Annotated in this window: 99 protein-coding genes (1 of these 99 running past the window's edge); 62 read left to right on the top strand and 37 right to left on the bottom strand. The window is 74.3% G+C overall.

Annotated elements, in window-relative coordinates; all coding sequences use genetic code 11:
• From CRV15_RS27940 to CRV15_RS27845, 20 genes are all read left to right on the top strand, one after another.
• A protein-coding gene (locus CRV15_RS27940) for a phage tail sheath C-terminal domain-containing protein (RefSeq protein WP_003959209.1) crosses the window boundary here: on the top strand, positions 1-32 show its 3' end. 2,233 nt of this gene lie to the left of the window's left edge; only the last 32 of its 2,265 coding nucleotides appear in the window; its start codon lies beyond the left edge, outside the window; its stop codon occupies positions 30-32.
• Between the two features lie 31 nt (positions 33-63).
• Positions 64-519, top strand: a complete 456-nt coding sequence (locus CRV15_RS27935) for a phage tail protein (RefSeq protein ID WP_003959210.1) — start codon at positions 64-66, stop codon at positions 517-519.
• A 1-nt stretch (position 520) separates the two neighbouring features.
• On the top strand, positions 521-2,023 hold the full coding sequence (locus tag CRV15_RS27930; RefSeq protein ID WP_003959211.1) for a phage tail sheath subtilisin-like domain-containing protein: 1,503 nt from the start codon (positions 521-523) through the stop codon (positions 2,021-2,023).
• A complete protein-coding gene (locus tag CRV15_RS27925; protein ID WP_003959160.1) occupies positions 2,020-2,538 on the top strand; it encodes a phage tail protein in 519 nt (172 codons plus the stop codon). The genes CRV15_RS27930 and CRV15_RS27925 overlap by 4 nt, the downstream gene beginning before the upstream one ends.
• Positions 2,517-2,729 carry a putative phage tail protein gene (locus CRV15_RS27920; RefSeq protein ID WP_003959159.1) on the top strand — a complete coding sequence of 71 codons (213 nt, stop codon included), beginning with the start codon at positions 2,517-2,519 and terminating at the stop codon, positions 2,727-2,729. Before CRV15_RS27925 ends, CRV15_RS27920 begins: the two co-directional genes overlap by 22 nt.
• Positions 2,726-3,397: a CIS tube protein gene (locus CRV15_RS27915; RefSeq protein WP_003959158.1), complete on the top strand. Its 672-nt coding sequence runs from the start codon at positions 2,726-2,728 to the stop codon at positions 3,395-3,397. The genes CRV15_RS27920 and CRV15_RS27915 overlap by 4 nt, the downstream gene beginning before the upstream one ends.
• A gap of 10 nt (positions 3,398-3,407) precedes the next feature.
• Complete coding sequence (locus CRV15_RS27910; RefSeq protein WP_003959157.1) at positions 3,408-4,589, top strand: phage late control D family protein; 1,182 nt, start codon at positions 3,408-3,410, stop codon at positions 4,587-4,589.
• Entirely contained in the window at positions 4,586-5,290 is a 705-nt protein-coding gene (locus CRV15_RS27905) for a phage baseplate assembly protein V (protein WP_003959156.1), read from the top strand. Before CRV15_RS27910 ends, CRV15_RS27905 begins: the two co-directional genes overlap by 4 nt.
• Positions 5,287-5,691 (top strand): GPW/gp25 family protein, encoded by a 405-nt coding sequence (locus CRV15_RS27900; RefSeq protein WP_003959155.1) that lies wholly within the window; start codon positions 5,287-5,289, stop codon positions 5,689-5,691. Before CRV15_RS27905 ends, CRV15_RS27900 begins: the two co-directional genes overlap by 4 nt.
• Positions 5,688-7,634 (top strand): baseplate J/gp47 family protein, encoded by a 1,947-nt coding sequence (locus tag CRV15_RS27895; protein WP_003959213.1) that lies wholly within the window; start codon positions 5,688-5,690, stop codon positions 7,632-7,634. The genes CRV15_RS27900 and CRV15_RS27895 overlap by 4 nt, the downstream gene beginning before the upstream one ends.
• Positions 7,631-9,685, top strand: coding sequence for a putative baseplate assembly protein (locus tag CRV15_RS27890; protein ID WP_003959214.1), 2,055 nt, complete (start codon positions 7,631-7,633; stop codon positions 9,683-9,685). Before CRV15_RS27895 ends, CRV15_RS27890 begins: the two co-directional genes overlap by 4 nt.
• Positions 9,686-10,856: 1,171 nt before the next feature.
• Entirely contained in the window at positions 10,857-12,833 is a 1,977-nt protein-coding gene (locus CRV15_RS27885) for a phage tail protein (protein WP_003959215.1), read from the top strand.
• Positions 12,834-12,846: 13 nt separating this feature from the next.
• Positions 12,847-14,115, top strand: coding sequence for a hypothetical protein (locus CRV15_RS27880; RefSeq protein WP_003959216.1), 1,269 nt, complete (start codon positions 12,847-12,849; stop codon positions 14,113-14,115).
• 2 nt (positions 14,116-14,117) lie between these two features.
• Positions 14,118-16,259, top strand: coding sequence for a hypothetical protein (locus CRV15_RS27875; RefSeq protein WP_003959217.1), 2,142 nt, complete (start codon positions 14,118-14,120; stop codon positions 16,257-16,259).
• Complete coding sequence (locus tag CRV15_RS27870; RefSeq protein ID WP_003959218.1) at positions 16,256-17,404, top strand: hypothetical protein; 1,149 nt, start codon at positions 16,256-16,258, stop codon at positions 17,402-17,404. The genes CRV15_RS27875 and CRV15_RS27870 overlap by 4 nt, the downstream gene beginning before the upstream one ends.
• The gene (locus tag CRV15_RS27865) at positions 17,401-17,940 is read left to right on the top strand and encodes a hypothetical protein (RefSeq protein WP_003959219.1); all 540 of its coding nucleotides are present in this window, start codon (positions 17,401-17,403) and stop codon (positions 17,938-17,940) included. The genes CRV15_RS27870 and CRV15_RS27865 overlap by 4 nt, the downstream gene beginning before the upstream one ends.
• Positions 17,940-19,952 (top strand): hypothetical protein, encoded by a 2,013-nt coding sequence (locus CRV15_RS27860; RefSeq protein WP_003959220.1) that lies wholly within the window; start codon positions 17,940-17,942, stop codon positions 19,950-19,952. Before CRV15_RS27865 ends, CRV15_RS27860 begins: the two co-directional genes overlap by 1 nt.
• A 396-nt stretch (positions 19,953-20,348) precedes the next feature.
• Complete coding sequence (locus tag CRV15_RS27855) at positions 20,349-22,565, top strand: ATP-binding protein (protein WP_009995050.1); 2,217 nt, start codon at positions 20,349-20,351, stop codon at positions 22,563-22,565.
• Positions 22,566-22,673: 108 nt separating this feature from the next.
• Positions 22,674-22,937, top strand: coding sequence for a DUF6225 family protein (locus CRV15_RS27850; RefSeq protein WP_003959223.1), 264 nt, complete (start codon positions 22,674-22,676; stop codon positions 22,935-22,937).
• 450 nt (positions 22,938-23,387) lie between these two features.
• Positions 23,388-25,283, top strand: a complete 1,896-nt coding sequence (locus tag CRV15_RS27845) for an ABC transporter ATP-binding protein (protein ID WP_009995052.1) — start codon at positions 23,388-23,390, stop codon at positions 25,281-25,283.
• Positions 25,284-25,348: 65 nt separating this feature from the next.
• Here the strand turns inward: CRV15_RS27845 and CRV15_RS27840 are convergent, their stop codons facing one another.
• The 3 genes from CRV15_RS27840 to CRV15_RS27830 form a co-directional block, all read right to left on the bottom strand.
• Positions 25,349-26,512, bottom strand: a complete 1,164-nt coding sequence (locus CRV15_RS27840) for a zinc-binding metallopeptidase family protein (RefSeq protein WP_003959227.1) — start codon at positions 26,510-26,512, stop codon at positions 25,349-25,351.
• A 147-nt stretch (positions 26,513-26,659) separates the two neighbouring features.
• Entirely contained in the window at positions 26,660-27,766 is a 1,107-nt protein-coding gene (locus CRV15_RS27835) for a polyprenyl synthetase family protein (protein WP_003959142.1), read from the bottom strand.
• 90 nt (positions 27,767-27,856) lie between these two features.
• The gene (locus CRV15_RS27830; RefSeq protein ID WP_003959228.1) at positions 27,857-28,051 is read right to left on the bottom strand and encodes a hypothetical protein; all 195 of its coding nucleotides are present in this window, start codon (positions 28,049-28,051) and stop codon (positions 27,857-27,859) included.
• A gap of 54 nt (positions 28,052-28,105) precedes the next feature.
• Here CRV15_RS27830 and CRV15_RS27825 point away from each other — a divergent pair, with 54 nt between their 5' ends.
• Both CRV15_RS27825 and CRV15_RS27820 read left to right on the top strand, forming a co-directional pair.
• On the top strand, positions 28,106-28,897 hold the full coding sequence (locus tag CRV15_RS27825; protein WP_003959229.1) for an SAM-dependent methyltransferase: 792 nt from the start codon (positions 28,106-28,108) through the stop codon (positions 28,895-28,897).
• A gap of 153 nt (positions 28,898-29,050) precedes the next feature.
• Positions 29,051-29,671 carry a helix-turn-helix domain-containing protein gene (locus CRV15_RS27820; protein ID WP_003959230.1) on the top strand — a complete coding sequence of 207 codons (621 nt, stop codon included), beginning with the start codon at positions 29,051-29,053 and terminating at the stop codon, positions 29,669-29,671.
• Here CRV15_RS27820 and CRV15_RS27815 read toward each other — a convergent pair.
• The gene (locus CRV15_RS27815) at positions 29,632-30,117 is read right to left on the bottom strand and encodes a hypothetical protein (RefSeq protein WP_009995061.1); all 486 of its coding nucleotides are present in this window, start codon (positions 30,115-30,117) and stop codon (positions 29,632-29,634) included. The genes CRV15_RS27820 and CRV15_RS27815 overlap by 40 nt on opposite strands.
• A gap of 820 nt (positions 30,118-30,937) precedes the next feature.
• Between CRV15_RS27815 and CRV15_RS36065 the strand changes: the two genes are divergently transcribed.
• On the top strand, positions 30,938-31,114 hold the full coding sequence (locus CRV15_RS36065) for a hypothetical protein (protein WP_009995063.1): 177 nt from the start codon (positions 30,938-30,940) through the stop codon (positions 31,112-31,114).
• A 78-nt stretch (positions 31,115-31,192) separates the two neighbouring features.
• On the opposite strand, the gene CRV15_RS27810 is transcribed toward CRV15_RS36065, so the two are convergent.
• Entirely contained in the window at positions 31,193-31,666 is a 474-nt protein-coding gene (locus tag CRV15_RS27810) for a hypothetical protein (protein WP_003959232.1), read from the bottom strand.
• Between the two features lie 300 nt (positions 31,667-31,966).
• On the bottom strand, positions 31,967-33,010 hold the full coding sequence (locus tag CRV15_RS27805; protein ID WP_003959233.1) for a chymotrypsin family serine protease: 1,044 nt from the start codon (positions 33,008-33,010) through the stop codon (positions 31,967-31,969).
• A 476-nt stretch (positions 33,011-33,486) separates the two neighbouring features.
• Here CRV15_RS27805 and CRV15_RS27800 point away from each other — a divergent pair, with 476 nt between their 5' ends.
• A complete protein-coding gene (locus CRV15_RS27800; protein ID WP_003959235.1) occupies positions 33,487-34,665 on the top strand; it encodes a DUF418 domain-containing protein in 1,179 nt (392 codons plus the stop codon).
• A 47-nt stretch (positions 34,666-34,712) separates the two neighbouring features.
• Here the strand turns inward: CRV15_RS27800 and CRV15_RS27795 are convergent, their stop codons facing one another.
• Both CRV15_RS27795 and CRV15_RS27790 read right to left on the bottom strand, forming a co-directional pair.
• Complete coding sequence (locus tag CRV15_RS27795; protein ID WP_129555072.1) at positions 34,713-37,679, bottom strand: NACHT domain-containing protein; 2,967 nt, start codon at positions 37,677-37,679, stop codon at positions 34,713-34,715.
• Positions 37,680-37,862: 183 nt separating this feature from the next.
• Positions 37,863-38,441 carry a DoxX family protein gene (locus CRV15_RS27790; RefSeq protein ID WP_003959237.1) on the bottom strand — a complete coding sequence of 193 codons (579 nt, stop codon included), beginning with the start codon at positions 38,439-38,441 and terminating at the stop codon, positions 37,863-37,865.
• 1,531 nt (positions 38,442-39,972) lie between these two features.
• Here CRV15_RS27790 and CRV15_RS27785 point away from each other — a divergent pair.
• Positions 39,973-40,863 (top strand): SGNH/GDSL hydrolase family protein, encoded by an 891-nt coding sequence (locus CRV15_RS27785; RefSeq protein WP_003959238.1) that lies wholly within the window; start codon positions 39,973-39,975, stop codon positions 40,861-40,863.
• A gap of 242 nt (positions 40,864-41,105) precedes the next feature.
• On the opposite strand, the gene CRV15_RS27780 is transcribed toward CRV15_RS27785, so the two are convergent.
• Both CRV15_RS27780 and CRV15_RS27775 read right to left on the bottom strand, forming a co-directional pair.
• Complete coding sequence (locus CRV15_RS27780) at positions 41,106-41,861, bottom strand: hypothetical protein (protein WP_003959239.1); 756 nt, start codon at positions 41,859-41,861, stop codon at positions 41,106-41,108.
• 338 nt (positions 41,862-42,199) lie between these two features.
• On the bottom strand, positions 42,200-44,434 hold the full coding sequence (locus tag CRV15_RS27775; protein ID WP_029182803.1) for an ATP-binding cassette domain-containing protein: 2,235 nt from the start codon (positions 44,432-44,434) through the stop codon (positions 42,200-42,202).
• Between the two features lie 372 nt (positions 44,435-44,806).
• Between CRV15_RS27775 and CRV15_RS27770 the strand changes: the two genes are divergently transcribed.
• Positions 44,807-47,152: a chitinase C-terminal domain-containing protein gene (locus CRV15_RS27770; RefSeq protein ID WP_003959153.1), complete on the top strand. Its 2,346-nt coding sequence runs from the start codon at positions 44,807-44,809 to the stop codon at positions 47,150-47,152.
• 161 nt (positions 47,153-47,313) lie between these two features.
• Here the strand turns inward: CRV15_RS27770 and CRV15_RS27765 are convergent, their stop codons facing one another.
• Positions 47,314-48,264, bottom strand: coding sequence for a GNAT family N-acetyltransferase (locus tag CRV15_RS27765; RefSeq protein ID WP_003959242.1), 951 nt, complete (start codon positions 48,262-48,264; stop codon positions 47,314-47,316).
• Positions 48,265-48,352: 88 nt separating this feature from the next.
• A complete protein-coding gene (locus CRV15_RS27760; protein WP_009995072.1) occupies positions 48,353-49,096 on the bottom strand; it encodes an O-methyltransferase in 744 nt (247 codons plus the stop codon).
• Between the two features lie 389 nt (positions 49,097-49,485).
• Here CRV15_RS27760 and CRV15_RS37740 point away from each other — a divergent pair, with 389 nt between their 5' ends.
• On the top strand, positions 49,486-50,061 hold the full coding sequence (locus CRV15_RS37740; RefSeq protein WP_003959244.1) for an MBL fold metallo-hydrolase: 576 nt from the start codon (positions 49,486-49,488) through the stop codon (positions 50,059-50,061).
• 205 nt (positions 50,062-50,266) lie between these two features.
• The gene (locus CRV15_RS27750; protein WP_003959245.1) at positions 50,267-51,040 is read left to right on the top strand and encodes a sulfite exporter TauE/SafE family protein; all 774 of its coding nucleotides are present in this window, start codon (positions 50,267-50,269) and stop codon (positions 51,038-51,040) included.
• 90 nt (positions 51,041-51,130) lie between these two features.
• Here CRV15_RS27750 and CRV15_RS27745 read toward each other — a convergent pair whose 3' ends face one another.
• Complete coding sequence (locus CRV15_RS27745) at positions 51,131-51,412, bottom strand: metal-sensitive transcriptional regulator (protein ID WP_009995075.1); 282 nt, start codon at positions 51,410-51,412, stop codon at positions 51,131-51,133.
• Positions 51,413-51,504: 92 nt separating this feature from the next.
• On the opposite strand from CRV15_RS27745, the gene CRV15_RS27740 reads away from it, so the two are divergent.
• Positions 51,505-52,107 (top strand): rhodanese-like domain-containing protein, encoded by a 603-nt coding sequence (locus CRV15_RS27740; RefSeq protein WP_003959247.1) that lies wholly within the window; start codon positions 51,505-51,507, stop codon positions 52,105-52,107.
• A gap of 668 nt (positions 52,108-52,775) precedes the next feature.
• On the opposite strand, the gene CRV15_RS27730 is transcribed toward CRV15_RS27740, so the two are convergent.
• Positions 52,776-53,360, bottom strand: coding sequence for a TetR/AcrR family transcriptional regulator (locus CRV15_RS27730; protein WP_029182805.1), 585 nt, complete (start codon positions 53,358-53,360; stop codon positions 52,776-52,778).
• 107 nt (positions 53,361-53,467) lie between these two features.
• On the opposite strand from CRV15_RS27730, the gene CRV15_RS27725 reads away from it, so the two are divergent.
• Positions 53,468-54,328, top strand: a complete 861-nt coding sequence (locus tag CRV15_RS27725; protein WP_003959249.1) for a class I SAM-dependent methyltransferase — start codon at positions 53,468-53,470, stop codon at positions 54,326-54,328.
• A gap of 530 nt (positions 54,329-54,858) precedes the next feature.
• Here CRV15_RS27725 and CRV15_RS27720 read toward each other — a convergent pair.
• On the bottom strand, positions 54,859-55,371 hold the full coding sequence (locus CRV15_RS27720) for a hypothetical protein (protein ID WP_003959250.1): 513 nt from the start codon (positions 55,369-55,371) through the stop codon (positions 54,859-54,861).
• 164 nt (positions 55,372-55,535) lie between these two features.
• On the opposite strand from CRV15_RS27720, the gene CRV15_RS27715 reads away from it, so the two are divergent.
• Together CRV15_RS27715 and CRV15_RS27710 are read left to right on the top strand one after the other, a co-directional pair.
• Complete coding sequence (locus tag CRV15_RS27715) at positions 55,536-56,738, top strand: helix-turn-helix transcriptional regulator (RefSeq protein ID WP_003959251.1); 1,203 nt, start codon at positions 55,536-55,538, stop codon at positions 56,736-56,738.
• 20 nt (positions 56,739-56,758) lie between these two features.
• Complete coding sequence (locus CRV15_RS27710) at positions 56,759-57,313, top strand: GNAT family N-acetyltransferase (RefSeq protein WP_003959252.1); 555 nt, start codon at positions 56,759-56,761, stop codon at positions 57,311-57,313.
• Positions 57,314-57,323: 10 nt separating this feature from the next.
• On the opposite strand, the gene CRV15_RS27705 is transcribed toward CRV15_RS27710, so the two are convergent.
• The gene (locus tag CRV15_RS27705) at positions 57,324-58,121 is read right to left on the bottom strand and encodes a phosphotransferase (protein WP_003959253.1); all 798 of its coding nucleotides are present in this window, start codon (positions 58,119-58,121) and stop codon (positions 57,324-57,326) included.
• Between the two features lie 184 nt (positions 58,122-58,305).
• On the opposite strand from CRV15_RS27705, the gene CRV15_RS27700 reads away from it, so the two are divergent.
• Positions 58,306-59,262 carry an SDR family oxidoreductase gene (locus tag CRV15_RS27700; protein ID WP_003959254.1) on the top strand — a complete coding sequence of 319 codons (957 nt, stop codon included), beginning with the start codon at positions 58,306-58,308 and terminating at the stop codon, positions 59,260-59,262.
• A 64-nt stretch (positions 59,263-59,326) separates the two neighbouring features.
• Here CRV15_RS27700 and CRV15_RS27695 read toward each other — a convergent pair whose 3' ends face one another.
• Positions 59,327-60,382 (bottom strand): prenyltransferase, encoded by a 1,056-nt coding sequence (locus CRV15_RS27695; protein WP_009995082.1) that lies wholly within the window; start codon positions 60,380-60,382, stop codon positions 59,327-59,329.
• 678 nt (positions 60,383-61,060) lie between these two features.
• Between CRV15_RS27695 and CRV15_RS27690 the strand changes: the two genes are divergently transcribed.
• Entirely contained in the window at positions 61,061-61,852 is a 792-nt protein-coding gene (locus CRV15_RS27690) for a carbonic anhydrase (RefSeq protein WP_003959256.1), read from the top strand.
• Positions 61,853-62,152: 300 nt separating this feature from the next.
• Positions 62,153-63,388 carry a cytochrome P450 family protein gene (locus CRV15_RS27685; RefSeq protein WP_009995085.1) on the top strand — a complete coding sequence of 412 codons (1,236 nt, stop codon included), beginning with the start codon at positions 62,153-62,155 and terminating at the stop codon, positions 63,386-63,388.
• 234 nt (positions 63,389-63,622) lie between these two features.
• Here CRV15_RS27685 and CRV15_RS27680 read toward each other — a convergent pair whose 3' ends face one another.
• On the bottom strand, positions 63,623-63,814 hold the full coding sequence (locus tag CRV15_RS27680; RefSeq protein WP_129555071.1) for a hypothetical protein: 192 nt from the start codon (positions 63,812-63,814) through the stop codon (positions 63,623-63,625).
• Positions 63,815-64,090: 276 nt separating this feature from the next.
• Entirely contained in the window at positions 64,091-65,329 is a 1,239-nt protein-coding gene (locus CRV15_RS27675; RefSeq protein WP_009995088.1) for a S8 family peptidase, read from the bottom strand.
• Positions 65,330-65,799: 470 nt separating this feature from the next.
• Between CRV15_RS27675 and CRV15_RS27670 the strand changes: the two genes are divergently transcribed.
• Positions 65,800-66,786: an aldo/keto reductase gene (locus CRV15_RS27670; protein ID WP_003957836.1), complete on the top strand. Its 987-nt coding sequence runs from the start codon at positions 65,800-65,802 to the stop codon at positions 66,784-66,786.
• A gap of 66 nt (positions 66,787-66,852) precedes the next feature.
• Here CRV15_RS27670 and CRV15_RS27665 read toward each other — a convergent pair whose 3' ends face one another.
• Complete coding sequence (locus CRV15_RS27665; protein WP_003957837.1) at positions 66,853-67,419, bottom strand: DUF4291 domain-containing protein; 567 nt, start codon at positions 67,417-67,419, stop codon at positions 66,853-66,855.
• 276 nt (positions 67,420-67,695) lie between these two features.
• Here CRV15_RS27665 and CRV15_RS27660 point away from each other — a divergent pair, with 276 nt between their 5' ends.
• The 6 genes from CRV15_RS27660 (at position 67,696) to CRV15_RS27630 (ending at position 73,364) form a co-directional block, all read left to right on the top strand.
• Entirely contained in the window at positions 67,696-68,949 is a 1,254-nt protein-coding gene (locus CRV15_RS27660; protein WP_003959259.1) for an acyl-CoA thioesterase/bile acid-CoA:amino acid N-acyltransferase family protein, read from the top strand.
• Between the two features lie 87 nt (positions 68,950-69,036).
• Positions 69,037-69,816, top strand: coding sequence for an SDR family NAD(P)-dependent oxidoreductase (locus CRV15_RS27655; protein ID WP_003959260.1), 780 nt, complete (start codon positions 69,037-69,039; stop codon positions 69,814-69,816).
• A gap of 207 nt (positions 69,817-70,023) precedes the next feature.
• The gene (locus tag CRV15_RS27650; RefSeq protein ID WP_003957840.1) at positions 70,024-70,587 is read left to right on the top strand and encodes a nucleoside deaminase; all 564 of its coding nucleotides are present in this window, start codon (positions 70,024-70,026) and stop codon (positions 70,585-70,587) included.
• Between the two features lie 129 nt (positions 70,588-70,716).
• Positions 70,717-71,376 carry an NADPH-dependent FMN reductase gene (locus CRV15_RS27645; RefSeq protein ID WP_230864083.1) on the top strand — a complete coding sequence of 220 codons (660 nt, stop codon included), beginning with the start codon at positions 70,717-70,719 and terminating at the stop codon, positions 71,374-71,376.
• 252 nt (positions 71,377-71,628) lie between these two features.
• Entirely contained in the window at positions 71,629-72,600 is a 972-nt protein-coding gene (locus tag CRV15_RS27635; RefSeq protein ID WP_003957843.1) for a metallophosphoesterase family protein, read from the top strand.
• Positions 72,597-73,364, top strand: a complete 768-nt coding sequence (locus tag CRV15_RS27630) for a 4'-phosphopantetheinyl transferase family protein (protein ID WP_003957844.1) — start codon at positions 72,597-72,599, stop codon at positions 73,362-73,364. The genes CRV15_RS27635 and CRV15_RS27630 overlap by 4 nt, the downstream gene beginning before the upstream one ends.
• Positions 73,365-73,382: 18 nt before the next feature.
• Here CRV15_RS27630 and CRV15_RS27625 read toward each other — a convergent pair whose 3' ends face one another.
• Entirely contained in the window at positions 73,383-73,658 is a 276-nt protein-coding gene (locus CRV15_RS27625) for a hypothetical protein (protein WP_029182806.1), read from the bottom strand.
• 114 nt (positions 73,659-73,772) lie between these two features.
• Here CRV15_RS27625 and CRV15_RS27620 point away from each other — a divergent pair, with 114 nt between their 5' ends.
• Positions 73,773-74,396, top strand: coding sequence for a GNAT family N-acetyltransferase (locus tag CRV15_RS27620; RefSeq protein WP_003957845.1), 624 nt, complete (start codon positions 73,773-73,775; stop codon positions 74,394-74,396).
• A 141-nt stretch (positions 74,397-74,537) separates the two neighbouring features.
• Entirely contained in the window at positions 74,538-75,023 is a 486-nt protein-coding gene (locus CRV15_RS27615) for a protein-tyrosine phosphatase family protein (protein ID WP_029182807.1), read from the top strand.
• Here the strand turns inward: CRV15_RS27615 and CRV15_RS27610 are convergent.
• The 3 genes from CRV15_RS27610 to CRV15_RS27600 form a co-directional block, all read right to left on the bottom strand.
• Entirely contained in the window at positions 74,983-75,228 is a 246-nt protein-coding gene (locus CRV15_RS27610; protein WP_009995096.1) for a type II toxin-antitoxin system RelE family toxin, read from the bottom strand. The genes CRV15_RS27615 and CRV15_RS27610 overlap by 41 nt on opposite strands.
• Entirely contained in the window at positions 75,225-75,506 is a 282-nt protein-coding gene (locus tag CRV15_RS27605) for a hypothetical protein (RefSeq protein ID WP_009995098.1), read from the bottom strand. Before CRV15_RS27605 ends, CRV15_RS27610 begins: the two co-directional genes overlap by 4 nt.
• 249 nt (positions 75,507-75,755) lie before the next feature.
• On the bottom strand, positions 75,756-77,108 hold the full coding sequence (locus CRV15_RS27600; protein WP_003959265.1) for a M64 family metallopeptidase: 1,353 nt from the start codon (positions 77,106-77,108) through the stop codon (positions 75,756-75,758).
• Between the two features lie 146 nt (positions 77,109-77,254).
• Here CRV15_RS27600 and CRV15_RS27595 point away from each other — a divergent pair, with 146 nt between their 5' ends.
• Complete coding sequence (locus CRV15_RS27595) at positions 77,255-78,595, top strand: helix-turn-helix domain-containing protein (RefSeq protein WP_003959266.1); 1,341 nt, start codon at positions 77,255-77,257, stop codon at positions 78,593-78,595.
• 45 nt (positions 78,596-78,640) lie between these two features.
• Here the strand turns inward: CRV15_RS27595 and CRV15_RS27590 are convergent, their stop codons facing one another.
• From CRV15_RS27590 to CRV15_RS36935, 5 genes are all read right to left on the bottom strand, one after another.
• Positions 78,641-78,859 carry a ferredoxin gene (locus CRV15_RS27590; RefSeq protein WP_003957850.1) on the bottom strand — a complete coding sequence of 73 codons (219 nt, stop codon included), beginning with the start codon at positions 78,857-78,859 and terminating at the stop codon, positions 78,641-78,643.
• A 69-nt stretch (positions 78,860-78,928) separates the two neighbouring features.
• Positions 78,929-80,173, bottom strand: coding sequence for a cytochrome P450 (locus CRV15_RS27585; RefSeq protein WP_003959267.1), 1,245 nt, complete (start codon positions 80,171-80,173; stop codon positions 78,929-78,931).
• Positions 80,174-80,525: 352 nt separating this feature from the next.
• A complete protein-coding gene (locus tag CRV15_RS27580) occupies positions 80,526-84,101 on the bottom strand; it encodes a S8 family serine peptidase (RefSeq protein ID WP_003959269.1) in 3,576 nt (1,191 codons plus the stop codon).
• Positions 84,102-84,397: 296 nt separating this feature from the next.
• Positions 84,398-85,564 (bottom strand): helix-turn-helix domain-containing protein, encoded by a 1,167-nt coding sequence (locus CRV15_RS27575; RefSeq protein ID WP_003959271.1) that lies wholly within the window; start codon positions 85,562-85,564, stop codon positions 84,398-84,400.
• 268 nt (positions 85,565-85,832) lie between these two features.
• The gene (locus CRV15_RS36935) at positions 85,833-86,345 is read right to left on the bottom strand and encodes a CGNR zinc finger domain-containing protein (protein ID WP_009995103.1); all 513 of its coding nucleotides are present in this window, start codon (positions 86,343-86,345) and stop codon (positions 85,833-85,835) included.
• A 25-nt stretch (positions 86,346-86,370) separates the two neighbouring features.
• On the opposite strand from CRV15_RS36935, the gene CRV15_RS27565 reads away from it, so the two are divergent.
• A complete protein-coding gene (locus CRV15_RS27565; protein WP_003957854.1) occupies positions 86,371-87,282 on the top strand; it encodes an AEC family transporter in 912 nt (303 codons plus the stop codon).
• Here the strand turns inward: CRV15_RS27565 and CRV15_RS27560 are convergent.
• The gene (locus CRV15_RS27560; RefSeq protein WP_003959273.1) at positions 87,251-88,099 is read right to left on the bottom strand and encodes a hypothetical protein; all 849 of its coding nucleotides are present in this window, start codon (positions 88,097-88,099) and stop codon (positions 87,251-87,253) included. The two genes, CRV15_RS27565 and CRV15_RS27560, sit on opposite strands and share 32 nt — an antisense overlap.
• Positions 88,100-88,459: 360 nt before the next feature.
• Between CRV15_RS27560 and CRV15_RS27555 the strand changes: the two genes are divergently transcribed.
• Entirely contained in the window at positions 88,460-89,383 is a 924-nt protein-coding gene (locus tag CRV15_RS27555) for an MBL fold metallo-hydrolase (protein WP_003957858.1), read from the top strand.
• On the opposite strand, the gene CRV15_RS27550 is transcribed toward CRV15_RS27555, so the two are convergent.
• Positions 89,364-90,695, bottom strand: coding sequence for a DUF6271 family protein (locus tag CRV15_RS27550; RefSeq protein ID WP_003957859.1), 1,332 nt, complete (start codon positions 90,693-90,695; stop codon positions 89,364-89,366). The genes CRV15_RS27555 and CRV15_RS27550 overlap by 20 nt on opposite strands.
• A gap of 38 nt (positions 90,696-90,733) precedes the next feature.
• Positions 90,734-91,759 carry a phytanoyl-CoA dioxygenase family protein gene (locus CRV15_RS27545; protein WP_003957860.1) on the bottom strand — a complete coding sequence of 342 codons (1,026 nt, stop codon included), beginning with the start codon at positions 91,757-91,759 and terminating at the stop codon, positions 90,734-90,736.
• A 255-nt stretch (positions 91,760-92,014) separates the two neighbouring features.
• Between CRV15_RS27545 and htpX the strand changes: the two genes are divergently transcribed.
• The 4 genes from htpX to CRV15_RS27525 all read left to right on the top strand — a co-directional run bounded on the left by htpX (position 92,015) and on the right by CRV15_RS27525 (position 96,152).
• The gene (htpX, locus tag CRV15_RS27540) at positions 92,015-92,932 is read left to right on the top strand and encodes a zinc metalloprotease HtpX (RefSeq protein ID WP_003957862.1); all 918 of its coding nucleotides are present in this window, start codon (positions 92,015-92,017) and stop codon (positions 92,930-92,932) included.
• 8 nt (positions 92,933-92,940) lie between these two features.
• Positions 92,941-93,606 (top strand): PspA-associated protein PspAB, encoded by a 666-nt coding sequence (gene pspAB / locus CRV15_RS27535; protein WP_003957863.1) that lies wholly within the window; start codon positions 92,941-92,943, stop codon positions 93,604-93,606.
• 276 nt (positions 93,607-93,882) lie between these two features.
• Positions 93,883-95,676: a lysyl oxidase family protein gene (locus CRV15_RS27530; RefSeq protein WP_003957865.1), complete on the top strand. Its 1,794-nt coding sequence runs from the start codon at positions 93,883-93,885 to the stop codon at positions 95,674-95,676.
• Between the two features lie 266 nt (positions 95,677-95,942).
• Positions 95,943-96,152: an MbtH family protein gene (locus tag CRV15_RS27525; protein WP_003957866.1), complete on the top strand. Its 210-nt coding sequence runs from the start codon at positions 95,943-95,945 to the stop codon at positions 96,150-96,152.
• A 76-nt stretch (positions 96,153-96,228) separates the two neighbouring features.
• Here the strand turns inward: CRV15_RS27525 and CRV15_RS27520 are convergent, their stop codons facing one another.
• Positions 96,229-96,777 carry an ATP-binding protein gene (locus tag CRV15_RS27520; RefSeq protein ID WP_003957867.1) on the bottom strand — a complete coding sequence of 183 codons (549 nt, stop codon included), beginning with the start codon at positions 96,775-96,777 and terminating at the stop codon, positions 96,229-96,231.
• Positions 96,778-96,948: 171 nt separating this feature from the next.
• Here CRV15_RS27520 and CRV15_RS27515 point away from each other — a divergent pair, with 171 nt between their 5' ends.
• Together CRV15_RS27515 and CRV15_RS27510 are read left to right on the top strand one after the other, a co-directional pair.
• Positions 96,949-97,185: a DUF397 domain-containing protein gene (locus CRV15_RS27515; RefSeq protein WP_003957868.1), complete on the top strand. Its 237-nt coding sequence runs from the start codon at positions 96,949-96,951 to the stop codon at positions 97,183-97,185.
• Positions 97,186-97,274: 89 nt separating this feature from the next.
• Positions 97,275-98,177 (top strand): helix-turn-helix domain-containing protein, encoded by a 903-nt coding sequence (locus CRV15_RS27510; RefSeq protein ID WP_003957869.1) that lies wholly within the window; start codon positions 97,275-97,277, stop codon positions 98,175-98,177.
• Between the two features lie 152 nt (positions 98,178-98,329).
• On the opposite strand, the gene CRV15_RS27505 is transcribed toward CRV15_RS27510, so the two are convergent.
• Positions 98,330-99,142 carry an SAM-dependent methyltransferase gene (locus CRV15_RS27505; protein WP_003957870.1) on the bottom strand — a complete coding sequence of 271 codons (813 nt, stop codon included), beginning with the start codon at positions 99,140-99,142 and terminating at the stop codon, positions 98,330-98,332.
• Between the two features lie 487 nt (positions 99,143-99,629).
• Between CRV15_RS27505 and CRV15_RS27500 the strand changes: the two genes are divergently transcribed.
• The 3 genes from CRV15_RS27500 to CRV15_RS27490 are packed head-to-tail and all read left to right on the top strand — an operon-like array spanning position 99,630 to position 102,847.
• Positions 99,630-100,682 carry an iron-siderophore ABC transporter substrate-binding protein gene (locus tag CRV15_RS27500; RefSeq protein ID WP_003959277.1) on the top strand — a complete coding sequence of 351 codons (1,053 nt, stop codon included), beginning with the start codon at positions 99,630-99,632 and terminating at the stop codon, positions 100,680-100,682.
• A gap of 51 nt (positions 100,683-100,733) precedes the next feature.
• On the top strand, positions 100,734-101,765 hold the full coding sequence (locus CRV15_RS27495) for a FecCD family ABC transporter permease (protein WP_003959278.1): 1,032 nt from the start codon (positions 100,734-100,736) through the stop codon (positions 101,763-101,765).
• Complete coding sequence (locus tag CRV15_RS27490; protein WP_003959279.1) at positions 101,762-102,847, top strand: FecCD family ABC transporter permease; 1,086 nt, start codon at positions 101,762-101,764, stop codon at positions 102,845-102,847. Before CRV15_RS27495 ends, CRV15_RS27490 begins: the two co-directional genes overlap by 4 nt.
• A gap of 173 nt (positions 102,848-103,020) precedes the next feature.
• On the opposite strand, the gene CRV15_RS27485 is transcribed toward CRV15_RS27490, so the two are convergent.
• Positions 103,021-104,034 carry a hypothetical protein gene (locus CRV15_RS27485; RefSeq protein ID WP_003959280.1) on the bottom strand — a complete coding sequence of 338 codons (1,014 nt, stop codon included), beginning with the start codon at positions 104,032-104,034 and terminating at the stop codon, positions 103,021-103,023.
• Positions 104,025-104,474: a hypothetical protein gene (locus CRV15_RS27480; protein ID WP_003959281.1), complete on the bottom strand. Its 450-nt coding sequence runs from the start codon at positions 104,472-104,474 to the stop codon at positions 104,025-104,027. Before CRV15_RS27480 ends, CRV15_RS27485 begins: the two co-directional genes overlap by 10 nt.
• A 483-nt stretch (positions 104,475-104,957) precedes the next feature.
• Here CRV15_RS27480 and CRV15_RS27475 point away from each other — a divergent pair, with 483 nt between their 5' ends.
• The 4 genes from CRV15_RS27475 to CRV15_RS27460 all read left to right on the top strand — a co-directional run bounded on the left by CRV15_RS27475 (position 104,958) and on the right by CRV15_RS27460 (position 109,260).
• Entirely contained in the window at positions 104,958-105,743 is a 786-nt protein-coding gene (locus tag CRV15_RS27475; protein ID WP_009995117.1) for an ArsR/SmtB family transcription factor, read from the top strand.
• Between the two features lie 73 nt (positions 105,744-105,816).
• Positions 105,817-106,434, top strand: coding sequence for a DinB family protein (locus tag CRV15_RS27470; RefSeq protein ID WP_003959283.1), 618 nt, complete (start codon positions 105,817-105,819; stop codon positions 106,432-106,434).
• Positions 106,435-106,798: 364 nt separating this feature from the next.
• Complete coding sequence (locus tag CRV15_RS27465) at positions 106,799-108,046, top strand: Cmx/CmrA family chloramphenicol efflux MFS transporter (protein ID WP_009995119.1); 1,248 nt, start codon at positions 106,799-106,801, stop codon at positions 108,044-108,046.
• A 251-nt stretch (positions 108,047-108,297) separates the two neighbouring features.
• On the top strand, positions 108,298-109,260 hold the full coding sequence (locus CRV15_RS27460) for a nucleoside hydrolase (protein ID WP_003959285.1): 963 nt from the start codon (positions 108,298-108,300) through the stop codon (positions 109,258-109,260).
• Positions 109,261-109,280: 20 nt separating this feature from the next.
• On the opposite strand, the gene CRV15_RS27455 is transcribed toward CRV15_RS27460, so the two are convergent.
• Positions 109,281-110,111: a nitroreductase/quinone reductase family protein gene (locus CRV15_RS27455; protein ID WP_003959286.1), complete on the bottom strand. Its 831-nt coding sequence runs from the start codon at positions 110,109-110,111 to the stop codon at positions 109,281-109,283.
• 592 nt (positions 110,112-110,703) lie between these two features.
• Here CRV15_RS27455 and CRV15_RS27450 point away from each other — a divergent pair.
• Positions 110,704-112,611: a serine/threonine-protein kinase gene (locus CRV15_RS27450; RefSeq protein ID WP_003959287.1), complete on the top strand. Its 1,908-nt coding sequence runs from the start codon at positions 110,704-110,706 to the stop codon at positions 112,609-112,611.
• A complete protein-coding gene (locus CRV15_RS27445) occupies positions 112,586-113,302 on the top strand; it encodes a hypothetical protein (RefSeq protein ID WP_003959288.1) in 717 nt (238 codons plus the stop codon). The genes CRV15_RS27450 and CRV15_RS27445 overlap by 26 nt, the downstream gene beginning before the upstream one ends.
• Positions 113,303-113,657 lie beyond the last annotated feature (355 nt).

The raw sequence follows: 113,657 nt of genomic DNA, 5'->3' as shown, positions 1-113,657 counted from the left end.
AGCAGAAGACCCGCGAGACCCAGACCGCCTGAGCAGCCGACGGACAAGCCGAGGAGAGCCACCATGCCCCCTGTGACCAGGGACGACCCCTATGCCTCATACAACTTCCAGATCATCGTGACCAACGTCAGCGACGACGGGGTCGCGGTGAGCGGTTCGTTCACCGAGGCCAGCGGACTCGAACTGGAGATTCCGGTGATCGAGTACCGCAACGGGAGCGAGGACACCACCGTCCGCAAGATCCCCGGGCTGAAGAAGTTCACCAACCTCACCTTCAAGCGCGGGATCACCGGCCATGTCGGCTTCTGGAACTGGGTGGTCGAGGCGCTGAACGGCAAGGTGCGGCGCACCTCCGGTTCGATCGTGCTGCTGGACGAGAACCGCCAGGAGTGCATGCGCTGGAACTTCGACCGGGGCTGGCCGACGAAGTACACCGGGCCGAGCCTGAACGCCACGAAGAACGAGATCGCCATGGAGACGCTGGTGCTGGCGGTCGAGAAGCTGGAGATCGACGTCTGACATGACGACCGAAGCGCTCCCCGGGGTGTCCCTGACGTCCGAGCCGCGCGGCTCGGACGAGGAACCGCTGCGCACGGATGTGGCCGCGTTCCTGGGCGGGTTCCGCCGGGGCCCGGTGGGCACCCCCGTGCGGGTGGAGAGCTGGCGCGATGTGCTGGGCGCCTTCGGGGGGCCGGACGGCTCCGCGTCGGCCCCGTACGCGGTGCGCGGCTTCTTCGAGAACGGCGGGCGCACGGCGTGGCTGCTGCGGGTCGCCGGGCCGGGCCGGACCGCGCGCGCCGGGTGGACGGTCGGGGAGGTCGCGGGGTTCGCCGCCCGGCGGTACGAGGTGGTCGCCGGCAGCCCGGGGGCGTGGGCCAACGGGGGGCGGATCACGGTCCGTTTCCGGTCGAGCACGGTCGCCGGGCACCCGGCGGTGGATGTGCGGGTGGCGGTCCCCGGGGAGCCCACGGAGTGGTTTCCCGGGCTGGCGCCGGACGCGTTGGAATCGGCGCTGGCGGCGTCCCGGCTGGTCCGGCTGGTGCCCGTGGAACCGGCGGGCGCGGCCGACCCGGCCGCCCCGCCCGGGCCGATCACCCGTACCTGGGAGCTGACGCTCGCCGGGGGCGGCGACAGCCCGCCGGACCGGGACGCCTACCGGGACGCCGTGGTGCGGCTCGTGGCGCTGCCCGAGCCCTCGCTGGTGGCCCTCCCGGACCTCGGCACGGATCTGGCCGGGCCGGACCACCGGGAGCTGGTGCGGGAGCTGCTGGCGGCCGTGCGGCCGCTGCTGGACCGGCTGGTGGTGCTGGACGTGCCGCCGGAGCTGTCGGCCGTGGACGGCGCGGTCGCCTTCGCCGGGGAGCTGACCGCGTCCGGCGACGGCGACGCGGCGGCGACCGCCGCGGTGTACCACCCGCCGCTGTTGGTGCCGGAGGGCAACGGGGCGCGCACGGTCCCGGCGTCCGGGCATGTGCTGGGGGTGATCGCCCGGCTGGACGCGGAGCGCGGGGCGCACCACACCCCCGCCAACGCGGTGCTCCTGGAGGCGGTGGACCTGGCGGTGGCGCTCCCGCCGCAGCAGCGGCTGCGGCTGGCGGACGCGGGCATCGATCTGCTGCGGTGCACCCGGGGCCGGGGGCTCACGGTCTGGGGCGGGCGCACCCTCTCCCCCGTGCCGCGGGTCCGGTACATCGCCCACCGCAGGCTGCTGCATCTGCTGGTGCGGGCGATCCGGCGGGTCGCGGCCCCACTGGTGTTCGACGTCAACTCGCCCGAGCTGCGGCTGGCGCTGGTGCGGGCGCTGACCTCGGTCCTGCTCGCGGCCTTCCGCGCGGGCGCCCTCGCGGGGGCCCGGCCCGACGAGGCGTTCCGGGTGGTGTGCGACGACAGCAACAACCCGCCGGGGCAGGACCCGGCCACGACGGTCTGCGAGGTGGCGGTCGCCCCGGCCGTCCCGATGGAGTTCATCCGGCTGCGTCTGATCCTCGGCGCGGACCGCGGTCTGGAGGTGATCGAGGCATGACCCTGGAACCGTTGCCGAAGTTCCGTTTCCTGGTGACGCTGGACGCCGGGGACGCCTATCTGCCGGGAGCGCAGGCGCTGTTGCTGCCGCTCGTGGCCTCGGGGGCGTTCCAGGAGGTCACCGGGATGGGCGCCCAACTGGAGGTGACGGCGTACCCGGAGGGCGGGCGCAATGACTCGGTGCACCAGCTGCCGCTGCGGCACAGCTGGAACCGGATCGTCCTCAAGCGCGGGGTGGTCCGTGACCCGGGGCTGTGGGCCTGGTACCAGGCGGGTCTGTCGGACGCGCTGGGGGCCCGCCGCGACGGCGCGGTGGTCCTGCTCGGCCAGGACGGGGTGCCCGCCGCCGCGTGGGCGTTCCACGGCGGGCTCGCGGCCAAGTGGAGCGGCCCGGATCTGCACGGCGAGCAGAACGCGGTCGCGGTGGAGTCCCTGGAGATCGCGCACGAGGGGCTGACGAAGGTGCTCCAGGACGCCGTGCCGGCGGCGGCCGCATGGCCGGCCCAGGGGAGGTGACCGGGGTGCCGAAGGTGATCATTCACCATCTGGAGGTCCGTTTCCAGGTGGAGGGCGACGACGGCAAGGTCTTCACCCGGCTGTTCAACCAGCACATCCAGGCGTGGTCGCGGCTGTACGAGAACGCCTGCGCGCGGGCGGAGCACACCCGCTCCGAGCGCCGTATCGGGGACGGGGAGGGACAGCCGTGAGTGTGACGCCCGTGTCCTTCGCCCGGCAGCGCGCCGCCCAGGCCCGGCTGGAGATCGTCCGGCCGGTGATCGCGGACGAGCGGCAGCGGCGCATCCCGCTGCGGTTCAACCCGACCGACTACAAGCTGAGCAAGAGCAACACGTTCGCGGAGATCACCATCCCGGGGCTGGAAACCCCGCCGCTCCAGTTCGTGCGCGGCGGCACGGAGACCCTGAGCGTCCAGGCGCTGATGGACACCTCCGACACGCTGGAGAACGTCCGGACGGCGTATGTCGACGCGCTGCGGAACCTGATGCGCCCCGACAGCCGGGAGCACGCGCCGCCGGTGGTCCGCTTCGTCTGGGACCAGTCGGTGTTCACGGGGGTCGTGGAGAAGCTGGACGTGCAGTACCAGATGTTCCGCCAGGACGGGGTGCCGCTGCGGGCGCTGCTCGACCTGACGCTCAAGGAGTACCGCACGGCGGCGGCGCAGACCGCGCGGAACCCGCTCTCCTCGCCCACGGTGGACAAGACGTACGTGGTGCGCCGGGGCGACACCCTCAGCAGCATCTCGGCCGCGGTGTACCGGCGGCCGGACGCCTGGCGGGAGCTGGCGCGCGCCAACGGCATCAGCGATCCGCGCGAGCTGCGGCCGGGACGGGTGCTGTCCGTGCCCCGGCTGCCGTGAGGGGACCGCGATGACCTCCCCCACGCCCGAGATCGCCTCCCCGGACCGGTACGCGCCCGAGTTCGAGGTGCGGATCGAGGGCCTTGAGGTGGACCCGTCCACGAAGAACGACGTCATCGACATCAAGGTGCACCGGGACATCGAGGAGATGTCGGGGTTCGATCTGACCCTGAACAACTGGGACGACGTGGGGCTGCGGTTCAAGCACAGCGACTCGCGCGCGTTCCGGCTGGGCGGCCGGGTCTCGGTGCGGCTCGGCTACGCGGACAAGCTGCTCACCGTGGCCACCGGGACGATCAGCACGCTCAGTCCGAAGTTCTCCGACAACGAGTCGCCGACGGTCGCCGTCAGCGGGGTGGACGGGATGCTGCGGCTGAAGGACCGCAAACCGGCCGAGACCGAGCCCAAGATCTACCGCAATATGCCGGACTGGCGGATCGCGGAGCAGATCGCGCTCCGCAATCAGCTCCGGATCGAGGTCACCCGGGAGGGGGCCGTCCACGACCTGGTGGTGCAGAAGAACCAGGACGACGCGAGCTTTCTGATGGAACGGGCCAAGCGGCTCGACTTCGACTGCTACATCCTGCCGGACGCGGCCTCCGGCCAGGACACCCTGCACTTCATCCGCCCCACCGACGGCCGCGACGGCCGCCCGATCCGGCTGTACCGGCTGGCGTACGCGCCGGGGCTGTCCACGGGGCCGAGCGCCCAGCCCGCGGGGCTGGTGCCCAACCTGCTGGACTTCACCCCGACCCTGACGGTGTCCCAGCAGGTCAGCAAGGTCACCGTGCGGGGCTGGGACCCCCGTACCAAGGCGGCGATCGCGTTCACCGCCACCGCCGAGAACCTGCCCGCCGGGCAGAACACGGCCGATGGGCAGAGCGGCCCCCAGGTGGCCGAGAGCACGCTCCAGGGCCGTCAGGAGGTGGTCGTCGACGCCCCGGTCTCCAGCGATCAGGAGGCCCGGGAGCTGGCGATCAGCCTGCTGCGGGAGCGGGCGTACGAGTTCATCACCGCGACCGGCCGGGTCGCGGGGCTGCCGGAGCTGCGGCCGGGCGACAACCTGGAGATCTACGGCCTCGGCCGCCGGTTCTCCGGGACGTACTTCGTGAAACGGGTCGAGCACACCCTCAACACCAGTGGTTTCTTCACCCAGTTCACCGGCCGGCGGATTCATCAGGGGGACCAGTGACGAGCAGGACCACTCCGCGTGCCCGCTCCACCGACAAGCGGTACTACGGTGTCGTCGAGGCGCTCGTCGTGGAGAACGACGGCGACGACGAGGCCCGCGTCAAACTCACCTTCCCCTGGTTCGACGGCAGCACGGTCACCGACTGGTGCCGGGTCGCGCAGCCGTACGCGGGCGGCGGCTACGGCACGGTGTTCGTCCCGGAGAAGGGCGACGAGGTGCTGGTCGCCTTCGTCCACGGGGACATGCGCTTCCCGATCGTGGTGGGCGGGCTCTACAACGGCCAGGACAAGCCACCCACCGCGCGCACCGGGGGACGCGACCAGAAGGCCATCCGCACCCGGCACGGGCACGAGGTCGTCCTCGACGACACCCGGGCGAAGGCCGCCGTGCGGATCACGTCCGCGGCGGGGCATGTGGTGGAGCTGGACGACGAGGGCAAGGCGGTCAGGATCACCGCCGCGCCGGGCGGCAGCGTGACCGTCTCCGCGCAGGGGGAGATCACGCTGACGGCGCCCAGGGTGACCGTCGACTCCCCCGCGATCGACCTCGGCGGCGGCGCCACCGAGCCGCTGGTGCTGGGGAACGCGCTGCTCGCGGCGTTCAACATGCACACCCATCCGTCCGCCGCCGGGCCGACGGGGCCGCCGGCCGTGCCGCTGGACCCGGCGTCCGTCCTGGCCAAGAAGGGGAGATGCGCATGAGCGAGGACTTCCTCGGAACGGGCTGGCGCTTCCCGGTCCTGCCGGACGAGGCGGGGCGGCTCGGCTACGCCGTCGGCGAGGAGAGCATCGAGCACTGTCTGCGGGCGCTGCTGCTGACGGCGCTCGGCGAGCGGGTGATGCGGCCCGATCTCGGCACCCGCGCCCAGGAGTCGGTGTTCGCGCCGGGCAGCGTGCAGAGCCTGCGCGACCTGGAGGGCTCGATCGCGGACGCGGTCCGCGACCACGAGCCCCGGGTGGAGCTGGAGTCGGTCCGCGCGGAGACCGACCCCGTCGACGGGTCCCGGGTGACCGTCTCGGTCGAGTACCGCGTCCGGCGCAGCAACACCAAGGCCAATCTGGTCTTCCCGTACTACACGGGTCTGCTGGGGAGTACACCATGACCCTGCCCCCGCCCCGGCTGGACGATCTCACCTGGGCCGACATGATGGCGGCGGTGCGCCGCCGCATCCCCGCCGAGTCCGACGGGCGCTGGACGCTGCACGCGCCCGTGGACCCCGGGGTCACCCTGCTGGAGCTCTTCGCCTATCTGCTGGAGCAGCGGCTGTACTGGCTGGACCAGGTGCCGGACGCGCTGGTGGTGGCCATACTGCGGCTGCTGGGCAGCGATCCGCCGCGGCCCGCCGTCCCGGCGGCCACCGTGCTGCGGCTGACCGCCGAGTGGCCGGACACGGCGGTGCCCGTCGTCCCCGCGGGGACCGCGCTGTCCCGGGACCCGCGGGGGCTGATCCCCTTCTGTCTCGACGACGACGTGGCCGTCTATCCGCTCGACCCCTCGGCCGGGATCACCGTCGTCACCGACCGCGACCGGACGGCGGATCTGCGGACCGGGCGGCCGGTGGCGCTGCTCGCGGCCGACGGCGGCCCGGCCCGGGTCGCCCTCACCCTGCCGCTGGCCGGGGCGCATCCGGCGCCGGGGCCGCTGTCCCTGCTGTTCGGCCTGGACGCCCCGGCGGCGTGCGTGCCGTCCTGGCTGCCGGGGGCGGTCGGGGACGTCCCGCCGCCCGCGGAGCTGACCTGGTCCTGGTTCCGGCCGGGCACGGACCGGGCGGGCGCCTTCGCACGGGTCGACGACGGCACGGCCGGGCTGCGGCGGCCGGGGGTGGTGCGGCTCCACCCCCCGGCCGACTGGACCACCCTCGACCGCGGCGTCCTGCTCACCGCCGACGCGGCGACCTTCGCCGCGCCGCCCCGGCTGCTGCGGCTCGACGTCAACGTGTCCGCCGCGCGCAACCGCCGGCGGCGGACCGCCACCGCTCGGGAGGTGGCGGAGCAGACCGAGGCATGGCTGAAACTGCCCGGTCAGCGGCTGGTGCTCCCGGACGCCGGGGGGCGGCTCCTGGACGCGGCGGCGGTGATCGCCGGTCAGGAGTGGCGGCCCGTCCCGGACTTCACCTTCGGCGCGCCCGGCGACCGGGTCTTCACCCTCGACCGGGCCGCCGGGGCGCTCGTCTTCGGCGACGGGCTCACCGGCGCCGTCCCCCGGCCCGGGGACGAGGTCCACGTCGTGTACGGGCTCGGGGGCGGCCGGGAGGGCAACGGCGGGCTGACGGACAACTGGCTGCCCGCCGACGGCCCGATCGCCCGGCGGGGCGCGCTGAGCGGCGCCAACCCGGTGCAGGCGGCGGGCGGCGCGGACCCGGAGACGGTCGCCGGGGCCCGCGACCGCGCGGGCGGCTCGCTCGGCGAGGTGACCCGGGCGGTCACCGCCGAGGACTTCGTCACCCTCGCGCGCACGACCCCGGGGGTCGCCGTGGCCCGCGCCCACGCCTCGGTCGGGGAACACCCCGGTTTCCCCTGCGCCGCGGTGCCGGGCGCGGTGACCGTGCGGATCGTGCCGGGGGTGCCCCGGGACGACGACCCGGCGGGGCAGGTCGCCGCGCCCGTGCCGGACCCGGGCGCGCTGTGCGCGGTGGCCCGGCGGCTCGCCGGGGCGCGGCTGCTCACCTCGGAGGTGTTCGTCCGCCCGCCCGACTACCGCGAGGTGGCGCTGCGGGTGGATCTGGCGGGCGCCCCCGCCGACCGGGCGCGGGTGGCGGCGGTTCTCACGGCGGCGCTGCGCCGCCATCTCGATCCGCTGGTGGGCGGCGAGGACGCCGGGGGGTGGCCGTTCGGCGGGCCGCTGCGGCCCGCGGCGCTGCTGCGGGCCGCGCAGCGGGCGCTGGGCGACCTGGCCGAGGTCGCCGGTGTCGCGATCGGTCTCGACGGCGCCGCGCCCGGGGAGGACTGCCGGGACGTGCGGCTGCGGGCGGCGGAGCTGCCGGTGCTGCGGTCGGTCCGGACCCGGGTGAGCGCCGCGTCGGGCGGCGGGGAGGGGCTGGAATGACCGACGGTGTGTGGTGGGAGCGCGGGGCGCGCGCGGAGGGCCGGATGGTGCCGGGCCCGGGCCCGAGCGGTGTGCAGCCGGAGCTGGTGGACGCGACCCGGGAGGCCGTCCGCGGCGCGGTGCGCGGCCGGATCGCCGGATACACCCCCGACTGGACCGCGTCGGACCGCCAGGACGCGGGGGTCGCGCTGGTGCGGCTGTTCGGCACCCAGGCCGAGCCGGTGCTGAGCCGGGTCAACCGGCTGCCGGAGAAGATCCTCGCGGAGCACCTGGCCACGGCCGGGGTGCGGCGCAGGCCCGCCGGGCCGGCCGCCGCGCTGCTGGAGTTCACGGTGAACCCGCCGGACGGGGCGTCGGTGCTCGTCCCGGCCGGGTTCCAGGCCGCCGCGCCGGGACCGGACGGCCAGGTGGTCTACGAGACGGACGACGACCTGTACGCGACCCCGGCGACGGTGGCGGCACTCGCGGTGCAGGAGGCGGGGACGCCGGAGCAGTTGCCGCTGGGGCCCGCCGGGCCGGGGCGGCCGTTCGCGCCGTTCGGCCGGGACCCCCGGCCGGGCGACGGGCTGTGGATCGCGCTGGCCGGGGCGGCGGCCCCGTACCCCCGGCTGTCGCTGGGGCTCGTGGTGGTCGCGGTGCCGCCCGCGCCCGCGCGCTCCGGTGGCGCGGAACTCCCGCCGCCCGCCGGGCCGCTGCTGGAGTGGGACGTCCTGGACGGGACCCGGTTCGTCCCCGCCGAGGTGGTCCGGGACGGCACGGACGGGCTGCGCGGGAGCGGCACCGTGGAGCTGCGGGTGCCCCGGACGTGGGCGCCGGGCACTCCTGCGGGGTTCCGGCAGGGGCCGCCGCTGCGCTGGCTGCGGCTGCGGATCGCGCACGGCGCCTTCGACGGGCCCGGCCCGGTGGTGTCGGGGCTGCGGCTGAACACGGTCGCGGCGACCGCCGCCCGCACGGTCCGCGACGAGCCGCTGCAACCGGTGCAGGACGTCTCCGGCGCGGGCCGCCGGGTGCTGCGGCTGAGCCAGGTGCCGATCCTCGCCGGGTCGCTGGTGATCGAGGTCGACGACGACACGGGCGGCGATGTCTTCGGGACCACCGTGCCGACCGCCGCCCGCTGGCAGGAGGTGGAGAGCCTGGCCGCGTACGGCGCGGACGACCGGGTGTTCACCGTGGACCACGCCACCGGCGAGGTGGCCTTCGGGGACGGGGTGCACGGCGCGGCCGTGCCGCCGGGGTTCCGCAATGTGCGCGCGGTGCGGTACCGCGTGGGCGGCGGCGCGGCGGGCACGGTCGCCGCGGGAGCCGTCAACGCGGTGGTGACCGCGCTGCCGTTCGTGCTCGGGGTGACCAATCCGTTCCCGGCGTCGGGGGGCGAGGACGCCGAGCCGGACGCGGAGGCGATCCGCCGGGGCGTGGGCGAACTGCGCGCCCGGGGGCGGGCCGTGGCCCCCGCCGACTACGGGCTGCTGGCGACCCGCGCGCCCGGAGCGGCGGTGGCCCGCGCCCGGGGTGTGCCCGGTCTGCACCCCGGCTACCCGGGGGTCGCGATCCCCGGTGTGGTGGGGGTGCTCGTGGTGCCGGAGCCCCTGCCGGACGCGGACCCGGCGGCGGGCCCGCCGCTGCCCACCGCCGCCGCGCTCCAGGCGGTGGCCGACTTCCTCACCGGCACGGTGGCGCCCGCAGGGGTGACGGTGGTCGCCGCCCCCGTGGCGTACCGGAGGGTCGCCGTGGAGGCGTGGGTGACCCTCGACCCGGACCAGGACCGCTCGGCGGTGCTGGCGCGGGCGGGTGACGCGGTGACCGGATATCTGGACCCGCTGCGCGGCGGCGACGACGGCGCGGGCTGGCCGTTCGGCGGCGCGCTGCGGCACACGCCGCTGGTGCGGCGGCTGCTGACGGTCGACGGGGTGCTGTCGGTGTCCCGGCTCTCCTTCACCGTCGACGGGGTACGGCTGCCCGCGTGCGCCGACCACCCCATCGGCGCGGACCGCCTGGTGTGGCCCGAACGCCCCCTGCTGATCCCGGTCGAGGACACGGGAGCCCCGTCATGACCCTGCCTTCCCTGCCTTCCGCACCCGTCCCGACGCCGCGACCGCGACCCGTGCCCGACGGCAGGTGCCCGAGGGCGGGGACGCCCCGTTCTCGGCACCACCGCGTCAACGGCGATCCGCCGAGCCCTGCGGCCCTCGGCGCACCCCACCGCACCACGCCCGCACCCGGTGACAGCCGCAGCCACGTGCACGGCGACGGCGGGCCACGGGCGTTCCCGGCACGGCGGCACGGCACCGTCACCCGTGCGGGCCACGGCCTCCCGTCGTGCCACCGGGGTCCCGCCCGCGTCGCGACGGCTCGCAGGCACTCCCCCGCGCCCCGGCGGCCCGGGGGACGGGAGGGCGTACCCCCGTCCTCCGCCGTGCGTCCGCAGACACCACGCGCCACGGCACCCGTCCTTCCGCCGGACGGCACCGCGGGGGCCCGGCGCGGCAGCGGGCCGCGGCCGGTCCCGGCGCAGGAACACCCCGTGCCCGTCCGGGCGTCGGCGGCCGACGGCGGCCACGACCGCGGCCGTGCGCAGCGGGCACAGCCACGGCACCACCGCGTCCCCGCCCCACCGCGGCACCGCGCCGCGTCCGCACGGGTCTCCGGGCCCCGGCCCGGCCCCGGACACGACGGCAGGTGCCCGACGGCGGGAACGCCCCGTTCCGGGGTCCGTGCGCCGCGGGCCCACATCACCACCGGCGGACAGCGCGGGCCCCGGCCCTGGGGCGGATACGGCCGTACGGACGCCGACGGCGGGCCCTCCCCCGTGCCCGGCGGGACGGCTCCGACCCGCCGCACCGGCTCCCCGGCACGGCGCCACCGCGCCACCACCGGTGCGGGCCACGGCCTCCGGCGCACACCGGGCAGCGCGCCCCAGCCGCCCGCACGGCGGCCACGGCGCCACCGCGCCACCACCCCGCCGTGCCCGGGAACCACCGGCGCACGGCACGGCGGCGCCGGCCGCAGCCGTACGCACGGCAACAGCGGGCCGCGGTCGTTCCCGGCACGGGCACACCACCGCGCCGGGGCCGCGTTCGGTACCGGCGGCGGGTCGGGCTCCGGCCGTTCCCGGCGCGGAGGCAGGTGTCCCGGCTCGGGGCGGCCGTTCGCGGACGGTCGTGGGCGCGGCGGGGCGCCGGTGCGGGTGGGGGCGGTCGAGGGGGCGGCGGGAGGAGAGGGCTCATGAGCTGTGTTCCGGGGCCGGCGACGTTCCGGCTGCTCGACGCGTGGACCGGGTGGGACCCGTACACCGGTCCGGAGGAGCCGGGGGTTTCGGGGATCGTCGGGCTCGACGATCCCGAGGGCATCCGGCTGGCCCGTCGGGGGGTGCCGGACGGGCCGACCCGGGGGGAGCTGTTGCCCTGGTTCCCCGATCGGCGGCTGGCGCCGGGGTGCCGGGCCGGGGACTGGTATCTGCTGGTGCCCGGGAAGCGGCCGGGGCTGCTGCGGCGGGACGTGTGCGGCGGCGGATGGCTGCCCGTGTGGCCGCCGGCGTGCGGCCCGGTGCCCCTGGTGCGGCCGTGGTCCGTCGCCGCGCGGGGCCACCGGCTGGTCGTGGTCGAGCCCGGCCGGGTGCTCGTGTGGGACCGCGAGGGCGGACGGCTCACCGCCGTCATCGACGTCGACGGGGCCCGCTGGGCCGCGCCCGCGCCCCGCGGCGAGATCCTGGTGGCCCGCCGCGGCACCACCGCGCTGCGCCGCTACGGCCCGGACGGACGGCTGCGCGAGGTGCTGCGGACCGGGGCCGCCGGAGCGGTGGCCGGGCTGCGCGCCGCGCCCGACGGCACGATCTGGCTGCTGACCGAGGACGGCGGTGTGCCGCGCGTCCACCGGGGCGGCCGGGGGCGGCCCTTCCGGCCCGCGACCGCGGCCGAACTGGCCGCCGCCCTGCCTCCGAGCACCCTGGCCGCGGCCGACGCCGACGGCTTCTGTCTGCGGGAACCGGGCCCCGAGGAGCCCGTGACCTCCTGCTGGACCTGGCACGGCGGGCCGCGGACCACCCCGCCGGCGCCGACCGCCGACCTCGTGACCTCGGGCCATCTGCTGACGGCGCTGATCGACAGCGGCATCGCCCGCTGCCGCTGGCACCGCGTCCGTCTGGACGCCGACCTCCCGCCGGGCACGGCGGTCACCGCCTCGATCGTGGTGACCGAGGACGGCGGCTGCGCGGACTCCGACTGGCAGCACGCGGCCCCGGGCCTCACCGACTTCCTCGTCGACCAGCCGCCGGGCCGCTTCCTGCGGCTGCGGCTGCGGCTCACGGGCGACGGCTCCGCCACCCCGGTGGTCCGCCGGGTCCGGCTGGACTTCCCCCGGGTGACCGGCGCGGATCTGCTGCCGCCCGCGTTCCGGGAGGACCCGGCGGCGGACGACTTCACCGAGCGGTTCCTGTCGCTGTTCGACGCGACCCTCGCGGAACTGGACCGGACCATCGAACGCGCTCCCGCGCTGCTGGACCCCGCCGGTGTCCCGGACCGGGCGCTGCCCTGGCTGGCCGGGCTGCTGGGTCTTTCGTACGAGTCCGGCTGGGACGCGGCGACCCGGCGTGCCCTGCTGGCCGCGGCGCCGGAGCTGTACCGGCGCCGGGGCACGCCCTGGGCGCTGCGGGAGGCGGTGCGCATCGTGTTCGGGGTGGCGCCGGTGATCGACGAGCTGGCGGCCGACCGGCGCTGGGCGCAGCTCCGCCCCCCGGGCGCGGCGGCGGGGGCGGCCGGTGCCGGTGAGGGGCTGGGCACGGTACGGCTGTTCGGCCGGGCCGCCGGACGGTTCCGGGTGGGCGGCTCGGCCCTGGGCGCGGCGCCGCTGCGCGCCTTCGGCGACCCGGACGCCGATCCGCTCACCGCGCAGGCGCACCGGTTCCGGCTGCTGCTGCCCGCGGGGGCGGCAGACGGGGCGGCGCTGGCCCGGCTGGTGCGGCGGCAGGCGCCCGCGCACACGGTCGGTTCGGTGCGCGCCGGCGGCTCGGGGCTCGTGGTCGGTTCGCGCTCCACGGTCGGCGTGGACACGGCGTTCGTCCCGCTGCCGCCGCCGGTGCTCGGGGGCGCGCGTCCGCTGCGGCTCAACCGCGACGGGGTGCTGCGGCCCGGGCCACGGGGCGCGCGGCGCGGTGTGGGCGTGGGCGTGGCGGCGGCCGTCGGTGTGCATACGCAGTTGTCATGAGGAGGACGGGGCGATGAGCGGGAACGAGTACGGATCGGCGGCGGGTTTCGAGGCTCCGCCGCTGCGCAGGCTGCGGTACTTCCACGGCCAGATGCTGGGGGCGCGGGACTTCCAGCGGGAGCAGGACTACTTCCGGGAGAAGCTGCGGCTGCGGCTGCGCTGTCTGCTCGGGTACGGCGTGGTGTGCGGGCTGTTCGTGCGGCCGGTGCCGCCGGACGGGGACGACTGCGCGGAGAGCGCGGAGCCTCCGCCTCCGCAGACAGCCGGGGATACCGCGCAACAGGCGGACCAGGCCGCCGGACGCCCCCGCCGGGCCAGGGTGCGGATCACCCCCGGCCTCGCCGTGGACTGCGACGGCGACGAGGTCGTCGTCCGCGGCGGCTGCACCGTCGACCTGTGGAAGGCGCTGCCCCCGCAGGAGCGCGACACGGACACGGTCTGGATCGGGATCGAGTACGCGGAGCGTACCGTCGAGCCGACGCGCGCCGTCTACGAGGACGGCTGCGCGGAGAGCCCGGACTGCGAGTTCGGGTGGACCGAGGAGTGCTACGCGATCCGGGTGACGGGCTGTGAGCCGCCGGAGGACGAGCGGTGCGAGAGCTGTTGCTCCCGCTGCCGCCACCGGGTGCTGTGGCTGGCCAGGATCGACCGCGTCGACTGGCACCGCCCGGTGCGCGAGGAGCAGATCCGGATGGACGTCCGGCGCTCCTTCGGCCGCCGGGTGCCCACCGTGATCACCGGGCTGAGCTGGCGCCACGGCCACACCTACACCATCGAGGAGGCCAAGGCGCTGCTGGGCACGGTGGACGAGGACGGCGGTCTGGTGGTCCGGTTCTCGGACGAGGTCCGCACCGACAGCCTGCTCCCCGGTGTGGTCGACATCCAGGTGATCGAGGGCGGCCCCGGGCGCAACGCCTCCACCTGGTTCATGGGCGGCGAGTTCGCGGAGCCCTGCGGGGACGGCGAGTTCACGACCTCCTTCCGCTACCGGCAGAACACCCGCGAGACGCTCCAGGACGGCGACCGGGTGCTGATCACCGTACGCACCGCCTTCCTCCTCGACCGCTGCTGCCATCCGGTCGACGGGACCCATGTGGGCGGGAAGGTCCCGTTGATCGGCTGCGGTGACGGCGACGGCGGCGGGGACGAGACCGCTGCGCGGGGCGGGCACGTCCCGCACCGCGGCTGTGCCCTCCCGCCGTCCGGTGTCGGCCCGTGGACCTCGGGTTCCGGCGCGGGCGGGGACACCTTCGAGAGCTGGTTCTTTGTGAAGGAGTGCTGACCATGGCCACAGGATGCGGATGCGGCTGCGACGGCACCCCGCCCCTGCCGTCCTCCTTCGTCCGGCCCCGGTTCTTCGCCGGTCAGCTGCTGACCGAGGACGACCTCGGGCTGCTGGTCGACTACATGACGGCGAAGAGCAGGCTGCACCACCGCTCGCTGTACGGGCCCGGGGTGGTCCGCGGCCTCGACGTGGGCTGTGACCCGTGCGGCGGCGGGACCGTGGTGGTGACGCCCGGTCACGCGCTGGACTGCGCGGGCCACGACATCGTGGTGCAGTGCGCCGAGCGGGTCGATGTCCGGGCGCTGGTGCGGGAGCGGCGGATCGCCGCCCTCGGGGTCGACTGCGAGGACCCCTGCGAGGACGAGGGTGCCCGCCGCTACGGCCTGTATGTGCGGTACGAGGAGCTGCCGGTGGACCCGGTGGCCCCGTACGCCACCGAGGAGCCCTGCCCCTCGCCGGGGTGCGTGCCCTCCCGGGTGCGGGAGGGCCACCGGTTCGTGGTCGGCTGCGAGGACCCCGACGACCACCGGTACAACCCGGGTACGAAGCTGCTGGCGGCGCTCGGGGACCGCCCGGCCGCCGACGACGTCCGCGACCGCGACGAGCGGCTCACCCGCTATCTGGACGCCCTGTACGCGGCGGTGTCGGCGCCGGGCCGGACCTTCCTCTTCGACGCGGTGGACGCCCAGCGGTTCACGGCCGCGATGGACCGGCTGCGGCCGGAGATCTCCGGCGGGACACCGCCCGCGGAGCTGGCGCGGGAGCTGATGGAGCAGGTGCGGGCGCTGGCCGCGGCCGTGGCCCGGTTCGACACCTACGACCCGGCCGGGCAGCAGCAGTTGGTCCGCGACCACCCCGTCCTCTCCGCGGTGCCGGACGCCCGGACGGTGCTGGGGGCGGTCTGCGCCCGGCTCGCCGGGGTCGGCGGCCCGGTCTGGCCGAGCCCGCTGCACGCCTCGATCGCCCGCGCGGTCGTCAGCGAGACCCGGGCGCGGCTGGTCACGGGCGCCGGGGAGCGGGAGGCCCCGGTGGAGGTCCGGATGCTGGCGCAGGGGACCCCTCTGAGCCACTCACTGCGGGTGGAGTTCCGCGCGGAACTCACCCTGATCCGGGAGTGGCTGCTGGGCCGGCTCGACCGGACCACCGGTGTCACGGACTGCGCGCTGCGCCGCGATGTCACCGCGGTCGAGGTGCCGCCGCCGCTGCCGCCGCCCCGGGAGGACAGCCCGCTGCCGGGGGGCATCGCCGAGCTGCGCGCGCTCGCGGACGCCGCCGCCGCGCTGTCGCGGGCGGTGCGCCGGTTCGTCACGGGGGCGGCGTGCGCGACGCTGAGCCCGCCGTGCGAGAGCTGCTCGGACACGGATGTGCTGCTCGCCCGGGTCCGGCTGGACGGCTGCGACGTGGTCGAGGTCTGTTCCGCCGACCGCGAGCAGGTGCTGCCGGGCGGGTCGGCGTACGGCGAGTGGCTCCAGAAGCTGCCGCGGCTGCGGGAGCTGGCGCGGCGGCTGTGCTGTGTGCCCGTCCCCCCGTACCCGCGGCCGGAGATCCCGCCCGAGGGGCCGGTGCCCCGGCCGTACGCGGACCGGCTGCTGGAGGAGTGGAAGCGGACCGGGGATCTGGAGGAGATACTGCTCCTGCTGCTGACCCCGGGCCCCGGGGAGAGCCCGCCGAGAGAGCTGCGGAAGCAGTTCCTCCCGCCGCGGCAGGTGGACGAACTCGCCGCGCTCGGCACGCGGGTGGAGGAGCTGACGGCCGCGCTGGACGGGGTGCGCACCCGGCTGACGGAGGCCCGGCGGGAGCTGGACGGGGCCCGGGAGCTGGGGGCGCGCCTCGACGCGCTGGAGCAGTCGGCGCGGGAGCAGGCGCCCGCCCCGCCCGCCAGGCGGACCCGATCGGCCGGGGCGGCGCAGAAGACGGCCGCGCGGACCCCCGCGAAGACCGCCGGTACCAGGGCGACCGGGGCCGCCGCCGCGAAGGGGGCGGCTCCGGGGGCCGCTGCCCCGCGCTCCGCGGGGCGGAGGTCCACGGCCCGGGGTTCGGGCGGGGACGTCGAGGGCGCGCCGCCCGGCACGGCGACCGGCGGCACCGCGCCGGGCACGGCCGACGGCACCAGCGGCGGCACGGCGGGTGGGACGCCGTGACGGGCCCGCTGCGACCCGCGTTCCACGAGGGGCAGATCCTGTCCGCCGCGGATCTGGCGGCCACGGTGGAGCACGCGCGCGGGGCGACGGCCCGCCATGTCCGGCATCTGCACGACTGGGGCATCGCCGAAGGGCTGGCCCTCGTCACCCGGCCCCGTACCGACCCGCTGACGAACGACCGTTTCGTCGAGGTGAGCGTGGCGGCGGGCGTCGCCGTCGACGGCACCGGCCGGGAGATCGTCGTCACCGCTCCCGTGGTGCTGCGGGAGAGCGACTTCGAGGCGGTCAACGGGGCGGACCGGCCCACGGACGAGCCGTATCCGGTCTTCCTGACCTCGGCCGACACGGAGCCCGCCGGGGACCCCCGGCCGGATGTCTGCGGCGCCGCGGCCGGGCGGACCCGGGTGGAGGAGTCCTACCAGGTCCTCTTCGGGCGTCTCGGCGAGGAACGGCTGGTGGCCGAGCAGCCGCAGCCGCCGGTCGGCGAGCCCCTGGCGGCGCCGCCCGCGCGCTGGCTGATCCTGCTGGGCTATGTCCGGTGGACGAACGGCCACTTCTCCGGCGTGGAGACCAGGGCGCGCGGCGTCGCGCCCCGTGGGGCCGGGGTGCGCGCGGACACCGTGTCCGCCCCCTCGGGGACGCTGACCCTGCGCACGGGCCGGGAGCCCCAGGAGGGCAGGCCGGTGCTGATGCTGTCCGGCGGCGATCCGCCGGACCTGGTCTTCGGCCTGTACGGGGGCGGCGGCGCGGTCACCCCGCTGATGACGGTGGCGGCCAACGGGAATCTGTCGATCGAGGGCAGCTTCAGCGGCCGGATGTCGGTCGGCAGCACCGTGGTGGCCTCGGGGACGGCGAGCGACGGCATGCTGCTGCCGCTGCCGTCCGGTGTCACCCCCGAACAGGTCGCCGACGGCCGGGTGGTGGTGCATGTCCGCGTCACGCCCCGGGTGCCGGCGCTCCCCACCCGGACGACGCTTTTCAGCCCGGTGGAGGTGGCCGTCGACCCCGACCGCAGGGTGCGCTGTCTGATCCGGCTGTACGACCCCAGGGCGACCGGCAGTCCGCCGCCGGTGGATCTGCCCGGGGCGGTGGACTTCCTCGTCCTCGCGACGGTCGCCGCGAACCCGGGAGGTGACGGGGCATGAGTCTCTCCCCCACCCGTCTGTCCGCCGTCCACTGGGAGGAGACCGGCCATGTCGTCGGCGCGCTCGCGCTGACCGGGCCGGGCGCCGTGGCCGATGTGGCCGCGCTCGTCGGCCGGGCCCTGCCGCTGCGGGTCCCGACGGCGGAGGGCCGCGTCCTGTCCGTGACGCTGCCCGCGGCCCGGCTGGCCGCGGTGGCGGTGGACGAGGAACCCGGCGCGCTCACGGAGCCGCTGTCCTTCGGTGTGGAGACGGCGGACGGCAGGCCCCGGCCCACCCTGGTACGGCTGACCGGCTGGAATTCGGCCATCACGCTGACGAGGAGCGGTCTCACGGTGGATCTGCCGCAGCCCGCCGCGGCGGCCACCGCCGTGTCGGCGCTGGTCGCGGACGAACAGGAGACCCTCTCGCTGCGGGGGGTGATCGGGCAGGGGCAGACCCGGGTGACGCTCGCGCTGTCGGTCCCCGCCGGGACCTACGGGGTGCTGGTGCTGGCCGCCGGCTGGGCGGGGCGGCTCCAGCAGGCGCGGGCGACGTGATGACGGTGCCCGCGTCCGGGGCCGCGCCCCTGGAGATCGAGGTGCGCCGGTGCACGGTGACCGTGGTCCGAAGCGGCGGCTGGAGCTGGGGGCCCGATCCGCGCGGGCTGGTGGACCGGGTCGTCGACGCCCTCCCCGGGCTCCTCGCGGAGCACTTCGCCGGAGTGCTGCCCGGGGACGGGCCGGATCTGGAGCTGACCGGGCCGGTGGCCGTGACGGTGTCCGCGTCGGGCACCGGGCCCGCGCACGGCGGCACGGCGCCCCTCACGGCCGCCTTCGACACACCGCCGCCGCTGCCGGACGACAGCGGCCCCGGGGCGGGCGCCGCCGCTCCCGGACTCTCCTTCGAGGAGTCGCTGCGGGCGGCGGACCGGTCCTGGTCGCCGCTGTCGCCCTCGGCGTTCTTCGCGGAACTCGCCGAACGGGACGAGCTGGGCGCCCTGCTGGCGCTGCTGCCGGACGACTCGCTCCGGGGCTGGCTGCGGGCGCTGCTCGCCGAGGGCGCCCCGCCCCCGGGGCCCGGGGGGAACGGCGCCGGGGGCGGGGCGGCCCCGGACCCCGGTCCCGCCGGACGGCTGCTCGCCGAACTGGCCCGGCGGTCCCGGACCCCGGCGTCCGCGGGTCCGCCCGGGGGCGGAGAACCGGACAGCGGCGGTGACGGCCCCGAGGCGGAACCGGACGGCTCCCGGGCGGCCACCGCCGCCGCGGGCGGACCGGACCCGGACGCCGGGGCCCGCGCGGTGGCCGCCGTGCTCGCGCGGGACGGCGCCGCCGCCGCGGCCCGGCTGCTGGCGGACACGGCCGGACGGCCGGACGCGGGCGATCCGTCCCGGCTCTGCTCCGCGCTCGCGGCGGTCGCCGACCCCGGGGGGCTGCTGCTGCTCGCCGAGGCCCTGGGAGGGGCGGTACCGCCCGGGGAGCCCCCGCGGGACACGGCCCCGGAGACGGGCGGCCCCGCCCCCTCCGCCCGTCCCGGCGGGGCCCCAGCGCTCGGCGCCCCCCGGACCGCCGGTGAGGTCCCGATATGGTCCGCGCTGCCGTTCCTGCTCGCCGGGCCACTGGCCCGGATCGGCTATCTGGACGCGGTCGGACCGGCCCTGGCCGCCGCCGAAGCGGCCGGGGACGCGCCCTGTTTCGCGGTGGCCCTCGCGTACAAGGTGCTGGGGACGACCGCGCGGGGCTGGCGGCGCGAACAGCGGGACACCGAGGCGGCGGCGGTGTTCGCGGGGCTGCCCGGTCCGCTGCCGGAGGAGTACCTGGCCGGATTCGCCCGCCGGGCCCGGCCCGCTCTCCCGGCGCTCGACGGCGTGCTGGCGCTCGCGGTGGGCCGGGGACACGATCCCGCCGAACCGCTGCTGCTCACCGGCGTGGACGGCGACGGCGGAGTGCTGCTGCTGGACGCCCAGGGGCTGTTCCCGGTCGCCTGGTCGGCGGACGCGGCCGGGCTGCTGCCGCACTGGCGCGGCTGCGGCTCCCCGCCCGTGCTGGTGTGCGGCGTCCCTCCCCCGCCGGGTGTCCTCGGCGCACTCGCCGCCGGGGGTGCGCGGCTGCTCACCGGCATCCGGCCCCTGCGCGGGGAGCCCCTGGTCCGGCTGGCCGGCCGACGGCCGCTGTGGGCGTCGGCGGGGCAGCCGCCGGACCCCCGGCTCGCCCGGGCCCTGCCCGGCCACGCCGAACGGGTCACGGAGCTGGTACGGGCCCTGGTCACGGAGCGGCGGGCGGTGCCGCTCGACCCCGGCGGCGCCCTGGAGCGCAGTGTGACGCTGGCCGCCGCGCTGGGCCTGAGCACACTCGCCTGGACCCTGTGGCGCGACCGGGAGACCCCGGACCCGGTGACGGCGCTGCGCCGCCTCGCCGACCTGGACGCGGTGGTGCGCTTCGGCCCCGACACGGTCCGCGTCCGGATTCCGCTGGGCCGCCGCCACACCGATCTGCTCCGCGGCGGTCTGCTGGCGGACGTCCGCGACGTGGTGTGGCTGGACGGCCGGACCCTGACCTTCACCGGGGGCTGACCGCCGTGTCCGCCCGCACCGCACCCGGCGGGACCCGCCGCCGCACACCCGCCCGCCGCGCCACGGTCACCACCCGGGAGTGACGGACATGCACCCCCGCCCCGGACACCACTCACCCACCCACCGGCACCCGCACCGCGGAACACCTCCGGCACCCGACCGCCGCGCTCCGCGAAAGAGCGGCGGCAGACCGCCGCACGACGGACCGCCCCACCGCCACGGCCGGGCGGACCGCACCCCGGCCACCACCGGAAACCGGCCATCGCGCCCATCCGCACCGCACACCGCCCACCACCCCAGGGGGACGACACCGATGCCCACCCGCACCGCACCCGGCGGGACCCGCCGCCGCACACCCGCCCGCCGCGCCACGGTCACCACCCGGGGGTGACGGACATGCACCCCCACGAGGGGCACCACCCACCGACCGGGCGGCCCACCAGCACCTGGGCCGTGGAACACCTCCGGCTCCGGCTGACCGCGCTCCACGGGGAGCTGCGGGAGGCCGTCGCGCGACGGGCCGCCGTGTCGGCGCGGCTGAGCAGGCCGGACCTGGTGCCGTACTGCGTGACGGACGACGAAGTGGCCGTGGTGCTGGAGGAGGTGGACGGGGCCGCCGCCGCGCTGGGCGGGCTCCTGTCGGGTGCCCCGCCGCCGCAGGAACCGGAGCCGGTGGCCGAACGGGAGCTGCGGCGGCGGGCGTCCGCCGAGGGGGTGGCCCTGCCGCTGGACGCGCTGGCCACCCGGTTCGGCCTGGGCCGCGGTGAGCAGGACGCGCTGCTGCTGGCCGTGGCGCCCGAGTTCGACCAGGGGTACGAGCGCGTCTACGCCTATGTCGTGGACCAGCTCAGCCGCCGACTGCCCAGTGTGGAACTCCTCGCCTCGGTCGGCGCGCGCACCCCGGCCCAGCGGCTGGCCCGGCGGCGCGCCCTGCTGCCCGAGGCGCCGCTGCGGCGGTACGGGCTGCTCCGCGCGCAGGGCCGGGCCCCGCTGGAGGCGGCCCAGGAACTCGTCCCCGGCCCGGGTGTGTTCGCGTTCCTGCTGGGCTGGGGCGGGGACGTGGGGCTGCTCGGCCACGACCCGGGCGAGGTGCCCGGTTCCGGTTCCGCCACCGGTTCCGGTTCTGGTTCCGGTGTGCTGCCGCCGTACCCGTCGTCGGCGGAACTGACCCGGCTGGGCCGGGCGCTGGGGGCGGGGAGCATCGATCTGGCGGGGCTGTGGGGCTGCCCGCCGGGCGGTCAGCCCGACGCCGTCCAGGCGCTGGCGCACGCGGCGGGGCGGCCGGTGCGGCGGCTGACGTCCGACATCGAGGCCGATATCCGGACGGCGGCCGTGCTGGGCGCGCTGCTGTGGATTCCCGTCGACGGACTGCACGGGGGCGCCATCGGGGACGGGCCCCTCGCGGGCGGGGGCGCCGACCCGGCCGCCGCCGTCTGCTCCGTTCTGCTGCGGTCCCGGACCCCGGTCTGTCTGACGGGGGCGCGGCCGTGGCGGCCCGCCGGGCTGCTGGCGGCACGGGCCTACGCGGAGGTCACCGTTCCGGCACCGGGTCTGACGGACCGCCGGGCCATGTGGTCGGCCGCGCTGCCGCAGCTCGCCGGGGAGCTGCTGGAGGATCTGGCGATCCGCTACCGGATGAGCGGCGGGGAGCTGCGCGCGGTGGCGTCGGTCGCCGGGGCGGGGGCACGGCTGGCGGGCAACGGGCGCCCCGAGCCGGTCACCGGGCATGTGGAGCCCGCGGTGGCCACGGTGACCCGGGGCCGGGGCGGCAGCGCCGTGCAGGCGATCACCCCCCGGCGCACGCTCGACGACCTGGTGCTGCCGCAGTCGCAGGCCCGGCAGATCCAGGAGATCGCCTCGGCGTTCCGGGCCTGGCCCCGGGTCGCGGAGCGCTGGGGCTTCGCGCGGCGCTCCGCGTACGGCGGGGTGAAGGCCCTGTTCACCGGGGAGTCGGGGACCGGCAAGACGCTCTCCGCGGAGATTGTCACGGGGATGCTGGGGCTGGAGCTGCTGAAGGTGGATCTGGCGCAGGTGATCTCCAAGTGGGTGGGTGAGACGGAGAAGAATCTGGAGGCCGCGTTCCGGCAGGCCGAGGAGAGCCACGCGGTGCTGCTGTTCGACGAGGCCGACGCGGTCTTCGGCAAGCGGGGCGAGGTGAAGCAGGGAACGGACCGGTACGCCAATCTGGAGGTCGGCTATCTGCTCCAGCGGCTGGAGACCAGCGACGGTCTGGTGATCCTGACGAGCAATCTGAAGGAGAACATCGACCCGGCCTTCACCCGCAGGTTCCACTTCGTGGTCCACTTCCCCCGCCCGGCGGTCCCCGAGCGGCGGCGGCTGTGGTCCCTGGCCTTCCCGCCGGAGGCCCCGCTCGCCCCCGATGTCGACCTCGACGCCCTCGCCCGGCTGGACATGACCGGCGCGGGCATCGCCGCCGCCGCCCGGACGGCCGCGCTGCGGGCGGCGGACGGCGACACCGGGGACGGCGACGGCACGGTGATCGCGATGCGGGACGTCGTCCGGGGCGTGGCGCGGCAGTTCCAGCGGGAGGCCCGGCTGCTGCGGCCGTCGGAGCTGGCGGAGTACGCCGGGATGCTGCGGGAGGACGGCTGAGGGGGCGCGCCGCGCCCCCGGCGTGGGGTGATCCGCCCGGGGGACGACCGGTCTCCGTGTCCGGCGCGGGAACCGGGCGGGCGGGGCGCGCGCGAGTAGCGTCGTCTCATGACCAAAATCTTTGACCACACTCCACAGGTGTGGACCGCGGGGCAGCTCCGGCAGGCGCTCACCGGGCTGCCCGACGACACCCCGCTCCATGTCGCGGTCGCGGACGGCCCCGGGGACTTCGCCGGATACAGCGAGTACGCCCTGGTGAGCCTTGACGAGGTGGAGAAGGACTCCCCCGGTGGCGGGGCCCCGAGCACCCTGGTCGAGTACACGCTCTTCGCGGACTACAAGGCCGGCCAGTACGAGCCCGATCCGGTCTGACCCGCCGCCGCGCCCCGGGCGCCCGTATCTCTCCCCCGCACGGCACGGCCCGCCGGAAGGCTCCCGGCGGGCCCGTCGTCCACACCCGTGTGTCCGATGACGGGACGGCGGCGTGCCCGAGGACCGCCCAGACCGGTGTCCCGTCGGCCGGCCGGACCCGGACCACGGGGGTACTCTCCCTCAGCCGCTCCGCCTGGAGGTCACGGGGCCGGACGCCGAACCGATGAAGGGGAAGAGGGGTAACGCCTCCTCGGCCGCCTTCTCCGTCCGCTCCCTCCCCGCCCGTTCCTCCTGCGGTGCCCCCTCCGTCCGCTCCTCCTGCGGTGCCCCCTCCGTCCGTTCCGCCTCCGTCCGCTCCGAGCCGCACGCGCCGGACCCCGGTCATCGGCCCTCCCGGCCGCCGCGCTTGACCTCAACCGCGGTCGAGTTTCTACGGTCGTCGTCATGAGCATGGAGACCACCGCCTGGATACAGCTTCAGTCCGTCATGCGCGCGCAGGGCGACCGGCGCGCCCTCACCCGCGCGACCGTGCGCCGGATCGCCGGTTTCGCCCGCCCGCACCGCCGCCCTATCGGCTGGTTCGTCCTGCTCAGCGTGGTCACGGCGCTGCTGGCGGTCGCCACCCCCGTCCTCGCGGGGCGGGTGGTGGACACGATCGTCTCCCAGGGCGAACGGAGCACCGTCGTCCGGCTGGCCCTGATCATCGCCGTGATCGCGGTGGCGGAGGCGGGCCTCGGACTGGTGGAGCGCAGACTCTCCGCCTCACTGGGCGAGAACCTCATCCTGGATCTGCGGCGGGCCGTCTTCGACCATGTCCAGCGGATGCCCGTCGCCTTCTTCACCCGGACCCGTACCGGAGCCCTCGTCAGCCGTCTCAACAACGATGTGATCGGCGCCCAGCGCGCGTTCAGCACCACCCTCTCCTCGGTCGTGAGCGATGTGGTGACGCTGGCGCTGACGCTCGCCGTGATGCTCACGCTGTCCTGGCAGATCACCCTGCTGGCCCTGGTGCTGCTGCCGGTGTTCGTGGTGCCCGCCCGGCGGATGGGGCGGCGGATGGCCGTGCTCCAGCGGGAGGCGGCGGCCCTGGACGCGGCCATGGGCACCCGGATGACCGAGCGGTTCTCGGCGCCCGGCGCCACCCTGGTCAAGCTGTTCGGACGGCCGCAGGACGAGTCCGCCGAGTTCGCGGCGCGCGCCGGACGGGTCCGGGACATCGGGGTCCGCACCGCGATGGCGCAGACCGTCTTCATCACCGCCCTCACCCTGGTCTCCGCGCTCGCCCTCGCGCTGGTCTACGGCCTCGGCGGCTACTACGCGCTGCGGGGCAGCCTGGAACCGGGCGCGGTGGTGGCGCTCGCCCTGCTGCTGACCCGGCTGTACGCGCCGCTGACCTCGCTGGCGGGTGCCCGGGTGGACGTGATGAGCGCGCTGGTGAGCTTCGAGCGGGTCTTCGAGGTGCTGGACCTGGACCCGATCGTCCAGGAGAAGCCGGACGCCCGGCAGGTGCCGGACGGCCCGGTGTCGGTGGAGTTCGACGGCGTACGGTTCGGCTATCCGTCGGCCGACCGGGTCTCCCTCGCCTCCCTGGAGGAGGTGGCCTCGCTCGACACCCGGGGCGGCGACGAGGTGCTGCGCGGGATCTCCTTCCGCGCCGAACCCGGGCAGACGGTCGCCCTCGTCGGCTCGTCCGGCGCGGGGAAGTCGACGATCGCCGCGCTGCTGCCCCGGCTGTACGACGTGGACGCGGGCGCGGTGCGGATCGGCGGGACCGACGTACGGGACCTGTCCACCGCGTCGCTGCGCCGGACGCTGGGGATGGTCACCCAGGACGGGCATCTGTTCCATGAGTCCGTCCGCGAGAACCTGCTGCTCGCCCGCCCGGAGGCCGAGGAGGACGAGCTGTGGGACGCGCTGCGCAGGGCCCGCCTCGACGAGTTGGTGCGGGCGCTGCCCGACGGCCTGGACACCGTCGTCGGCGAGCGCGGCTACCGGCTGTCGGGCGGTGAACGGCAGCGGATGACCATCGCCCGGCTGCTGCTCGCCCGGCAGCGGGTGGTGATCCTGGACGAGGCGACCGCGCACCTGGACAACACCTCGGAGGCGGCGGTGCAGGAGGCGCTGGCCGAGGCGCTGGAGGGCCGTACGGCGGTCGTCATCGCCCACCGGCTGTCGACCGTGCGCGCGGCCGATCAGATCCTGGTGGTGGAGCGGGGACGGATCGTGGAGCGCGGGACCCACGAGGGGCTGCTCGCGGCGGACGGCCGGTACGCGGAGCTGTACCGGACCCAGTTCGCGGGGACGGAGCGGCAGGACGCCGCGACGGGGGCCGCGGCGGGGGTCTGACCCCGCGCGTCCGCCGGTACGACGGTGCCCGGCACCCCCGGAAGGGGGGGCCGGGCACCGGGGCGTCACGCCTTCGCTTCGCTCCAGGAGAAGCTGCCGCCCTCGCTGAACTCGACGCCCTCCTCGGGGAACTCCTCCGGGAACTCCCCGGAGAACTTCTCGGAGAACTCCTCGGCGAACTCCTCCGGGGACTGCTCGTCCCCGGCGGGGACGCCCGCCTCCTCCAGGAGGGACCTCCCGGCCCCCGCGACACGGGCGGCCATCAGCTCCTCGACGGTGACGGCGTGGGCCCCGGCGGGCGCCGTGACCTTCCCGCCCTCACCGAAGGCCAGCTCCAGGCCGAACGTCGTGACCGCGGGCTTCCTCGTCAGCTTCGCGAGGTCGACGGAGACCTTCTCCAGCGCACCGTTCCTCAGGGAGAAGTCGGCGGTGACCTTCTCGGCGGGCAGTTCCTTGAGCTCCTTGGCCGTGGGCAGCGCACCGGGCTGCCGCAGCTTCCCCGAGAGCGGGCGCACCTCCTCGACCAGGCCGGTCACCAGGGCCCGGAGGGAGGCCGTGGCCTTGACGGTCTCGGCGCCGTCCGTGCCCCGCGCGGTCGTGAACCGGACCTCGCGGGAGATGACGCCCGCCAGCAGCCCGGCGTACTTCCGCTGCTCCTTCACGCCGAGCCGCTCGCGCTCGCCGCCGCCCCTCCCCTGCCGGAAGTCCTTGACGGGGAACTTCAGCCACTCGCCCTTCAGGGCCTTCCCGAGGGCTCCGGCCTCCCGGGGCAGGCCGGCCGGGTCCGGGAGGGGGAAGCCCGCCAGCTTCGCGTACGCCTCGGCGTCGGCACGGACATAGACGTGCTCGTCGACGAGCCGGTACTCGGCCAGCTCGCTCCGGGCGTCGGCGACCTTCACGGCGATGCCCTTGAGGTCCTTCTCACCGGAGTCCTTGAGCGGCTTCGCGGACTCCACGGAGACAGTGACCCGGGCCTCGCTCAGCAGCTCGGCGAACGGCCGGGACAGCTCGTCGCCGGGCTCCGCGCCGGAGTCCAGGGCCCGCAGGGTCGCCGCGTCGGCGTTCAGGCCGATCTCGAAGGAGAGGGACTTCTCCTCCCCGAGCCTGCCGAAGGCCCGGTCGATCTTCTGGGCCGCGGACAGGTTCTCCACCGTGCCGCAGGCGGCGGAACCCGTCACGGTCAGAGTGACGACGGCGGTGGCGGTCAGCGTCTTGCGCAGGGCGGACATGACGTTCTCCTCATGAGCACGACCACGAACGTGATCACGGGGAAGACCGCCGACGGCCGCCGATGGTTGCACGCCCCGGCCGATTTTCGCTGGCTGTGCTCCTCGCCCCCCTCCTTCTGTTCTCTTCTGTGTTCTCCGCCCCCTCCTTCAGGCGGACCGTTCGGTGAGGGAGTCGGCGAGGTCGCGCAGGACGGCCGCCACGGCGGGCGGGAACGGCGCGGTGCACAGGGCGTGCAGGGCCTGGGCGCGGCGGGCCCGGATCATGTGCTCGACCCCGGCGCGGGCGCCGGTGCCGGTGAGGAGGGCGCGGACCCGGGCGGCGCCGCGCTCGTCCAGCTCGGAATCGCCGACGAGCCGGAGCAGTTCGGCCCGCTGCCCGGGGTCGCCCTGGTCGAGGGCGAGGGCCACCAGGGCGGTGTGCTTGCCCTCGCGGAGGTCGTCGAGGCGGGACTTCCCGGTGGCGCGCGGGTCGCCGAAGACACCGAGGAGGTCGTCGCGGAGCTGGAACGCCTCCCCCAGCGGCAGGGCGTAGGCCGTACAGGCGTCGAGGACCGCCTCGGGGCCCCCGGCGAGGGCGGCACCCGCGTGCAGGGGGCGTTCGCACGTGTAGGTGGCGGTCTTGTAACGGGCGACCCTGAGCGGGCCCCGGACATCGGCCGTGGGCTCTCCGGTGGCGAGCAGATCGAGGTACTGCCCGTACATGACCTCGGTCCGCATGGCGTGGACGACCGGGAGCAGGGCGGAGAACTGCCGGGGGGTCAGCGGGGCGGTGTGGAGGAGTTCGCAGGACCAGACGCAGGCGAGGTCGCCGAGGAGGATCGCGGAGCCCACGCCGAGGCGTTCCGCCGTCGCGTGGTCGCGGGTGCTCCGGTACCGGTCGGCGAGGGCGCGGTGGACGGCCGGGCGGCCCCGGCGGGTGGCGCTGCGGTCCATGAGGTCGTCGTGGACGAGGGCGAAGGCGTGGAACAGCTCCAGGGCGGCGCCCACCCGGACCACGGCTGTCGGGTCGCCGGTGCCGCCCGCCGCGTACCAGCCGCAGGCGCAGAGCAGGGGACGCAGCCTCTTGCCGCCGCGCAGGACGAAGTCCCGCAGGGTGCCGATGACCTCCGGCGGCATGTCGTCGCGTTCCGCGTCACGCGCCTTGCCGTCCAGGAAGTCGTCCAGAGTCCGTTCGACGGCGGTCCGGATGCCCGGGAGGTCCGGGTCGGGGGCGCCGGAGGGAGCCAGGGAGCCGGGTTCGGCCATGGCGGACATCTCACTCCTCGGGGGCGGGTGAGCCGGGTGGGGGAAGTCCCGTCCCCCGGAGCGTCCTCGAACCCCGGGGTCTCGCCTGTCGCAGGGAACCTACAAGGCGGTGACCTGGGAGGAGAAGGCGACGTTCAGCCTGATACTTGTCATGAACAAGCCCTTCTCGGGCCCCGTGCGGAGCAGGGCCGTCCGGTACGGCCCGCGCCCGGCACCGCAGTTGCCGGGGACAGGGCCGGGGTGGATCGTCAGGGCGGGTGTCAGGGGGGTGGCGTCGGAGCTGACGGGGCGCATGGTGACAATGGGGTGCCCCTGACGAACCGCACGGGGCCGAGTGAGGAGAACGTGATGAACGCAGGTCAGGCACCCGGTACCCACATCGACACCAGCACACCGCACTCGGCACGGATGTGGAACTTCTGGCTGGGCGGCAAGGACAACTACCCCGTGGACCGGGAGCTGGGCGCACAGCTCGCGGAGTCCTACCCGCAGATCATCGACATCGCCCGGGCCTCACGGCGGTTCCAGGCGCGGGCGGTGCGCCATCTCGTCCTGGAGCGGGGCATACGGCAGTTCCTCGACCTGGGCACCGGGCTGCCGACCGCCAACTCCACGCACGAGGTCGCCCAGGAGGCGGCGGCGGACGCGCGGATCGTCTATGTCGACAACGACCCGATCGTGCTGGCCCACGCGCGGGCCCTGATGGTCAGCAGGCCCGAGGGCGCGACCAACTATGTGCACGCCGACCTGACGGACTCCGCCACCGTGCTGAAGGAGGCCACTGCGACCCTGGACCTGTCCCGTCCGGTGGCGCTGATGCTGCTGTCGACGCTGGGGCATGTCATCGACGACGGCGCGGCGCGGGACCTGCTCCGCTCCTACCTCGACGCCCTGCCCTCGGGGAGCTGCCTCATCCTGTGCGACACCATCGAGACCCCGGAGTCCCGCGCCGCGTCCGACGACTACGCGGAGGGCGGCGCGCTCCCCTATGTCTCGCGGCCCGCGGACACCGTGCGCTCGTTCACCGAGGGCCTGGAGCTGATCGAGCCGGGCTTCGGCTCGATCAGCCTGTGGCGGCCGGACGCGCCGCTCACCGGCGCGCCGGTCGACCAGTGGGGTTTTGTGGGCGTCAAGCCGTAGACCGCCCCCGCCCCACCGCCGGGCCGTTTCACGGATGTGTTCCGGTTGCTTTCCGGTGGCGGCCTCCCAGGGGCCCGCGCGGACCGGCTCCCGGCTCCACGATGGTGCCGGGAGCCGTCGCGGCAGCGGACCGCCGTCACCAGGGGGAAGCCGATGGACCGGAGGCCGGGAAACACCCTCGCCGCGGGCGCGCCGGGCGCACCGCGCCCCGGGGGTGCCGTGGCCGTGCTCGTACCGCCGGAGCTGCTGCACGAGGTCATGTGCGTACTGGCGGTCTCCTCCCGGGCCGGGCCCCGGGGCCCGGGCGGCCGGGCGGAGCTGGTGGAACGGATCAGCGCCTTCATCGATCGCCGTCTCGGCGATCCCGCGCTGGGTCCTGGCGGGATCGCGGCGCACCACCACATGTCGGTGCGGTCCCTGCATCTGCTCTTCCGGGGGCAGCCGGAGACCGTGAGCGCCATGATCCGCCGCCGTCGGCTGGAGCGCTGCCGGGCCGATCTGGCCGACCCCCGGCAGCGGTCCCGCACCATCACCGAGATCGCCGCCCGCTGGGGATTCCGGCACCCGGCGCAGTTCAGCCGGGCGTTCCGGGCCGCCTATGGGACGGCGCCCCGGGAACTGCGGCCGGGGCGCACGGCCGGTCGGCCCCCGGCGCGCTCGCCCGCCGTGCCGCCGACACCGTCACCGGAGCCTTCGCGGGATTCCCCGCCCGTGGTTCCGGGGCGTACGGGGGCTCAGATGCCCGCGGACGCCATCTCGATGATGGACCGGTAGTAGGCGGCGGTGGAGACCACGCAGGCACGGTAGGTGCGGTTGTCCTTGACCACCAGGAAGTAGTCCTTCAGGTTCTTCCAGTACTTCACCAGATAGCTCAGTCCGGGCATCCACGGCGCGGGCCTCGGGACCAGCGCGAACGCCTCGGAACACGTGAGGATGCGCTCGGTCGCCTCCGAGAGGACGTTCGCGACCTCCGCGTTCATGTTCCAGCCCGCCGCGAGCTGCGGGGTCCATATCGCCCCGGCGATCTCACGCAGCCGCTCCTGCTCCTCCGCGGTCGGCTCGGCCTGGAGGGGCTGGACGGCGGCGGGCGCCCCGGGACGGTGCTGGGCGGCCTGGGCCGTGCTCACCGTGCCGACCGTGAGCAGGGCTCCGGCGGCGACGAGGGCGATGGCCGGAACAAGTGCGGTACGGCGTGCGCGTCCGGTGCGGCGTGCGGTCATGACGTTCCCCTCCCTGTGTCCCGCCCGGTTGGCGGGAACCCGACAAGCGATGCGCGACCTGACGCTGACATGCCGATTCCGTCCCGTCAACGGTGCCCCTGCCGCGGCCTGTTCGGCCCTGTCGGCGTCCCGCGCGCCGCCGTGCCCCGCCGGGGGTGCGCGGCGGGTGGTCGAAGCCGGGGGCCGGAATCGTTCGCGGGCGCACACCGGAAGGGGCGGCTCCGGGCGCGGTGGTCCCCCCTCGGGAGCACCCGCGCGGCTCCATGAGGCATCCCCCCATCGTGCGCATATCTCGCTGATCACCTGGGAGCGACGAGAACGCCAGGGTGGGGAGGAAAGCCATCCCGCGGTGAGGAAGCGGACGGACCGTCATACGGAACGGGTGGTTCGGCGAGGCCGCGCCGACGCGGGGCGGGGCCCCGGGCACCGCGCGCGGGGCGGTGGCGGCAGCACCGGGGAAACGGGCTCCCGGCGGGCCGCCCCGGGCTCCGTACGGGCCGCGCGCGGGTGGCGGGGAGCCGGCGGGCGAGACGCCCGAGGAGCGGCGGACGGGGCCACGGACAGGCGGTGGACGGGCAGCGCAAGCCCGTGGACGATCGACGGACGGGCAGCGCGAGGGGCAGTGGACGGGCGGCCGAAGAGCGGCGGACGGACAGCGGATGGCGCCCGGATGTCGTCCGGATGGCGGACCGGGTGCGGCGGGCCCCGTCCGGCGTCCGTAGACTCAGTCGGCCGCTTCCGGCACACGGACGCGGTGCGGGACCCAGACGTTCAGTCAGAAATCAGTCAGATATTCAGCCAGGGAAAGGACGGGTTGGCCGTGCAGGAGGCGCCGATCTACGACCGGCTCGTCGCGGAGCTGGGCGATATCCCCACCGAGGTCCGCCGGGAGGCGGAACGCACACTGCGGGATCTCGACCGCATCATCCGCCCGGGAGGCCCCCAGGGGCCGGTGGTGCGCCCGTACACCCCGGGCACCCTGCCGGCGACCCGCTGACGGCCGGTCCGCCGACGATCCGTCCGACGGCCCCGGGCGCGTGCGCGCGTCCGGGGCCGCCGTGCGCGCGGGGCCCGTTCAGCGGTAGGCGCCCCGGCAGGCGCTGGTGACGGCCGGGGCGGCGATGCCGTCGGAGACGTCGCACAGGACCCGCATGTCGTAGGTGACGGACGGGGACGCGGACGGCTTGGGCCGGATGCGGGGGTTCGGCCGCGCGGGCGCGGCGGGCTGCCGGGCGGGCAGGTCGGACGCGAGGTGCGGGATCCCGGCCACGGGCGGCTCGGGCTCGCGCCGGGGCGGCGGGCCGCCGCCGGTGGTGGTCCGGGGCGCGGGGAGGTCCGGCGCGACGGCCGGCGGAGCCGGTGTCCCGGGCGCGGGCGACGCCGTGCGCCGGGGCTGCTCCGCCGGCTCCGGAAGGTCGGACCGGTGCCCCGCCGGAACCGGTCGCGGAGCCTCCGGCCCCGCCGCAGGCGCGGGCTTCACCGACACACACCCGGTGAGACCGAGCACGGCGGTGGCGAGGAGGGCGGGAAGAGTGTTCCGATGGCGCATTCGCCCACCGTCCCGCGCACACGGGGCGGGCGCCCTCTGCACACACCGAGGGTCACCGACACGGGTGATAACGCCGATTGGCTACGTTCAGTTCGTGTGACAGCGTCCGTTCGACAGACCCCGTGCGGTCGGCGTCCCCGCTGCGGTGTTTCCCTGACGTGTTCCCATGGCGAGTTCCCATGGCGAGTTCCCATGGCGGCGGCCGGACGGGCCGGCCCTCCCCCGGGAGGAAGGGGCGGTCCGCCGTGCCGCCCGGCCGCCGTGGACGACCGGGCGGGCCCGGGTCAGCCGGTCAGCCGGTCAGCCGGTCACGATGGAGACCCCGAGCACCCGGGCGACCTCGGTCCAGGGCTCGGCGTATCCGGTGGTGCTGCTGCCCGCGATGACATGGCCCCGGATGTACGAGCCGGAGCTGTTCTTCGCGTAGAAGGTGCCCCCGGAGTCGCCCGGCTGCGAGATGGTGCCGCCGGTGTAGACGATGACGGGGCTCTTACAGCCGGTCTGGGTGCACACCTGGCCGGTGATGCTGGTGGCGGTGTGGCCGCAGTTCTCACCGGTGGTCCGGCCGCTGTGGCAGTAGTCGTTGTAGCCGACGGACGCCGATCCGGCGGAGACCACGGGGATGCTGGTGCTGCTGTCGACGCCGCCGGTGAAGGTGCGGCCCGCGTAGGACTGGCCGCCGATCAGCTCCACGTCGATCGCGTCACCGGTGACGGGGGGCAGATGCCGGTTGGAGACGGTGCCGTAGGTGTAGCGGCCCGACTCGGTGGTGACGGTGGTGCCGTTGGCCCAGCAGTGTCCGGCGGTGCTCATGAACGAGGTGCCCGCCGCGTTGGTGACGGCGTAGCCGGAGGAACAGAGGAAACCGGCCGCCGCGAGGCCGCCGCCGCCGTAGAAGGGCGGGGAGTCGTCCCGTCGGCCGAAGTTGTCGGACGGCGCCTCGCCGACCAGCCGGATCGCCTCGACGGCGGCGCTCTCGGCGGCGGACGCGCCGGGCAGCGCGGTCAGTTCGGCGACGACATGCTCGGGCGCGTCGGTCTGGAGGACGATCTGCCCGCTGGTGCCGTCGACGTAGCTGCCGAAGCCGTACTGGGTGCCGTGGGCCTCGACATAGGCGGCGATTCTGCGCTGGATCATGTCCAGGGCCCCGGCGGCCCCGGGTGCGGCGAGAGCCGCCGGGGCCGCCGCGTCGGGTGCCGGGCCCGGGCTTCTGGTGGTGCTCGCCCCGAGCGGTTCACGGGACTTCTCCCCTCCTGTCGCCTGGGCCTGGGACATGCCCAGGGTGGTGAGGGTCAGAGCGGCGGCGGCGAGAGCGCCGATCAAGGTCCTTTTTGCTTTGCGCATGACAATCCTCTCGGATGGCGCCCGGGGTGGACCCCGGGCGGCCGTGAACTGACGCGCCGACAGCGGCCCCCTCCGCACCGGAAGAAACGCCGGGAGAAACGCCGGACCGCGCCGGAAACACCGGACGGCACCCGGGAGCGCCGGAGACCCCGAAACTCGCGCACCGGACGGAAGGGACGACAGAGACATTCTTGACAGTCGCCCAGAAGCCACGGAAGGCGCGAAGGCCCCATAAGGGCGTCAATAGCAGCACTCGGGGAGCGCCCGCCGCCCGTACGAGCCGGGGTCACACGCCCCCGACGCCGGGGGAACACAGGACCCGAGGACCGAACGGGTACTCGACAGCGGGCCCAACCCTCTCCTGGCCTCCTCGGTCCTGCGGAGGGAGCGGAGCGGGACGGCTGCATCTTTCGGAGGAGCGGACTCTCGTCCGCGGTCATGACGAGACCGCGGAAGGCCACCGGGACCATGGGGACGTGACCCGGACCCTGGCTTCCTCCCCCACCGCCGCCGACCCCGCCCCGACCCGGCTGCCCCTGCTGGACGTCCTGCGCGGAGCGGCGATCCTCGGCACCCTCCTGACCAATGTATGGATCTTCACCAGCCCCGGAGCCGAGTGGGGCGTCCTGATCGGCGACACCGTCGCGCCCTCCTTCGCCTCCTTCCCCGACACGGTCGGCAGCGTTCTGCGACTGCTCGCCAACGGCAAGTTCCTCGCCCTGCTGACCCTCCTGTTCGGCGTCGGCCTCGCCATCCAGCACGCCTCCGCCGCCCGGCGCGGCCTCCCCTGGCCCGGCCGCTACCCCCGGCGGGCCCTGTTCCTCCTCGGCGAAGGAGTCGTCCACTTCGTCCTCGTCTTCGCCTGGGACGTCCTGATGGGATACGCGGTCACCGCACTGCTCGTGGCCTGGCTCCTGACCCGTTCCCGGCGGGCCCGGAACCGGGTCATGTGGTGGGCCCTGGGCGTGCACCTGACCCTGATGGCGCTGCTGACCACCGCGCTCGTGGCCGCCGGTGACCAGGGCGGCGACACCCCCTCCCGCGCGGTGCGGGACCTCTACGCGCACGGGAGCTGGGGCGAGCAGATCGTCTTCCGGCTGGAGAACGCCCTCGCCCTGCGGCTGGAGCCGATCCTCACCTTCGCCCTCCTCGTCTTCCTCTTCCTGCTGGGCGTACGGCTGTTCCGCGCGGGCGCGTTCGGCCAGGACGCGACCGGACGGCGGATACGGACCCGGCTGCTGCGGTGGGGGCTCGGCCTCGGCCTGCCGATCAGCGTCGCCGCCTCGCTCGTCGGCAGCGAGCTGTTCCTGCTGGACCGGTATGTCGGCGGGCCGCTGACCGCCCTCGGCTATATCGGGCTGACCGGTGTGCTCCTCGACCGGATCGGGGGAACGGGACCGCTGACCCGCGGCCTCGCGAACGTCGGCAGGGCCGCGCTGTCCGGCTATGTCCTCCAGAACGTGCTGTGCGTGCTCGTCGCCTACGGCTTCGGGCTCGGCCTCACCCACCGGCTCGGCGACCGGTGGCAGCCCTGGTGGGTGATCGGTCTGTGGGCCGCGGTGTGCGCGGTGCTGATGGCGGGCGCGAGCTGGTGGCTGCGGCGCTTCGGCCACGGCCCGCTGGAGTCGGTGCAGCGCTGGGCGCTGCGCCGCTGAGCCCCGCCCCGTCCGCCCGGTCCCCGGGCCCCGGACGTGCCCGGGGCTCAGCTCCCGCCGACGGTGTCCCGGTGGCGGTCCGCCGAACGGCCGTCCCGGGAGGACGGGAACCGCCGGGGGCCGTCGGCCCCGGAACGCGGGGAGACGGGCATCTCCGCCAGCCGCTCCTGGAGCCGGGCGTGGCGGAACTGGTAGACCGCACCGGCCTGGCGCAGCACCCCGCGCTCATGGGCGTCGGCCAGGAAGGCCATGAGCCGCCACGGCAGCTTCCCGGTCAGCGCCAGCCATGCCCGCATCGTCGTGAACCGCCCCCAGGCCGTGACATACAGACAGATGGGACCGGCGGGCAGGGCCACCGCGAAGGCGATCTCCGGGTCGAAGAAGCCGAAGACCAGGGGGATGTGCCCCGACTCGATCCGGCCGTGGTTCCACAGGTGCCAGACGAGGAACGCCACGGCGAGTATGGCGACGACCAGACTGCGGATCAGGGCCGCCCTGCGGTCGCCGTGGAGACTGCCCAGGGGACCGGCGGCACGGGTGACGTCCGCCGGGGCGGAGAGCCAGCGGCGGATGCCCGCGGCCAGTCCGACCGTCAGTCCGACCGTCAGATCCCCGAGGATGGCGTTGCGCAGGGAGTCGGCGGCGAGCACCCGGCGCGGCGCGCGCTCCTGCCAGTCGCGTACGGGGGTCCCCTCGGCGAAGCGCACGGGCACCGGGGTGAGCGCGGGGTCGCTCGCGCGGGGCCGGTCCTCCCCCGCCACCGCGGGCAGCGCCAGATACCACTCGACCACCGGCGACTCGGTGCCGCCGCTCCCCGGCATCCGGACCATCCGGTCGGTGCTGAACGCCTGTGTCTCCAGCAGCAGCCGCACATGGGCGACATAGCGGGTGCACCGGTCGGACGGGACCCCGGGGCAGTCCACGGCCCGGGTCTCCAGCCGCTGTTCCCAGTCGGCGACCCGGCCCTCCAGCACGGTCCCGTCCCACAGCCGCGCCCTGCCGTCCGCGTCCTTGAGCAGGGCGCCCTCGACGGGGCGGGGGAACTCGACATAGCGGGTGCCGTCCGGCTGCCGTCCGTAGCGCCAGCCGTCCGCCATCTCCGTGTAGCGGGAGCCGTCGGCGTCGATGTGCTGGGTGCCGCCGCCGGGCAGACCGTGGTGGGCGGAGGCCCGGGCGACCGCGACCGCCGCCTGGGCCGTACCGAAGACGGTGCCGGAGGCCAGCCCCGCGGCGATGCCGACGCCGAGCGCCATGGGACCGATCCGCACGAGCCGCCGCACCTGCACGGAGACGGCGCGGTACGGGCCGCGGAAGGCCGGGGAGAGGGTGGCGGGGCTGTTCGAGATGCCCATGCCGCGGGCCAGGATGGCGCTGGAGGCCCCCAGCAGGGCCAGGTGCAGCACCAGGTTCGCGGGGTGCGGACTGCCGTTCCAGTAACCGGGGTCCCCCGCCTCGTGGGTGAGGGGTCTGAGGAATCCGCTGAACGCGCCGAGCGCGGCGAGCGTCGCACAGCACACCAGGGCCCGGACGGCCAGCCGGCCGGGGCTGCTCGCGGCCCCCGGGGCCACCACATAGCTCAGCAGCCGGTGGACCAGGCCCATGGCGGTGAGGAAGGCCGCCGCCTCCAGCCAGATCAGCCGTCCGTCGACACCCGGGCTGACCTGCCAGGAGACCAGCAGCGCGACCAGCAGGGTCGGCAGGGCGCGGGCCGCCCGGTCCAGCCCCAGCCGCGATCCGGACGGCAGGTCCCACCAGGCGAGGTCGCGGGTGCCGCGGCGCTGGAGATGGCGGGCGACGAAGGCGAGCCGGGCGACGGCGCCGCGGTCGTCGGCCCCGTAGGCGGCGGGCACGAAGGCGTCGAGCAGATGCTGCTCCAGCTCGGCCCGGTCGGCGTAGCGCGGCGCGAGCAGGGCCCGGGGGTCGGCGGCGGTGTCGCTGTAGACGGCGCGGGCCAGACCGGCCATCAGCGGGCTGCCGAGCACGGTGCGCAGGGTGCGGCAGACGGGGTCGTCGGGGGTGGTCTCCACCTGGCGCAGCACGGGGGTCCAGCGGGTCTCGTCGGCGGACCCGGGGCGCAGCCGGGCGGTGCGGCTGAGATGGGTGCCGACCGTCTCCCAGGAGAGCGGGCGGAGTTCGACGACGGCGGCGGAGGTCAGGACGTCGGCGGCTTCCACGACGGCGGCCCAGTCGCGGGCCCGGCAGGTGAGCACCACGGGGCGGTGGTGGTCGAGCGAGCGGTTCAGGGTGAGGACGGCCTGGTGGGACAGGGGTGCGGGCAGCTCGTCGAGCCCGTCGAGCAGGGGCAGCACCATGCCCTGGTCGACGAGGGCGCGGGCGCGGGTGACACCCGAGCCGTCGCGGGTGGCGGTGGCCGGGTATCCGGCGATGAGCCGTTCCTCCAGCCAGTCGTCGAAGCGCTGGGTCTCCGGGTTCCAGCCGGCGAGTTCGACGATCACGGGCACCGGGTCGTCGGGGGCGCGCACCGCGAGCAGGTCGAGGGCGAGCTGGAGCAGCAGCACCGTCTTGCCCGCGCCCGGTTCGCCGAGGACGACCAGCCGTCCGGAGGGCAGCCGGGTGTACATCGCGGCGACCTCGTCCAGATGGCCCGTCAGGATCTCCGCGCGGTCGGGCAGACGGGGCTCCGGGCCGGTGTCGGGCGCGATGTTGACCCAGTGGTCGGAGAGGTGCGGTTCGGACGGGCTCCAGCGCAGCGGCAGCGGCTCGGGGTCCTGGAGTCTGCGGGACCTGGCCTCCTCCTGCCACTGCTCGGTGACGGCGGCGGCCAGTCCGGCGGCGGCGGGACGGACGTTCTCGGGGCTCTCCCGGGCGGTCCGGGCGGCACGGGTGCCGCGCACCACCTCGACCCCGAGGCCCGCCAGCGAGGTCAACAGGGCGAGGACGGAGGCGACTTGGTTGCCGAACTCCAGGCTGCGGACGCCCACCAGGGTGCCGAAGACCCCTCCGGTGACCACCACCGCTCCGGTCCACCACCAGCGCCGCCGGTTCACTGTCACGCCCCGCCCTTCGCGCACGGTCCCAGCGGAGCGGGCGCCGTGGCGCGCTCTCCGTCTGCTGCCATCCGGTCCAACGACAGGTGGGGGGTGGCGTCACGTGTCAGCGGTCTCCCCCGGCGCGCATCGGTGCGGTGAGCGCCGGGGGAGGTCAGCCGGTTCGCCGGGGCGCGCCCCCGGCGGTGTTCACCCGGAGGTGTGGCCTCCGGGGTGGGCGGGGTCCGCGGTGCCGGAGCGGGCCGCGGTGCCCGTGCACCAGGTGTCGACCGCGACCGCGAGACAGGCGGCGATCAGGACGACGTTCTTGATGATGTACTGCCCTTCCAGGGTGGGGGTGGCGGTCCGGTCGTCCCACATCTCCGCGGGCAGTACGAAGAGCGCGGAGAAGACTCCCGCCATGTGCAGGAAGAAGGCGACCAGGACCAGGCGGAGCAGTATCCCGGTGACCAGTCCGAGTCCGATCGCGGTCTCGAACAGGGCGAGCATCGGCCGGGAGACGTCCGCGGGGACGAGGCCGAAGGTGAGCGCGTTCATCGTGCGGGTGGCGACGTCCTCGGCGGGGCTGGCGCCGGGGACGAACTTCATCAGGCCGAACCAGAGGAAGACCAGTCCGACGGAGACGCGGAGCACGGTGGTGCTGTGGGGCCGGTAGCGGCCGAGGGCGGTGGTGAGGGCGCGCCTGCTCCGCACGGGCAGGCCGGGCTGAGGGAGTCGGGTGGGCCGGGTGGCCGTCGCCGCAGAGGTGCCGCCGATGGGTCCAGTCATCGTCAGTCCTTTCTGACCAGGTGCCGTCCGGTGGGCGCGGCGGGGCGGCCCCGGAGCGGGGGTCGCGGGGCGGGCCGCCGGGGCGGGCACGGGGTCCGCCGTGCGCGCCGGTGCCTTTCGGAGTGCGCGGTCGCACGGCTGTCGTGCGGCGTCGGATGCCGCCCGCCCGTGGGTGGGGGCGGGCGCGTGCCGCCGTGCCGGGGAACGCACCTGGTGTGGGGAGTGGGGCCAGCGCGTGGGGGCGTTGGCCGTGGGGGGTGGAGAGGGGCCGGTCCGCCCACGGCCGGTGCGCCCTGGGTGCTTGTCCGGAGTCCAGGTCCGGGCAAGGTGGCCCCTCCGTGACGGTGGGGGGTGGGGTTCGCCGCCGGGACCTGGCCGGTCCGGTGGTGGTCCCCGTGCTGGGCCGCCGTGGCGGCCGTCGGTGCCCGCGGTCCCGGCCCTCGGGCCCGCCGGCGGTGTCGGTTCTCCTGCGTCCTTTCTCACCCGCGCGTCGTCGGTGGCCGCCCTCCGCCGTCCCGTGCTCCGTGACGGGGCCGTGGGCCGCGGGGGCCCGGGGCCCTCTTCGGGGCACGGCTCCGCGCGGGAGGAGCCGCCTCGGCGGTGGTGGAGGATGGATGTGTGGCGAAGTGGTGAACAGTGGTGAACTCGGCACCACGGTATAAGGTCTCGACCACTCCGTAAAGGTCTGGACCAATATGCACATGCATGCCGCATGAATCTCGCGCGGGTGCCGCCGCCGGGGACACCGGGCAGGCGGGCGGGCCGAGTTGGGCCCGATGTCCCGGCGGCCCGGCGCGCGGAACGGCAGCGCGGAACGGCGGCACGCGTACGGCGCCCCGGCCCGGCGCACGGGACGGCGGCACGACACGGCGACGCGACGGCACCGCAGCGCGGCGCGGCACGGCACTGCGACGCGGCGCAGCGACGGCACCGGGCACGCGTACGGCGGACGGGCACGTGTACGTGTACGTGTACGTGTACGGCGGTACGGGCCCGTGCAGCACTGCGGCACGCGCACGACGGCATGCGCACGCGTACGGCACGGCGGCACGGGGCGGCACGGGCGCGGCGCCCCGGCACGGCACCCCCGCCGGGGAAACGCGCCCGCGGACCATCGCATTCGGCCGTACCCCGCGGTACGTCCCCGAGGAAAAATCCGGGGGCCCGGAACGGGGCCCGTACGGCCCGCCGCGCGGGCCGCGCAGGAGTCCGCGCGGCGGCCCCCGCCCGCCCCGCACACCCCCGGCCCCTCCCCAGGTCCGGGGCCCGCGCCGCCGGGCGGTCCCGCACCGGGCCCCGCTACGGGCCCCGACGGCGCCCCGGCCGCGCGCTCCCCGATCCGCCGTTTCCCCCGGGAGGGAAGTGACGGACGGGGTGAAGACCGGAGCGCACTGATCCGGACAGGGTCCCGTATGGCGTGAACGGCGGGCGAAGGCCGCGCCGTGCCACCGGTCAACCGCTCACCCGTCCCCCCGGGATTCCCCCTCCCGGAGCTCCCCGGAGCGCGATCCGACAAGGAGAAGATCAGCAGATGCGCAGCAGCCGCAGACCTCTCGCCCTGCTCGCCGGCGCGGCCGTCCTCACCGGGCTGATGATCGGCACGTCCCCCGGCGCCTCGGCGGAGTCCGGCGACTCCCGTTCCACCGCCGCGGCGGACCCGACGTACTACGTCTCCCTGGGCGACTCGCTGGCCAGCGGCTTCCAGCCGGATGTCCAGCGGGACACCAATCTGGGCTACACCGACAAGCTCTTCGCACAGCTCAAGCAGACGGACCCGAATCTGCGCCACATCAAGCTGGGCTGCTCCAGCGAGACCAGCGCCACCTTCATCAACGGCGGCTTCTGCACCTACAAGGACAGCGCCAACAAGACGGTCGGCCAACTGGCGAAGGCCGTGGACTTCCTGACGGTCAACGCCGCCCGGGTGAAGTTCGTCAGCCTGAACATCGGCGGCAACGACCTCCGGGCCTGCTTCGTCAACGGCGCCGTCGACCAGGCGTGCACCCTGCGGACGCTCAAGGCCCTCGACACCAACGTCGGCCGGATCACCGCCGCCGTGAACGGCGCCTCCAGCGCGACGACCAACCTCGCCGCCGCCAACACGTACAACCCGTTCCTGGTGAGCTTCCTGAGCGGCGCCCAGGGGCAGAAGACGGCGTTCGAGACGGCCGGTGCCCAGCAGGCGTTCAACGAGATCCTGGCCCGGCACTTCAAGGCCAACCACTTCACGCTCGCGGACTTCTCGACGGCCTTCCAGTCCTTCGCGTTCACCCCGGAGGCCGACCTCCCGGGTGGGGGCAAGGCCCCGGCCAACCTGGTCAAGCTCTGTCAGGAGACGTTCGCCTGCGGCCCGCTGCGGGACATCCACCCGACCCCGTCCGGGCACCAGCTCCTCGCGGACACGATGCGCCCCGCTCTGTAGGACCCGGGTCCCGCGGGTCCGCCCGGTCTCCCTTCCGTCCGACCGTGCGGACCTCTTCGGACCCTCCCCGGCCCCGGGAATGGCGGCCCGGGGCACGGCCACCGCTCACCCGGGCATGTGAGCGGTGGCCGGCTCATGTCCGGCCTCCCCCGGGCCGGTCCGGCCGCCGACCGGGCGTGGAGCCGGTCCGGGGCCGTCCGGGGCCCGTGGCGGGGCCGTCCGGGGGCCCGGTGCCGGGCCGGTCAGACGCGGTGGCCCCGCACCCCCGAGAGCAGACCGCCCCAGGAGGTGTGGCCGGAGAAGACGTCCCGCTCCCAGGTGTGGCCGAGGATCCGGAAGCCCCGGCAGCCGCCGGGGAAGGGGATCGCCAGCTCCAGGATGTGCGGACGGCGTCCGTCCGGTGCGCCGAAGGCGGGCAGCGGACCCTGGTCGTCCCCGGGGGTGTACTCGGCCGAGAAGGGCCGCACGGAGGCGATGTCGAGCCGTCCGCAGCGGCCGTCGTGGTAGATCAGCCAGACCCCCTGCCAGTCGGCGGCGGTGAAGCCCTGCGCGGGCGGACCGGGACGGGCCACCCGGCTGAGGCTGAGCCCGAAGGGGGTGCCCCGCCAGTCGGTCCAGCCCGCGGCGCGGCCCGCGTCCCCGCCGCAGAGATACGCCTGGAACTCCTGGTCGGCGGTGTCGGCGACCCAGAAGCGCAGCCCGCGGCCGTGCTGCACGGTGAAGCCGTGGACGTCGTACCTGCGGCCCGCGCGGCGGTAGTCGCCCAGCCGGCCCCCGGCGGACGGCCCCGCGGCGGACGGCGCGCCGTCGGCCGCCGGGTCGATGACCAGCTCGCCGTGCCAGCCGTCGTGGTCCATCTGCCAGCGCCCGGCCCAGACCCCCTCCCCCCGGGGCGGCGCGGGTGGCTGCCCCGGCGGCCCGGCCGGTCCCGGGCGGGGCCCGGCGACGGGGAGCGGACGGCCCGGGCGGCCGTCGAACGGTACGGAACGATCCTGCACGGCGGTTCTCCCTCCGGTCCTGGGCCGCCGCCCGGTACGGGACGGCGGCGGACGCGTGGCGCACGGCGCCCGGCACCGGGAACGGCAACACCCCGGCGCCGGGCGGGATCGGGGCTCGACGGCTCCCCGACCCCAGGGCCTGTCCGACCGACCCTAGCCGCCGCGCCCGGCGGGCAAACGGTTCTCCCGTCTCACCGGAAAGCGTGGTTTACCGGCACCGGGTGAACCCGTGGTGTCCATCGGACGCGCCGTCGCGGGCCGAGGGAGCGCCCGGCTCCCCCGCGCGCCGGAGCCCGGACGGGTCCCGGACCGACCCCGGACACGGTACTGACGCTCCGTCAGCTCCCGGTGTACGCGCGCAGATGGCGGGCGGTGAGCGTGTCCCCTCCGGCGACCAGCTCGGCGGGCGTCCCGGTGAACACCACCCGGCCGCCGTCGTGTCCGCCGCCGGGGCCGAGGTCGATCAGCCAGTCCGCGTGCGCCATCACCGCCTGGTGGTGCTCGATGACCACGACGGTGTTCCCCTCGTCGACGAGCCGGTCCAGCAGTGCGAGGAGTTTGTCGACATCGGCCAGGTGCAGACCGGTGGTCGGCTCGTCGAGAAGGTAGACCGAGGACTTCTCGGCCATGTGGATGGCGAGTTTGAGCCGCTGCCGCTCCCCGCCGGAGAGGGTGTTCAGCGGCTGCCCCAGCCGCAGATAGCCCAGCCCGACATCGATGAGCCTGCTGAGCACGGCGTGGGCCGGTCCGCCGGGGAAGAAGGCGTGGGCCTCGGCCACCGACATCCCCAGCACCTCGCTGATATTCCTGCCGCGCAGCAGATACGCGAGCACCTCGGGCGTGAACCGCTTGCCCTCGCACTCCTCGCAGACCGAGGCGACCTGCCCCATCACCGCGAGATCGGTGTAGACGAGCCCCAGTCCGGTGCACTTGGGGCAGGCGCCCTCCGAGTTGGCACTGAAAAGCGCGGGTTTGACACCGTTCGCCTTGGCGAAGGCGGTCCGGATCGGCCCGAGCAGCCCGGTGTAGGTCGCCGGGTTGGACCGGCGCGAGCCCCGGATCGGCGACTGGTCGGCGACGACGACGCCCTCCCGGCCCGCGAGATACCCGTGGATCAGCGAACTCTTCCCGGAACCCGCCACTCCGGTGACAACGGTGAGCACCCCGAGCGGGATGTCGACACTGACGTTCCGGAGGTTGTGGAGGTCCGCGTCCTTGATCGGGACGCTGCCCCGGGGGGTGCGCACCCGCTCCCGCAGCCGGGCCCGGTGGCCGAGATGGCGGCCGGTGAGCGTCGAGGAGCCGCGCAGCCCGGCGACATCGCCGCTGTAGCAGACCTCGCCGCCCGCCTCGCCCGCGCCGGGGCCGATGTCCACGACATGGTCGGCGATGGCGATCACCTCGGGCTTGTGCTCCACCACGAGGACGGTGTTCCCCTTGTCGCGCAGCCGCAGCAGCAGACCGTTCATCCGCTGGACGTCGTGGGGGTGCAGCCCGGTGGTGGGCTCGTCGAAGACATAGGTCACATCGGTGAGGCTGGAGCCGAGGTGGCGGACCATCCGCACCCGCTGGGCCTCCCCGCCGGAGAGGGTGGACGCGGGGCGGTCCAGGCTCAGATAGCCGAGGCCGATCTCCACGAGGGAGTCGAGCAGTTGGCGCAGACCGGTCAGCAGCGGGGCGACGGAGGGGTGGTCGAGGCCGCGGACGAAGGCCGCGAGATCGGTGATCTGCATCGCCGAGCACTCGGCGATGTTCACCCCGCCGATCCGGGAGGAGAGGGCGGCGGGGCCGAGCCGGGTGCCCGCGCACTCCGGGCAGCGGGTGAAGACCACGGCCCGGTCCACGAAGGCCCTGATGTGCGGCTGGAGCGCCTCCCGGTCCTTGACGAGCCAGGTGCGCCGCAGTTTGGCGACGATCCCCTCGTAGGTGAAGTTATTGCTGCCGACCTTCACCTTGACCGGTCCCTTGTCCAGCAGGTCGGCCCACTCCCGTTCGCTGAACTCGTCCAGCCTGCGGTCGGGGTCGAAGAATCCGGAGCCGACGACGATGGACCAGGGCCAGGAGTCGACGGCGTGGCCGGGGAGGGTGATCGCGCCCTCGTTGAGGGTGCGGGAGCGGTCCACGATCTGGTCGATGTCGATGTCGGAGACCTGGCCGAGGCCCTCGCAGCGGGGGCACATGCCCTCGGGGACATTGAAGCTGAAGGCGGCGGAGGTGCCGATGTGCGGGGTGCCCAGACGGCTGAAGACGATCCGCAGCATGGTGGAGGCGTCGGTGGCGGTTCCCACCGTGGAACGGGAGTTGGCGCCCATCCGCTCCTGGTCGAGCACGATCGCCGCGCTGAGGTTGTGCAGCCCGTCCACATCGGGGCGGCTCGGACTGGGCATGAACGACTGGACGAAGGCGGTGTAGGTCTCGTTGATCAGCCGCTGGGACTCGGCGGCGATGGTGCCGAAGACCAGACTCGACTTGCCGGACCCGGAGACCCCGGTGAACACGGTGAGCCGGCGTTTGGGCAGGTCGACGTCTATCCCTCGGAGATTGTTCGCACGGGCGCCCCGTACCTGGATCACGGTGTGGGCATCGGCGGGAGCGATGGTCCCGGGGGTGGTGTCGGCGGTCGTCACGGCTGGTCCTCGCTGGGTGTTCGGGTCATACTCGGACGGTCTTGGGACGGCCTCGGAGCCGTCCTGGACGGGGCTTCTCGGGGCCCCGCCCACCGGAGGAAATCATCACGACCGGGTCTCACTCCACCCGGTTAAAGGTCCAGACCTATTGACGTGCTGGTCTAGTCCTTTTAATCTCTGCGTCACCTCCGCGGAACCGGTTCCGGGCGTGCGCACGCCCGGTTCCAACGCGCTCCACCCCCACTTCTGTTGAGCGAGAACGATCACCCCCCGCGCCCCTGCCGGGCAACGGCTCCCCCCACCAGGAGGATCAGACCCTTGCTGTCCCCCACCCGTACCCGAGCGTCGCTGCTCGCGGCAGGCACGGCCATCGCCGCGCTGCTGACCGGTTCGCTCTCCGCGGGCGCCGCGCAGGCGGCCCCCGCGCCCGAGGCCGGCACCGCCTCGGCCCATGAGTCCTGTCGCCCCGAGGGCCTGTACTCCACTCCTGGCGTCGACGTCCCGTACTGTTCGGTCTACGACACCCAGGGCCGCGAGAAGATGGGCGCCGACCACCAGCGCCGCGTCATCGGCTACTTCACCAACTGGCGCACCGGCAAGGACGGCCGCCCGGCGTTCCTGGCGAACAACATCCCGTGGGACAAGATCACCCACATCAACTACGCGTTCGCCGCCATCGACGGCGCCAACAAGATCACTGTCGGCACCGACGGCCCCAACAACCCGAACACCGGGATGACCTGGCCGGGCGTCGCGGGTGCCGAGATGGACCCGGCCCTTCCCTACAAGGGCCACTTCAACCTGCTGAACAAGTTCAAGAAGCAGCACCCGGACGTGAAGACGCTGATCTCGGTCGGCGGCTGGACGGACACCGGCGGCTACACCGACGACAACGGCAACCGGGTCAACTCCGGCGGCTTCTACTCGACGACCACCAACGCCGACGGCTCGGTGAACCAGGCGGGCATCAACACCTTCGCCGACTCGGCCGTCGCCTTCATCAAGAAGTACGGCTTCAACGGCGTCGACATCGACTACGAGTACCCGACCACGATGAAGGACGCGGGCCACCCCGCGGACTGGGCGCTCGCCAACGGCCGCCGCGCCGGGCTGGTCAAGAGCTACGCCGCGCTGATGAAGACCCTGCGCGAGAAGCTGGACCGCGCGGGCGCCGCCGACGGCAAGCACTACATGCTGACCGTGGCCGCCCCCTCCTCCGGCTATCTGCTGCGCGGCATGGAGACCTTCCAGGTGCAGAAGTACCTGGACTACCTCAACATCATGTCGTACGACCTGCACGGCACCTGGAACGAGCACGTCGGCCCGCAGGCCGCGCTGTTCGACGACGGCAAGGACTCCGAGCTGGCCTCGGCGGGTGTCTACAGCACCTCGCAGTACGGCGGCATCGGCTACCTCAACACCGACTGGGCGTACCACTACTTCCGGGGCTCCATGCCCGCGGGCCGCATCAACATCGGCCTGCCGTCCTACTCCCGCGGCTGGAAGAACGTCCAGGGCGGCACCGACGGCCTCTGGGGCAAGTCCTCCGCGAGCACCTGCCCGGCCGGTTCCGGCCTGACCAAGTGCGGTGACGGCGCGATCGGCATCGACAACATCTGGCACGAGACCGACAGCAACGGCGTCGAGGCCCCGGCGGGCTTCAACCCGATGTGGCACGCCAAGAACCTGGAGAAGGGGATCGTCCCCGACTACCTGCCCAAGTTCGGCCTGCCCGCGAACACCCGGCTGACCGGCACCTACGCCCGCAAGTACGACTCGACCCTGGTCGCGCCGTGGCTGTGGAACGCGCAGAAGAAGGTCTTCCTCACCACCGAGGACGAGCAGTCCATCGCCGCCAAGGCCGACTATGTGGCGAGCAAGGGCATCGGCGGCACCATGATGTGGGAGTTCGCCGGCGACTACGACTGGAACGCGACCAAGGGCCAGTACGAGCAGGGCTCCACCCTGACCGGCGTGCTGTACAACAAGTTCAAGACCGCCACCCCGTACGGCAACAAGAAGGCCGCAGCGGCGCCCGCGATGCCCACCGACGTGATCAACGTGGACGTGGACTTCGGCCAGTTCGCCCTGGGTGACCAGAACTACCCGATCAGCCCCAAGCTGAAGATCACCAACAACACCAAGGTGGCGCTGCCCGGCGGCACGGAGTTCCAGTTCGACTACGCGACCTCCGCCCCGAACAACGCCAAGGACCAGTCCGGCTTCGGCACCACCATCGTCCGCAGCGACCACACCGGCCCCAATGTGGGTGGTCTGAAGGGCGACTTCCACCGGGTCTCGCTGAAGCTCCCGGCCTGGCAGACGCTGGCCCCCGGCGCCTCGGTGGAGCTGGACTTCGTCTACTACTCCCCCGTCTCGACCCCGTCCAACTGGACGGTGACCTTCGGCGGCAAGACCTACGGCATCGCCTCCGACCTGGCGCGCGGGGTGAAGCTGGTGGAGCCCACCGACGGTTCCGGCGGCCCCGGCCCGGGCCCGGGCGGCCCCTGCACCGCCCCGGCGTGGACCGCCACCGGTGAGTACGGCACCAACGCCACCGTGTCCCACAAGGGCCGGAACTACAAGGCGAAGTGGTGGACCAAGGGCGACGAGCCCGGCACCACCGGCCAGTGGGGTGTCTGGACGGATCTGGGCGCCTGCTGACCCGGTCCGGCCGGTCGGCACTGACACACGCTGACCTGCGCTGAACCGCACACCCGAAGGCCCCCGAGGCGACGTCCCTGACCCTGTCGCCGCGGGGGCCTTCGTCCTGCCCGGAGCACGTCCGTACGGCGTGCCCCGGGCGTTCGGCTCCTCAGGGCCGGTCAGGCGGGCCGGTGCTCCCAGCCGCGTTCCGTCCGGGTCAGCTCGGTGAAGCCGTGGGCGCTCAGGGCGGCGATGTCCGCGGACTCCTCCGGGTCGGCATAGGCGAGGACACGATCGACCCCGCACAGTTCCAGCCAGCGGCGGGCCTCGCCGAGGAGCCAGGGCAGCAGCCCGGGAACGGCGTCGTCGGGGAGTTCGAGGTCGGCGATGTCGGCCGTGCCGCCGGAGCGGGCCCGGCGCTCGGGGCGGTCGAGGGTGGTGTCGAGTTCGACGAAGGCCGTGTCCGTGCCGTCGGTCCGGGCGGTCAGCCGGGTGGTGCCCAGCTCACCGAGGGTGCGGTGGAGGGTGTACCCGGGCAGCGGCGCGACGGCGGGCGCGGGCAGCGCCGCCACCGGGGCGATCAGCAGGATCTCGGTGCCGCCGGTGGGGACGAAGCCCGCGCGCTCCAGCGTCGCGCGCACATGGGGCCACGGGGCGGGAATCCCGTAGACGCCGGGGACGGGCAGGGCCCCGTCGGCGTACCGGGCGCGGACACGCCAGCGGGTGAGCCGGGCGAGACAGGCGGACGCCAGCAGATCGCCCGCGTGCCCGCCCCCGGCGTCGCCGCCCGCCGCCGCCCCGGCCGCCTCCGTTCCGCCCGCCTCCGGGTAGTGGAGCAGCCAGGAGACCTGTCCGGTGCCCCGGTAGTCCGGGCCGACCTCGGGGTCCTCGCGGTAGCGCAGCAGATGGGCGGCGGCCACGATCCGCCCGTCCCGTTCGGCGACCAGGGTGGCGCGCTCGGCGACCCAGGGATCGGTGATGTACTCCTCCGGACGGCGCTCCAGGCTGCCCAGGACGGTGTTGACGGACGCGGTGGCGCCGGGGACGACGGCTGCGGCGTGCGCGTTGACCAGAGCGGTCAGCTGATCGCGGTCCTCGCGGCGGAAAGGGCGCACGGTGAGTGCGGACATGGCGGTGCCTCCGTGGTTCACAGGATGAGGGAGGCCGCCACGCGATGCGGTACGGGCGTCACCCTAACACCCCGTTCCCCGGGGAGGGTCAGGGCGCACGCCGGATCAGGGTCATGCCGTCGTGGACGGTGAGCAGGACGGTGCGCACCCGGGGGTCGGCGGCGACATGGGCGTTGAACGCGACGACGTCGTGGGCCCACCTGCTGAACATGCGCTCGACCCACTCCTTCCCGTCCACGGCCTCGTCGGCGGGCGGCAGGTCCCGGAGGGCGAGGACTTCGCCGCCCCACAGGGTGTTGTCGACGACCAGCAGGCCGTGCGGGCGCAGCAGGCCGCGTTCGAGGATCGTCTCGAAGTAGGTGATGTAGCGGGGCTTGTCCGCGTCGAGGAAGATGAGGTCGAAGTCGCCCTCCGCCGTCCGCAGCCCGTCGAGGCCGTCGGCGAACACCGGTTTGATCTTGTGCTGGTGGGCACTGGCCGCGAAGGCCCGCTCGGCGACGCCCCGGGCGCGGGGTTCGGTGACATAGCTGTCGACGGTGACGATCTCGGCGTCGTCGGGCAGCGCGGCGGCCATGCCGACGGTGCCGTGTCCGGTGAAGGTGCCGATCTCCAGGACGCGCCGCATCCGGCCGCTCGCGATGAGCATCTGGAGGAAGGCGACCTGAAGACGGCCGCTGGATATGTCCGCCCACTCGGGGACCGCGCGGGCGGTGTCCGCCGCGATCCGGAGCAGTTCCGGCGCGGGCGCGGTGGACTGCTCCTCGGCGTACGCGGCGATCCCCTGACGGAAGATCGTGGGCTTCTGGAAGACGGCGTCGGACCGGTACTCCATGGCGGGTTCTCCAAGCGGCAGAACCTGACAGGTGCGAACCCGGCAGGTGTGGGGGGAGCCGGTGCACAGACACGGCGGGCCCTGCCGAAGCGCCCGGCCGGCGGCGACGGACGCGGCCGGCCAGCGACTCCGGCGACCCTGGGCGCGACCCTCCCGGGCCTGGTGGCCTCCGGCCGTCGGGGAACGCCGGGTACCACCCGCGCGCCGACCGCACGGTGTGTGGTGCGCCCTCAGGATCGCGGCTCCCGTTCCCCCTGACAAGCTCCCGTACCATCCGCTCGATCCCCGCCCACGGGCCCGCCGGGGCTCCTGCGGCAACTGCCTGCACCCCCGCCGCCTCAGTGACCTGCATCACTCCGAGAAATACCCTGGGGGGTATCTCTGCTACGGTGCACATCAGATACCCCCGGGGGTACATCGAGAGCCAAGGAGTCGTGGTGGTGTTCTTCATCGGCACCCTGGAGTCCGAGGGGCTGGGCCATCACCGCCACAGGGCCGGAGGGCCACGGCACGCGGTGGTCCCGGCCCTGCCGCGGGACATCGACCGGGGCATCGCCGCCGCCCGGCGCGGAACGCGCACCGCACATGGCGTGGAGAGCCATGCGCACAACGACCGCGTCACCGGCGGTCCGGAGCCCGCCCGGGTCGGCGGCGCCCGCTGTCCGGTGCCGGCGGGGGCGGCGGTCCCCTTCGCCCGTACGCCGGTGGCCGACGGCGACACCTTCCCCGTGGACGAGGGCCTGACACTGCGCCACCGCGCCGGAGGGATGCGCGCGGCGACCGCGGCGTCCCCGCCGGGCGCGGCCGGACGGGAGGTGGTGGCCGTCGACGACGGCTTCGACGCGGCGGCGGCAGCAGCCGGGCCCGCCCTCGCCGGGGTCGGCACCGGGGCCATGGCCGTGGCGGACAGGGCGAACGGGACGGACGGGGCGGAAAGGGCGGGCGGGGTGGGCGGCACCGGCTGAGACGGGCCCTCATCCCCCGCGCGCCGTCCCGCACGCCCCGCACGTCCTGTGCCACCCGCACCGCCCCGTCCGCATCACAAATACCACCTGCATCATTTGCACCATCTGCACGGAGAAATGCCTTGTCACCACTGTTCCGCCCGTACCGGCCCCTCAGCCGCCCCGTTCCCGTGGTGCCGCGGCCCCGGGCGCTCGGTGCCCTGTCATGAGCGAGCTGGTCGTGGCCCTGGTGACCGGGGGCGTGGTCGGACTGACGCTCGGCGCGCTCGGCGGAGGCGGCGGCGTGCTGGCGGTGCCCGCGCTGATCTATCCGCTCGGCCTGAACCCCGCCGCGGCCACCACCGCGGGGCTGATCATCGTCGCCGCCACCTCGCTCACCGCCCTGTTCGCGCACGCCCGCGCGGGAAACGTGCGCTGGCGGACAGGCGCGCTGTTCGCCGCCGCCGGGATGCTTCCCGCCGCCGCGGCCGGTGCGGCGGCGGCACGGCTGCCCGAGCCCGTGCTGACGGCGGCGTTCTCCCTCGTCGCCGCGGTCGCGGCCGTCCTGATGCTGCGCCGCCCCGCCTCCGGGGAGGGCGCCGAGGGCACCGGCGGCGGGGCGGGCGGCCCGGGGCGGGTCGCCGGTACCGGGGCCGGGCTGGGGGCGCTGACCGGTCTGCTCGGGGTCGGCGGCGGCTTCCTCGCCGTCCCCGCCCTGGTCACGGTGGTGGCCTTGGAGATGCAGGCCGCCGTCGGTACGAGCCTGCTGGTCATCTCGGCCAACTCGCTGGCCTCGCTGGCCGCCCGGGGCGGCACGGCCGCCGGGGTCGACTGGGCGGTGATCGCGCCGTTCGCCGGTGCCGCGATCCTGGGCGCGTGGGACGGCCGGCGGCTGGCCGCGAAGGCCTCCGGGGCGCTGCTGCGGCGGGTGTTCGCGGTGCTGCTGCTGGCGGTGGCCGCGTTCATGGCCGCGGATGTCCTCACCGGTGGCCTGATATGACCGCCGTGCCGGCCCCGGGCGCGCTCGCCCCTGTGGCGCGCGCGGGTGGCTCGATCCGGCGGTCGCGCCGCGCCCCGGCCGCCGGTCCGGTCAGGCCAGGGACAGAAAGAGCTTCTCCAGGCGGGCGCGCATCTGTTCACGGTCGGCCCCGGCGGCCATGTCCGTGTCGGTCAGGCAGTGCTGGAGCCCGGTGGCGATGATGGCGAAGCCCGCGCGGTCCAGCGCCCGGGAGGCCGCCGCGAGCTGGGTCACGACATCCTCGCAGTCCCGGCCCTCCTCGATCATCCGGATCACTCCGGCGATCTGGCCCTGCGCCCGGCGCAGCCGGTTGACCACCGTCTTCAATTCCTCCGCCGCCATCGCCAGTTCCACGCCCGCTCCCTTCGTCCGCCTCTGCCGCCTGTATACCCCTCCGGGTATTTTACCGGAGGGAGCCCGTTCCGAAGGAAAAGGAGAGTCCCCCCATGAACAGCGCCACTCCGTCCACACCGTCCCCCGGCTCCACCGGCGTTCCCGAGCTCGGCGCCGATGCCGCGTTCGCCCGGCTGGCCGAGCTGACCGTCGTCGACGTGCGCACTCCCGGCGAGTACGCCTCCGGGCATCTGCCCGGCGCCCACCATGTCCCCCTCGGCGACCTGGACACGGCGCTGCCCGCGCTGCGGGTGGCCGCGGAGCGGGGCGAGCTGCTGGTGGTGTGCGCCTCCGGCGCGCGTTCCGCCGAGGCGTGCCGGAGGCTCGCCGGGAACGGTGTCGCCGCCACCACCCTCACCGGCGGCACCACCGGCTGGGTCCAGCGGGGCCACGCCCTGCACCACCCGCCCGCCGCCCGCGCCCCCTGGGCCATGGACCGCCAGGTCCGCCTCGCCGCCGGGTCCCTCGTCCTGACCGGCCTCCTCGCCGGACGCCGCCGCCCCGTGGCCCGCGTGCTCTCCGCGGGCGTCGCGGGCGGCCTGGTCCTCTCCGCCCTGACGAACACCTGCACGATGGCCCGCGTGCTGGGGAAGCTGCCGTACAACCGTGCCGGGAGGACGGACCTCGAAGCGACCCTGGCGGCCCTGCGGGGGTGAGCCGGGCCAGGCACGCGGGTGGTTCCCCGCGGTCCGCGTGGGGCCACCGACCGCGCCGTGGGCGCCGCGGGCCCGGGAAGGGGCCGCCCCCGCGCGGGACCACGGCCTCCATGCCGTGGCGCCCCGAGGGGGACCGCCCCGCGCGGGCAGCGATCAGGGCACCGGCCGCCGAGGGACACCCCGGCCCGGTGGGCGGACCCGCCGGCAGTCGGCCCGGTCGGCACGGAATCCGGGACACCCCACGGGACGGGGAGGACAGGGGCGTCGATCCACCGCCCCGCTGTGTGACGGACCACCCCGCGCGGGTGGGCAGGACCGGCCCCCGGGCGCCCAGCGCCTCGACGCGCCGCGAAGCGCGCCACGCGGTCGGGGAGGGCAGGCGCGAGGAAGCGCCGGACCTGCGGCGCGCCGCCCGCGTGGGCACGGCGGGGCGTCCTGCCCGGTGCCGTGGGAGTTCCGCCCGCTCGGGAACCACCGGCCCGCCGGGCGCCCGGCGCCCGGGTGACGGGACCATGCTCCGGGGGAGGCGGCACCCGCCGACGGACCGGGGCCGCCCGGTCCCCGGGCCGCGCCCGAAACGTCACCCCCGGGCCCCGTTCCCACCCCACGTCCGCCGGGGGCCGCCGGGTCCGGCCCCATGGACGCGGTGCCCGCCGCGCGGACACGGCTCACACCGTGCCGACCAGCGCGCGAATCAGGCGGTCGACCTGTTCACGGGGGTCGGGGGCGCCGCCCCAGCCCGTCATCAGCAGATGGTGGAGGGTGCCCACCAGCGCCAGCCCGACGGAGTCCACGTCCAGGGAGTCCGCGAGTCTCCCCCGGCGCCGCTCCTCGTGGAGATAGGCCGTGATCGACGCCTGGATCGCGCCGAAGCCGGGGGCCCCCGACTGCCAGGCGTCGCGGATACGGCGGCTCGCCTCCGGGCGGGTCAGGGCCAGCCCCACGACCCCGGGGTCCAGCGACAGGACCGCCGCCGCCACCGCCGAGAGGTGTTCCACCGGCTCCCCCGTGCCCGCCCGCCCCGGCAGGCCCTCGGCCAGCGCGGCGATACGGGCGTACCGGTCCAGGACCAGTTCGGCGACGAACGCGTCGAGACCCGCGAAGCGGTGGTGCAGCACCCCCTTGGCGCAGCCCGCTTCCTCGGTGATCGCCCTGCTGGTCAGGGCGGCTGCGCCGTCCCTGGCGAGGACGCGTTCCGCCGCGTCGAACAGCCGCGCGCGCAGATCGGGGATCGCCACTCCACGAGGTGCCATCACATCTCTCCCGGGATCAGGGGATTGCCAGTTTGGGCAAGCGCCCATACTGTTTGGGCACGCGCCCATTCTAGGGTGCTCCCTCACCGCACCGGAGGTGTGTCCCCATGCACGGCAACACCCACGCGATCGCCAACACCGCGCAGGCCCAGGCGTGGAACGGCTACGAAGGGGCCCACTGGGCCACGCACCAGGACCGCTGGAACGCGATCAACAGCGGCTTCGACGAGCCGCTGCTCGCCGCCGCCGCCATCGCCCCCGGCGACCGCGTCCTCGACATCGGCTGCGGCGGCGGGGCCACCACCCGGCTGGCGGCGCACCGCGCGGGCGGCCACGGGAGCGCCCTCGGGCTCGACCTGTCCGCGCCCGTCCTGGAGCGCGCGCGGGCCCTCGCGGACGAACAGGCGGTCAGCAACGCCTCCTTCGTCCAGGGCGACGCCCAGGTCCACTCCTTCGACCCCGGCGTCTTCTCCGCCGCGATCAGCCGCTTCGGCTGCATGTTCTTCGACGACCCGGTCGCCGCGTTCGCCAACGTCAGGAGCGCGCTGCGCCCCGGCGGCACGGTGGCCTTCCTCAGCGCCGCCGCGCCCGGGGACAACGACTGGCTGAAGGCGCTCGGCGCGCTCGACGGCATCCTGCCGATGCGGGGCTTCGGCGCCCCCGGAGAACCGGGCATGTTCTCGCTGGCCGAGCCCGGGCCCGCGATCGCGACGCTCACCGCCGCCGGTTTCCAGGACGCCCGCGCCGAGCGCGTCGAGGCGTACGGCACCTGGGGCCGTGACGCCGGTGAGGCGGCCCGGTTCCTGCTGGAGTCCGGCCCCGGGCGCCATCTGATCGCACAGATCGCGCCCGAGGACCGGGAGCGGGCCCTCACCCTGCTCACCGAACGGCTCCGGCCGTACGAGCAGCCCGGGGCCCTCCGGCTGCGGAGCGTGGGGCTGCTGCTGACCGCGACCCGCACGGACTGACGCGCGGGGCGGCACCCCCGCGTACGGACAGGGGCGGGCGCGGCGGCGGCCCGCGCCGCGGACCGGGGCGAACCGGAAGCCCTCGGCGGCCTCGTCGCGCCCGCCCCCGGATCTCACGGCACGGGAACTCCCCCAGGAGACGGGGTGGTGCGCCCCCTGCCGCGCCCGCCGCTCCGGCGTCAGGGGCACCGGCTCCCGGCGAGGGCCCGTCCTGCCGGGAGGGGTCCGGGGCGGGATGTCCGGACCGGCGCCGAGCCGTGCGCGGACGGCTCGGGCCCAGGAGCCGCCTCCGGGACGGTGCCGAGCCGCCCGCCTCGCCCGCCGCCAGGGCCGGAGCTGCCCCGGGGACGGCCCTGGGGACGGCGGGAGCCCCGCCCCCCGGCGGTGGGGGCGGGGCTCCGGTCGCGGGCCCGGGTCGGACGGGCCGCGGGTGCGCCCGGCAAGGGCCGGGGATCAGTGGCGCCGGGGCCTCGGCACCGGCCTCAGCCTCGAACTCGAACTCGAACTCGAACTCAGCCTCAGGCTCGGACTCAGCCGAGGGTGAGCGAGGCGGCGTTGACACGCCACGGGTCCGGGACGGCCGGGGTGGCGTCGCGGTAGTGGCTGCTCCAGCCGGACGCCTGCGGGCCGGTGAAGAGGTCCAGCCAGCAGTTGCTGAACGGCTGGAGCGAGTAGACCCGGTTGACGAACTGGGCGGGCAGGTCGAAGACATAGTCGGCGGCGTTGCCGTCGCGGCAGCCGTTGGGGCCCACGAAGGTGTAGGAGGAGCCCCGGAAGAAGAAGTCCGTGTTCACCACCGCGAGCTGCACCCAGCGGAACTCCTTGCCGCGGGCCGTGGAGCTCTGCCCGGACTTCGCGTAGTCCGCGGCCTGCGCCGCGGTGCCGAAGCACGTCTCCTGCTCGGTGGCGACGTTCAGCACACAGTGCTGCCCCTTGCCCTCGGCCGACGCGGACGGCTGGGCCTGCGCGGTCGCGGCGCCGGTGAGCACCAGGGCGGCGGCCGACGCCAGGACGGCGACCGTCCGCTTGATGTTCTGAGCCATGGATCGAGTCAACTCCTCTGTACCGGAAACGACGGATGAACGGATGAGCTGAGTACCGGCCCCCCGGGCGGCCCGGGGTGCCGGAATCGATCCTGTCCGGCGGGAGTGACCGAAGACATCCCAGGTTCCTGGGATTGCTACCGCCATGATCGTATGATAGTCAGATGGCTACGTTCCGTGACATCGAACGCAGGGCCCTCGCGTCCATCGCCGAACTCGGCCACGCAGAACTCCCGTTGGCCGCGTTCTTCGAGCAGGTCAACGGAGTGCTGCGGCCCGTTCTGGGGTTCGACGCGGGCTGCTGGCACAGCGCCGACCCGGTCACCGGCTTTCTGACGTCGACCGTCGCCGACGGGCTCCCTCCGGACGGGTTCGAGGAGGCGGCACGGCTGGAGCTGTGGTCCGACGATGCCACCCGGTTCAGCAGCATCCGGGAGTCCGGACTGCTCGCGGACACCGTGCACCGCGCCACCGGGGGCCGCCCCGAACACAGCGTCCGCTACCGGGAACTCCTCCACGACCACCGGTTCCGGGACGAGTTACGGATGAATCTGGACGTCCACGGCGGACGCTGGGGCGCCGCCGCCCTGATGCGCGCCGGGGACACCCGCCCGTACACCGAGCGCGAGATCCGGCTCGCCGAGCGGGTGGCCCGGGCCGTCGCGGGGGTGCTGCGCGGCTACGCGGTGCCCCGGCCCGCTCCGTGGGCCGATTCCTCCGATGTTCCGGCCGTTCTGGTGGTCGGCCCCTCCGGACGGCTGATCAGCGCCGACCCCCGGGCGCAGGCCCTGCTCGCCGCGCTGTCGGAGGAGATCCGGCGGCCCGCCGGGGTGCCCACCGCCGTGGTCACCGTCTCGGGGCGGGCCCGCGCCAACGCGGCGGCCGGGCGGCCGGACGCCCCCGCGTGGGCGCGGCTGCGCGGGCCCGGCGGGGAGTGGCTCTCCCTGCACGCCTCCCTGCTCGACGGCCGGGCGGACGGCTGTGTGGCCGCGGTCGCCCGGCCCGCCTCCCCCACCGAGGTCATGCCGCTGACCCTGCTGGCGCACCGGCTCACCACCCGGGAGCGGGAGGTCGCCCTCCTCGCGGTGCGGGGGCGGAGCACCCAGGAGATCGCCGCCGCGCTCTTCCTGACCCCGGCCACCGTGCAGGACCATCTGAAGTCCGTCTTCACCAAGACCGGAGTGCGCAGCCGCAGGGAGCTGGTCGCCCTGCTGACGGCGCCGCACGCGGACTCCCTCCGCCGGCCGCCCGCCTCCCCTCCGGCCCTCCCGCCGACCGCCGTTCCGCCCGCCCCTCCCGTGCGGTCCGCTCCAGCCGCCCCCGCGCGTGGCGGTACGATGATCACTCTTCGCGGCAGCCGCCGCTGACCGACCCGGGAGGCGAAACAATGCCGGATCTGCGGACCGATCGGCTGCTGCTGCGCGGCTGGCGGGACTCCGACCTCGGACCGTGGGCGGCGCTCAACGCCGATCCGGAGGTACGCGAGCACTTCCCGCAGACGCTCACCCGTGAGCAGAGCGAGGCGTCCGCCGCCACCGCCCAGGCGGACATCGAGCGGCACGGCTGGGGCTGGTGGGCCGTCGAGGTGGTGGCCACCGGCACATTCATCGGTTTCACCGGACTGCATTCGCTGGGCCCGTCGATGCCGTGCTCCGGCGTCGAGGCGGGCTGGCGGCTGGCCCGTGCCGCGTGGGGGCACGGCTACGCGACCGAAGCGGCCCGCGCGGCCCTCGACTTCGGCTTCGGCACCCTCGGGCTGCCGGAGATCGTGTCGATCACGGCCGTCCCGAACCTGCGGTCCCAGGCGGTGATGCGGCGCCTGGGCATGGTCCACCACCCGGCCCGGGACTTCGACCACCCCGCGATACCCGAGGGGCCGCTGCGGCGCCATGTGCTGTACGGGGTCACGGCGGAGGCGCACCGGGCCGGGACCGGGGGCTGAGCCGCCGCGGTCACCGCCCCGGCGGCGGGGGCCCTGCGCCGAGCCGGTCGCACACCCCGGCCAGCCCGGAGGCGACGGTGCCGGCGTCGCCGGTGTCCAGACCGTGCGTCACCTCGTACCACGGTCCGAGCCGGTGCCACAGCAGGGCGCGGGCGCGCAGTTCCCGGGTGACGGGGTAGGTCTCGGCGACGGCGTCGGCGACCGCGCGCCCGGCTCCGTACAGGGCCCAGGCGAGGTCGATCGCGGGGTCGCCCACATGGGCGTCGCCGAAGTCGATGACGCCGGTGAGCGGGCCGGTGGGGGGAGCCTCCTCGGCGAGCAGATGTTCCGGGCCGAGGTCGCCGTGGACGAGCGCGGCGGCCGGGAGCGCGCGCACCGCGTCGAGGAGTGCGGCGGCGGACCGGTGCCGTTCGGGCGGCAGCAGGGGCAGGACCCGGCGGCGGAAGTCCGCGCCCTCCTCGGCGCGTTCCGCGCGCGCGGCGCCCGCCGGGAGCGCGCCGTGGCGTACCGCGTCGGCCGCGTCCACCGTGTGCAGGGCGCGCAGGAAGCGGCCCAGCAGCCGTCCGTCGCGCGGTGTCGGGTGCTCCAGCGGCGCGCCGGGGACCAGGGCGTGCCGGACGGCCAGGGGGTCGTGGGTGAGCACGCGGGGCACGGGGACCGCCAGCGGCAGCCGCGGCGCGAGCCAGGGCATGAGCCGGGTCTCGGCGAGCAGCCGGGCCGCCACCTCGGGGCGGCGGGGCCTGCGTTCGACCCAGCGGCCGTCGACGAGCCGCGCCTCGCTGTCCCATCCGTCCGGAAAGACTGTCACCGGGACAGCCTGCGCGACGGTTTCACCGCGGGCCACCGGTTTTGCGCGCGCGGCGCGCACCGTCCCCGCGCCCGCCCGGCGGTGGCCCGCCGGAATCTGCTTCCCCCATCACTGCGTACGGCGTACCCTGTGGACACCAACAACTGCGTACACCGTACGACACGATGATGCGGAGGGGATCGGTATGACCATCCTGGTGACCGGTGCGACCGGGAACGTCGGCCGGCTCGTCGTCAGGGACGCGCTCGGGCGGGGCGCCCGGGTGCGGGCGCTGACCCGGAATCCCGGCGCGGCGGGGCTGCCCGCCGGGGCGGAGGTCGTCGCGGGGGACCTGGAGCGGCCCGGGAGTCTGCGGGCGGCCCTGGAGGGAGTGGAGCGGATGTTCCTGTTCCCGTTCGCCGACACCGCCCGCGAGGTCGTCGCGCTGGCCCGGGAGGCCGGGGTGCGACGACTGGTGGTGCTGTCGTCGGCCGCGGTGACGGACGGCTCCGACACCACCCACCACCTGCCGGTGGAACGGGCCGCCGAGGAGTCGGGTCTGGAGTGGACCCATGTGCGGCCGGGCGAGTTCATGCTCAACAAGCTCTTTCTGTGGGGGCCTTCGATACGGGCGGAACGGGTGGTGCGCGACCCGTTCCCCGACACGGCGTGGGCCCCGGTGCACGAGCAGGACATCGCGGACACGGCCGTCGCCGCCCTGCTGGAGGACGGGCTCACCGGCCGGGCCCTCACCCTCAACGGGCCCGCGGTGCTCGGCCATGCCGAGCAGGTGGCCGCCATCGCGGCGGCCATCGGGGAGGAGGTCCGGCACGAGGCGGTCACCCGCGAGGAGGCCCGTGCGCTCTATCGGGCGCAGGGCGGATTCGCCGAGGCGGTGGCCGACTTCCTGCTCGGGTATGTCAGCTACGACGGCGCCCCGGTGGACGCCGCGACAGACCCCGGCGCGGACCCCGAGGCGAACTCCGGGACGAACGGCGCTTCCCCGGAGGGCACTTCCCCGGGCGGCGCCTCCTCCGACGGCTCGGACGGCGGGAGCGGCTTCCCGGGGGAGGACGTGCCGCCCGGCCTCCGGGACGCCCTCGGCAGGCCCGGCCGCACCTTCGCCTCCTGGGCGCGCGACCACGCCGCCGACTTCCGCTGAAGGGGGCCTCCCGCCCGGAAGCGGGCCCGGGGCCGTCCGGCCCCGGGCCCGCTTCCGTCAGCCGTCAGCCGTCAGCCCGCCGCGCCTCGGCGGCGGCCCGGCGGACGGTCCGGGTGAACCAGACCGCGAAGAAGGCGAGCGAGGCCCCGCAGACGACCGACCAGCGGGTGTCCGGGGCATCGCCTCCGGCGAACATGTCGGCGAGCAGTCCGACCATGACGGCCACGCTGGTGGCGGGCATGTGCATGGAGGACCAGAAGGTCACCGCGTTGGCCCGCCGGGGGTCGGCGAGCGCCCCGCGCCAGAGCCGGGTGCCCACCCACAGCGGGACCGGGAACGTCGCCAGCAGCGCGAGACCCGGCAGCAGCGGGACGGCGGAGAGTGCGACGATCAGGACGAGCACCGCGTAGAGCAGCACCTGCGCGAAGACGAAGAGCCGGACCACGGCACGCGGGCCGAAGCGGACGGCGAGCGTGATCTTCCCGACGCGGCGGTCCCCGTCCACGTCGGCGAGGTTCATCACCGCCATGCGCAGGAACTGGAAGCAGAAGATCACCGCCACGCAGACGGCCACGGTCCGGGAGAAGGGGCCCGCCTGGAGCCGGAAGACGAGCAGCGGGCCGAGGCCGTAGAGCGTGAGCGCGCAGATGAACTCGCCGAGCGCACGGTAGTTGAACTTCAGCGGCGGGGCCGTGTAGAACCAGGCGCCCACCAGGATCGTCACCGCCATCAGCCGGGACGGGGTGTCGGGCATGGCGGCGGCGATGAACATCGCGACGAAGAGCAGGACGAAGGACGCGCCCAGGCTCACTATCGGCGGCAGCAGCCCGCGCACCAGGATGCGGCTGCCGCCCGTCCATGACGTGGGTGCCTCGTTGGCGCGGTCGGCCTCCAGGTCGAAGTACTCGTTGCAGTAGTGCGTCATCAGATGGACGACCCACGCGAACAGGAGGATCCCCGCCGCCCATCCGAGGTCGAGGTCCGCCCCGTCGTGCTGGGCGGCCGTCACTCCCATACAGACGACGAGCAGGCTCTGGAAGAGGAATTTGAAGCGTCCGAGGAGGATGAAGGCTTTCAGCGGTGACATGGACGCGGGTGGGGCGATGTCAGTGGTGGCCATGGGAGCCTTCCGTGGACGGGTCGGGGAGTGCCGGACGCCGGGCCGTCGGTCTGCCGGACTGTCCGGCGGCGCGGGGGGACGAGGGGCGCCCCGCCCGGCCGGGGGTGTGTGCCGGTGCTCCTCAGGACCGACGGCAGCTGCGCGCAACGACGTGACCACCCCCGTGTCCGTCCGTACGTCGGTCCTCGTCCCCGCGCTCCGCGGCCGGTCGGCGGAGCGGGGACATCGATGGTGCTCCGGCACGGCGGGCCGCGCTCCGGCCCGTGACCTGTGATCCGTGGCCCATGACCTGTGGGTCCGTGGCCTGTGGCCCATGGGCCTGTGGTCCGTGGGCCTGTGGTCCGTGGGCCTGTGCCGTGCCGCGGCCTCCCCGTACCTCCCCGTGTCCGTTTTCTGCTCGTCCACGGCCGGAGACCGGAGAAGCGACCAGCCGGGCGGAAGTGTAGAGAAGAGCCGCCCCGGCGAACCACCCCGCCTCGGGCCCGGAGCGCCGCGCCCGGCGCGCACCCGTCCCTGACGCCCGGTCACCGGCACTTCCGCGTACGCCTGTCCGTCGGCGATCGACAGCCATCGCCACAGGACCTATCAACTGTCACACAGGTCTCATTAATGTGACCGGATGGCAATGAGAACGTAAAGACGCCTGTCGAATATCTTCACGGATCTACGTTCCACTCCATGACAGTAAACGTCGAGCAAAATCGCCTTGAAGAAAACGTGACCGTCGCCGCCTCCCACGGCACCCTGCGCCGGAGCATGCTCCGCGCGGCCGTCGGCGGAGCCTCCGCCCTCGGCGCCCTGGGTGTCCTGGGCTCCGGAACGGCGACGGCCGCGTCCCCCCTCCACACACCCCCCTCCCCCGCCTCGTCGCCTCCGACGAGGCCCGTCCGCACACCCCGCGCAGCGCTCCAGGCGCTCCTCGACGGCAACCGCCGCTGGCGCACCTCCACCCAACGGCACCCCAACGAGGATCCGGCGGCCCGGCGCAGAGCCATCGCCGGGCAGGCGCCGTTCGCGGTCGTGCTCGGCTGCATCGACTCCCGGGTCCCGCCGGAGCACGTCTTCGACCAGGGCCTCGGGGATCTGCTGACCCCGCGCTCGGCGGGCCAGGTGCTCGACGAGTCCGTCATCGGCAGTGTCGAGTACGGCGTCGTCGCCCTCCGCATACCGCTCGTCGTGGTGCTCGGCCACCAGTCCTGCGGCGCGGTCAAGTCCGCGATCGAGATCGAGCAGACCGGCGAGCAGCTCCCCGGGAGCATCCAGTACATCGCGGAGCGCATCTGGCCCGCGATCGACCAGACCCAGCAGGGCGACGCGCGGCTGAACGCGACCACCGACGCCAACGCCCTGATGATCCGGGACCAGTTGGCTGCCCTGCCCACCCTCGCGACCCGGATCGCGGCGGGACAGCTCTCCGTGGTGAGCGCGCGGTACGAACTCACCGACCAGTCGGTGCGGCTGCTGCCCTGACCCCGGGCCCGCCGGGTGACGAAACGTCGTCCGCCGGGCCCGGCACCCCCTGCCCGGACCCGCGCGACCGGCTCCGGGCAGGGCATCCGTCCGTGCTCCGGCGCACTGCCGCGCGCCCCGGCGGCGGGCCGGGCGAAGATCGATGCGGTTCGGACCCTGTCATTCCCGGACGCGAACACGCACAATCGAAAGCGTCAGAAACGCCCTCCGCGCCGGGCGGAATCCACCGCACTTCCCTCCGGTCGGTGCGGTACGGGACACATCACCAGCGTGAACGGCAACTCCTGCGGAGGTCTCGTCATGACCGGCACCGGGACCCGGGTGGCACCGGCACTCTCCAGCGACGGGGGCGAACGCCTCTACTCCCAGCTCCACGAGCTGCGTTCGGCGGGGCCCGCGGTCCGCGTCGAGCTGCCCGAGGGTGTCGTCGCCTGGTCCGTCACCCGCGGGGACGTCGTCAGACAGCTCGCCACCCACCCCCATCTCTCCCGGGACGCGCGGGGCATCTGGCCAAACTACCGGCCGGGCGCGGTCGCCTGGCTCTACACCTGGGTCGACACCCGCTCCATGGCGACCAGTGAGGGCCAGGAGCACAAACGGCTGCGGAAGATGATCGGCCCGGTCTTCGGCCCCCGCAGACTCCAGAACCTGCGGCCGAGCATCGAGGCGACCGTCGACGGGCTGCTCCAGGGACTGGCGGCCGAGGACCCCCGCGAACCCCTCGACATCCGGGCCCGGTTCGCCCACGAGGTGCCCACCCGGGTGATGTGCGACTTCTTCGGCGTGCCCGAGGACCAGCGCCCGTTCATGCTGAAGTTCCTGGGGATGGCCCTCCAGACCGGAGGCACCCCGGAGTCGGCCCGGCGCACGGAGCAGGGGGTCAAGACCGCCATGCGGCGGCTCATCGCGGCCAAGCGGGCCGACCCGGGCGACGACATGACCAGTCTGCTGCTGACGGAGCACGAGGGGGACCAGCTCACCGAGGATGAGCTGATCTCCACCCTCAATCTGATGATGGGCGCCGGGACCCAGACCACGGTCGCCCTGCTCGTCCACGCGATCCAGGAGCTGGTCACCCACCGCGACCAGCTCGCCGCCGCCCTCGCCGACCCGTCCCGCTGGGACCATGTCGTCGAGGAGACCCTGCGGCTCCATCCGCCGGTCGTCCATCTGCCGCTGCGCTTCGCCACCGCGGACATCGACCTCGGCGAGGGAGCGGTGATCGCCGCGGGGGACGCCGTCATCCTGGGCTTCGGGGCGGAGGGCCGGGACCCCGCGATCCACGACCGGGCGGAGGAATTCGACCTGGACCGGGCGGACAAGACCCATCTCGCCTTCGGGCACGGCGCCCACTACTGCCTCGGCGCGCCGCTCGCCCGGCTGGAGGCGGCGGTCGCCCTGCCCGCGCTCTTCACCCGCTTCCCCAGGATGGCCCTGGCCGACTCCGAGGCCGTTCCGGTGCCGCACCTCTCCTTCATCGCCAATGACATGGGCGGGCTGAACGTCCGGCTCGACGGCGGTGGGGCAGCGGGCTGAGCCCGGCGGCACACCGCTGCCGCACAGGGCCGCCACCCGCGAGGGCGGTGCGCCGGACGGCCTGATCCGGACGGTCCGTCAGGGCTCACCGCCGGGGCGGGGCGGGGTCCGGAGCCGCCCCCGCCCGCTCCGCCGGCCTCGCACACGGACTCCTACTGATGCGGCGGGCCGATCCAGCCGCAGTGCGGACAGTGCCACCAGCCGCCCTGGGACTGCATCGTCCCACCGCACTGATCACAGGTCATATTCGCTCTTCCCGCTCTCGTAGAGGCGCCGGGACGTGGAATTCAGCCGGTCCCGGACCGCGAGCGCTTCCTTCCGGTCCTCGAAGACGGCCGCGTACAGCGCACCGTCCCGCTGTATATGTGCCAGATATCCATGCACTTCATGCACGACGGCGTACGGGCCCGTCGGGCCGTCATCCACGTACCACATGATCAGCAGCTCCCGGACTCTGTCGCTGTCATCGCGAGCGATGGTACTCGCGGCAGCCCTCCCGGGACCTCGAACGGGACCAACTCCCCCTGGAAATGGCCCGGTTTGGCCCCTCGCCCCTCGCACCGCCCGCCGGGGCCGGAACGTCCGCACACCCCGGCGGGCACGGCGGACGCCCCCGCTCCCGGGGCCGGTCGGGGCCGATGGCCGGGACCGTGCCGCGGGGGCGGGGGCGGAGTGTGCCGCTCGTGACGCCGTGCCGGAGGGTCAGCCGGTGACGTTCAGCAGACGGTTGGGCGAGCCCGCGCCCGGGTTGGTGACGACCCCGGTGCTGGAGGCCGCGACGAGCGCCGAGGAGACCTGCGCCGGAGTGGCGGACGGGTTGGAGCCCAGGTAGATCGCCGCCGCGCCCGCGACATGGGGTGCCGCCATCGAGGTGCCGGAGATGGTGTTGGTCGCGGTGTCACCCGTGTGCCAGGCGGAGGCTATGGAGCTGCCCGGGGCGAAGAGGTCCAGGACCGCGCCGTAGTTGGAGAAGCTGGAACGGGCGTCGGTACTGGTCGTGGAGCCGACGGTGATGGCCTCGCCGACCCGCGCCGGGGAGAAGCCGGAGGCGTTGGCGTTGCTGTTGCCCGCCGCCACCGCGAAGGTGACACCGGCGGCGATGGCCCGGCGGACCGCCGTGTCGATGGTGGTGTTGGCGCCGCCACCGAGGCTCATATTGGCGACCGCGGGCTTGACCGCGTTGCGGGCCACCCAGTCGACACCGGCCACGACCTGCGCGGTGGTGCCGGAGCCGCTGTTGTTGAGGACCCGCACGCCGACGATCCGGGCCTTCTTGGCGACGCCGTAGGAGGCGCCCGCGACGGTGCCCGCGACATGGGTGCCGTGGCCGTTGCCGTCCTGGGCGACGTTGTCGTTGTCCACGGCGTCGTAGCCGTCGACGGCCCGCCCGCCGAACTCGCTGTGGGAGACGCGCACACCGGTGTCGATGATGTACGCGGTGGTGCCCTCGCCCGCACCGTCCGGGTAGGTGTACGAACGGTCCAGCGGAAGCCGCTTCTGGTCGATGCGGTCCAGGCCCCAGGAGGGCGGGTTGCTCTGGGTGGCCTGAATGCTGACGGTCTGGTCCTGCGCGACGGAGGCGACCGCCGGGTCGGCGGCGAGCCGCTTCGCCCGTGCCTCGGAGAGCTGGACGGCGTAGCCGTTGAGGGCGGTGGTGTAGGTCCGCTTGATCGTGGCGCCGTACGCCTTGGCCAGCGCCCGGCCCTTCGCGGAAGCGGCACGGACCTCGCCGTCCCGGAGCGTGACGATATAGCTGTTCTTGATCGCACCGGCGGCGCCCGCGTCGACGATCCGGCCCTCGCGCGGCTCGGGGGCGGCGGTCGCGGGAAGGGCGGTCAGCAGGCCCAGGGTGAGCGCTCCGGCGACGGCCGCGCCCAGCGGGGCAAGCCGACGCCGGGTACGGGTGGGGCTGGAGTGGCTGGTGTGACGCGTCGTTTCCATCTGGAGGAGCCTCCTCAGTGATGGTGCGGTGGGGGTACGCATCGGTCCGCCGGTTGCGGAGCGACGGACACATGGACATCACGCGGACATACGGGCGACAGACGACAGATGACGGGGTCATGCCAATCTGTTGCCGGTTCAAAGATTGTCGGTCCCATAGGAATTGCACAAGGGTTCGTACACACGCGTCACACGGACGACACGCGGCCGTCACGTCCCATCCGCCCCGTCCCTGTCAAACGTGATGTCCCCCACCGGAGAGCCGTCCGGGAGCCGGTCAGGAGACAGCGGAGAGCGCGGGGACGAGGACGGCGGGCGCCCGTGACAGCGGCGGCGCGGGGCGGCGGGGAACGGGCCGGCCGGGGCGCGGGGCCCGGCTGCGGCAACGGCCTTGACTTGCAGTGCACTCCAGCGAGGAGGCTCTGTCCCGGAGCCCGTGACCGGCACGGGCCCGGCACAGGGGGACACCCATGAAGTACCGCTGGATCGGCAGCCACCCGCGGACCCGCCGCGAGGTCAGCGTGCTGAGCCTGGGGGCGATGCTCTTCGGCACGCTCACCGACGAGAAGACGTCCTTCGCGATCCTCGACCGCTACACCGAGGCGGGCGGGACCTTCGTCGACACGTCCAACAACTACGCCTACTGGCACACCGGCGGGCAGGGCGGGGAGAGCGAGACCGTCCTCGGGCGCTGGCGGCGCAGCCGGGGCGTCGGTGACGAGATCACCATCGCCACCAAGCTGGGCGCCCGGCCGCTGGCCCCCGGCACCGGTTATGTCGAGAACCGCGAGGGGCTGTCCGCCGCGACCGTGCGGCGCGCGGCCGAGGAGAGCCGTGAGCGGCTGGGGATGGAGCGGCTGCACCTGCTCTACGCGCACATCGAGGACCCGTCGACGCCGCTCACCGAGACGGTCGAGGGCTTCGCCGCGCTCGTCGCGGAGGACACCGTCGGTCTGCTCGGCGTCAGCAACCACTGGGTGTGGAAGGTGGAACGGGCGCGGAACACCGCCGCGGCGGCGGGCCTGCCCGCCTTCGAGGTCCTCCAGTACTCGCACAGCTATCTCCGCCGCCGCACGGACCAGCCGGACGCGCTCTCGCCGGACGGGGCCCTCGGCGTCGCGGACGGCAACATCCTCAGCTATGTGCGGGACCAGCCGGATCTGGCGCTGGTCGCGTACACCCCACTGCTGAGCGGGGCGTACACCCGTGCGGACAAGCAGCTCAGCCGGGACCTCGACCACGCCGGTACCCCGATCCGGCTGGCGGCCCTCGCGGACGTCGCCCGGGAGACCGGCGCCACGGCCTCCCAGGTGGTTCTGTCCTGGCTGATCGGCGGGGCGGTACCGGTCATTCCGCTGGTCGGGGCCTCATCCGTCGCCCAGCTCGACGAGTCCCTGGCCGCGGTCGACCTGGAGCTGACGGCGGAGCAGCGGGCGCGGCTCGACGGGGCGTACTGACGCCGGGCACCGTGTGCTGGCCGCCCGGGGCCGGGCCGGGCCGGGCGGAGCGGCGGTCCGCCCGGGTCAGCCGTCGATGTCGAGCCGCTGCGCCGTGGCCCGGGGCACCGGATAGGGGCGCTCGGGCGGAAGCAGCCGCTTCGCCTTCTCGGCCCGGCCGCCCTGGGCCAGTTCCGCCGCCTTGCGGGCCTGGGAGGTGACCTCGGTGATCCCGACGACCCACTCCTTGGCGTACCGCTCGATCAGCCCCCGGCCGACGCCGACCTGGATGCTGTAGTGATTGAGCGCGGCACCGCGCAGCGAGCGCTCCGGGTCCCACTGGACATGGACGGGGGCCTGGGCGACCCGGTCGGGGTGAGAGGTCGTCAGGACCGCCTGGGACAGGGCCTCCTCCCAGCCCTCGCGGGTGATGCGCACGGCGAGAATGCGCTCCTGTCCGGGCTTCCGGGCCCAGTTGCTGCGGTGCATGAGCCAGAGGAACGAGGGCTTGATCCAGGTCATGCGCCCGAAGGAGAACGGCGGAACGAAGGTCCCGGCCCGGAGGGCCGGTTCGGCGATGGCGGACGAGTAGGCCTGATAGACCACTATCGTCCGGTCGTCGTACTGGGCACGGATCTGACGCAGAGCAACCATGGGGAGATCGTTCCATCGTGGATCTTGCTCCGGCGAACCGTTTTCCCCCTTCCGCGTGTCGGCGGGTGCCGTGCGGCGGCACGGTACGGACGGGGGGAGCGGCGGGTCCCCTTCCGCCGGGGGCGTCGCCCGGGTGCGGGTGCCAGGCCGGTACGGGTGCCGAGCCGGTACGGGTGCCGGGCCGGTACGGGTCCCGTGCGGCTCCGGGTGCGGGCCGGGCCGATCACGGGCGACGGAGCCTGGTCCGCGCGGGGCCATCGGCCGCACACTGTGATCATGAAACGCACGAGGATCACGGGACTGCCGGGGACGGTGGTTCTGGCTCTGCTGGTCACGGCCTGCTCCGGCGGCTCTCCGTCCGAACGCGCCGACCGGCCCGCCGTCATCACCGTCGACCGGGAGTCGGCGCTGGTGGACGAGGCGGTGACGATACGCGTCAGCGGTCTGCGCGCGGGCGAGAAGGTGACGGTCACCGCCGAGACCGACGATGCCGGCGGAGTGACCTGGACCGGCCGGGCGACCTTCACGGCGGACCGGACCGGCGCGGTGGACCCGGCCCGGGCGAAGCCCTCGGCCGGGACCTATCGCGCGGCCGACGCCATGGGGCTGTTCTGGTCAATGGAACCCGAGCAGGGCTCCGCCGCCGCATCCGTCTTCGTCAGCGACGTTCTCCAGCGGCCCGTGGACACCGTCAGGGTCACGGCCCGTGCCGAGGGGCGGCCCGACGCCCACCGGGACCTCGCCCGCCGCTGGACGGCCGAGGGTGTGGAGAGCCGTGTCCTGCGGCTCACGGACGACAAGGTCGCGGGGCGGCTCTTCCTGCCCCCGGACGGCCGGGCCCGCCGGGCCCCGGTGCTGGTGTTCGGCGGTTCCGAGGGCGGCGTCGGCGGCATCGGCGCCGCGGCCCTGCTGGCCTCCCGCGGCCATGCGGCGCTCGCGCTCTGCTACTTCGGCTGCCCCGGTCTGCCCGACACGCTCAAGGAGGTACCGCTGGAGTACTTCGCCACCGCGGCCCGGACGCTGGGCCGGCTGTCCGGGGACGGACAGGAGCGGATGGCGGTCATGGGGACCTCGCGCGGGTCCGAAGCGGCGCAGCACCTGGCCCAGAACCACCCGGAGCTGATCCGGGACGCGGTCGTGTACGGGCCGGGCGACCGCTATCACCAGGGCTTCCCCGACGGCACCCGGCCCGCCTGGACGCTGAGGGACCGGCCGGTCCGGCCGGGGCCGATCGCGCTCGACCGGGTGCGCGGCACGGTGCTGGCGATCGCGGGCGGCGAGGACGCCCTGTGGGACGCGGCGGAGATGTCCGCCGCCATCGCCCGGCGGAGCGGGGAGTCGGGCCGGCACCGGGCCCTGATCTATCCGGAGGCGGGGCACGCCGTGGGGTCGTACCCCTATGTCCCGGCGGGGACCGAGGTCGTCCACCCGGTCGACAAGGTCTCCTTCTCCCTCGGCGGCACCCGGGCGGCGGACGCCCACGCCCGGGCCGACGCCTGGCCGCAGGTCCTCTCCCTCATCGGCCGCTGAGCCCGTCCCGCTCCGGAGCGAGGGGGTCCCGCCAGGAGCGGAACATGTCCGTCCGTAAGGCTTCCCCGGGCGCCTTAGGGTACGGAAATGGAATCGCACGCGTATCTGAAGGAACTGTTCTCCCTGGAGGGCCTGGTCGCGGTGGTGACCGGCGGCAGCTCCGGTATCGGCCGGGGGATCGCCGGGGCGCTGGCCCGGGCGGGTGCGTCCGTCGTGGTGGTGGCGCGCGGCGAGGCGGCGCTGGCCGACACCGTCGGGGCGCTGACCGACGAGGGCGGCCGGGCCGCGTGGGTCAGCGCCGACCTCGGCGACCGTGACGGGGTCCGGGCCGCCGCCGAAGGGGCGGTCGCGGCCTTCGGGGAGCCCGACATCCTCGTCAACTGCGCCGGGATCAATCTGCGGCCCCCGATGGACGAGCTGGGCGAGGAGGTGTGGGACACCACGATGGCGGTGAATCTGACGGCGCCGTTCCTGCTGGGGCAGCGCTTCGGGCCCGGCATGGCCGAGCGGGGCTATGGGCGGATCATCCACATCACCTCGCAGCAGGCGCACCGGGCGTTCGTCCGGAGCGGGGCCTACGGCGTCTCCAAGGGGGCGCTGGAGTCGCTGGCCCGTTCGCAGGCCGAGGCGTGGTCGTCGTCCGGGGTCACCTGCAACACGCTCGTTCCCGGGTTCGTCCCGACGCCGCTCAACGCCCGGCTGTGCGCGGAGCCGGGGCGGCTGGAGGAGCTGGCCGCGCGCACCCTGACCGGGCGCAACGGGCTGCCGGAGGACTTCGCGGGCGCGGCGGTGTTCCTGGCGGGCCGGGGCTCCTCCTATGTCACCGGGCAGGCGCTCTTCGTGGACGGCGGATTCTCCGTCCACTGAGACCCGGCCCGCTGAGATCCGGCCCACTGGGGCCGCGTGCGCAGGGGCCGCGTGCGTCGGCTCCGTGCCCGCACGGTCCGCACCCGAGTTGCCGGACGGGACGATCCGACTACCTTCGCAAAGGAGGACAGACGTCCCTGACCTCCAGGCATGTCGGCTCCCGTCCGCGCGCACGGCGGGAGCCGGGGCGAACCGAGGGAGAGCCGGATGGCGAAGCGGAAGAAGTTCATGGCGGAGGCGGCACGGCTGGCGACCGAGTCGGTGGTCAACGGCTGGGGCGGTCCGTTCGGCGCGGTGATCACCAAGAACGACGAGATCGTCGCCCGGGGTCAGAACCGGGTGCTGCTGACCGGTGACCCGACCGCGCACGGCGAGGTGGAGGCGATCCGCAAGGCGATCCAGGTGCTGAACCCCTGGGCTCCATCCATCCCGGAGACGCACCAGAACACCAGCACGCTCAAGCTCATCCGCGCCGAGCCCTCCGACCTGCTGCCCAAGCGGGCCCGGATGCTCAAGGGCTGCGAGATCTACACCAGCGGAGCACCCTGCCCGATGTGCATGAGCGCCATCTACTGGTCGCGGTGCGACGCCGTCTACTTCAGCTGCGATCTGAACGCCACCGCGAAGATCGGCTTCAGTGACGAGTACCAGTACGAGGACTTCAAGAAGCCGCTGCACGAACGGAGCATCCGGATCGAGCACTGCTACCCCGAGCTGGGGGCCGCCGCGTACCGGGCGTGGAGCGACAAGCCGAACCACCACCCCTACTGACCGCCGCCCCCGCCGCCGGCGCGGGAGGACCGGGCGGAGGGCGGGGCGGGCGGCCCACGCGGCTGAAGAAGGCGCGCCCCGCCCCTGGTGTCGGGCCGCACGGGGCGCGCGGGGCAGTACCGTACGCGCGTGAGTACCCATCAGCGCGAACCCCTGCGATTCCTCGTGCTCTCCGGTTCCGGGCGGGTCGGCGCGCTCAACACCCGGCTGGCCGCGCTCGCCACGGAGACCCTCTCCGCCCGGGGGTCGTCGGCCACCCTGGCCACCGTCAAGGAGTTCGAGGTGCCCGGGTACGACGGGGACCTCGAAGCCGCCGAGGGCATCCCCAAGGGGGCCGATCGGCTCAGGGAGGCGCTGGAGCAGTCCGACGCCCTGGTGATCGCGTCCCCCGAGTACAACGCCTCGATGCCCGGCACGGTCAAGAACCTCATCGACTGGACCTCGCGGTTCAGGCCCCAGCCCTTCAACGGGCGGCATGCCCTGGTGATGTCGGCCTCCCCCTCCATGACCGGGGGCAACCGGGGGCTGTGGTCGCTGAGGGTTCCCCTGGAGCATCTGGGCACACGGGTCTACCCGGACATGTTCTCGCTGGCCCAGGCCCATACCGCGTTCACCGCGGAGGGACGGCTCGGCGACCGGGTGCTCCAGGAGCGGTTCGAGAACACCGTCGACGACTTCATGAGTCTCGCCGAGGCCGCCACGCACTATCCGTGCGCCAGGAAGGCATGGGTCGAGTATCTGGGGGAACGCCCCGACGCCGCCATCGACCGCACCCAGCGGGGGTGCTGACCCCGGCCCGTCCCCACCGGACCCCGTCGGCCCCGGAGCACCCGCCCCCACCGGATACGGCCCTCCGCGGCGGAACGGGACCGCCGGGGCGCGGAATCCAGGCGTCCGGGAGCCGGACCCGGTCCGTCCGCGCATCCGGGCCGGGCACCCTTGATCATCCGAACGGGGTGGGGCAGCATCGAATGCCCCGCCCACCGGAGGAACGGCGGCACTCAGCGCCGGGGTCTCCCCGTCAGTCTGGACACAGCAGCCATGCCGCACACGCCGTACACACCGCCCGGCCCCGCCGCCCCGGCCGCGCCCACGGACACGACCGCCCCGGCGGCCGGGCCCCGGCTGCTCGCGGTGAGCGATCTGCATGTGGGCATGCGCGAGAACCGGGCCATCACCGAGTCGCTGCACCCCACCCACGAGGGGGACTGGCTGCTCGTGGCCGGGGACGTCGCCGAGACGACCGCCGACATCGGCTGGGCGCTGGGCCTGCTGGCCGACCGCTTCGCCCGCGTGGTCTGGGCCCCGGGCAACCATGAGCTGTGGACCCCGCGCGACGACACGGTGGATCTGCGCGGCGAGGAGCGCTACCGCCATCTCGTGGAGCTGTGCCGGGGGTTGGGCGTGCTGACCCCCGAGGACCCCTGGCCGGTGTGGACCGGTCCCGGCGGCCCCGTCGCGGTGGCCCCGCTCTTTCTGCTGTACGACTACAGCTGGCGGGTGCCGGGCGTCACGACCAAGGAGGAGTCGCTCGCGCGGGCGCACGAGACAGGGGTGGTGTGCACGGACGAGTTCCTGCTCCACCCGGACCCCTACCCGGGCCGCGACGCCTGGTGCCGCGCCCGGGTCGCGGCGACGCTGCGGCGGCTCGAAGCGCACGACCCCGCCGTCCCGCTGGTGCTGGTGAACCACTATCCGCTGGTGCGCGACCCCACCGATGTGCTCTGGCACCCCGAGTTCGCCCAGTGGTGCGGCACCGAGCTGACCGCCGACTGGCACCGCAGATTCCGTACCGAGGTCATGGTCTACGGCCATCTGCACATCCCCCGGACCACGCGGTACGACGGGGTGCGCTTCGAGGAGGTGTCCATCGGGTACCCGCGCGAGTGGCGCAAGCGGGGCCACCCCCTGGGGCTGCTGCGGCAGATCCTCCCCCACCCGCGGCCCGCGGACGGCCAGGCACCGCCGCCGGGGACGGCCGCGGGGGACGGCACCCCGGGGGCCCCGGCGTGATCGAGTCCCTGCTGCCCCCGGAGGCCGTCTGGGCCGAGCACTTCGGCCCCGACCCCTCCGCACGGCTCCTCCCCGAGGAGGAGCCGCATGTGGCGCAGGCCGTGGCCCGGCGCCGGGAGGAGTTCACCACCGTACGGGCGTGCGCCCGGCGCGCCTTCGCGGCGCTGGGTCTGCCGCCCGGCCCCGTGCTGCCCGGGGTGCGCAACGCGCCCCGGTGGCCCGCCGGTGTCGTCGGCAGCATGACCCACTGCGACGGCTACCGGGCGGCCGTGCTGGCCCGGGCCACGGATCTGGCGGCGATCGGGATCGACGCCGAGCCCGATCTGCCGCTGCCCGACGGGGTGCTGGAGGCGATCTCCCTGCCGGGGGAACGGGCCCGGCTCGGCCTCGGCGGCCCCGCCGCTCCACGCCCGCACGGCGGCCGGACGGTCTGCCGGGACCGGCTGCTGTTCAGCGCGAAGGAGGCGGTCTACAAGAGCTGGTATCCCCTGCTCGGTACCGAACTGGACTTCCACGAGGCCGACATCTCCTTCCACGGGGGACCGGACGGCACGGAGCGCGCGGGCGGAACGGAGCGCGCGGACAGCACGGTGCGCACGGAGGGAACGGGCGGTGTCTCGGGCACCTTCACCGCGCGCATCCTGCGGCCGGAGCGCGAGCCCGGCGGGCGGCTGGTCGAGGAGTTCACCGGCCGCTGGCTCTCGGAGCGGGGCATCCTCGTGACCGCGATCGGCGTCCCCGCCCCCCGGACCGTCCCCCGCTGAGCCCGCACCGGCCCCGGCTCAGCGGATGTCGCCCCGCCAGGACCACATCCGGGACCCGTCGGCGCCGGGCCCGTAGACCGCCCTGCCGCCGGGTCCGTAGCGGCCTATCTCGGTCCGCAGGGCGGCCTCGGCTCCCCCGTCGTCCGTCTCCCGGCGGCCGGTCACATCGAGCAGCAGCCCGTCGAGCGGACCGCCCACCAGCTCCACGTACTCCCGCCCCGGGCGCGGCCCCGGGGCGGGGTCGTCGTGCTCGGCCCCGTAGACCCGCCCCCGCATGATCTGTTCCTCGTCCATGTCCGCCAGCATCGCAGCCACCACTGACAACGGGCCCCTTTCCCCCCTCCCCACCGGCCCCGGCCTGCGGAAACTCCGGTGCCGCCGGGGCGGGTGCCCGCCTAGGGTGAGCCGATGGCACACATACGGGAGATGACCGAAGCCGATATCGACGCCGTCGCGGAGGTCCGGGTCCGGGGGTGGCGCTCCGCGTACGCGGGGATCGTTCCCGGCCCGTATCTGGACGCCCTGACGGTCGAGGAGGACGCCGCCCGGCGGCGGGAGTGGTTCACGCGTCCGCTCCGGCGGTCGCTGGACCTGGTCGCCGTCGCCCCGGGGAGCGGGGCCGCGGACACCGCCGGACCCGGCGGCGGGGCGGACGGCACGGTCGTGGGCTGGCTCGCGGCCGGTCCCTGCCGGGACGAACTCCCCGACGGGGACGGAGCCCAGGGCACAGCGGGCGAGGTCTACGCCCTGTACGTCCATCCGGACCGGGTGGGCGAGGGCTTCGGCCACGCCCTGCTCACCGCCGCCCACAGCCGACTGGCGGAGCGGGGGCACGGCTCCGCCGTGCTGTGGGTGCTCCGGGACAACCACCCCGCCCGCCGTTTCTACGCGCGGGCGGGCTATCAGGAAGACGGAGCGGCCAGGGACGACGTCTACGACGGTGTCGAGCTGACCGAGGTGCGCTGCCGCCGCCCGCTCCCCCCGCCGCCGCGACCGCCCTTCGGCCCGGCGGACCACCGCCCCGCCCGGTGACCCCACGCCCCGGCCCCGGCGTGATATCCCGTACGGCGGGCGGGACTCCGGCGGCGCGCCCTACCGTGGGCGGACGAACGGGCACGGACGACGGACGAACGGGCACGGATGAACGGGGCGCCGATGGACGACGGGACGCCGATGGACGGGACCTGGAACGGCGGTGACCCCGGTGTGCTGCGACTGCCCTCGGGGCGGCTGGTCAGGGGCCGCGGGCTCCGCCTGCCCCTGCCCCCGGGCCCCGCCCCCGCACTCACCCTGTGTCTGCTGGGCAGACCTCCGCGGGACGTCTGCCGCGCCGCTCCCCCCGGGGCCTCCTGGGACGTCCGCTGGGTCCGCTGGCCGGACTTCCTGCTGCCCCGTGATCGCGCGGGACTCCAACGCGCCCTGCTGGAGCTGCGGGAACGCGCCGGGACCGAGCGCGTCGAGATCGCCTGCGGCGGGGGCCGGGGCCGTACCGGTACCGCGCTGGCGCTGCTCGCCGTGCTCGACGGGGTGCCCGCGCGGGACGCGGTGGCCTTCGTCCGCGGGCACTACCACCCCCGCGCGGTGGAGACCCCCTGGCAGCACGCGTACGTCCGCCGGTTCACGGCGGCCCCTGGGCCCGGGTCACCGACAGGACCCTGACCCCGGCGGAGACGTAGTACACGGTGACGCAGCCGCCGACGAGGGCCTGCCGGTAGTCCCGTTCACGGATCGCCACGGACCCCGAGCCGTAGGGGTCGGACGCCAGGGACCGCAGCCCGGTGTCGAAGCGGGCTCTGGCCGTGCCGGACAGCGCGTCCAGACAGGCGCGCGCCTCGGTCGAGTACTGCACCCGGTACGCGCTCACCCGCCGCTCCCCGCCCGGCCGTCCTCCGGGGCGGTGAAGCCCGTGAAGTCGCCCGTGCGCAACTGGTCGGCGAGGGCGTCGTCCTCGTCCCTCGCCTCCTGGGGCAGCCCCCAGCGCGCGGCGATCAGCGGCACGTCGAGCAGCGGCGCGGAGCCGACCTCCCGGTCGAACGCCGCGCGCTGCTCCCGGGGGAGGGAGGCGCGGATTCCGTCCAGCGTTCCGGGCAGATCCACGGTCCGGCCGCCGATGCGTGTCCGCAGTACGGGTTCCTCACCCACGGCACACCCCTCTCCCCCGGTCGCTCCCGGACGTCGTGGTGTTCCGTCCGCGGTCCCCCGGATTCTGCCCCGGAGCGGGGGCGGGCGCGGGGGCGGCCCCCGGCGTACGGGGCCGTTCCGTCGCACCCGGCGCCCTGGGCGCGCGCCCCCTCCCGGACGGCACCGGGGTGCCCGGGAGGGGGCGCGCTCCGTGGGGCTGACGGTGGGCCACAGCCGTACCGTCCGGCCCCGGAACCGTAGCGTCCGGCGTCAGAGCCGGACCTTCCAGCTCACGTCGCCCTTCAGCGTGGCCGCGATCCGCGGGTCGCGCACCGACGGGGTGCGGTCGTCGACGGTCGCCGAGAGGGTGTGGGTGCGGAAGTCGATCAGCCCCTTGACGATCCTCGCGACCGGGACCTCGGTACGGCCCGCGAGGTGCTTCAGCTCCTTGCCGTCCAGGTACCAGCGCACCCGGAGCTGTCGTCCGTCCGCGCCCGTCAGCCGGGGCACGGCGACCTTCGCGGTGGACCGCAGCCGCAGCGGGCGGTCGGTGGGGGTCAGCGCCGTGACGGGCTTCGCGTGCCGGTAGAAACCGGCGATCATCGCTTCGACGCCCGGCAGGTTGAAGGGCTTGCCGTTGACCCGCATCAGGGAGTTGTCGGTGGGCCGGAACAGCCCTTCGACGTAGTAGCCGCCGCCCTCGTGGGTGCCGACGGTGCCGCCGTCGGGAGAGGTCTCGCCGAGCCAGCGGTGCCACTTGACCCGCTGCCGGCCGATCTCGTCGGCGGTCAGCGTGGAGATGTTGGAGTCCGCGGGCTCGGCGCCGGTGTACCGCTCGTATCCGGGGTAGCCGGGGTAGAAGTACTCGTCGGCGAGCTTTCCGAGGGAGTGACCGGTCTCGTGGATGGCGACCTGTCCGGACTTCTCGTTCCCGGCCGAGGCGGTGGCGATGCCCTCGTAGCCGAGGGTGGGGCTGGGCTGGTTGTAGCCCGCGCCGCCGTACTTGGCGCTGTTCGCGAGCACGAGCACCAGATCGGCCTCGGGGGCCTTGGCGACATAGCCGTCGACCTTGGCCTCGTCGACGCAGAGCAGCCGCTCGATGTCGCCGCACCAGAAGTACGAGCCGAGGGCGGTGTCCCTGACCGTGGCCCTGTCCGGGTCGCCGGAGACACCGGACTCGTTGGAGACCGCGTCGACCGTCCAGACGTTGAAGAGGTTGCGGTAGGTGGTGTACGGCTCGACGGCGGTCAGCTCGGCCCACTTCTCCCGGGCGTCGGCGCGGAAGGCGCCCAGCTCCGCCTCGGTGTAGCCGTCGCCCACGACGACGATGTCCAGCCGGTCGGCGGTGGAGCCGTTGTCGACGATCTTGCTGACGGTGCCGTCCCGCTGCTGCTCCCGGGCGGAGAGCCGGGGGCTCGGACGCTGTGTACCGTTCTGCGGTACCTCGATATGACCGGAACCGGCGGCGGTGCCGTGTTCCGGCCCGGGTATCTCGACCTCGACCAGGGCGGGCGCGGGCGGCTTCGGTGCGGCGGCGGCGCCGCCGGGGGCGGTGGCGAGTACGGCGGTGACGGCGGTGGCCACACCGGCGGCCGTCATGGCTCTGCGCAGCGCTGGGCGCATGGGTCCTCCCAGGAGGGCGACATGGGCGACTTAAGTGACTTAATAAGTCTGATGAATGGCTTGTTTAAGCTAGGGGGTGTCCGAGGGGTGCGCAATGCCTCCTTGTCCCCGAATACTGTGGACTCCGAGTCACCAGGGGGGTTTTCATGGATGAACCGGTCGAGATCGGACGGAGGGTGCAGCGGCTGCGCACCGAGCGCGGACTGACCCAGCGGCAGCTCGCCGAGCCGTCGTACACACCCGCGTACATCTCCACCCTGGAGTCCGGGAAGGTCAGGCCGTCCGAGACGGCGCTGCGCTTCCTCGCGGGACGGCTGGGCACCTCGTACGAGGAGCTGACGACCGGGCGCCCCGCCCGGCTCGGGACCGAGCTGCGGCTCGGGCTCACCGACGCCCAGCGGGAACTGGCCACCGGCGCCGCCGACGAGGCGGCCGTCCACTACCGTCGGCTGCTGACCGACGCGGAACACCTCGATCTGGTGCCCGAGCAGGCGGAGGCCCTGCTCGGGCTCGGGGACTGCGCGCTGGAGACCGGCGATCTGGAGGACGCGCGGCGGCACTTCGAGGAGGCCGAGCGGCTGCTCGGCGAGGAGCCGCTGCCCCGGCGGGCCCGCGCGCTCCGGGGCCGCGCCGTCGCCCATCTGCTCGCCGGGGAGCTGCGGTACGCCTGCTATCTGCTGGAGTCCGCGATCGACGGGCTGGCGGCGAGCGACCTCGCCGACCCGGAGGCGCTGGTCCTGCTGTACACGGCCGTCATCGGCCCGTACATCGACATGGGGGCGCACGCACGGGCCGCGCACGCCGCCGAACTGGCCCTGGCGCTGGCCCCCCGGGTCTCGGACCCGGCCCTGGTGGCGGGCATGCACCGGCAGGTCGCCCGGACCTTCCTCGCCGAGGGCCGCACCGACGACGCCGACGCCTCCCTCGCCCGGGCCCAGTCGATCTACCGTCAGCTCCGGCTGCACACCGACCTCGCCCACTGCCACTGGATGCGCGGCTATGTGCACGCGCAGAACGCGGAACTCGTCCCCGCGGAACGGGAGCTGCGCACCGCGCGCGACATGCTCACCGCGAAGCGGGCCACGCTCTACACCGCGCAGGTGGAGGTGGAGCTGGCGGATGTGCTGCGGCGGCTCGGGCGCCACGAGGAGGCGGCGGAGCTGCTGTCGGCGCTGCTGGAGCTGGACGACGGGCACGGCGCCGTGCACGCGGGCGGCGCGCACCGGCTGCTGGGGCTGATCGCCGAGGAGCGGGGCGATCCGGAGGCGGCCGAGGAGCACTACGTCCGGGCGCTCGGCCTGCTGGAGCGGAGCGGGGCCAGCGGTGATCTGGCGGATCTCTGCCGACTGCTGGGGGATCTGCTGCGCCGGGGCGGCCGGGTGGAGGCCGCGCTCGACGTCTACCGCACCGGCCTCGGCCACCGCGCCGCCCCCGGCACGACCACCCTGGGCCCGTCCCCGGCGACTCCCCCGTTCCGCCCGCACTGACCGGCCCCGGCCGGCGGGAGCGCGGGCCCCGGCCCCCGCCGCGGCTCAGGGGTGGCGGTCGGCGCCCGCGCCGCCGGTCGCGGTGATCGCTCCGGCGGGGCAGAGCCAGGCGGACTCCTGTGCGGCGGCGTGCTGTTCCGGGTCGGGGCGGGGGTTCAGCAGCAGCACCCGGCCGTCTTCGGCGTCCTGGTCGAACAGCCCGGGGGCGGTCAGCGCGCACATACCTGCCCCGAGGCAGCGCTCGCGGTCGATCCTGATCTCCACGGAATGGTCCTTTCCGCTGTCGGCGTTCCGTCCGGCGTCCGGTGCGGACGGGTCCCGGGCACGCTGCGGCTACCAGGCGACCGGCAGTCCGTGCACACCGCCGAGGACGTTCACACCCTCGCGCAGGGGGACCTCGTCGGCCGGGACGGCGAGCCGCAGCCCGGGGAAGCGCGCGAGCAGCGCGGGCAGGGCGACGGTGAGTTCGACGCGGGCGAGCTGCTGGCCGAGGCACTGGTGGATGCCGTGGCCGAAGGCGAGATGTCCGGTCGTGCGGCGGCCCAGGTCGAGCGTGTCGGGGTCGGGGAAGCGCTCGGCGTCGCGGTTGGCCGCCTCGATGGAGAGGGTCACGGTGTCTCCCGCGCGGATGGTGTGCCCGTCGATCTCGACGTCCTCCAGCGCCGTCCGTATCCCGGTGTGGGCGATGCTCAGATAGCGCAGCAGCTCCTCGACCGCCGGTGCGGCGAGTTCGGGTTCGGCGCGCAGCCGGGCGAGCTGCTCGGGGTGGCTCAGCAGGGCGAAGGTGCCGTAGGCGATCATATTGGCGGTGGTGTCGAGGCCCGCGGCGAGCAGAAAGCTCCCGATGCCCGCGAGTTCGGCGTCGGTGAACCCGCCGTCGGTGACGAGGTCGCTGAGCAGGTCGTCGGTGGGCGCGGTCCGCTTGGCGGTGATCAGTTCCTGGATGTACGAGGAGAGGTCCGCCATGGCGGCGATCTGCTCCTCCAAGGTCACGTCGACCCCGCTGAGCGCGGCGGTGTACCCCTGGAACCGGCTCCGGTCCGTGTAGGGCACGCCGAGGAGTTCGCAGATCACCAGGGTGGGAACGGGCTGGGCGAACGCCGTCACCAGGTCGGCGGAGGTGCCCTGGCGCTCCATGGCGTCGAGGTGTTCGGCGGTGATCTCCTCGACCCGTTCGGTCAGCAGCCGCATCCGGCGGACGGTGAACGCGCCCGCGAGGCGCCGCCGGTAGCGGGTGTGCTCGGGCGCGTCCATGGCGGTGAGGTCGCCCGCCGGCGCCGAGGGGATGCCGTCGAAGTCCAGCTCGAAGGGGAGGTGCATCAGCTCCAGGCGGGAGCTGAAACGAGGGTCCGCCAGGATCTTCCGGACGGCGGGGTGGCCGGTCGCCAGCCAGCCCACATGTCCGTCGGGGTAGCGCATGGGGCGGAGCGGCTGTTCGTCCCGGAGCGCGGTCAGTCCGGGGGACGGGCCGAAGGGACAGCGCTGGTTCAGCGCGGGCGGCGGCACCGGGCCGGCCGTCGGCGCCGCCCCGTTTCCGCCCCGTGCGGTGGCTGTTTCTGTCGGGAGCCGGTCGTGCATCGTGTCCTCCTGTCGCGGTCGGCGCCGTCGCGGTCCGTGCGACGGCGCGCGACGGGGGTGCTCCGCCCGGTCGGGGCGGGAGCGCCGTCGGCGTTCCTGTGCGCGGGGCCGTCCGCCATCGGCGTGGCGTCACCGACCGCTGCACATGGCGCCAATATGGCACCACTACTGCGCCATCACAAGAGAAAAATGGCACCGCCATAGCATCATGGCGGAAAATCGATGGCACCCCGTCACCTCTCCCGCTGTCCACCGGAGTGGGTGCGGACCGGTGGGGCGGGCCCGGTGATACAGGAAGGGCCCGCGCCGCCGGGTGGCGGTGCGGGCCCTTCGGGCTGTGCTCAGGAACCGGTCACCCCTTGTCGGGGCGCTCGGTCACCCGGAGCGTGTTGAGCAGGGGCTTGCCGTACCCCTGGTGGGCGACGAAGCGGACGTTGAGCGTCCCGTCCGTCACGGTGACGGTGTACGTGCGCTGGACGGCCGCGTACGAACCGGCCTCCAGGGCGATGTCCAGCGAGGGCAGGACCTCGACCCCCTCGGCGAGGACGTCGAAGACCCGCTTGTTCGGCCGGACGCCGCTCACCTCGGCGAAGCCCAGCTCCACCGTGTAGACGCCGTTCGGCACGTTGTCGAAGCGGTACTCGTACATCCCCTCACGGGCGGTGCGGAAGAGACCGGGGTCGGTGGTTCCCGTGATGGTGCGCCCGGTCGACCGCGTGGAGGTGTTCCCCTGGTAGCCGTAGGAGCCCGCGGTGTAGCGGCGGTCGGGGCTCCAGGTGTCGCCGAGGCTGTCCACGGCACTCGCGCCCGCCCCCGCGTCCAGGGCGGCCTGGTAGCGCGGCACGACGACCTTGACCGGCACCGTCAGGACCGGGCTGCGCCCGCTCTGGGACGCGACGCGCACCTCGGTCGTCAGCGTGGTGCCGGGGGTGAGCCCCGCCGTGTCCACGGAGAGGGTCAGCGGCTGCTTCTGTCCGGTCGCCAGCTCACCGGAGCCGGGGCCGACGGTCAGCCAGGGGGCGTCCTCGGTGACCGTGTACGGCGTCGGCGCGCCCGTGTTGGACAGTTCGAGGACACGGGTGCGCCGCTGGTCCCCCGGGGCGACGATGTCGAGCGCGGCGCGGGAGGCGGCGACCTTGCCGGTCTTCAGCGACTCGTCGAGCGTCACGACGGTGTCGGCGCCGACCGGGACGGTGCGCTCCGCCTTCTGGTACGCGGCGGCGGTCACCCCGACGACCTGGTCCCCGGAGGGTGCCTGGAGGGCGTAGCCGCCGTCGGCCCCGGTGACGGCGGTCGCCGCCGTCGCGCCGGACCCCACGGTGACCTGGGCGCCCTCGACCGCCTTGCCGTCGTTGGCGTCGAGCACCTGGCCGCGCACCACACCGTGCCGGGTGGTGCGGAACGCGATCGACAGACCCTCGCTGAGGGCGGCGCTGTTGAACGAGTAGAGGAAGGCGTCGGTCCCGGCCGCGTTCTCCACCCCGATCGTCGCGCTCGACCCGGTGCGCAGCCCGGCGCCGATGTTCTTGTAGTGGTACGCGATCCTGCCGTCCTCACCGATCTGCGCGGAGAACGAGAACCGCTCGCCCTGCGCCGACCAGTGGGCGACATTGCGCCACTCGACGACGAACGAACGGTGGGGGGCGGTGCCCACGACGCCGGTGTGGACGCCGGAGCCCTCGCCGCCGACGATCAGGTCGTCCCAGAACGGGTACAGGGCGGCGTTCGGGGTCGCGGTGCTCGGGATCGACACGTTGCTGTCGCTGGTGTGCGCGCCGCCGAAGCTCACATGGCCGTTGGTGGTCACATGGACGGTGGAGTAGCTCCTGCCGTACAGCGGTACGGGGAACGGCAGCCGGACCGCCTCGGTGACCGAGTCGCCGGTCAGCGCGAGCTGCTGGGTGCCCGCCGCGTAGCCCGTGCCCCCGGCGGCGGCACAGCCGTAGCCGAAGGTGTCGGTGCGCTGCGGCAGGGCGACCGTCGTGGTGACCGGCCCGGACCCGGTGACGGAGAGCTGCACGGACCCGGCGGTCAGGCAGCGGTGGGCGGAGGAGGCCCGCAGGGTGTAGTCGCCGTGCGGCAGGGTGACCTCGAAGCGTCCCTCGGCGTCCGTGGTCGCGGTCACGGGGGTGTCCGCGACGGTGATGTCCGCCTGTGCCACGGGCTGCGAGCCCGCCGTCACCGTGCCGGTGACCGTGGCGGAGGGGGCCTGGGTGAGCTGGAAGTCCTCGGTCCGGGTGGCTCCCTCGGCGACGGGGACCCCCGCCGACGAGGTGCTGCCGTAGCCGAACTTGGAGACCGTCACGGTGTAGGCGCCCGCCGACAGGGCGGGGAAGGTGTAGCGGCCCTGGGCGTCGGTGGTCGCGGCGCGGTCGATGGGACCGTCGGCGACGACCCGCGCGCCGGTCACCGCGGTGCCGCCGGAGGTGACGGTTCCGGCCAGGGCGCCCACGGGGCCGCGCGGGGCGGCCTGGACGGCGGCGAGGACGTCGAGCCGGCCCTCGCCGAAGACGTTGTTGTCGGCGGCGGTGCCACCGCAGGTGGTGCTGTCCACGTCCACGGCGGTCTGGTCGAGCAGGGCCTCGGTCTGGGCCACGTCGCCCTGGAGCGCGGGGGCGGCGGCCCAGACCAGCGCGACCGCGGCGGCGGTGTGCGGGGAGGCCATCGAGGTCCCGGACATGGAGCCGTAGCCGCCGCTGCGGATCGACGAGCGGATGTTGGAGCCGGGCGCGGCGATGTTGGGCTTGATCCCGCCCTGGTCCCCGGCGCCGCGCGAGGAGAACGAGGCGATGGCGTTGTTGCTGTCGAACGCCCCGGAGCTGTAGGAGGCCACGTAGTCGCCCGGTGAGCCGGAGGTCGCGCAGCCGGGGCCGTTGTTGCCGTTGGAGAAGGCCGGGAAGACGCCCGCCGCGCGCCAGCTGTTGACGATGTCCTTGTACCAGGGGTTGTGGACGGTGCTGCCCCAGGAGTTGTTGACGATGTCGGGGGCGAGGTCGGGCCGCGGGTTCTGGCCGTTGCGGTCCGTGGGGGCGACGATCCACTGCCCGGAGGCCATCAGGGAGGTCTGGGAGCAACTGGTCGTCTCGCAGCCCTTGGCGGCGATCCAGGTGGCCCCGGGGGCGACACCGATCTTGTTGGCTCCGCCGTCGTCGCCGACCATCGTTCCCATGGTGTGGGTGCCGTGGTCGTTGTTGTCGCAGGGGGCGGTGCCGGAGCACACGCGCGCGGGGTCGATCCAGTTGTAGTCGTGGCTGTAGGTGCCGTCGGCGTTGCGGCCCCGGTACGACTGGTCCACGGCGGGGTGCTGGTAGTCCACCCCGGTGTCGATGTTGGCGACGACGATGCCCTCGCCGCGTACGCCGAACTGGTCCCACACCTGGGGGGCCTTGATCCGGTCGACGTTCCACTCGACCGCGTCGACGGTGTCCTCCCGCACCCCCGGGAGGGGCCGGGGGATGGAGACGGTGTCCTCGGCGTCGATCCGGGCGACCTCGGGGCGCTGGGCGAGGGTGTCGGCGAGCTTGGGGCCGCCGACGACCCGCACCGCGTTGACGATCCAGTACGAGGTGTACTCGGCCCGGACGCCCTCCAGGGCCTCGATCAGCCCCGCCTGGGTGCGCCGGGCGTGGTCGCGCTGGGCCGTGTGGACGGCCGCCGCCTTGGCCGCCTTGGTGGAGGCGCGCGCGGCGCGGCTCAGATCGGCGGCGCTGTCCAGATAGACCCAGAAGGCGGCCTTGCCGCCGTCGAGCTGCTCCTGGAGCCGGGGTTCGATCTTCCGCTCGGCCGCCGTGGGTGACGGGGTGGGGTCGGGGGCGGGAGCGGCGAGCGCCGTTCCCCCGCCGAGCGGTAAGAGGGCGAACGAGAGCAGCGCCGCGCAGGTCGTGCGCAGCGGTCTGGTCCGTCTGGTCCCTCTGGTCCGTGGTGCCACGTTGTCTCCTTGTGCTCGCGGCGGCCGAACCGCCGGTAGAAGTGCAGGAAACGTGCGTGCTTCACAGGCAAATCGCCCGAATTGTTGCCATGAACGGGTCAAGAACCGTGTGCCATCGTGGAACAGCCGACACCCGGGGAACAAGAGGGCATGGAGGTCCCGTACGCTTCATGCCCTCCCCGCTCTGGACGGGACAACGCAGAGGACCCGTGCGGAAGCCGATCCTCCGTCACATGGGGTCCCTCGATGCGGTCCGGCTCCCGTGCACCGCGGCGCACGGGAGCCGGACCGGGCGTTCAGTAGTTGTCCCGCGCGGCGACCCGGCGGAACTGGAAGACGTGCGCGGAGTCCTGGGAGCACTCCGTCTGGAGCAGGGGTGCCCACTCGGCCCCGGGGGCCGCGGTGCCGAGGCAGAGATCAGGGGCGGCCTTCCCGACCTCGTCGCGCACATGCATGGCCCTGATCCGGAACTTCTGGCGGTCGAAGTCCATGGCCTCCAAACGGAATTCCTCCGCCTTCGCCAGGACATGGCCCCCGCAGCGTTCGACGGTGACCTCCTCCCCTCCGTCGGTCCCCGCGTCCACCACTCCCACACAGTGTTTCGGCTCCCCGTGCAGCCCCGGCAGGAGGATGCGGTAGGTACCGGTGCCGTCGTGCGTGGGGCGGACCGCCAGCGGGGTCATCCCGTTGTCGCAGTCGGTCACATAGAGGGAGCCGGGGCGGCGGGACACGGACACCGGCGGCGGACCCTCGAACAGGCAGTGGCCGCCGTCCTTCCCGGTCCTCAGTTCGTAGGACCCCTCGGCCAGATCCGGCTGGCGCGACAGTGAGGGCGAGGGGTCGGTGGACGGCGGTGCCGCCCGCTCGGGCGCAGCCGCGCTGGGGGACGGAGTCTCCCGCGGCGGGCTCTCGGGGGCGGCGGACCGGTCGGCCCAGAGGACCGCGGCCACCACGAGCAGCGCGGCCAGCGGTATCAGCAGCCACGACCGGGCGACCCTGGCGGACCCTGCCGGCGGCCGTCCCCGCAGCCCTCCGTGAGCACCCCCGCCCGGCCGCCGGTTCCGGCCCCTGCCGTCCCCCGTGCGCCGGTGCCCGTCCGGAGCCGGAGGACCGTGCGGAACCGGAGATTCGGGCGGCGGCTCGGGACCGTGGCCCGCCTGCGCCGCGGCCTCGGCCGCGCAGGGCGCGGCGGCGATCCGGCACCGGACGGCGAGCCACTCCTCCGCCGTCTCCTCGCCGTACCCGCAGCCCCGCACCAGCGCGACGACCACCGCCTCACTCGGCAGCTTGTCCCTGGTGAGAGCGTTGGCGAGCGTACTGCGCCCGACAAACCTGTTCTCGGCCGCCGCCTTCTGCTCCAACTGGCGATAGGTCAGTCCTGCGGTGGTCTTCAACCTCCTCAGTGCGGCGACGAACTCGGCGGCCCCACCGGTCGATGGTGGTCTTGACGGTAACTCCTCCATGCCTCTTCCCCCGTTCTGTGAGACGTCAGCAAGCTAGCCCAGGGCTCAGGGGCCTGCCACTCACCATGTCACCATCCCGGCCATACTCGCGGGCGCGCGGACGGGCACGCGCGTACCGGAGACAGGCGGGACGGGTGGCCATCACCGGGGGATCGGGCGACGGTGATCCCCCTTACGGGCAGCGGCTCCCCGAGGTCGGCCCCCGAGGTCGCCCCCCCCCGGACTCGACTCCCTGGGTTCGACGATCCTCCCGCCGCCGGTGTTCCCGTCAGCGGCGGGCCGCCGCGCGATGGCGGGCGACGGCGTCGGCGTTGCCGCAGCGGGCGGTGCAGTAGCGGCGGCGGCCACCGCGGGAGGTGTCGACGAAGACCGTGCCGCAGCGGGCCCGTTCACAGGCCCCGAGGCGGGTGCCGCCGGTCCAGGCGGTGAGGACGGCGAGGCCGCCCGCCATCACCGCGCGAACCCGGGCCACCACGTCCTCCTCGTCGGCGACCAGATGCAGATGCGGGCTGAGGCCGTCGTGGGTCGTCAGATGGATCCGGCCCGCCGCGTCGTCCAGCAGGGCGTTGAGCACGACGCAGCGCTCCTCGGCGGAGGACGCGGTGAACACCGGGCGCAGCCGCCGGGCCCAGGCGCGCAGCGCGGCGGCGGACCGGGCGTCGAGAGCGGGCCTGCGGATGGCGTGGTCCCGCAGCAGTTCTTCCAGATCGCAGTCGTCTCCGGCGTTGACCAGGGCCGCCGACAGTTCGGGGCCGGTCCGGTTGTCATGGTTGAAGTGCACTGACCCATGACAGCATGCTCGCCGGATGATCGTCACTCTCGATGCCGTCGTGCCCGTGGCCCTGCTGATCGTGCTGGGCTGGTGGCTGCGCCGCCGGGACGGCCCCGGCGGCGGTGCCCTCTGGGCCCCGCTGGAGCGGATCACCTACGCGGTGCTGTCCCCGGCGCTCTTCGTCTCGTCCATCGCACGGGCGGATCTGGGGCTGGTGGACCCGCTGCCGATGCTGGGCGCGCTCGCCGGTTCCACCCTGGCCGCCACGGGGGTGCTGCTGGCGCTGCGCCGGGTGCTGGGGCTCGACGGCCCGGCGTTCACCTCGGTGGTCCAGGGCGGTATCCGCCTCAACACCTATGTCGGGGTCATCGTCGCGGCCGGTCTGTACGGCACGGACGGGGTCGCGCTCTTCGCACTGGCGTCGGCGGTGCTGGTACCGCTGGTGAACGTGGTGTGCGTGACCGTGCTGGTGCGGCACGGCCGGGGCGGCGGGGGGCTGCGGACGCTGCCCCGGCAACTGGCCGGCAATCCGCTGATCCTGGGGTGCGCGGCGGGGCTCGCGCTCAACCTCTCGGGCCTGCCGCTGCCCGCGGCGCTCGTCGGCACCGCGGATCTCCTCGGGGACGCGGCGCTGGCCTGCGGAATGCTCTGTGTGGGGGCAGCGCTCTCCTGGCGGCGCACACCGGGGACCGGACGGGCCCTCGCGGTGTCGTCGGCGGTGAAGCTGGTGGCGCTGCCGCTGCTCGCCGCCGGGCTGTGCCGGCTGTGGGGGCTCGACGGGGCGGCGGCGACGGCCGTCGTCCTGATCCAGGGGCTGCCCACCGCGGCCTCCGCCTATGTCCTCGCCCGCAGGATGGGCGGGGACGCGCCCCTGATGTCGACGATCACGGCCGGCCAGACCGTACTCGCGCTGCTCACCCTGCCACTGGCGCTCCAGGTGGTGTGAGGGGCGCTCCCGTGGTGTGCCGGACCCAGACGTTCGGCTCGACGTAGACCGCGTACCCCTGCTCCGGGTCGCAGTGCACCGGGGCCAGGGCGCCCGGGACCTCGACCGGCCCGGGGGTGTCGAAGGGGAGCCCGGTCCAGGCGCGCCACTGGGCGAGCGTGCCCGGGATCGTCATGGAGGCGGGCGCGACGCTGTCGATGACACCGCCCATCCGGGCGTGGACCCGGAGCCAGGGGTCGTGGGGCAGGCCGTCGGGGCGGGTGCGGAAGGCGTACTCGTGGATGGAGTCCCGCGCCTCCAGATGTTTGGCGGTGGGCCGGACGGGGGCGACCAGGGTGCCGATGCCGAGCCGCCGGACGTTGTCGCTCAGCGCGGCGAGCATCCGCCCGGACAGGCCCTGGCCCTGGCGGTCCGCCCGGACGGTGATGTCGAGGGCGCTGACCGTGTCGGGGGCGGTGCCGTCGCGCAGATCGGCGAAGGCCCACAGCAGCACCTGGTCCCAGCCGCCGCCGGGCAGCTCCCCCCGGCCCTCGGCCGCCAGCCGGAACGGCGCGCTGAAGCACCTGGCGACCACCTCTCCCCCGGCGTCGTCGGTCGCTATCAGGACATGGTCGGGGAAGTCGGTGCACACCCGGCTGAAGCAGGCCCAGCCGACGGGGTCCTCGTCCATGAACGCGGGCCAGGTGTCGGGCATCTCCCACATCGCCCCCTGGAGCTCCGGCCGCTGAGCGAGCGTGGTGATGGTGAGGGACGCGGCGGGGCCCGCGGCGGGCGGCGGCGGGGAGGGGGGCACGGGGCTGGAGGACCTTGACGACATGGTCGGGACAGTACCCGGGGAGCTGGCCGGAAATCATCCTAGTTTCTGGGCGGTTGACCGGATCAACGGCCGGTCGACCGGCGCGCGCCCGGCTGTCGGTATCGCCCCATGAGCGGGCAGATCACGTGATCATCGGCCAGATCCACCGGGCTCACCTGGGAAAGCCGGGGCGGCCACCGAACGCCGCTCCCGCCCCCTTCCACTGCCGGCGCTCCGGCGAGGAGGCTGACGGACACGCACCCGCATCCGTACCGGACACCGGCACCGTCACCCACCGGACAGCGCCACAGGACCGGCCACGGGCAGGGGCGGGCCCACGGACACCGGCACATCCGTCAGGACGCAGGAAGTGAGGCACCCATGAGTGACACCCGACCCGCCCGTCCCGTACCCCCCGCCGAGGACGGCGCCCGGGCCCCCGGCTGGTACGTCGACGACCGCTGCACCGACTGCGATGTCGCCCGGCAGCTCGCGCCGGGGCTCATCGGCCGGGCCGGACGCACCTCGCGGGTGCTCCGCCAGCCCCGTGACGCGGCCGAGGAACAGGCGCTGCACCGGGCCGCCTTCGCCTGCCACACCCGTTCCGTCCGCCCCCCGTCCGGTCCGCTCGACCCGGCGGCCGACCCGTATCCGCTGGCCCTGGACGAGACCGTGCTGCTGTGCGGCCACAACTCCTCGCGGACCGCCGGGGCCAACTCCTATCTCCTGCGCAGGCCCGGCGGCGGGCTGATGATGATCGACACACCGCGCTGGAGCGCGTCGCTGGCCACCCGGTACGAGCGGCTGGGACCCGTCACCGATGTCCTCCTCACCCATCAGGACCACGCGGCCCACGGCCGGACCTACGCGGACCGCTTCGGCGCCCGGCTGTGGATTCACGAGGGGGACATCGAGGCCGCTCCCGACGCCGACCGGGTGCTGCGCGGCACGGAGCCGGTGGAGGTCGGCGAGGGCGTTGTCGCGCATCCGCTCCCCGGCCACACCAAGGGCAGCGTGCTCTATGTCGCGGACGAGCGGTACTGCTTCAGCGGGGACAGCTTCTACTGGTCCCGCACGACGGGCGATCTGGAGATCGCCGAGTCCGTCACCTGGTACTCCGTGACGGAGCTGGCGGCCTCGCTCGCCCGGACGGCCGACCGGCTCCGCTTCGGCCGGGTGCTGCCGGGCCACGGCGGCGGCAAGGAGCTGCCGCCCGACCGGATGGCCGACAGGCTGCGGCTGCTGACCGAGCGGGCCCAGCGGATGCGGCCCCGTCCGGTGGACTTCACCGCCGTCCGCTGGTGACCGCCTCCAGGGTGGCCGGGCCCACGGCCCGGCTCGCCCGCACCAGCGCCTCCCAGCCCTCGATCAGCAGGACGTACTCCTCGATGTCCGTCCGGGCCTCGGCGAGCAGCCGCGGGGCCCGCGCGGCCACCAGGTCGGCGAGTTCCCCGTACCGGCCGCCCAGCCTGCGGTAGGAGCGGTCGAGGACACCCAACGCCTCGGTGTTCCGCGCCGTGTCCTGCCGGGTGCTCTCCCGGAGGAACTCCACCACCGCCTCGGGCCGGAGCCGGTGCCCGGCGTCGAGGAGGGCGGAACCCGCGGCGGCCATCCGGTCGTAGACGGGATGGAAGTAGAGCATCGACAGGATGAATCTGACGTACCGCATCTGATAGGCGAGGAACCCGGCCCGGGTCCTGCGCTGCGGGGTATGGAAGTTCACGATGTGGCGGTTGTGCCGGACCCCGGGGAGGGTGGCGCCGTGGACCGCGCGGATCAGGACGTAGTCGCTGCCGATGGTGTCCCGGGCGGGGGACAGCGGGACCCGTTCGTAGACGTGGTGATGGAAGGCGATATTGCACATGTCCACGTGCAGGGCGTCGACATGGGTGAGCACCGTACGGTCCCCGGTGTACGTCTCCTGGCCCGCGCCCCTGAAGGATGCGGCCACCAGCGCCGTCCGCTGCCCGGCGGACCAGTCGGCGGGGGCCCAGAGGGAGACGAGGTCGTGATAGATGTCCGGGTCGCGTACCGCGATCTCGCCGACGTCCACGGACAGCTCCCCCACGAAGGAGCCGCCCACCAGCATCACGTCCGTCCCCAGCTCCCGCGCGTCCAGCTCGTTCACGGTGACCTCGCGGGCGGCGTCAGCCGCCCGTCGGCCCAGGAAGGCCAGCTCCAGGGGGAGCGGTCGGACGGGCTCGCCCCCTGAGGTCTGGTAGCGGCTGTCCGAGTCCCTGCGGTGGACCGAGACACAGCCGAGCGCGGCGGCGAACAGGAAGGCCCGGTTGGTGCAGGCGCCGTAGGAGACGCCGTCCGGCAGCATGAGATCGAGCAGTCGGCCGGGGCCGGTGACGGCGGCGCGGCGGACCACTCCGTCCAGAAAGGCCCGCTGACGGGGCTCGTCCAGATGGTGGACGACGACCCCGGGGGCCCCGGGCAGCGCGGCGACGGCCCGGGCGTGTGCCGCGCGGGCCGCCCCCGGCGCGGAGTCGAGGATCAGCAGATGCACCTCGGCGCCGAAGCGCCCGGCGGCCCGGGCCGCCTCCTCGCCCAGGGCCGCTATGGTCGCGCAGCACTCGCGGTCGGTGGGGAGCGCGAGACAGATCTTCCGCATGCCGGACCTCTCCTCGTACCGGACTGCCGTCCTGCCGGTCAGGACGCCCGTTCCCGCCAGGACGCGAGGCCCAGCAGCCGCTCCCCCAGGCCGTTCAGAGCGGCCGGGCCGTACCGCAGGGACTCGTGCCGGACCGCGTCGCCGACGAGCGTGCTGTTCCACTCCGGGGTGCCGACGGCGCGCCAGGACGCGACCCGGGAGCGCCGCAGCTCCGTGTGGGACTCCAGCGCGGGCATCATGGCGAGGTACTGCACCGCCCGGACCTCGTCACGCGAGGTGTTGGCGGCCACACCGTGCGCCAGCAGCCCGTTCCAGATCAGCAGGTCACCGGCGCGGAGCCGGGGCCGTACCACCGGGAACTCCGCGCGGTCGATCGCGGGTCTGACCGGGTCGCGGTCCGCGGGCTGGGCGGCCCGCCAGTCGTCGAAACGGTGGAACAGCCCGGGTGAGCACTGGAAGCCGCCCGTCTCGGGGCCGGAGTCGGTGAGCGCGATGATCCCCTGCACCCGCTGGGGCAGCACATCGAGCGTGGTGTCGATGTCCCAGTGCAGCTCGATGTCGAAGCCGCGCTCCCCGGGCGGGACGAGCGCGCGGTCGCGGTTGCGGACATTGGGCGGGTTGAGGTTCAGCCGGTCCAGGGTGACCCACAGCTCCTCGCAGTCCCACACGTCGACGAACGCGTCGTACACCCGCCGGGTCTGTCTGCTGTCCCAGATGAGCTGGTGGTGGTACGCCTCCACGAAGCCGTGGACGTGCAGCTCGCGGTCGAGGTCCGTACGGTACGGGCGGTCCCCGTACCAGGTGTCGGGCCGGTCCGGGTCGAGCCCCTGGAACTCCCAGGCGAAGTCCAGCAGCCGCCGCGCGGCGGCCCGGGGCACGGCCTCCTCGACCACGACATGTCCATGGCTCCGCCAGTGGGCGAAGTCCGCAGCGGAGAGGACCCGCAGGGGGAGGGTCTTCTCGATGTCCCGCAACGCCGTCGGAGCGAGATAGGTCTCGCCGTCCGCGCTCGTGTAAGGGGTGGGCGACAGGGCCCGGTGGAACGGTCCGGGGTCGGCGGGCATGCCATCACTCCAGGGAGACGGACGGTCGAAGAGGCGGACGATCGGTCACGGAGCGGGTCGACCACAGGGGGGGTCACTGCGTCACGGTGGACCGGTCCGGTCACGGAGTCAACCCCTCCGGCCCCGGCTCCGGCCCGTCCCGGCCCGGGTACCCGCCACCGCCCGCTCAGCGGAACAAACCATCCCATCAGCGGAGCAAAAGGAGCACAATCGAGTGAGAGGGGTGGACCAGTACACCGTCCGGAAGGTGATCGCATGGCCGCCGCCCGGACCCGGTCCCGCTATGTCCCGGACCGGGGGCTCACGACACGCATGGTGACCACCATGTTCTTCATCGGACTGCTCTATGTGGTCTTCGTGGGGGTCCTGCTCGCCCTGCTGCGGGGCGCCTGGCCGCTGATCCTGCTGATCGCCGCAGGACTCTTCATCGCCCAGTTCTGGTTCAGCGACAAGATCGCGGCGCGGGGCATGGGCGCCCGCGAGGTCACCCCCGAGCAGGCTCCCGAGCTGCACGGCGCGGTGGACCGGATCTGCGCCCTCGCGGACATGCCCAAGCCGCAGGTGGCCGTCGCGGACAGCGATGTGCCGAACGCGTTCGCCACCGGGCGGAGCCAGAAGACCGCCCTGGTGTGCGCGACCACCGGGCTGCTGCGCAGGCTGGAGCCCGAGGAGCTGGAGGGGGTGCTCGCCCATGAGCTGTCGCACGTCGCGCACCGCGATGTGGCGGTGATGACCATCGCGTCCTTCCTGGGGGTGCTGGCCGGGGTGATCACCCGGGTGTCGCTGTACAGCGGCCTCGGACGGGCGGGGCGCAGCAACAACAACGCCGCCCTGGTGATGGCGCTGGTCCCGCTGGTGAGCGCCGTGGTGTACGTGGTCAGCTTTCTGCTCACCCGGCTGCTCTCCCGCTATCGCGAGCTGGCCGCCGACCGGGCGGCGGCCCTGCTGACCGGACGGCCCTCCGCGCTCGCGTCGGCGCTGACGAAGGTGACCGGGGAGATGGCCCGGATTCCGACGCGGGATCTGCGCCGGGCCGAGCCCTACAACGCGTTCTGGTTCGCCCCGGCCTTCTCCTCCCGCGAGAGCCTGGCCCGGCTGCTCTCCTCGCACCCCACGCTGGAGCAGCGGCTGGAGCAGTTGGCCAGGATCTCCGCCGGTCTGGCCCGGCCGTAGGGGTGCGCATGGGCTTCCTCGACGCGCTCCTCGGCCGCAGCAGACCCGTGCGGCCGGACCTGGACCAGCTCTTCGGGATTCCGTCGGCGGCGATCACCCTCCAGGCGGGTGCGGGGTTCGTCCCCACCGGCTCCGGCTCCGTGTGCTTCGCCAGTGTGGAGGGCGGCGCGTTCGCCCGGCTGCGGACGGAGGTCGGGGAGCTGCTGGCGGCCGGTGGCCCGGCGGGCGGCGGGTCCCCCGGCGGGGGCTCCCCGGTCGGCGGCGGGTCGCTGGTCGGCGGCTTCGGGGACGGCGGGGCCGGGGCGGAGCCGGAGTTCACCCGGGACGCGTACGGGTACACCTGGCTGGTGGTCCGGCGGTCCGAGGCCGATGTGGTGTCCCTCGTCAACGATCTGCACGCGGTCAACACCCTGCTCCAGGAGGGCGGGTTCGGGCCCCAGCTCCTCTGTTCCCTGGTCGCCTTCCGGGAGGAGGGCGGCGGCCGGGCGCTGGCACTGGTCTATCTCTACAAACGGGGCTCCTTCTACCCCTTCGCGCCGGTGCCGGGGGCGGTGGAACGGCGGGACAACGCCCTGGAGCTGAGCGTCCGGGCGCTGCTCTCCGGCGAGCTGCGCGTCGAGCCCGATCTGTCGCGGTGGTTCCCGGTCTGGGGCGCCCCGGGGCTGAGTGGCTGACGGAGCCTCCCCCGACGCCCGGCCCCGCAACGGCCCCCACGCGCCTCATTACCATAAGTCGCGCTATTTCATGGAGACTTGGCTCTATCCGACCGGATCTCGTGAATTTCAGCGATTTCCGGCCAACCTTGGCCTGTTGGCCCCTGGCCGGGCAACCGGGGACGGCTTCCGGCCATCTCCCAGGGAAAGCCACGGCCGTGCGCCCGGGACCCCACTGGTCCGGCCGGCCGTGTACTGCTGATCCGCCCCCCGTGGCCTTGGCACGACAGAGGAACCATGAACACAATTCCACGCGCCCGTCTCTGGCGCTCCGCGCTCGCCGCCTCCGCGGCACTCGCGGTCACCGCCGGTGTGGTCGCCGCGGCCCCCGAGGACACGGCGCGGGCGGCGGCTCCCGCCGGTCCGAAGCTGAGTCTGCTCGCCGCCGTCCCCCAGATGACGTGGACCCGGTACCCCGCGGAGGAGGGCTTCCCCGGCGGTGTCTTCAACGCCGACCTGGGCCTCCACCTCGCCGCCGAGGGCTCGCCGTTCGAACTCCGGTTGAAGCGGCCCTCGTACGACAAGCCCATCGTGCTCCAGCAGATCATCCACGAGGGCAAGACGAAGCGCGTCAAGAACCTCCCCTCCGGGCTGGTCAAGGACTTCCGGGGGCTGCCGGGCTTCATCGAGGTGACGTATGTGAACGCCGCCGGCAAGACCGTGCTCAAGGACTCCCAGAACTTCTGCCCCAACAACGCCTCCGGCCGGCTGCGGCCCGACGGCCCGCAGCAGTCGCGGTTCCCGCAGAGCTGCCCGGACAACCCGCTGACCGTGGGCTCCGTCTGGGGTGTGGAGAAGGGCTGGGGCACCAACACCTACTCCGGCCACTACTACAGCAGCACCGAGGGGCTGGACCTCGCGGCGGGCACGTACACCGCCAGGGCGACCGTCGCGAAGAAGTACCGCGACCTGTTCGGCATATCCGGCTCCTCCCACTCCGTGAAGGTGACGGTGGAGGAGTACAAGGACACCGAGCCCGGCGGTCCGGTCGGGCGCTCCGCGGCCGGGCCCCACCACGCCGCCGGTCACTCCGGCCACGGGGACGGCGCCGGGGACCACTCCGGGCACGGCAAGGCCCCCGCGATGACGCTGGCACAGGCCACCGGCGGCACCGGCCCCATGTACAACACGGGCCACACCCCGTATCCGCCGGCCCCGCCCGCGCTGCCGTGGGCGCTGCGCAAGTCCGCGCGGACCGTGGCGAACGTCGGCGACAGGCCGGGCCAGACGGACGGCTCCCGCCGGGCGGGCGGCGAGAAGCCCAACGCCAAGCGGCCGACCGGCTCGCCGAAGGTCCCCGACGTCCCCAAGCCCGACCTGCGTTCGCTGCCCGCGTTCGGCATCGAGATCCAGCCGGGCGAGAACCAGGGCAAGCCCGGCCGCGACTTCGTCGCCTTCAGCGCCAATGTGTGGAACGCCGGACCGGCCGAGCTGGTCGTCGACGGCTTCCGGGCCAAGGGCAAGGACGTCATGGACGCCTACCAGTACTTCCACGACGCGAACGGGAAGCAGGTCGGCTTCACCCCCGCCGGTTCGATGGAGTGGGACCCGCGCGAGGGCCACAACCACTGGCACTTCCTCGACTTCGCCAGCTACAGCCTGCTGAAGGAGAACAAGAAGGAGGCCCTGCGCAGCGGCAAGGAAGCCTTCTGCCTCGCCAACACCGACGCGGTCGACTACACCGTGAAGGGCGCCAACTGGTTCCCGAGCAACACGGACCTCAGCTCGGCCTGCGACGGCCCCACCCGGCTCTCCATCCGGCAGCGGCTGGACGTCGGCTCCGGTGACACCTATGTCCAGGACCTGCCGGACCAGGCGTTCGACATCACCACGGTGCCCAACGGCACCTACTGGATACAGGTGAAGGCCAACCCGGCCAACCGTCTCAAGGAGACCAGCACCACCAACAACACCGCCCTGCGGAAGATCGTTCTGGGCGGCAAGCCCGGGGCCCGCACGGTGACCGTGCCGCCGATCGGTCTGGTCGACGACCACCGTCCCGGCACGGGCGGCGGGGGCGGCCGGGGCTGACCTCCCCTTCCCTCGCGGCGGGCCGGGGCGGGATGCATCCCGGCCCGGCTCCACAGCGGCCCGGGGCCGGTGACACACCCTGTCACCGGCCCCGGGCCGCGCGGTTCTCCGGGAGCGGTGCGGCGCCGGGCTCCGGAACGGGCACCGCGCGCCGTCCCGCCGTCGACGGCGACGTATGCTCGCGCTACGGCCGACCGGACCGGCCACCCGGACGGTATCCCCGAGGACAGGCGCCCAGCAGACCCTGCGGACGAAGGAGACACACGGTGAGCAATCCGTTCGAGGACCCCGACGGCGTCTACACGGTGCTGGTCAACGACGAGAACCAGCACAGCCTGTGGCCGGAGTTCGCGGAGGTGCCGGCGGGCTGGCACCTGGCGCACGGCCCGGGGTCGCGCCAGTCCTGCCTGGAGTACATCGAGACCCACTGGACCGATATGCGCCCGGCGAGCCTGATCCGGGCGATGGAGGGCTGAGCACCGGCCGATGGCGGACGGTCCGCCGCTCCCCGCCCCGCGCCGTGCCGCGGGCGCCGGTGGAACCGGCGGGGCGTCAGCGCGCGAGCGTCGCCCAGACCGTCTTGCCCCGCGGCGGCGTCAGCGACCACGACCAGCTCGCGCAGAGCGCTCCGACGAGCGCGAGCCCCCGGCCCCCGGACGCGCAGACCGTGGCATCACGCGGAAGCGGCGCCTGTGAACTGGGGTCGGTGACGGCGCAGACCACGTCGTCGGGGTGGAGGAAGATCCCGAGCCAGAGGGGGTAGTCGCCGCGGGCGGCTTCCCTGTCCTCCCGGTCCAGGGCGTGTTGTACGGCGTTGGTGACCAGCTCGCTGACGACCAGCGAGGTATCGGGGACGAGCCGGGAGAGCCCCCAGCCGTCGAGCGTGTGGGCGACGAAGCGCCGCGCCTGTGACGCGTTGCGCAGGGTGCCGTCGAGACCGCAGGCGGCGAAGCCCGTCGGACCGCCGCCCTGGACCGGGCCCCAGGGCCGCTCGCCCGCGCCGGTTAAGCCGAGCGGCCAGTCCGCGGCGGGGTCGGGGGCGGCCGTCCGTCCGCCCCCGTCGAAGCCCGAGCTCATCGACGTTGCCAGTTGGATCGTCACTGGTCATGTCCCCCTGAAGGTTTAGGACTTCACCGCTGCCGCCGGTGCCGCGGAACGAGTATGGTCGAGTATCACGGGGGAATGCAATTGCATCTGGGATTGCAAATGGGATTGCATGTGCCGTCGGTCAAGCTGAGAGAACCGCCGTACGACGAGCAAGGGGCTGTTGTCATGGAACGATTCGCCAACGGCATGCGGGCGGGCGCGCTCACCTCGGTGACCTGGACCAAGAGCAGCCACAGCAACGCGACCGGGAACTGTGTGGAGCTGGCGCGGCTCCCCGACGGCTCGGTGGCCCTGCGCAACTCCCGTGACCCCCAGGGCCCGGCGCTCATCTACACCCCGGACGAGATAGCCGCGTTCGTGGCGGGCGCGCGCAGCGGCGACTTCGACGGCCTCATTGGCTGAAAAGCGGTAGGAGCCCGGCCCCTCCCCTGACTGATCTCCCCAGGTACTGGATACTGGTGGTCTTCACCGGACATCCGCAGGAGCGCCCCATGGCAGCAACCGACCCGAGCGAGTCGTTGTTCCTGCGACCCCTGGGAGCAGTGGAGAAGAACCCGACGGCGCTGAAGCTGATCCTCGGCGGCAAGCTGCGGGAACTGCGCGTCGCCGCCGGGCTCGACCCCGCCGACGTCGATGGACGGCTCGGTTTCTCACGCTCCAAAACCAGCCGAATCGAACTGGGACGCCATGGCTGCAAGCACGCCGACGCGGTCGCCCTGCTCGATCTGTACGGAGTGGAGAACGAGGAGCGGGTCGAGGAGTTCCTGCGCCTGGTCGATCAGTCACGTCGCCCCGACTGGTGGCGCTCGTTCAACGATGTGCTCTCCGACTTCTTCACCCCGCTCGTCGCGCTGGAGAGCGCGGCGGAACGTATCCGCACCTACGAGCCGTTCTATGTGCCGGGTCTGCTCCAGACGCCCGACTACACCCGGGCCGTGATCCAGGCGGGCCCCGGCCAACTGCTCTCGCACGAGGTCGCCCGCCGGGTGGAGCTGCGGCAGGAGCGCCACCGCCATCTCGACCAGCCGGACGCTCCCCGTCTGTGGGCCGTCATCGACGAGTCGGTGCTGCTGCGCGCGGTCGGCGGCGCCGCGGTGATGCGCGCCCAGCTCGAACATCTCCTCGATCTGATGGAGCGCCCGCGGATCACCCTCCAGATCGCCCCGCTCGATGTGTCGGCGGCGACCGGCGTGGGCACGGGCGTCACCTATCTGCGGTTCGCGCTGGGCGACCTCAAGGACGCCGTGTACATCGAGCATCTGACGGACTCCACCTTCACGCAGAAGCCGCAGATCGTGGAGCAGTACCGCAATATGCTCGACCGGGTGGGCGCCTGCGCCCTCACCCCGGCGAAGACGATGCGCGTACTGCGCGAACGCCTCGACCAGTACTGAGCCCGGGGCGGTCCGCGCCGGACCGCCAGCGCCTCGCCCCCACCGCACCGACCCCCGCGCCGCCGGGCCCGCCGCCGACAGCGGGGAACCGCGCCGCCGCCCCGGGGTGGCGGGGCGACGGCGCGGGAACCGCGCGGAGAGCCGGGACCGGCTCAGACCAGACGGGCGACTCCGCCCCACTCGATCCATTCGTCGGTCTGCTGCACCGGCGCGAGATCGTTGTCCGGCCGCCAGGTCGACACCTCGACCAGCCCCGGCTCCAGGACCTCGAACCCGTTCAGATAGGCGGCGACCTCCCGCTGCTCGCGCACCCGTCCCCAGTGGCCGCCGGTGGCCTCGGCCATGAAGTCGGTGACGTACTTGCGGATCTCGGGCCGCTCGCTGACGAGCTGGCACACCACGAGAAAGCTCCCCGGCACCAGCCGTCGCGCCACCTCGCGCACCAGGCCGGCCGGGTCGCTCTCGTCGGGGATGCAGTGCAGGACCGAGACGAAGAGAGCGGCCACCGGCTGGTCGAAGTCGATGAGCCGCTCGGTCTCGGGGTGGCCGAAGATTCCGGCGGTGTCCCGCATGTCCGCCTGGATGACGGCGGTACGGTCGTTCTCCTCCAGCAGCGCCCGGCCGTGCGCCAGCACAATGGGGTCGTTGTCGACGTAGACCACCCGCGAGGAGCGGTCCACCGCCTGCGCGACCTGGTGGACATTGTCCTGGGTGGGCAGGCCGGAGCCATGGTCGATGAACTGGCGTATGCCGTAGTCGCTGGCGAGCATCCGCACCACGCGGCGCAGGAAGCGGCGGTTGTTGACCGCCAGGACCTTGGTACTGGGAACCGCCTTCAGCAACTCCTCACAGGCCACCCGGTCCGACGCGTAGTTGTCGTCGCCCCCCAGGTAGTAGTCGTACATACGCGCCACGCTCGGCACGGTCGTGTCGATGGCGTCGGGGCGCCACGACTCCTCTTGCATCCAGTACTCACCCGTGTCATCAGCTCGAAGGGATCAAGGTTCGGCGATTGCCGGACGTCATGCTAGGGAGAGCGGGGGTCCCGGTATAGGCCGACGCGGAAGAAGAAACGACACAGGGCTGCATTTCAGCCGCCCCGCAGTCCCCCGAAACGGCCCCCGGGACCGGAACACCTCCCCGGAACTGGGACGATTCCCCCGCCGCCCGCACCGTTCAGCCATCGGTCCATTGGAACAGCCCTACGGACGGACTGTCCGAAATAGCACAGTTGACCGGCTTTTCAGCTGAACAGGTGAGGGGCGGCCGCCATCGGCGCCGCACGAGCCGACCCCGAAGGCGGTTGAACGCAGCAACATACATAGCTTAGGCTTGCCTAAGTCGATCAGTGCCGCAGCTCTCTGCGCCGGAGGGGCTTCCCTTCCCATGACGAGGGGTCCCCCCTTTCCATGACCGTCCGGTCGACCGCCACACCAATCTTGAGGAACGTCCATGCTCGGGTTCACCCGTGTGCGTCGTCGCGCACTCGCCGCCGCGGCCACCGCCACCGCCGCCGTACTCACCCTCGGCGGCTGCTCCTCGTCCGACGAGGGCGAGAAGAAGACCGACAAGGCCGCGGAGAAGAGCAGCGGCGGGGCGTTCCCGGTCACCATCCAGAGCGCGCTCGGCCCCGCGGAGATCAAGGAGGCGCCGAAGCGTATCGTCACCCTGGGCCAGGGCTCGGCGGAGACCGCGATCGCGCTCGGCCACACCCCGGTCGGCATCGAGTCCTACCCCTGGGGCAGCGACAAGACCGGTTACCTCCCCTGGATCCACGAGGCCGTGACCAAGAAGGGCGAGAAGCTGCCGAAGCAGTTCACCGGCGGCGAGGAACTGGACACCGAGGCCATCATCGAGCTGGAGCCGGATCTCATCCTGGCCCCGTGGTCGGGCATCACGGACAAGCAGTTCAAGATCCTCAAGGACATCGCCCCGACGGTGGCGTACCCGGATCTGCCCTGGAGCACCAACTGGGACCAGCAGATCGAGATCATCTCCAAGGCCGTGGGCAAGCCCGCCGAGGCGAAGAAGCTCATCGGCGACATCGAGAAGCAGCTCAGCGACGCGGGCAAGACCCGGCCGAACTACAAGGACCTGACCTTCTCGTACATCTACAACACCGGCCCCGGCACCCTCGGCGTCTTCAAGCCCGAGGAGCAGCGGGTCAAGATGGTCTCCTCGCTCGGTCTGAAGGTCGACCCGGTGGTGAACGGCTTCAAGGAGACCAAGGGCACCGACTCGGCGCTCATCGGTCTGGAGAACGCCGAGAAGCTGAAGAACAGCGACCTGGTCTTCACCTTCTACACCGATGAGAAGAACCGCAAGGAGATCGAGTCCCAGCCGCTGTACGGCAACATCCCCGCGGTCAAGAAGGGCGCCGTGGTCGTCGGTGACACCAACGCCTTCGTGACGGCCTCCTCCATCATCAACCCGCTCACCGTCCCGTGGACGATCGACCGCTACCTCCCGCTGATCGACAAGGCCGTCAAGGCCGCCGGCAAGTAGGCGGACCGGAGCGCTCCGGCACCGACGGAAGAGACGGAACAGATACGCCTGATGGCCACCGTTTCCCTTCGCCCGTCGAGCGGTGTCCCCCAGCGGGGCACCGCTCGACGGGTGTACGGCTTGTGCGCCGCGCTCGCGGCCCTCGCGCTCGCGCTCTTCGCGAGTGTCATGTTCGGCAGCCGGACGACCTCGTTCGGCGAGGTCGTCGAGGTGCTGCGGGGCACCGCCGACCTCCCGCTGACCACCGTGGTGGAGAGCCGCTACCCGCGGACCGCCATCGGGGTGCTGGCCGGCCTGTGCCTGGCGGTCGCGGGCACCCTGATGCAGGGCATCACCCGTAACGACCTGGCCGAGCCGGGTCTGCTCGGCATCAACGCGGGGGCCTCCGCGAGCATCGTCACCGCGACCGCCTTCTGGGGCGCGTCCGGCAGTACGGAGGCCATGTGGTGGGCGCTGCCCGGCGCGCTGGTCGCCGGATTCATGGTCCAGGCCATCGGCTCCACCCGTTCGGGACGCAGCCAGGTCCGGCTGGTCCTCGCGGGCGCGGTGCTCTCCGCCGTGCTGATGGCGTACATCCAGGCGGTGACGCTGACCAAACCGCAGGTCTTCGACAGCTACCGGTACTGGGTGGTCGGCGCGCTCGGCGGCCGGGACTTCGCCGTCCTCCAGGCCATGCTGCCGTTCGCCGCGGCCGGGCTGCTCCTCGCCCTGCTGCTGGGGCGCGGTCTGAACGCGCTGGCGCTCGGCGACTCGACGGCGGCGGCGCTCGGCGCCCGTCCCGCTCTGGTGCGCACGGGCGGGCTCGCCGCCGCGACCGTGCTCAGCGCGGCGGCCACCGCGGCCGTCGGCCCCATCGCCTTCGTCGGCCTGGCCGTTCCGCATATCGTGCGGATGCTCGTCGGGGTCGACTTCCGGTGGCAGATCGCCTTCTCCGCGGTGGTCGGCCCGACGCTGCTGCTCGCCGCCGATGTCGTCGGCCGGGTCGTGATGCGCCCGCAGGAGCTGATGGTCGGCGTCGTGACCGCGTTCGTCGGCGCCCCGGCGCTGCTGGTCGCCGTCCGCCGGATGAGGGGGAACACATGATCACGAGGATGGACCCGCCCCGCGCCGGGGAGCGGGCGGCCGGGCCGGTCCGGGCGAAGGGCTTCGTGACCGCCGGGCGCAGGATCGCGGTCCCGCTGCGGCGCGCCTCCCTGCTCACCGGGCTCGGGCTGCTGATCGCGCTGGCGGCGGCCTCGGCGGCCACCCTGTCGCTGGGGCGGCTCGGTATTCCGCTCGCCGAGCTGGGCGGGGCCCTGGGCGGCGGGGCCGAGGGCAAGGACGCGTTCGTCCTGGAACGGCTGCGCGGGCCCCGGCTGGTGGTGGCGCTCGGCACCGGCTGTGCGCTGGGGCTCTCCGGGGCGCTGTTCCAGTCCGCCACCCGCAACCCCCTGGGCAGCCCCGATGTGATCGGTCTGGGCGCGGGCGCCGGGGCGGGCGCCGCCGTCGCGGCGCTGCTGCTGCCGGGGACGGCGACGGTGCCGCTCGGCGCGCTCGTCGGCGGGGTGCTCGCCATGGTGCTGGTGTACGTGTCCACCGGCACCGGATTCCGCAACCCGGCCCGGCTGGTGGTCGCGGGCATCGGTGTGGCAGCGATCTGCACGGCTGTGACCCAGTACGTCGTGTATGCCATGGAACGGGACAACGCCTCCGCGCTCACCGCCTATGTCAACGGCAGTCTGTCGTCCCGCTCCTGGGAGGACGCCACCACCATCGGTCTGGTGCTGCTGGTGACGGTCCCGCCGATCGCGCTGATCTCCCGGCGGCTCGGCATCGGCGAGATGGGCGACGACATCGCCCAGGGGCTCGGGGCCGAGCCGCAGCGCACCAAGACCTGGGCGGTCCTCCTGGCGATCGTGCTGTCGGCGGGGGCGGTGAGCGTGGCGGGCCCGATCGCGTTCATCGCGCTGACGGCTCCGCAGATCGCCAGGCGGATCACCCGTCTCACGGGGCCGCATCTGCTGCTCTCCGGTCTGATGGGCGCGCTGCTGCTGGTGCTGGCGGATCTCTGCGCGCAGCAGCTCCCGCTCTTCGAGGATCTGCCCGTCGGGATCTACACCATGGCGATCGGCGGCGCGTATCTCGGCTGGCTGCTGCTGCGGGAGCGGCGCAAGGGCATGCTCTGAGCGGCGCCCGGGACGGCTGCTTCCGCCGGAGCGGGGGTACGGGAAGGGGCCGGGCCCGGCGGATCACGCCGGGCCCGGCCCCTCGCGCGTGTTCGGCCCCTCGCGCGTGTTTGTGTCCGGAGGGCGCCCCGGCCGGGGGTCTCCCGGCGGGGGCCGGCGGTGTTCAGCGGTGTTCAGCGGTGGGCGCTGAGCACCCGGTCGGCGCCCCGGACCTGGGTGCGGATGTCCCGGGCGACGGCGGCGAGTTCCCGGCGCCGCTCCCCCATCGCCCGCCGCTGGTGGGCGGCGTCGACGGTGGACCAGACGCCGATGACGTTGGTCCTCCGCTTGCACTCCACGTCCGCGACGGCCAGCGCGATCTCGGCGGGGCCGGGCGCGGGACCGGTGGACCGGACCCCGGGGCCGGGCACCGCGACCGGGTCCGGATAGGCGTACCCGCGCCGTTCCATGCAGCGGGACCAGGCGCGGAAGACGGCCCGTACCCGGGGGTCGCGCCGGGAGCGCTGGTAGCCGCCGATGTTGATCTCCGCCACCAGCTCCCGGTTGCCGATCCGCCCGGGGTCGCCGGAGAGCGCTGCGGTGGCCTCGCCGAGGCAGCCGCCGGGCGGCAGGGGCCGTCCCCGGTCGTCCGCCCGCAGCGGGGTGCCGTCCGCGGTGGAGCCGGTGAGGGTCCGCAGCGCCGCCGGGGACGGGCGGGGGCCCGGGGTCCTCTCCCGGGGGCGGAGCGCGGCCGGTGTCCCGCCGACGGGGTGGTAGCCGTGCCGGGCGGCGACGGCGGCGCTGGTCAGCCCGTAGCGGTGGGCGGTGTTGGCGGGGTTGAGCGTCCCGGTCACGGGGAGCCGTCCCCGGGGCGCGGGCCAGTGGTATCCCCGCCGTGCCATACAGGCCGACGCGAGGGTGGACCGGGCCCGCAGCACCCGTGCGACCTGCCGGTCCGTGAAGAGGTAGGGCTCGATGGGCAGCACCAGGCCCTCGACCGAGAGCCGGGTGGGCACCGCGCCGACCGGCGGCGGTGGGTCCGCGGCGGCCCCCCGGGGGCCGGGCGGCCCGGCCCCGGTACCGGCCCCGCAGCCGGACAGCACGGCGGCGGCCAGCAGCAGGGCGACGGCCACCGCCGCCGTGCGGCGCGCCCGCGCGCGGGTCCGCCCGCCGGTGGGCGGACGGACCCGGGGGTGGTTCAGCGCCACCAGCTCAGCGAGGCGTTGTTGTTGCGCACCGAGGAGTTGAGCTGCCGTGAGTTGCCCGGGAAGAAGTCGTCGTACGGGGCCGGGCCGCTCGCGTTCTGGTTCTCGTTGTAGTAGATCCGCGCGGTCCAGTTGGCGTCGTTGTTCCAGGCCCGGTTGACGTTGTTCTTGACGGCCCGGCCGTGGCCCTCCCCGCCGGCGGCGAAGGTGTGCCCGGCGAAGTCGTTCACCCAGCCCGCGTACTTGCTCCACGAACTGTTGGCGGACGCGCTGTAGTACAGATAGATGTTGCCGTCCCAGGCCGCGGCCCGCAGATCCCGCGCGGGGTGGGAAGCCGTGCTCCCCGGGACGGAAGCGGTGGCCGGGCCGGTCGCCAGCGCGGTGGCGGCGGCGACCAGCGCCACCCCGGCCGCGAGGGCGCCCATGAGTCGTCGTGCGGTCATGATGGTTCCTCCCGTTGCCCCGGGGCGGCCAGAGAAATCCTCCGCGACTTCCGGCCGGCCCCGTCGTTGGTGATACGGAACCTAGAGCGGACCGCGGTCAAGCGGAATCTCTTTCGGCGCTGGCCGAAGGAGGTCGGCGAAGGAGATCCAGGACAGCGTCCCGGGGTACTCGCCAGAACAGTACGGCCGGTGGACAGCAGCTCGTGACGGGGGTACTTGGTGCTGCGCATCCATTTCAGTACGGCCGACCTCGGGCGGATTCATCTGGCCCCGGGGCCGGACCCAGCATGGGAAGCCCTGCTCAGCCTGCATGTCCTGGGCAGTTGTGACGAGGACCCGGTGATGCGGCCCTGGCGTCGCCGGATGCGTGACACCGTGGACCCGATGGCCCGCCCGCTGCTTGGGCTGGCTCCGCCACGCGGCTATTCACCGGACTTCCTGACCCCCGCCCAAGGGGTGGACGGGATTGAAAGCGGAATCGAAATGATCCTGACGACCCCACGGGCGCGGCTCAGGGCGGAGCTGGCTGTGCTGGGGCGGCAGCGACGGCTTCCGCCCGGGGTCGGGGCCCTGGCGGACGGCAGGCCCGAGGCGCTGCGGGGGCTCGGCGGCGCGCTGCGCCGTTATCACCGGCAGGCGCTGACCCCGTACTGGCCGCAGATCCGGGCCTCGGTGGAAGCCGACCGCGAGCAGCGGGCGCGGGCCTTTCTGGCGGGCGGGACCGAACGGCTGCTGGGGAGTCTGCATCCGACGATCCGCTGGGAGCCGCCCGTGCTGCTGGTGGCGTATCCGGTCGACAGCGAACTGCGGCTGGAGGGACGGGGGTTGCGGCTGGTGCCGTCGTTCTTCTGCCGGGGGACGCCGATCGCCCTGCGGGACACCACGCTCCCGCCGGTGCTGGTGTACCCGGTGGCACGTGCCATCGGGGCGCTGGACCCCGCCCCGGCGGCGGGCGGGGACCGGCTGGCGCGGCTGCTGGGCCGGACCCGGGCCGCCACCCTGTACACGATCGCGGACGCCGAGCACACCACCGGCAATGAGATCGCGCGCCGTCTCGCCATCTCCCCGGCGTCGGCGAGCGAGCACGCCACGGTGCTCCGGGACGCCGGGCTGATCCAGAGTCTGCGGGTGCGGAACACCACCCGTCACACCCTGACCCGGCTGGGGATGGAGCTGCTGGAGGGGCGTTCCCCGGTGGTCGTACCGGGTGCGGTGCCGGGCGCGGTGCCGAGGGTTCCGGCGGCACGGCAGGACGCCGGGTGTCCCTGAGGTCCCGCCCCGGCGCCGTACGGACGGGGAAAAGGTGTGGCGCACGGGTCGGGGAAGAGCCGATGCTCGGTCCATGACCCGCGCGCACCCCGGCCCCGACCGGTCCGACGACCCCGCCGTCCCGCTGCCCGAACGCCGTTTCGGCGGCTCCGGCGGAATGTTCGTGACGGCGGACGACGATCCGCGCGGGAGCGCCGGACCGGAGGGTGTGCCCGACGGCGAACGGGCGACCCTCGCCGGTTTCCTGCGGGATCAGCGGCTGACGCTGGAGCTGAAGTGCGCCGGTCTGGACGCCGAGGGCATGGCCCGGCGCTCGGTCCCGCCGTCGGATCTCTCGCTGCTGGGTCTGGTCCGCCATCTGGCCCAGGTGGAGCAGATCTGGTTCCGCCGGGTGCTGGGCGGGCGGGACGTGCCGTATCTCTACCGCACGGAGGACGACCGCGACGCGGACTTCACCGGGGCGGTCGCCGATCCCGGGGTGGTGGACCGGGCGTGGGAGAGCTGGCGCGCGGAGGTCGCCCACGCGGAGCGGTTCGTGGCGGAGGCACCCGATCTCTCGGTCACCGGGCTGCGCGGCGGTGAGCCGATCACCCTGCGGCAGGTGCTGGTCCATATGATCGAGGAGTACGCGCGGCACAACGGCCACGCGGATCTGTTGCGGGAGCGCATCGACGGACGTGTCGGCGAGTAGCCCCCTCCCGCCGGGACACGGGGCAGGGCTCCGTCACCCGCTGTCCACGGTCTGAGGGACTGGTCCGTCCCTCCGCGCCCCGGCGGACGGCCCGGCGGACGGCCCGGCGGACGGCCCGGCGGAATTCCGTGGACAGCTCCGGACGGGCGGGGCTAGCCTGCCGTCCATGTCCACGCCCGAGTCCGACAGACGCAGGCCACCGGCCGTCCGGTGGCTTCCCGCGCTGTCGAGGTGACGGCGGTTCCCCGTCCCGCCCGGTGCGTCCCACCGGCGCGGCGGCCGGGTGTCCCCGCCCTCCCGTCCGGGTGCCGACCGCGGCCCACGCTGCCCTGTTCGTTCTCGGTCGTGGCTGTGGAGTCTCGCTGTGCCCTTCGTTCTGTACCTCCTCGGACTGGCGGTCTTCGCCCAGGGGATGTCCGAGTTCATGCTGTCCGGGCTGATCCCGGACATCGCCCGTGACCTCCGGGTCTCGATTCCCGCCGCCGGATCGCTGACCTCGGCCTTCGCCGTGGGCATGGTGGTCGGCGCCCCGCTGATGGCCCTGCTGGGCCGACGTCTGCCCCGGCGGCGGGCGCTGCTCGTCCTGCTGACGGTCTTTCTGCTGACGCATGTGGTCGGCGCGGTGACGACCAGTTATCCGGTGCTGCTCCTGACCCGGGTGATCGCCGCGCTCGCCAACGCCGGGTTCCTCGCGGTGGCGCTGTCGACGGTCGCGGTCCTGGCGCCGCCCGGGGCCAGGGGGCGGGCGACCGCCGTCCTGCTCGGCGGCATCACCCTGTCCTGTGTGGCCGGTGTGCCGGGCGGAGCGCTGCTCGGGCAGGTGTGGGGGTGGCGTTCGGCCTTCTGGGCGGTGGCCCTGCTCTCGGTCCCGGCGCTGATCGCCATCGTGGCCCGGCTGCCGAGGGACAGCGGGGAGACGGCGGCCCGGACGGGGGTACGGGCGGAGCTGAGGGCGCTGCGCGCCCCGGGCGCCCTGGTGCCGCTGGCCCTGGGCGCCCTGGTCAACGGGGCCACGTTCGGCACCTTCACCTATCTGGCGCCGCTGGTCACCGAGGTGACCGGGCTGGGAGCGGGGTGGGTGCCCGGCGTTCTGGCGCTGTTCGGCCTGGGGGCGTTCCTCGGGGCGACCGCGGGTGGCCGGATCGCCGACCGTCACCGTCCGGAACGGCCCCTGCTGGCGGCGGGCGCGCTGCTGCTCGCCGGGTGGACGCTGCTCGCGGTGGCCGCGCCGAGTCCGGTGGCGGCGGTCGTGCTCGTGCTCGTGCAGGGGACGCTGTCGTTCGCCGTCGGCTCGGCCCTGATCTCCCGGGTGCTGTACGCGGCGGCGGGCGCGCCGACGCTGGCGGGCGCGAGTGCCACGTCCGCGTTGAACGTGGGGGCGGCGCTGGGTCCCTGGCTCGGCGGGGCCGCCATCGGGGCGGGGTTCGGCCATCGCTCCCCGGTGGCGGTGAGCGCGGTGCTGACCGCGCTGGCCCTGGCGCTCGCGCTGGCGGCACTGGCCCGCGGCCGGACCCGCGCGCCGCGCCGAGCGCCCCGGCAGGCCGCACCGGCGGGCGCGGGAGCGGCCGGAGAGCGACCGGACGCACCGGCGGCCGGTCGCTCAGAACGGTAGCGGCGGCCGGTCGCCGAGAACGAACGGTACCGACCGTCCGGCGCCCGCGGTTCCCCGCCACGGCACGCGGCTCTCTCCGGGCGGCGCGGGGCGACCGGTGGGGGCCGGGCCGCCCGTACCGCTCCGGCGGGCCGGGAACGGCGGAGGCCGTGGCGGGGCACGGCGGGACCGGGCCCGGCCGCGCGGGGGTATTTCGGCCACCGGCGGTCGTGGTCCGGGACCGTCCGCGCCCCCGTGGGCATACTGCGATCATGCGCAGGGACACCCCCGTACCCATCGTTCTCGACTGCGACCCCGGGCACGACGACGCCATCGCGCTGCTGCTCGCGGCCGGGGATCCCGCGGTCGACCTGCTGGCGATCACCACCGTCGCCGGGAACCAGACCGTCGAGAAGACCACGCTCAACGCGTTGCGCGTGTGCACGGTCGCCGGGATCACCGATGTGCCCGTCGCGGCGGGCTGCGCCCGGCCGCTGGTCCGGGCGCCGATCGTGGCCGGGGATGTGCACGGGGAGAGCGGTCTGGACGGGCCCCGGTTCGGGGAGCCCCGGGTGCGGGCGGTCCCGGAGCACGCGGTGGAGCTGACACGGCGGGTGCTGACGGAGCATCCGGAGCCGGTCACCCTGGTCCCGACGGGGCCGCTGACCAACATCGCCCTGCTGCTGACCCGTTATCCGGAATGCGCCTCGTCCATCCGTGAGATCGTGCTCATGGGCGGCTCCGCCGGGCGCGGCAACCGCACTCCGGCCGCCGAGTTCAACATCCTCGCCGACCCCGAGGCCGCCGATATCGTCTTCCGCAGCGGTCTGCCGGTGACGATGTGCGGACTGGACGTCACCCATCAGGCGCTGGCCACCGACGAGGTCGTCGCGCGGCTCGCGGCGCTGGGGACGGAACCGGCGCGGATGTGCGTGGAGTTGATCGCCTTCTTCGCGGACACCTATCGGCGGCTGTGGGGCTTCCCGTGCCCGCCGGTCCACGATCCCGTCGCCGTGGCGCGGGTCGCCGACCCGTCGATCGTGCGCTGTGTGGACGCCCATGTGGTGGTGGAGCTGCGCGGCGAGTACACCCGTGGGGCGACGGTGGTGGACCTGGACGGGTTTCCGGACCGGCCGGTGAACGCCCGGGTCGCCATGGAGCTGGACAGCGGGCGGTTCTGGGACCGGGTGATCGCCGCCGTGGAGCGGCTCGGGCGGCGGGGCCCCGCGGCCTGAACCGCCCCCGAGCCCCCGGATCAGCCGTCGAGCAGCGGGATCAACTGCTCCTCCTCGTAGCGGAGATGTCCTTCCAGCTCGTCGGCGAGCCGGTCGACCTCCCGCGCGACCCGCTCCCGGTCGGCGCCGTCGGCGGAGACGACCCGTTGCAGCTCGGCGAGGATGTCCGCGATCCGCTCGTGCTCCTCCCTCAGCCGGTCGAGGACGGGGGCGAGCCCGGGGTCGCGTCCGGCGAGCGCGGGGAACATCATGGCGTCCTCGCCCGTGTGGTGCTGCCCGAGGCCCTGGCAGAGGGTGAGGCAGTTGATCCGGAGCTGGGCCCCGAGGGCCGGTCCGCCCGCCGCGATCTCCGCGCGGATCAGGCCGATCTCATGGCGGAAGCCGTCGTGGACGGCTCTGAGCATCTCCCCGACGGAGGCGGCGGCCACCCTCGGGGGTCCGGGGATCTCGTCCAGGGCGACCACGGGGAGGGTCCGTTCGGTCTTCGCCTGGTACTCGGCCCAGCCGGGCTCCGCCTCGACCGCGCGGGCGAAGGCGCGGTCGCGCTCCTCGCCCGTCAGGACGACGGCTTCGGCCTCGTAGGTGAACACCCCGCTCTCGACGGTCACCCGGGGGTCGGCGACGAGGTTGTGGTACCAGGCGGGGTGGCGGGGCGCTCCCCCGGCGGACGCGATGACCAGGGTCCGGCCCGCCCCGTCGGGAAGGGCGCCGAGCGGGGTGGTGCGCGGGGTGCCGGACCGGGCGCCGGTGGTGGTGAGCAGCAGCAGCCGGGCCCCGGCGAAGGGGCCGCCGACCCGGCCGCCGTTGGCCCGGAATTCCTCGATGATCTGCTGGTTGAAGTCCTGCGGCATAAGCGTGTTCTCTGCACTCTCTCTGGGTGTCGTGGCAGCCCCGGGGACGGGCCGTCGGCGGGCAGGCCGAACGGCCGCGCGGGGGCGGAAGGGTGGGGAGGACGGCACGCGCGCCGGACAGCGACAACGGCTGTGGCGGCGCCGCGAGGGCGCGCAGGCGCGTACGGACCGTACAGGGGATTCGGTGGACGGCGCGGCAGGGAAACGCGCGTCCGGCACACGCCGGATGCGGCGCGTACGGAAAGAAAAGAGGCAGAAGGCGGGGCTCGCGCCCGCCCCGGAATCACTCCGAGGCCGGGAACCCTGCTCGCTTGTGGCCCATGGCCGACCCGGCAGTCACGGCGGAGACTCTAACCGGGGACCGGGCGGGCAGGCAATGATCTTTTCCTCATCGGCGACCGGATGCCGGGGGCACCCCGGGCGGGAGGGGCGTCCCCGGGCGCCTCCGCGCGCCCAACGGCAGGGGTGCGCGGAGCGACCGGCAGTCGGCGCGATCCGGTCTGCTCTGGCGGCGGCCCGTGGGTTAGCGTGCGGCAGCACACCGCACCACGGCACACAGACGCGAGGACCCGAAGACCCTGGGGAGGGCGGGATGGACGCGTGGACGGTACCCGGGTACACGGACTCCCGGGAGTTGGGGTCCGGGACGAGCGGGCGGGTCGTCCTCGCCGCCCATGACGCCACCGGGGTCCCGGTGGCGATCAAGTACCTGGCCGCACGGATACGTTCCGACCACTCCTTCGTCCTCGGGCTGCGCGCCGAGGCCCGGTTGCTCGGCGGGCTGGGCTCGGCGCATGTCGTCCGGCTGTACGAGTACGTCGAGTCCCCGCACGGCGCGGCCATCGTCATGGAGCTGGTCGACGGGATCGCGCTGCGGGCGCTGCTGCGCGAGGAGGGCGCGACGGGCGCGGAGGCGGCGCTCGCGGTGCTCAAGGGCTCCTTGCTGGGGCTCGCCGACGCGCATCGCGCCGGTGTGGTGCACCGTGACTACAAGCCCGAGAACGTGCTGGTCGCGACGGACGGATCGTCCAAGCTGGTGGACTTCGGCATCGCGGTCGGCCGGGGTACCGAACCCGAGGTGGCGGGCACCCCGTCGTACATGGCGCCGGAGCAGTGGCAGGGCGGGACCGCGTCCCCGTCCACCGATGTCTACGCGGCCACGGCGACGTTCTTCGAGTGTCTGACGGGGCACAAGCCGTACACCGCCGACAACTTCGCCGAACTGGCGCTGGCCCATATGGAGGCGCCGGTGCCCGACGAGGAGGCGCCCGAGCCGCTGCGCCCGCTGATCCGGCGCGGCCTGGCGAAGGACCCCGCCGAGCGGCCCGGGAGCGCGGCGGCGTTCCTGGCGGAGCTGGAGGGGATCGCCGAGCGGGCCTACGGCCCGGCGTGGGAGGAGCGGGGTCAGCACCGGCTCGCGGCGCTGGTCGCGCTGCTGCCCCTGCTGCTGCCGTCGGCGGAGGGCGAGTCGTGGTCCACGGCGGACGCCGCGACCACCGCGATCGGGCCGAGCCCGCGGCGGCCGGGGTCCCGGTGGCTCGGCCCATTCGCGCGGATCGCCGTCCGGGGCCGGAAGGAGGACGGGGGGCGGGCCCCGGCCGGGGCCGCGGCCCGGGGCACGGCGGTGGGCGCCGCCGCCGTCACCGCCGCCACGGCCACAGGTGGCACCGCCGCCGCTGCCGCCGCCCCGACGGCGCGCCGGGAGGCGCTGTGGACGGCGGGCATCCTGTGCGCCGCGGCGGCTGCCGCCGCCGGACTGTTCGCGGTGGCGGTCGCCGCCGAGCCCGACGGGGACGGCGGAGCCACGGCCGCGGGGCGACATCTGGCCACCACGAGCGCCCGGCCGACCGGCCCATCACCGTCCCTCTCACCACGTCCCTCCCGATCCGGCACATCCAGCCCATCGCCCTCACCCTCCCCACAGACCTCGTCCGCCTCTCCGTCATCGGGGAGCCCCTCGGCGACGGGGCCGGACCGGGGCGGCCCGCGGAAGTCGGAGCCCACCCGGCCCGGGGCGCCGCGGCCGACACTCTCCCCCTCGGTCGGCCCTCCGCCCGGGCCGCGGCCCACGGCCCCGAGGCCGAGCGCGACACCGACGTCCTCCTCGCCCCGTCCGACGCCGAGCGCGACGCAGCCGGTCCCGGCCCGGGTGCGCTCGGTGGAGGTCACCGGGCTCGAACAGCCCGGCTCCAAGGCGCCCGGTTCGGCGGCGACCGCGACCGTCGAGGTCACCACCGACGGGACCGGCCCGGTCACCCTCGTCCTCACCTGGTACACGGGGGAGGCCCCCGGCGAGCTGGGGCAGGCGGACGGGGTGGAGACCCTCACCCGCAGCGGCGCGCGGACCTACACCCTCACCCTCACCCATGTGTTCGAAAGGGACGGCTGCTATCTGTCGGCGCTGGTGTCGGCGAACCCGGCGCCCGTCGGCGGCGACGCCTCCCGGCAGATCCTCGATCGGAGGTGCGCGTCCAGTGACGAGTCCCAGCCCCCCGCCTGAGCGGTCCCCCGACGCCACGGGCGACGAGCACGACAGCGCGACCGCGCTCGGCAGCCACTGGTTCGAGCGGCCGGGGTCCCGCCCGCCGGGCGCGGAGAGTCCCACGCTCGTCCAGGGCGCCGTCCCCGAGGACGCCGCCCCCGACCGGGTGGAGGGGGAGATCCGCCGTTTCGGACCGGGGGTGACCGCGGCCGACCAGGCGCCACCGACGGCGGACACCGCGGTCACCGCGGTCACCGCGGCCGCCCTCTGGCACGGGGGCCCGCCCCCGCCCGGCGGCCGGCACCGGGGCTCCCGGCTGCGCGGGCTGCGCCGCTACGCGCTCGCCGCCGTGGTCCTGGTGGCCGTGCTGGGCGTGCTGCTGTGGCAGCGGTACGGGCAGCCGATCACGGTCGAACGGGTCGCGGCCCGCGCCGACGCGGTGACCCTGGGCTGCGAGGGCACGGCGGACATCGTGGGCGTGGTGGGCACCAACGGGCAGCCCGGCACCCTCGTCTACCGCTGGGTGCGCAGCGACGGCACCACGTCGGACCTGCTCCGGGAGAAGGTGACACGCGGTCAGCACCGGGCGGAGCTGCGGCTGCTGTGGACGTTCACCGGCCGGGGCGACATCGGCGCCCGCGCGGAGCTGCGGATCGTCTCCCCCTCGGCGCATCACAGCACGGCCCGCTTCGTCTACCGCTGCGCCTGACCGCCGGGGGCGGATACCACCGGACGGCCGTGCGGCCGGTTCCGGGCACGGCCCGGTTGTGCCGGGCCATCGGGTGGAACGTCTGCTCCGGCTCCCGGCGGCAGGGCGACGCCGGGTGACGCTCCTCACCACGGACCACGGAGGACGAGCCCCTGTCCAGGTCGTACCGGAGGGCCGTGCGGGGGGGGGAGGTCCGGGGCGATGAATCCGTACCCGGTGGAGCCGAGGAGGCCCTCCCGGTCGAAGGGCCGCGCCAGGTTCGCGAGGTGCGGGGCCTGTTCGCGTCCGTCCCGCACGGCGCCGTCGCCGACCGCGGCCCCGGTCCGGAGTGGTACACGGCGTCCCGGCCGGGGGC

Source organism: Streptomyces clavuligerus, from assembly GCF_005519465.1.
GTDB lineage: Bacteria > Actinomycetota > Actinomycetes > Streptomycetales > Streptomycetaceae > Streptomyces > Streptomyces clavuligerus.
The sequence above is the reverse complement of the archived record's forward strand: the minus strand, read 5'-3'. Positions and strand labels throughout refer to the sequence as shown.

Excerpts from the sequence above, each read along its gene's own strand:
- CRV15_RS27710 (WP_003959252.1), top strand. The coding sequence starts at position 56,759 with ATGCCGGATCTGCGGACCGATCGGCTGCTGCTGCGCGGCTGGCGGGAC.
- CRV15_RS27490 (WP_003959279.1), top strand. The coding sequence starts at position 101,762 with ATGATCACGAGGATGGACCCGCCCCGCGCCGGGGAGCGGGCGGCCGGG.
- CRV15_RS27545 (WP_003957860.1), bottom strand. The coding sequence starts at position 91,759 with ATGCCCGCCGACCCCGGACCGTTCCACCGGGCCCTGTCGCCCACCCCT.
- CRV15_RS27715 (WP_003959251.1), top strand. The coding sequence starts at position 55,536 with ATGGCTACGTTCCGTGACATCGAACGCAGGGCCCTCGCGTCCATCGCC.
- CRV15_RS27765 (WP_003959242.1), bottom strand. The coding sequence starts at position 48,264 with ATGTCCGCACTCACCGTGCGCCCTTTCCGCCGCGAGGACCGCGATCAG.
- CRV15_RS27530 (WP_003957865.1), top strand. The coding sequence starts at position 93,883 with ATGAACACAATTCCACGCGCCCGTCTCTGGCGCTCCGCGCTCGCCGCC.
- CRV15_RS27910 (WP_003959157.1), top strand. The coding sequence starts at position 3,408 with ATGACCTCCCCCACGCCCGAGATCGCCTCCCCGGACCGGTACGCGCCC.
- CRV15_RS27760 (WP_009995072.1), bottom strand. The coding sequence starts at position 49,096 with ATGGAGTACCGGTCCGACGCCGTCTTCCAGAAGCCCACGATCTTCCGT.
- CRV15_RS27505 (WP_003957870.1), bottom strand. The coding sequence starts at position 99,142 with ATGCAAGAGGAGTCGTGGCGCCCCGACGCCATCGACACGACCGTGCCG.
- CRV15_RS27460 (WP_003959285.1), top strand. The coding sequence starts at position 108,298 with ATGCGCAGGGACACCCCCGTACCCATCGTTCTCGACTGCGACCCCGGG.
- CRV15_RS27920 (WP_003959159.1), top strand. The coding sequence starts at position 2,517 with ATGGCCGGCCCAGGGGAGGTGACCGGGGTGCCGAAGGTGATCATTCAC.
- CRV15_RS27625 (WP_029182806.1), bottom strand. The coding sequence starts at position 73,658 with ATGGACGAGGAACAGATCATGCGGGGGCGGGTCTACGGGGCCGAGCAC.
- CRV15_RS27575 (WP_003959271.1), bottom strand. The coding sequence starts at position 85,564 with ATGGAGGAGTTACCGTCAAGACCACCATCGACCGGTGGGGCCGCCGAG.
- pspAB (WP_003957863.1), top strand. The coding sequence starts at position 92,941 with ATGGGCTTCCTCGACGCGCTCCTCGGCCGCAGCAGACCCGTGCGGCCG.
- CRV15_RS27930 (WP_003959211.1), top strand. The coding sequence starts at position 521 with ATGACGACCGAAGCGCTCCCCGGGGTGTCCCTGACGTCCGAGCCGCGC.
- CRV15_RS27830 (WP_003959228.1), bottom strand. The coding sequence starts at position 28,051 with ATGCGCCCCGTCAGCTCCGACGCCACCCCCCTGACACCCGCCCTGACG.
- CRV15_RS27470 (WP_003959283.1), top strand. The coding sequence starts at position 105,817 with ATGACCCGCGCGCACCCCGGCCCCGACCGGTCCGACGACCCCGCCGTC.
- CRV15_RS27750 (WP_003959245.1), top strand. The coding sequence starts at position 50,267 with ATGAGCGAGCTGGTCGTGGCCCTGGTGACCGGGGGCGTGGTCGGACTG.
- CRV15_RS27635 (WP_003957843.1), top strand. The coding sequence starts at position 71,629 with ATGCCGCACACGCCGTACACACCGCCCGGCCCCGCCGCCCCGGCCGCG.
- CRV15_RS27875 (WP_003959217.1), top strand. The coding sequence starts at position 14,118 with ATGGCCACAGGATGCGGATGCGGCTGCGACGGCACCCCGCCCCTGCCG.
- CRV15_RS27890 (WP_003959214.1), top strand. The coding sequence starts at position 7,631 with ATGACCGACGGTGTGTGGTGGGAGCGCGGGGCGCGCGCGGAGGGCCGG.
- CRV15_RS27935 (WP_003959210.1), top strand. The coding sequence starts at position 64 with ATGCCCCCTGTGACCAGGGACGACCCCTATGCCTCATACAACTTCCAG.
- CRV15_RS27700 (WP_003959254.1), top strand. The coding sequence starts at position 58,306 with ATGACCATCCTGGTGACCGGTGCGACCGGGAACGTCGGCCGGCTCGTC.
- CRV15_RS27925 (WP_003959160.1), top strand. The coding sequence starts at position 2,020 with ATGACCCTGGAACCGTTGCCGAAGTTCCGTTTCCTGGTGACGCTGGAC.
- CRV15_RS27740 (WP_003959247.1), top strand. The coding sequence starts at position 51,505 with ATGAACAGCGCCACTCCGTCCACACCGTCCCCCGGCTCCACCGGCGTT.
- CRV15_RS27600 (WP_003959265.1), bottom strand. The coding sequence starts at position 77,108 with ATGCGCCCAGCGCTGCGCAGAGCCATGACGGCCGCCGGTGTGGCCACC.
- CRV15_RS27500 (WP_003959277.1), top strand. The coding sequence starts at position 99,630 with ATGCTCGGGTTCACCCGTGTGCGTCGTCGCGCACTCGCCGCCGCGGCC.
- CRV15_RS27785 (WP_003959238.1), top strand. The coding sequence starts at position 39,973 with ATGCGCAGCAGCCGCAGACCTCTCGCCCTGCTCGCCGGCGCGGCCGTC.
- CRV15_RS27900 (WP_003959155.1), top strand. The coding sequence starts at position 5,287 with ATGAGCGAGGACTTCCTCGGAACGGGCTGGCGCTTCCCGGTCCTGCCG.
- CRV15_RS27620 (WP_003957845.1), top strand. The coding sequence starts at position 73,773 with ATGGCACACATACGGGAGATGACCGAAGCCGATATCGACGCCGTCGCG.
- CRV15_RS27650 (WP_003957840.1), top strand. The coding sequence starts at position 70,024 with ATGGCGAAGCGGAAGAAGTTCATGGCGGAGGCGGCACGGCTGGCGACC.
- CRV15_RS27665 (WP_003957837.1), bottom strand. The coding sequence starts at position 67,419 with ATGGTTGCTCTGCGTCAGATCCGTGCCCAGTACGACGACCGGACGATA.
- CRV15_RS27565 (WP_003957854.1), top strand. The coding sequence starts at position 86,371 with ATGATCGTCACTCTCGATGCCGTCGTGCCCGTGGCCCTGCTGATCGTG.
- CRV15_RS27655 (WP_003959260.1), top strand. The coding sequence starts at position 69,037 with ATGGAATCGCACGCGTATCTGAAGGAACTGTTCTCCCTGGAGGGCCTG.
- CRV15_RS27895 (WP_003959213.1), top strand. The coding sequence starts at position 5,688 with ATGACCCTGCCCCCGCCCCGGCTGGACGATCTCACCTGGGCCGACATG.
- CRV15_RS27845 (WP_009995052.1), top strand. The coding sequence starts at position 23,388 with ATGGAGACCACCGCCTGGATACAGCTTCAGTCCGTCATGCGCGCGCAG.
- CRV15_RS27495 (WP_003959278.1), top strand. The coding sequence starts at position 100,734 with ATGGCCACCGTTTCCCTTCGCCCGTCGAGCGGTGTCCCCCAGCGGGGC.
- htpX (WP_003957862.1), top strand. The coding sequence starts at position 92,015 with ATGGCCGCCGCCCGGACCCGGTCCCGCTATGTCCCGGACCGGGGGCTC.
- CRV15_RS27595 (WP_003959266.1), top strand. The coding sequence starts at position 77,255 with ATGGATGAACCGGTCGAGATCGGACGGAGGGTGCAGCGGCTGCGCACC.
- CRV15_RS27825 (WP_003959229.1), top strand. The coding sequence starts at position 28,106 with ATGAACGCAGGTCAGGCACCCGGTACCCACATCGACACCAGCACACCG.
- CRV15_RS27685 (WP_009995085.1), top strand. The coding sequence starts at position 62,153 with ATGACCGGCACCGGGACCCGGGTGGCACCGGCACTCTCCAGCGACGGG.
- CRV15_RS27880 (WP_003959216.1), top strand. The coding sequence starts at position 12,847 with ATGAGCGGGAACGAGTACGGATCGGCGGCGGGTTTCGAGGCTCCGCCG.
- CRV15_RS27480 (WP_003959281.1), bottom strand. The coding sequence starts at position 104,474 with ATGACCGCACGACGACTCATGGGCGCCCTCGCGGCCGGGGTGGCGCTG.
- CRV15_RS27690 (WP_003959256.1), top strand. The coding sequence starts at position 61,061 with ATGACAGTAAACGTCGAGCAAAATCGCCTTGAAGAAAACGTGACCGTC.
- CRV15_RS27555 (WP_003957858.1), top strand. The coding sequence starts at position 88,460 with ATGAGTGACACCCGACCCGCCCGTCCCGTACCCCCCGCCGAGGACGGC.
- CRV15_RS27585 (WP_003959267.1), bottom strand. The coding sequence starts at position 80,173 with ATGCACGACCGGCTCCCGACAGAAACAGCCACCGCACGGGGCGGAAAC.
- CRV15_RS27615 (WP_029182807.1), top strand. The coding sequence starts at position 74,538 with ATGGACGGGACCTGGAACGGCGGTGACCCCGGTGTGCTGCGACTGCCC.
- CRV15_RS27450 (WP_003959287.1), top strand. The coding sequence starts at position 110,704 with ATGGACGCGTGGACGGTACCCGGGTACACGGACTCCCGGGAGTTGGGG.
- CRV15_RS27475 (WP_009995117.1), top strand. The coding sequence starts at position 104,958 with ATGATCCTGACGACCCCACGGGCGCGGCTCAGGGCGGAGCTGGCTGTG.
- CRV15_RS27730 (WP_029182805.1), bottom strand. The coding sequence starts at position 53,360 with ATGGCACCTCGTGGAGTGGCGATCCCCGATCTGCGCGCGCGGCTGTTC.
- CRV15_RS27835 (WP_003959142.1), bottom strand. The coding sequence starts at position 27,766 with ATGTCCGCCATGGCCGAACCCGGCTCCCTGGCTCCCTCCGGCGCCCCC.
- CRV15_RS27865 (WP_003959219.1), top strand. The coding sequence starts at position 17,401 with ATGAGTCTCTCCCCCACCCGTCTGTCCGCCGTCCACTGGGAGGAGACC.
- CRV15_RS27815 (WP_009995061.1), bottom strand. The coding sequence starts at position 30,117 with ATGACCGCACGCCGCACCGGACGCGCACGCCGTACCGCACTTGTTCCG.
- CRV15_RS27885 (WP_003959215.1), top strand. The coding sequence starts at position 10,857 with ATGAGCTGTGTTCCGGGGCCGGCGACGTTCCGGCTGCTCGACGCGTGG.
- CRV15_RS27860 (WP_003959220.1), top strand. The coding sequence starts at position 17,940 with ATGACGGTGCCCGCGTCCGGGGCCGCGCCCCTGGAGATCGAGGTGCGC.
- CRV15_RS27850 (WP_003959223.1), top strand. The coding sequence starts at position 22,674 with ATGACCAAAATCTTTGACCACACTCCACAGGTGTGGACCGCGGGGCAG.
- CRV15_RS27670 (WP_003957836.1), top strand. The coding sequence starts at position 65,800 with ATGAAGTACCGCTGGATCGGCAGCCACCCGCGGACCCGCCGCGAGGTC.
- CRV15_RS27550 (WP_003957859.1), bottom strand. The coding sequence starts at position 90,695 with ATGCGGAAGATCTGTCTCGCGCTCCCCACCGACCGCGAGTGCTGCGCG.
- CRV15_RS27510 (WP_003957869.1), top strand. The coding sequence starts at position 97,275 with ATGGCAGCAACCGACCCGAGCGAGTCGTTGTTCCTGCGACCCCTGGGA.
- CRV15_RS27790 (WP_003959237.1), bottom strand. The coding sequence starts at position 38,441 with ATGACTGGACCCATCGGCGGCACCTCTGCGGCGACGGCCACCCGGCCC.
- CRV15_RS27720 (WP_003959250.1), bottom strand. The coding sequence starts at position 55,371 with ATGGCTCAGAACATCAAGCGGACGGTCGCCGTCCTGGCGTCGGCCGCC.
- CRV15_RS27660 (WP_003959259.1), top strand. The coding sequence starts at position 67,696 with ATGAAACGCACGAGGATCACGGGACTGCCGGGGACGGTGGTTCTGGCT.
- CRV15_RS27560 (WP_003959273.1), bottom strand. The coding sequence starts at position 88,099 with ATGTCGTCAAGGTCCTCCAGCCCCGTGCCCCCCTCCCCGCCGCCGCCC.
- CRV15_RS27840 (WP_003959227.1), bottom strand. The coding sequence starts at position 26,512 with ATGTCCGCCCTGCGCAAGACGCTGACCGCCACCGCCGTCGTCACTCTG.
- CRV15_RS27810 (WP_003959232.1), bottom strand. The coding sequence starts at position 31,666 with ATGCGCCATCGGAACACTCTTCCCGCCCTCCTCGCCACCGCCGTGCTC.
- CRV15_RS27695 (WP_009995082.1), bottom strand. The coding sequence starts at position 60,382 with ATGGCCACCACTGACATCGCCCCACCCGCGTCCATGTCACCGCTGAAA.
- CRV15_RS27805 (WP_003959233.1), bottom strand. The coding sequence starts at position 33,010 with ATGCGCAAAGCAAAAAGGACCTTGATCGGCGCTCTCGCCGCCGCCGCT.
- CRV15_RS27455 (WP_003959286.1), bottom strand. The coding sequence starts at position 110,111 with ATGCCGCAGGACTTCAACCAGCAGATCATCGAGGAATTCCGGGCCAAC.
- CRV15_RS27725 (WP_003959249.1), top strand. The coding sequence starts at position 53,468 with ATGCACGGCAACACCCACGCGATCGCCAACACCGCGCAGGCCCAGGCG.
- CRV15_RS27675 (WP_009995088.1), bottom strand. The coding sequence starts at position 65,329 with ATGGAAACGACGCGTCACACCAGCCACTCCAGCCCCACCCGTACCCGG.
- CRV15_RS27820 (WP_003959230.1), top strand. The coding sequence starts at position 29,051 with ATGGACCGGAGGCCGGGAAACACCCTCGCCGCGGGCGCGCCGGGCGCA.
- CRV15_RS27515 (WP_003957868.1), top strand. The coding sequence starts at position 96,949 with ATGGAACGATTCGCCAACGGCATGCGGGCGGGCGCGCTCACCTCGGTG.
- CRV15_RS27855 (WP_009995050.1), top strand. The coding sequence starts at position 20,349 with ATGCACCCCCACGAGGGGCACCACCCACCGACCGGGCGGCCCACCAGC.